Source organism: Nostoc sp. FACHB-133, assembly GCF_014698055.1.
GTDB lineage: Bacteria > Cyanobacteriota > Cyanobacteriia > Cyanobacteriales > Nostocaceae > Nostoc.
Window position 1 is genome coordinate 115,343 of the sequence record NZ_JACJSH010000005.1, and the last position, 115,343, is coordinate 230,685.

Annotated in this window: 74 protein-coding genes and 4 tRNA genes (1 of these 78 cut by a window edge); 56 read left to right on the forward strand and 22 right to left on the reverse strand. The window is 42.5% G+C overall.

Annotated elements, in window-relative coordinates; translation table 11 throughout:
• The 14 genes from H6G86_RS06220 to devC form a co-directional block, all read left to right on the forward strand.
• Positions 1 to 1,142, forward strand: the 3' portion of a protein-coding gene (locus H6G86_RS06220; protein WP_190933593.1) for a type I polyketide synthase. The gene continues 4,501 nt to the left of window position 1, outside the view; only the last 1,142 of its 5,643 coding nucleotides appear in the window; its start codon lies beyond the left edge, outside the window; the stop codon is at positions 1,140 to 1,142.
• On the forward strand, positions 1,139 to 8,374 hold the full coding sequence (locus tag H6G86_RS38555; RefSeq protein WP_190933594.1) for a type I polyketide synthase: 7,236 nt from the start codon (positions 1,139 to 1,141) through the stop codon (positions 8,372 to 8,374). Before H6G86_RS06220 ends, H6G86_RS38555 begins: the two co-directional genes overlap by 4 nt.
• On the forward strand, positions 8,362 to 9,588 hold the full coding sequence (locus tag H6G86_RS06230; protein WP_190933595.1) for a hydroxymethylglutaryl-CoA synthase family protein: 1,227 nt from the start codon (positions 8,362 to 8,364) through the stop codon (positions 9,586 to 9,588). The genes H6G86_RS38555 and H6G86_RS06230 overlap by 13 nt, the downstream gene beginning before the upstream one ends.
• Complete coding sequence (locus H6G86_RS06235; protein WP_190933596.1) at positions 9,579 to 10,388, forward strand: enoyl-CoA hydratase/isomerase family protein; 810 nt, start codon at positions 9,579 to 9,581, stop codon at positions 10,386 to 10,388. Before H6G86_RS06230 ends, H6G86_RS06235 begins: the two co-directional genes overlap by 10 nt.
• 72 nt (positions 10,389 to 10,460) lie before the next feature.
• Positions 10,461 to 11,207 carry a polyketide synthase gene (locus H6G86_RS06240; protein ID WP_190933597.1) on the forward strand — a complete coding sequence of 249 codons (747 nt, stop codon included), beginning with the start codon at positions 10,461 to 10,463 and terminating at the stop codon, positions 11,205 to 11,207.
• 59 nt (positions 11,208 to 11,266) lie between these two features.
• On the forward strand, positions 11,267 to 11,530 hold the full coding sequence (locus H6G86_RS06245) for a phosphopantetheine-binding protein (RefSeq protein WP_012409607.1): 264 nt from the start codon (positions 11,267 to 11,269) through the stop codon (positions 11,528 to 11,530).
• A gap of 245 nt (positions 11,531 to 11,775) precedes the next feature.
• Entirely contained in the window at positions 11,776 to 20,586 is an 8,811-nt protein-coding gene (locus tag H6G86_RS06250; RefSeq protein ID WP_190933598.1) for a type I polyketide synthase, read from the forward strand.
• 38 nt (positions 20,587 to 20,624) lie between these two features.
• Positions 20,625 to 25,304: a type I polyketide synthase gene (locus H6G86_RS06255; RefSeq protein ID WP_190933599.1), complete on the forward strand. Its 4,680-nt coding sequence runs from the start codon at positions 20,625 to 20,627 to the stop codon at positions 25,302 to 25,304.
• A 50-nt stretch (positions 25,305 to 25,354) separates the two neighbouring features.
• The gene (locus H6G86_RS06260) at positions 25,355 to 30,967 is read left to right on the forward strand and encodes a type I polyketide synthase (RefSeq protein ID WP_190933600.1); all 5,613 of its coding nucleotides are present in this window, start codon (positions 25,355 to 25,357) and stop codon (positions 30,965 to 30,967) included.
• 1 nt (position 30,968) lies between these two features.
• Positions 30,969 to 36,653: a type I polyketide synthase gene (locus tag H6G86_RS06265; protein ID WP_190933601.1), complete on the forward strand. Its 5,685-nt coding sequence runs from the start codon at positions 30,969 to 30,971 to the stop codon at positions 36,651 to 36,653.
• On the forward strand, positions 36,650 to 40,843 hold the full coding sequence (locus tag H6G86_RS06270; protein ID WP_190933602.1) for a non-ribosomal peptide synthetase: 4,194 nt from the start codon (positions 36,650 to 36,652) through the stop codon (positions 40,841 to 40,843). The genes H6G86_RS06265 and H6G86_RS06270 overlap by 4 nt, the downstream gene beginning before the upstream one ends.
• A 254-nt stretch (positions 40,844 to 41,097) precedes the next feature.
• Complete coding sequence (locus H6G86_RS06275; RefSeq protein ID WP_206758426.1) at positions 41,098 to 41,772, forward strand: methyltransferase family protein; 675 nt, start codon at positions 41,098 to 41,100, stop codon at positions 41,770 to 41,772.
• Between the two features lie 109 nt (positions 41,773 to 41,881).
• Complete coding sequence (locus H6G86_RS06280; RefSeq protein ID WP_190933604.1) at positions 41,882 to 43,198, forward strand: ABC exporter membrane fusion protein; 1,317 nt, start codon at positions 41,882 to 41,884, stop codon at positions 43,196 to 43,198.
• Positions 43,199 to 43,293: 95 nt separating this feature from the next.
• A complete protein-coding gene (devC, locus tag H6G86_RS06285; protein ID WP_190933605.1) occupies positions 43,294 to 44,469 on the forward strand; it encodes an ABC transporter permease DevC in 1,176 nt (391 codons plus the stop codon).
• A gap of 63 nt (positions 44,470 to 44,532) precedes the next feature.
• On the opposite strand, the gene H6G86_RS06290 is transcribed toward devC, so the two are convergent.
• Both H6G86_RS06290 and H6G86_RS06295 read right to left on the reverse strand, forming a co-directional pair.
• Positions 44,533 to 44,982, reverse strand: coding sequence for an SRPBCC family protein (locus tag H6G86_RS06290; RefSeq protein WP_190933606.1), 450 nt, complete (start codon positions 44,980 to 44,982; stop codon positions 44,533 to 44,535).
• Positions 44,983 to 45,031: 49 nt separating this feature from the next.
• On the reverse strand, positions 45,032 to 45,508 hold the full coding sequence (locus H6G86_RS06295; RefSeq protein WP_190933607.1) for a YdhR family protein: 477 nt from the start codon (positions 45,506 to 45,508) through the stop codon (positions 45,032 to 45,034).
• An 89-nt stretch (positions 45,509 to 45,597) separates the two neighbouring features.
• Between H6G86_RS06295 and H6G86_RS06300 the strand changes: the two genes are divergently transcribed.
• From H6G86_RS06300 to H6G86_RS06325, 6 genes are all read left to right on the forward strand, one after another.
• Positions 45,598 to 46,203 (forward strand): TetR/AcrR family transcriptional regulator, encoded by a 606-nt coding sequence (locus H6G86_RS06300; RefSeq protein WP_114081570.1) that lies wholly within the window; start codon positions 45,598 to 45,600, stop codon positions 46,201 to 46,203.
• Between the two features lie 493 nt (positions 46,204 to 46,696).
• Positions 46,697 to 46,770 (forward strand) — tRNA-Val (locus H6G86_RS06305).
• 321 nt (positions 46,771 to 47,091) lie between these two features.
• The gene (locus H6G86_RS06310; RefSeq protein WP_190933608.1) at positions 47,092 to 48,288 is read left to right on the forward strand and encodes an acyl-CoA dehydrogenase family protein; all 1,197 of its coding nucleotides are present in this window, start codon (positions 47,092 to 47,094) and stop codon (positions 48,286 to 48,288) included.
• Between the two features lie 196 nt (positions 48,289 to 48,484).
• Positions 48,485 to 49,690 (forward strand): glutathione S-transferase family protein, encoded by a 1,206-nt coding sequence (locus H6G86_RS06315; RefSeq protein WP_190933609.1) that lies wholly within the window; start codon positions 48,485 to 48,487, stop codon positions 49,688 to 49,690.
• 558 nt (positions 49,691 to 50,248) lie between these two features.
• Positions 50,249 to 52,057, forward strand: a complete 1,809-nt coding sequence (locus H6G86_RS06320; RefSeq protein WP_190933610.1) for an SWIM zinc finger family protein — start codon at positions 50,249 to 50,251, stop codon at positions 52,055 to 52,057.
• A 128-nt stretch (positions 52,058 to 52,185) separates the two neighbouring features.
• A complete protein-coding gene (locus H6G86_RS06325) occupies positions 52,186 to 56,397 on the forward strand; it encodes a DEAD/DEAH box helicase (protein WP_190933611.1) in 4,212 nt (1,403 codons plus the stop codon).
• Positions 56,398 to 56,449: 52 nt separating this feature from the next.
• Here H6G86_RS06325 and H6G86_RS06330 read toward each other — a convergent pair whose 3' ends face one another.
• Entirely contained in the window at positions 56,450 to 56,926 is a 477-nt protein-coding gene (locus H6G86_RS06330) for a hypothetical protein (protein WP_190933612.1), read from the reverse strand.
• A 302-nt stretch (positions 56,927 to 57,228) separates the two neighbouring features.
• Here H6G86_RS06330 and H6G86_RS06335 point away from each other — a divergent pair, with 302 nt between their 5' ends.
• The 4 genes from H6G86_RS06335 (at position 57,229) to H6G86_RS06350 (ending at position 61,412) form a co-directional block, all read left to right on the forward strand.
• Positions 57,229 to 57,579, forward strand: coding sequence for a hypothetical protein (locus H6G86_RS06335; RefSeq protein WP_190933613.1), 351 nt, complete (start codon positions 57,229 to 57,231; stop codon positions 57,577 to 57,579).
• Positions 57,580 to 57,852: 273 nt separating this feature from the next.
• Positions 57,853 to 59,205, forward strand: coding sequence for a histidine phosphatase family protein (locus H6G86_RS06340; protein WP_190933614.1), 1,353 nt, complete (start codon positions 57,853 to 57,855; stop codon positions 59,203 to 59,205).
• A 161-nt stretch (positions 59,206 to 59,366) separates the two neighbouring features.
• Entirely contained in the window at positions 59,367 to 60,689 is a 1,323-nt protein-coding gene (locus tag H6G86_RS06345; protein WP_190933615.1) for a dihydroorotase, read from the forward strand.
• A gap of 186 nt (positions 60,690 to 60,875) precedes the next feature.
• The gene (locus H6G86_RS06350; protein WP_242064710.1) at positions 60,876 to 61,412 is read left to right on the forward strand and encodes a pentapeptide repeat-containing protein; all 537 of its coding nucleotides are present in this window, start codon (positions 60,876 to 60,878) and stop codon (positions 61,410 to 61,412) included.
• Positions 61,413 to 61,501: 89 nt separating this feature from the next.
• On the opposite strand, the gene H6G86_RS06355 is transcribed toward H6G86_RS06350, so the two are convergent.
• On the reverse strand, positions 61,502 to 61,903 hold the full coding sequence (locus H6G86_RS06355; protein ID WP_190933616.1) for a VOC family protein: 402 nt from the start codon (positions 61,901 to 61,903) through the stop codon (positions 61,502 to 61,504).
• A gap of 19 nt (positions 61,904 to 61,922) precedes the next feature.
• Positions 61,923 to 62,720 carry an acetolactate decarboxylase gene (budA, locus tag H6G86_RS06360; protein WP_190933617.1) on the reverse strand — a complete coding sequence of 266 codons (798 nt, stop codon included), beginning with the start codon at positions 62,718 to 62,720 and terminating at the stop codon, positions 61,923 to 61,925.
• Between the two features lie 382 nt (positions 62,721 to 63,102).
• On the opposite strand from budA, the gene H6G86_RS06365 reads away from it, so the two are divergent.
• The 16 genes from H6G86_RS06365 to H6G86_RS06440 all read left to right on the forward strand — a co-directional run bounded on the left by H6G86_RS06365 (position 63,103) and on the right by H6G86_RS06440 (position 84,182).
• Positions 63,103 to 64,050 carry a zinc-binding dehydrogenase gene (locus H6G86_RS06365; RefSeq protein WP_190933618.1) on the forward strand — a complete coding sequence of 316 codons (948 nt, stop codon included), beginning with the start codon at positions 63,103 to 63,105 and terminating at the stop codon, positions 64,048 to 64,050.
• Between the two features lie 72 nt (positions 64,051 to 64,122).
• A complete protein-coding gene (locus H6G86_RS06370; protein ID WP_199338172.1) occupies positions 64,123 to 64,506 on the forward strand; it encodes a hypothetical protein in 384 nt (127 codons plus the stop codon).
• A gap of 29 nt (positions 64,507 to 64,535) precedes the next feature.
• Positions 64,536 to 65,336, forward strand: a complete 801-nt coding sequence (locus H6G86_RS06375; RefSeq protein ID WP_190933619.1) for an SDR family oxidoreductase — start codon at positions 64,536 to 64,538, stop codon at positions 65,334 to 65,336.
• 200 nt (positions 65,337 to 65,536) lie between these two features.
• Positions 65,537 to 66,451: a TauD/TfdA dioxygenase family protein gene (locus tag H6G86_RS06380; protein ID WP_190933620.1), complete on the forward strand. Its 915-nt coding sequence runs from the start codon at positions 65,537 to 65,539 to the stop codon at positions 66,449 to 66,451.
• Positions 66,452 to 66,575: 124 nt separating this feature from the next.
• Positions 66,576 to 66,818: a hypothetical protein gene (locus tag H6G86_RS06385; RefSeq protein ID WP_242064712.1), complete on the forward strand. Its 243-nt coding sequence runs from the start codon at positions 66,576 to 66,578 to the stop codon at positions 66,816 to 66,818.
• A gap of 225 nt (positions 66,819 to 67,043) precedes the next feature.
• Complete coding sequence (locus tag H6G86_RS06390) at positions 67,044 to 68,426, forward strand: LLM class flavin-dependent oxidoreductase (protein ID WP_190933621.1); 1,383 nt, start codon at positions 67,044 to 67,046, stop codon at positions 68,424 to 68,426.
• 324 nt (positions 68,427 to 68,750) lie between these two features.
• Positions 68,751 to 69,551, forward strand: coding sequence for an RMD1 family protein (locus tag H6G86_RS06395; RefSeq protein WP_114084210.1), 801 nt, complete (start codon positions 68,751 to 68,753; stop codon positions 69,549 to 69,551).
• A gap of 311 nt (positions 69,552 to 69,862) precedes the next feature.
• Positions 69,863 to 70,468 carry an alpha/beta hydrolase gene (locus H6G86_RS06400; RefSeq protein ID WP_190933675.1) on the forward strand — a complete coding sequence of 202 codons (606 nt, stop codon included), beginning with the start codon at positions 69,863 to 69,865 and terminating at the stop codon, positions 70,466 to 70,468.
• Positions 70,469 to 70,622: 154 nt separating this feature from the next.
• A complete protein-coding gene (gene isiD, locus H6G86_RS06405; protein WP_012412287.1) occupies positions 70,623 to 70,835 on the forward strand; it encodes a protein IsiD in 213 nt (70 codons plus the stop codon).
• A 111-nt stretch (positions 70,836 to 70,946) separates the two neighbouring features.
• Positions 70,947 to 72,152: a bifunctional phosphopantothenoylcysteine decarboxylase/phosphopantothenate--cysteine ligase CoaBC gene (coaBC, locus tag H6G86_RS06410; protein ID WP_190933622.1), complete on the forward strand. Its 1,206-nt coding sequence runs from the start codon at positions 70,947 to 70,949 to the stop codon at positions 72,150 to 72,152.
• A gap of 124 nt (positions 72,153 to 72,276) precedes the next feature.
• Complete coding sequence (locus H6G86_RS06415; protein ID WP_190933623.1) at positions 72,277 to 73,794, forward strand: restriction endonuclease-related protein; 1,518 nt, start codon at positions 72,277 to 72,279, stop codon at positions 73,792 to 73,794.
• Complete coding sequence (locus tag H6G86_RS06420; protein ID WP_190933624.1) at positions 73,778 to 77,191, forward strand: pPIWI_RE_Z domain-containing protein; 3,414 nt, start codon at positions 73,778 to 73,780, stop codon at positions 77,189 to 77,191. The genes H6G86_RS06415 and H6G86_RS06420 overlap by 17 nt, the downstream gene beginning before the upstream one ends.
• Before the next feature lie 2 nt (positions 77,192 to 77,193).
• The gene (locus H6G86_RS06425) at positions 77,194 to 80,334 is read left to right on the forward strand and encodes an RNaseH domain-containing protein (protein ID WP_190933625.1); all 3,141 of its coding nucleotides are present in this window, start codon (positions 77,194 to 77,196) and stop codon (positions 80,332 to 80,334) included.
• 489 nt (positions 80,335 to 80,823) lie between these two features.
• Complete coding sequence (locus tag H6G86_RS06430; RefSeq protein ID WP_104900334.1) at positions 80,824 to 81,180, forward strand: hypothetical protein; 357 nt, start codon at positions 80,824 to 80,826, stop codon at positions 81,178 to 81,180.
• Between the two features lie 103 nt (positions 81,181 to 81,283).
• Positions 81,284 to 82,306: a spore photoproduct lyase family protein gene (locus H6G86_RS06435; protein WP_313930616.1), complete on the forward strand. Its 1,023-nt coding sequence runs from the start codon at positions 81,284 to 81,286 to the stop codon at positions 82,304 to 82,306.
• Between the two features lie 394 nt (positions 82,307 to 82,700).
• Positions 82,701 to 84,182: a site-2 protease family protein gene (locus tag H6G86_RS06440; RefSeq protein ID WP_190933626.1), complete on the forward strand. Its 1,482-nt coding sequence runs from the start codon at positions 82,701 to 82,703 to the stop codon at positions 84,180 to 84,182.
• 230 nt (positions 84,183 to 84,412) lie between these two features.
• Here H6G86_RS06440 and H6G86_RS06445 read toward each other — a convergent pair.
• Positions 84,413 to 84,530: transfer RNA gene (locus H6G86_RS06445), tRNA-Pro, on the reverse strand.
• On the opposite strand from H6G86_RS06445, the gene H6G86_RS06450 reads away from it, so the two are divergent.
• Positions 84,498 to 85,727 (forward strand): tyrosine-type recombinase/integrase, encoded by a 1,230-nt coding sequence (locus H6G86_RS06450; RefSeq protein WP_190933627.1) that lies wholly within the window; start codon positions 84,498 to 84,500, stop codon positions 85,725 to 85,727. The two genes, H6G86_RS06445 and H6G86_RS06450, sit on opposite strands and share 33 nt — an antisense overlap.
• A 776-nt stretch (positions 85,728 to 86,503) precedes the next feature.
• On the opposite strand, the gene H6G86_RS06455 is transcribed toward H6G86_RS06450, so the two are convergent.
• The 4 genes from H6G86_RS06455 to H6G86_RS06470 form a co-directional block, all read right to left on the reverse strand.
• Positions 86,504 to 88,807 (reverse strand): VapE domain-containing protein, encoded by a 2,304-nt coding sequence (locus H6G86_RS06455; protein ID WP_190933628.1) that lies wholly within the window; start codon positions 88,805 to 88,807, stop codon positions 86,504 to 86,506.
• Positions 88,808 to 88,870: 63 nt separating this feature from the next.
• Positions 88,871 to 89,296 (reverse strand): hypothetical protein, encoded by a 426-nt coding sequence (locus H6G86_RS06460; RefSeq protein WP_190933629.1) that lies wholly within the window; start codon positions 89,294 to 89,296, stop codon positions 88,871 to 88,873.
• Positions 89,274 to 89,534, reverse strand: coding sequence for a hypothetical protein (locus tag H6G86_RS06465; protein WP_190933630.1), 261 nt, complete (start codon positions 89,532 to 89,534; stop codon positions 89,274 to 89,276). The genes H6G86_RS06460 and H6G86_RS06465 overlap by 23 nt, the downstream gene beginning before the upstream one ends.
• A 517-nt stretch (positions 89,535 to 90,051) precedes the next feature.
• Complete coding sequence (locus tag H6G86_RS06470) at positions 90,052 to 90,198, reverse strand: hypothetical protein (RefSeq protein ID WP_190933631.1); 147 nt, start codon at positions 90,196 to 90,198, stop codon at positions 90,052 to 90,054.
• Positions 90,199 to 90,299: 101 nt separating this feature from the next.
• Between H6G86_RS06470 and H6G86_RS06475 the strand changes: the two genes are divergently transcribed.
• From H6G86_RS06475 to H6G86_RS06485, 3 genes are all read left to right on the forward strand, one after another.
• On the forward strand, positions 90,300 to 90,713 hold the full coding sequence (locus H6G86_RS06475; protein WP_190933632.1) for a hypothetical protein: 414 nt from the start codon (positions 90,300 to 90,302) through the stop codon (positions 90,711 to 90,713).
• 545 nt (positions 90,714 to 91,258) lie between these two features.
• Positions 91,259 to 92,353: a hypothetical protein gene (locus H6G86_RS06480; protein WP_190933633.1), complete on the forward strand. Its 1,095-nt coding sequence runs from the start codon at positions 91,259 to 91,261 to the stop codon at positions 92,351 to 92,353.
• Between the two features lie 447 nt (positions 92,354 to 92,800).
• Entirely contained in the window at positions 92,801 to 93,037 is a 237-nt protein-coding gene (locus H6G86_RS06485; protein ID WP_190933634.1) for a hypothetical protein, read from the forward strand.
• A 247-nt stretch (positions 93,038 to 93,284) separates the two neighbouring features.
• On the opposite strand, the gene H6G86_RS06490 is transcribed toward H6G86_RS06485, so the two are convergent.
• A complete protein-coding gene (locus H6G86_RS06490; protein WP_190933635.1) occupies positions 93,285 to 93,464 on the reverse strand; it encodes a hypothetical protein in 180 nt (59 codons plus the stop codon).
• Positions 93,465 to 94,098: 634 nt separating this feature from the next.
• Between H6G86_RS06490 and H6G86_RS06495 the strand changes: the two genes are divergently transcribed.
• From H6G86_RS06495 to H6G86_RS06505, 3 genes are all read left to right on the forward strand, one after another.
• Positions 94,099 to 94,257, forward strand: coding sequence for a ribbon-helix-helix protein, CopG family (locus H6G86_RS06495; protein WP_190933636.1), 159 nt, complete (start codon positions 94,099 to 94,101; stop codon positions 94,255 to 94,257).
• A gap of 82 nt (positions 94,258 to 94,339) precedes the next feature.
• Positions 94,340 to 94,528 (forward strand): hypothetical protein, encoded by a 189-nt coding sequence (locus H6G86_RS06500; protein ID WP_190933637.1) that lies wholly within the window; start codon positions 94,340 to 94,342, stop codon positions 94,526 to 94,528.
• Between the two features lie 500 nt (positions 94,529 to 95,028).
• Positions 95,029 to 95,538 (forward strand): hypothetical protein, encoded by a 510-nt coding sequence (locus tag H6G86_RS06505; protein ID WP_190933638.1) that lies wholly within the window; start codon positions 95,029 to 95,031, stop codon positions 95,536 to 95,538.
• 336 nt (positions 95,539 to 95,874) lie between these two features.
• Here the strand turns inward: H6G86_RS06505 and H6G86_RS06510 are convergent, their stop codons facing one another.
• The 6 genes from H6G86_RS06510 to H6G86_RS06535 all read right to left on the reverse strand — a co-directional run bounded on the left by H6G86_RS06510 (position 95,875) and on the right by H6G86_RS06535 (position 99,038).
• Positions 95,875 to 96,081: a hypothetical protein gene (locus tag H6G86_RS06510; protein WP_190933639.1), complete on the reverse strand. Its 207-nt coding sequence runs from the start codon at positions 96,079 to 96,081 to the stop codon at positions 95,875 to 95,877.
• 217 nt (positions 96,082 to 96,298) lie between these two features.
• Positions 96,299 to 96,616 (reverse strand): hypothetical protein, encoded by a 318-nt coding sequence (locus H6G86_RS06515; RefSeq protein ID WP_190933640.1) that lies wholly within the window; start codon positions 96,614 to 96,616, stop codon positions 96,299 to 96,301.
• Between the two features lie 992 nt (positions 96,617 to 97,608).
• Positions 97,609 to 97,682: transfer RNA gene (locus H6G86_RS06520), tRNA-Pro, on the reverse strand.
• Positions 97,683 to 97,732: 50 nt separating this feature from the next.
• Positions 97,733 to 98,098 (reverse strand): DUF1818 family protein, encoded by a 366-nt coding sequence (locus H6G86_RS06525; protein WP_190933641.1) that lies wholly within the window; start codon positions 98,096 to 98,098, stop codon positions 97,733 to 97,735.
• Between the two features lie 71 nt (positions 98,099 to 98,169).
• Positions 98,170 to 98,778, reverse strand: a complete 609-nt coding sequence (locus H6G86_RS06530) for a hypothetical protein (RefSeq protein ID WP_190933642.1) — start codon at positions 98,776 to 98,778, stop codon at positions 98,170 to 98,172.
• Between the two features lie 23 nt (positions 98,779 to 98,801).
• Positions 98,802 to 99,038 (reverse strand): DNA-directed RNA polymerase subunit omega, encoded by a 237-nt coding sequence (locus H6G86_RS06535; protein WP_012412301.1) that lies wholly within the window; start codon positions 99,036 to 99,038, stop codon positions 98,802 to 98,804.
• 159 nt (positions 99,039 to 99,197) lie between these two features.
• Between H6G86_RS06535 and H6G86_RS06540 the strand changes: the two genes are divergently transcribed.
• Positions 99,198 to 99,617, forward strand: coding sequence for a fasciclin domain-containing protein (locus tag H6G86_RS06540; RefSeq protein ID WP_190933643.1), 420 nt, complete (start codon positions 99,198 to 99,200; stop codon positions 99,615 to 99,617).
• A gap of 70 nt (positions 99,618 to 99,687) precedes the next feature.
• Here the strand turns inward: H6G86_RS06540 and H6G86_RS06545 are convergent, their stop codons facing one another.
• The gene (locus tag H6G86_RS06545) at positions 99,688 to 101,160 is read right to left on the reverse strand and encodes a glycoside hydrolase family 13 protein (protein WP_190933644.1); all 1,473 of its coding nucleotides are present in this window, start codon (positions 101,158 to 101,160) and stop codon (positions 99,688 to 99,690) included.
• 666 nt (positions 101,161 to 101,826) lie between these two features.
• On the opposite strand from H6G86_RS06545, the gene H6G86_RS06550 reads away from it, so the two are divergent.
• The 6 genes from H6G86_RS06550 to H6G86_RS06575 all read left to right on the forward strand — a co-directional run bounded on the left by H6G86_RS06550 (position 101,827) and on the right by H6G86_RS06575 (position 109,849).
• A complete protein-coding gene (locus tag H6G86_RS06550) occupies positions 101,827 to 103,554 on the forward strand; it encodes a S8 family serine peptidase (protein WP_190933645.1) in 1,728 nt (575 codons plus the stop codon).
• A 396-nt stretch (positions 103,555 to 103,950) separates the two neighbouring features.
• On the forward strand, positions 103,951 to 104,250 hold the full coding sequence (locus H6G86_RS06555) for a hypothetical protein (RefSeq protein ID WP_190933646.1): 300 nt from the start codon (positions 103,951 to 103,953) through the stop codon (positions 104,248 to 104,250).
• A gap of 292 nt (positions 104,251 to 104,542) precedes the next feature.
• Complete coding sequence (gene gshA, locus H6G86_RS06560) at positions 104,543 to 105,682, forward strand: glutamate--cysteine ligase (protein WP_190933647.1); 1,140 nt, start codon at positions 104,543 to 104,545, stop codon at positions 105,680 to 105,682.
• A 342-nt stretch (positions 105,683 to 106,024) separates the two neighbouring features.
• Positions 106,025 to 106,486 (forward strand): tRNA (cytidine(34)-2'-O)-methyltransferase, encoded by a 462-nt coding sequence (locus H6G86_RS06565; RefSeq protein WP_163930469.1) that lies wholly within the window; start codon positions 106,025 to 106,027, stop codon positions 106,484 to 106,486.
• A gap of 791 nt (positions 106,487 to 107,277) precedes the next feature.
• A complete protein-coding gene (locus H6G86_RS06570; protein WP_190933648.1) occupies positions 107,278 to 109,608 on the forward strand; it encodes a peptidoglycan DD-metalloendopeptidase family protein in 2,331 nt (776 codons plus the stop codon).
• A 167-nt stretch (positions 109,609 to 109,775) separates the two neighbouring features.
• A tRNA-Met gene (locus H6G86_RS06575) sits at positions 109,776 to 109,849 on the forward strand.
• A gap of 348 nt (positions 109,850 to 110,197) precedes the next feature.
• On the opposite strand, the gene H6G86_RS06580 is transcribed toward H6G86_RS06575, so the two are convergent.
• The 4 genes from H6G86_RS06580 to H6G86_RS06595 form a co-directional block, all read right to left on the reverse strand.
• Positions 110,198 to 110,374, reverse strand: coding sequence for a hypothetical protein (locus H6G86_RS06580; protein WP_190933649.1), 177 nt, complete (start codon positions 110,372 to 110,374; stop codon positions 110,198 to 110,200).
• 65 nt (positions 110,375 to 110,439) lie between these two features.
• The gene (locus H6G86_RS06585; RefSeq protein WP_190933650.1) at positions 110,440 to 110,826 is read right to left on the reverse strand and encodes a type II toxin-antitoxin system VapC family toxin; all 387 of its coding nucleotides are present in this window, start codon (positions 110,824 to 110,826) and stop codon (positions 110,440 to 110,442) included.
• The gene (locus H6G86_RS06590; protein ID WP_190933651.1) at positions 110,826 to 111,104 is read right to left on the reverse strand and encodes a hypothetical protein; all 279 of its coding nucleotides are present in this window, start codon (positions 111,102 to 111,104) and stop codon (positions 110,826 to 110,828) included. Before H6G86_RS06590 ends, H6G86_RS06585 begins: the two co-directional genes overlap by 1 nt.
• A gap of 194 nt (positions 111,105 to 111,298) precedes the next feature.
• A complete protein-coding gene (locus tag H6G86_RS06595) occupies positions 111,299 to 113,566 on the reverse strand; it encodes an amylo-alpha-1,6-glucosidase (RefSeq protein ID WP_190933652.1) in 2,268 nt (755 codons plus the stop codon).
• 131 nt (positions 113,567 to 113,697) lie between these two features.
• Between H6G86_RS06595 and H6G86_RS06600 the strand changes: the two genes are divergently transcribed.
• Together H6G86_RS06600 and H6G86_RS06605 are read left to right on the forward strand one after the other, a co-directional pair.
• Positions 113,698 to 114,309, forward strand: a complete 612-nt coding sequence (locus tag H6G86_RS06600; protein ID WP_069068387.1) for a peroxiredoxin — start codon at positions 113,698 to 113,700, stop codon at positions 114,307 to 114,309.
• Positions 114,310 to 114,761: 452 nt separating this feature from the next.
• On the forward strand, positions 114,762 to 115,298 hold the full coding sequence (locus tag H6G86_RS06605; protein WP_190933653.1) for a peroxiredoxin family protein: 537 nt from the start codon (positions 114,762 to 114,764) through the stop codon (positions 115,296 to 115,298).
• Positions 115,299 to 115,343 lie beyond the last annotated feature (45 nt).

Consider the following 115,343-nt stretch of genomic DNA (forward strand, 5'->3'; position numbering starts at 1 on the left):
AGCAAATGCACGCAATTAATCCAACTGTAGTATTATTTAACTTCAGTAGCTCCAAGTCAGAACAAGTCGCAAATGTCTTTCAATATATTGAAGACAAACTGCCAAGTCTATCTGGTATCATCCATACCGAAGGTATACACGAAGACAGCATACTTTTACATCAAACACGAGATGGATTTGGTAGAGTCCTCGCAGCCAAGGTAACAGGAGCCTGGAATCTGCATATTCTCACTCAGGAAATCCCCTTAGATTTCTTTGTAATGTTTTCTTCAGCATTATGCCTACTAGGTTCGCCTGGACAAGGTAATTACGCTGCGGCTAACGCTTTTGTTGATGCTTTAGCCCACTATCGTCAATCTCTGGGTTTACCTGCTCTGAGCGTTAACTGGGCACCTTGGGGGCATCAAGATAATCCTATTGTCCGACGCTGGGCAACTTGGGGCGTAGATACAATTGATTGGCAACAAAGTTTGAAAATTTTAGAACAACTACTGACTGAAAATGTCGCGCAAGTTGCCGTCATGCCAGTGCAGTGGAGCAAGTTTACTCAAGCCTTTCCTAGAGGAAAAAAAGAGGCAGAGGGGCAGAGGGGATGGGGAGCAGAGGGGAAAGAAAATGGACTTTTGCCCACAAGGGAAGGGGCTTATAACGAAAATATTTTTTCTGCTCTGCTCGTCCATCCAGAATCTCTGCTTTCTTCTCAACCTAAATCTTCGCCAGCATCCCAGTTATACGAACGTTTAGAAAACGCTCCTCCCGGCAGACGCAAAGACTTAATATTTGAAGCCGTACAAGGGGAGGTTGCCAAAGTCTTGCGGATGAAATCAGCCCAGGTAGATGGGAAAAAGCCTTTTAACACAATGGGTATGGATTCTCTGACAGCAGTGGAACTGCGAAACGCCCTCATGGAATTGTTGAAAGTAACATTACCTGCAACCCTCGTCTTTGAGTATCCCAGCCTAGAAAGCTTGTCTGAGTATTTAGCTGAGTTAGTGATTCTCAAAATCCCATCGTCCGCAACAAAGGAACTACCTACTGCTCCCAGCAAGATTAACTTGGCTGTAGAGCAAATGGAACAGTTTTCCGAAGATGAGCTAGAAGCCTTACTAGCTCAAGAACTGGCAACTCTTAATGAGTCATGAAGATGAACACCCCAGAACGTACTGACCAGCTACGGCGGGCATTAGTCGCCCTAAAGGAACTCCGCACCAAGCTTGATGCCATTGAACAGGATCGGCAAGAAGCGATCGCCATTGTCGGTATGGGATGCCGATTTCCCGGAGGAGTTAACAACCTCGAAACCTATTGGCAATTATTGAGCCAAGGTATTGATGCTAGCCGGGAAATTCCCAGCGATCGCTGGTCGGTCGATAGCTACTATACGCCTCATCCTGATACCCCTGGTAAAATGTACACCCGTCGGGGTAGCTTTATCGACCAAGTTGATGGCTTTGATGCCGATTTCTTTGGGATTGCGCCGCGAGAAGCAGTCAGTATAGACCCGCAACAGCGATTGTTGCTGGAAGTTGCCTGGGAAGCCTTAGAAAATGCCGGACAAAGCACAGAGAAATTAGAAGGTAGTGCCACTGGCGTATTTATTGGCATTTCCACCAACGACTACGCCCGCTTCCACATCAATAGCGGCGACCCCAATCGCATTGATGCTTACTCGTTTATTGGTTGCACTCCCAGCGTAGTTTCTGGTCGTCTGTCTTACGTTTTTGGGTTACAGGGGCCAAGCATCACCATAGATACAGCTTGTTCATCTTCCCTCACAGCCATTCACCTAGCTTGTGAAAGCTTACGTAAACGCGAGTGTAATTTGGCTTTGGCTGGTGGTGTCAACTTGATGCTGGCTCCAGAAACCACGATTTATTTTTGTCAGGTGAAAGCCTTAGCAGCAGACGGTCGTTGCAAAACTTTTGATGCTGCTGCCGATGGCTACGGACGAGGAGAAGGCTGTGGTGTCGTCGTACTCAAGCGTTTGCGGGATGCTTTAGCAGATGGCGATCGCATCCTTGGTTTGATTCGTGGTTCCGCCGTTAATCAAGACGGACGCAGCAACGGTATGACTGCCCCCAACGGCTCGGCTCAACAAGCAGTGATTCGCCAAGCATTAGCGGCGGCGGCAGTACAACCCCAGGAAATTGGTTATGTGGAAGCCCACGGTACGGGAACTGTCTTAGGCGACCCAATAGAGATTCGTGCCTTAGCATCGGTACTTTGTGCTGGCAGGAGTCAAGATAATTCATTAATTGTTGGTTCTGTCAAGACCAACATTGGACATTTAGAAGCCGCGGCTGGGATTGCTGGAATTATGAAAGTAGTTCTGGCTTTACAGCATCGACAAATTCCACCCCATCTACATTTCAAACAAGCAAATCCGCATATCGATTGGCAGGAATTACCGTTAGTTATTCCTACTCAGCTTACTCCCTGGACTTCAGACCGACTGCTGGCTGGGGTTAGCTCCTTTGGCATGAGTGGGACTAATGCTCATGTGGTTTTGGAAGCAGCACCTTGGGAGAAAGCAGGGGGAGCAGGGGAAGCAGGGGAAGCAGGGGGAGTATTTAATTTATCAGCTACGGCTGACTCTTTACAACGGTATTGCTTTTTACCGTTATCTGCTAAAAGTCCAGAGGCGCTAAAGGATTTAGCTAAGGCTTATCGGGATTTGCTTGCAGAAAAACTGCTACAGCTTGAGGATATTTGTTATACAGCTAGTTTGCGGCGCGTTCATTACGAATATCGTTTGGGGTTGGTGGGAAATTCGGCGGAAGAATTAGCTAATCAACTTCATGATTTTCTAGAAGATATTCCCAATTCTGATGTTAATTGGGGATATCAAGGTTCTAGCCGTCGCCAGCAAATTGCCTTTGTGTTTTCTGGACAGGGTTCCCAATGGCTGGGTATGGGGCAAGAACTATTGACGCAGGAGCCTGTATTCCGGGAGGCTTTGGAAGAGTGCGATCGCATTATCCAATCTCATACATCTTGGTCGCTAATTGCCGAACTGTCGGCACCGCCAGAGAAATCCCGTCTGGATGAAACAGAAATTGCTCAACCTGCGATTTTATCTATGCAAGTGGCACTAGTGGCGCTGTGGCGGGCTTGGGGTGTGGAACCGAGTGCAGTTGTAGGTCACAGCGTTGGGGAAATTACAGCTGCTTACGTGGCGGGTGTGTTGACTTTGGCAGATGCTTTGTGGATTGTGATACAACGTGCCAAACTGATGCAGCAAGCAACAGGCCACGGCAAAATGGCAATGCTGCATTTAGCACACAAAGCAGTGGCAGAATTGATTGCACCTTATCAAGACAAAATAGCGATCGCTGCCATCAACAGTCCCTCTTCAACAGTCATCTCCGGTGCATCTGAGGCAATTGAAATTATCCTAGAAAAAGTCGAACAGCAAGGAGTATTCTGCCGCCGCCTACCAGTGAATTATGCTTTTCACTGCCCGCAGATGGATGCCTACAGTCGACAATTAGAGAAGATTATTCAAGATATTCAGCCAAAATCGCCATATTTGCAGATTTTCTCCACTGTTAGCTGTCAACCAGAAGATTCCCCTGCCCCCCTACCTCTTTTTGACGCTGCCTATTGGGGGCGGAATATGCGGCAATCTGTACGGTTTGCCGAGGCAATGGATAGTCTGATCCAAGCTGGATACGACCTGTTTGTAGAAGTTGCCCCTCATTCTGTCCTCGCCAAAGATATGCTGGAGTGCCTCAGTCAGACTCAGCAGCAGGGAACAGTTTTACCAACCATGCGGCGAGGAGATTCTACAGTCAGCTTCAGGTCATTAGCCAAACTCTACACTTTAGGACACAAAATAACCTGGGATAACTTGTATCCCAATGGCGGTAAATTTGTACAGTTACCGACCTATCCTTGGCAACGCAAACGCTATTGGATTGAGCCAATACAGTCTCATGTTATTTCCACCACCGCTTCAGAATTATCAGATTGGCTGTACGAAATCCAATGGCAACCGCAACCATTATTAAGCAAACACCAAACTATTGCTCCTACCCATTGGTTAATTTTTAGCGATCGCTCCGGCATCGGTGAAACCCTAGAACGCATACTACAAGCCCAAGGACACACCACCACCATACTCTACTGTACAGACCCAATTCATCATTCTTGTACAGACGCGATTCATCGCGTCTCTAAAGTCTCCAACTTACAGATTGTCCATCTTTGGAGTTTGGATAATACTGAACAATTAGTTAATTGTGGTAGCGTACTAGACCTACTCCAAGCCTTGGCACAAGTAGAATTACCAGCAGTCAAACTATGGCTAGTAACCCAAGGCGCACAACCAGTAGGAGAAATTACCAAAGAACTAGCGATCGCCGCAGCACCGCTTTGGGGTATGAGTCGAGTCATAGCAATGGAGTCTGCTGAAATCTGGGGAGGCATCATAGATATAGACCCAGCAAGCACTCCAGAGGAAGCGGCTAACCTACTGGCCGCCGAACTATCTCAATCAAAGACCCAAGAAAATCAACTAGCTTTTCGTCAACAGCAACGTTATGTGGCTCGACTGGCGCGGACAGTCGCAACTGTATCAACCTCACCTTTGAGCCTCCAAACCGATGGTACGTACTTAATTACAGGTGGATTAGGTGCTTTGGGATTACAAGTAGCCCGTTGGCTGCTAGAAAAGGGGGCGCGTCATCTGTTATTACTCAGCCGTCGTTCTCCTGGAGAACAAGCGCAAGTAGCTATTCAGGAGATGGAACAGGAGGGCGCACACATTCAGGTTGCTTTAGCAGATGTCACCAATCAAGCTGAACTTAGCACCGTATTACACAACCTGAATTATCCCTTACGCGGCATTATCCATGCAGCAGGAGTCTTAGACGATGGCATACTACTGCGACAAACTTGGGAAAGGTTCGCCAAAGTATTAGCTCCCAAAATCGATGGGGCTTGGAATTTGCATCTTCTCAGCCGTGACTATCCCCTAGATTTCTTCGTCATGTTTTCGTCGGTGGCTTCTTTAGTAGGCTCCCCAGGTCAAGGGAACTACGCCGCCGCCAATATGTATTTAGATACACTAGCTCATTATCGACGACATCAAGGCTTACCCGCTTTGAGTATCAATTGGGGGCCTTGGTCAGATGCAGGTATGGCAGCTGATTTAAATCATCGCAACCTTTGGAGTACTGAGAACGGAGTTAGTTACATTACTCCAAAACAGGGATTGCAAGCCTTAGAAGAACTGCTCAAACAAGGGAAAACTCAAGCCGGAGTCGTGCCGATCGCCTGGGATAAATTCTCTACAGCTATACAACTACCATTGTTACAGCAGTTGACTACCAAGGTGAGTCAATCACCATCTCAGCCCTTCTTACTGCGGCAATTGGAATCTACACCAGTGAGCGATCGCCGGGAATTGTTGATGTCAGCCGTACAAGCCCAAGTGGTGAGAGTGCTGAGGTTAGATATTAGCCGCCCCATTGATGCAGAACGCCCTTTGCAAGAAATGGGTATGGATTCCCTGATGGCGGTAGAATTGCGAAACGCTCTCGGAAAGTTGGTAGATAAAACTTTACCCGCAGCTTTGATTTTTGACTATCCCAGCATCTCAAATTTGACAGAGTATTTAGGTAAAGAACTGGGGATATTTGCGACAACTGCATTACCGCCGACTGTGGAGAGTAGGGAATTATCATCTACAGAAGCAATTGCTGTTGTGGGGATGAGTTGTAGATTCCCTGAAGCCGATGATTTAGAAAGTTTCTGGCAACTTTTGTGTAATGGCACAGATGCAATTCGAGAAGTACCGGGCGATCGCTGGGATGTAGATGAATTTTACGATCCAGACTTGTCTTTCCCTGGTACGATGAATACTCGCTGGGGCGGCTTCATCAATCATGTAGACCATTTTGACCCCCAATTTTTTGGTATCTCTGCCAGCGAAGCCCAGAATATAGACCCCCAGCAACGCCTACTCTTAGAAGTTTCCTGGGAAGCTTTGGAACACGCAGGCTATAGTTCCGACCAGCTGGCGGGTAGTCAAACAGGAGTATTCACAGGTATCAGCACTTGGGATTACTTCACACTACAACTAGAGCCACCTCCACGGGGCGGTACGGGAATGGCTTTGAGTATTGCAGCAAACCGTCTTTCCTATCTCTTAGATTTGCGCGGGCCAAGCATGGCAGTTGATACCGCTTGTTCTTCTTCTTTGGTAGCGGTTGATTTAGCCTGTCAAAGTTTGCGGAACGGTAAATGTGATATGGCATTAGCAGGGGGTGTAAATATCATCCTCTCACCACTGACTACCGTTGCCTGCTCCCAAGCTGGGATGATGGCTGCTGATGGACACTGCAAAACATTTGACCACCGAGCTGATGGTTATGTCCGGGGAGAAGGCTGTGGCGTAGTCGTACTCAAACGTTTATCCGATGCTCTCAAAGATGGCGACCATATTCTGGCTCTGGTGCGTGGTTCTGCTGTCAATCAAGATGGACGCAGCAATGGTTTAACTGCTCCCAATGGTTTAGCCCAACAGGCTGTAATTCGCCAAGCCTTACAAAATGCTGCCGTCACTCCCGACCGCATCAGTTACGTTGAAGCCCACGGTACAGGCACAGCTTTGGGTGATGCCATTGAAGTAGAATCCCTGTGGACAGTACTCAAGGAAGGTCGCACTGACAATCAGCCTTGCCGGATCAGTTCTGTGAAAACTAATATTGGTCACTTAGAAGCAGCCGCAGGGATAGCTGGTTTCATTAAACTAGTGCTGTTGTTGCATCGAGAACAGATTCCTCCTCACCTCAACTTGCAAACTATCAATCCCGTGTTGAATTTAGAGCAAACCCAGCTACAAATTCCCACCTCCTTGCAACTGTGGAAACGAGCAGAGCAGCCGCGATTGGCAGGGATCAGTTCTTTTGGTTTTGGTGGCACTAATGTTCATGCAATTGTGGAAGAAGCACCCTTGGAGAAAGCAGGGGGAGCAGGGGAGCAGGAGAGCAGGGGAGCAAGGGAGCAGGGGAGCAGGGGAGCAAGGGAGCAGGGGAGCAGAGGAGCAGGGGAGCAGGGGAGCAGGGGAGCAGGGGAGCAGGGGAGCAGGGGAGCAGGGGAGCAGGGGAGCAGGGGAGCAGAGGAGCAGGGGAGCAGGGGAGAAGAAATTATAATTGAGCGTCCTTTGCATATACTTACGCTGTCGGCAAAAAGTGAATCAGCTTTGCAAAACTTGATTGGGCGTTACCACCAATATTTACAGGAAAATATTGGCGATCGCTTGGCTGATATCTGCTACACCGCTAATGTGGGACGCAGCAATTTTGCTCATCGTCTAGCATTTGTGGTCAATTCTCAGGCGCAGTTACGAGATACCCTCGCTGCTTTCAATGCAGGAGAACAAATTGCTGATGTACTCTACGGTAAGGTAGATACTCAACGCCAGCCAAAAGTCGCTTTTATTTTTGCTGGTGAAGGTTCCCAGTATGTTGGTATGGGTAAGCAGTTTTACGAAACTCAGCCGCAGTTTCGCCAAATTATAGAAGATTGCGATCGCCTCCTACAACCTCATCTTCAACAATCCCTACTTGCAATCCTCGAAGATGAATCACTGTTAACACAACCCCGTTACGCTCGTCCTGCTGTATTCGCCTTGGGATACGCCTTAGCCCAACTTTGGTGCAGTTGGGGCGTACAACCTAGTGTAGTCATGGGTGGTGGAGTTGGTGAATATATCGCCGCTTGTGTGGCTGGCGTGTTCAGTCTGGAAGATGGCTTGCGGTTAATTACTCAGCAGGAATCGTGGGCAGAATTCGAGTTAATTGCCAAGCAGGTGAAATTCCAAGTGCCCCAAATTCCGATGGTGTCAACCTTCTATGGGCAACTGTTAGCTGCTGACTATATCCCAGACATTGACCACTGGAGACGATGCTGGCAAGCACCAGCGTTATTTAAAGGAGCTATGTTAGCCATTACACAAAAAGGGTGTAATTTATTCTTAGAAATTGGCTCTGATACGCAATTATCGGAGATCCAGCAGCAAGGCAATTGGTTACAATCCATTAGACCTCTTGCAAAAGTGCTTTTTGCAACAGGGGGGAAAAGGGTAAAGGTTAAAGGGGAAGGGAACAATACAGAACTTTTTCCCCTTCCCCCTTCCCCTTTTCCCGACTTATGCAAGAAGTCTATTGATGATTGGACAGTATTGTTACGTAGCCTGATTGCACTTTACATTAACGGTGTAGCAATTGATTGGCAAAGGTTTGAACAAGGATATCAGCGTCGTCGTGTGGTCTTGCCAACTTATCCCTTTCAACGGAAGCGGTACTGGCTCGATCCGGCAGTGATCAGATCCTTTAGCAAAAAGGAGGAAAATTTATGCAACGAGTAGGAATCGAGAAAATTAATTTATACGCTGGGCGTTTCTGTGCTGATGTGCTGGAATTAGCTAAGTTGCAAGGCAAGGATTTGGATTACGTGTTTAAGCAAGTAAAGGTAAAGACACGTTCTGTAATTCCTGCTTACGAGGATACAGTTACCTTATCGGTGAATGCAGCCAAGCGCCTTCTTTCCCCAGAAGATGCGCGGGATATCGAACTGTTGATTGTGGCGACAGAATCGGCTGTGGATTTTGGCAAACCTGTATCTACTTGGGTGCATCGATATTGTAATTTACCTCCCCATTGCCGCAGCTTTGAACTCAAACACGCCTGCTACGGCTTGACAGCAGCCGTCAAAACAGCAGCAATGTGGCTGCAAGGAGGACTCACCCCCGGTAAAAAGGCATTAGTTATCGGCTGTGACTATAGCCGTCCCCACCTTGATGACCGTGATAATTTTATTGGCGGTGGTGCGGCTATTGCCATGCTAATTAGTACCGACCCCAAGGTATTTGAAATTGACTTGCATCCCGCAGGCTTTTGGACTGATGAAATTTCTGATACCTTTCGTCCGACTGCGAGAGTCGAAATTGGCGACAATCAAACCAGTCTTTACTCTTACTTAGACGCTTTGGAAGCCTCTTACACCCACTACGAAAAACTTGTGGGGGGAGTAGATTATGACAAAGATTTTCAAAAGCACATTTATCACACACCATTTCCGGGGATGCCCTTACAAGCGCATCGGACTTTGCTGAGTTTATTTGACGTTAACGACTCGAAAATCTATGAGGAGAATTATCAAAAAAAGGTACAGGAAGGTATTTACTTCGCCCAGCAGGTAGGTAGTACCTATGGTTCATCTACTTTCTTGTGTTTGCTGAGTTTGTTACATCATGCCCAGGATTTACACGCAGGCGATCGCATTTCGATTTTCGCCTACGGTTCTGGTTGTCAAGGTGAATTCTATCGCGGCACTGTTAGTCCAGGTGCAGTTGAATACATCCGTTCTTTGGATATTGACTGTCATTTGCAAGAACGTTTGCCATTATCTCTGATGGAATACGAACTTTTAGAATACGCACGAGAAAAATATATTGATGCGCCTGATTATCAGCCCAAAAGAGACAGTTTTCAAGAAGCTTATGACAAACTCTACGCCGGACAGGAACTACTGGTATTAAAACAGGTAAAAAATTACTACAGGCAATACGAATGGAGCTAAAGTTAAAAGTAATTGAGTATCAAATAGATTCAGGAGTCGCTCACATCACATTATCAGCACCAGAAGCCGGTAATGCTTTGAACGGCGAAATGTTGGCACAGTTTTATCAAGCTTTGCAAAATGCGATCGCCGAGCCTACCTGTCGAGTTATTGTAATTTCTAGTATAGGTGCTGACTTTTGTACAGGGATGGACTTTAACGCCATCTTTGCCAATGGTTCCCGTCCTAATTTAGCACCACTGCAAGCCTTTCGTGATTGCCTATTACTAATTTATAGTTCTCCTAAACCAGTTATCACCTGTGTGACAGGTAATGTTACAGGTGGTGGTGTGGGTATAGTCGCCGCCTCCGACATCGTACTCGCCGAGGAAAATGTCCTATTCATGCTGTCAGAAGTCTTGGTGGGGATGATTCCTGCTGTAATTACGCCCTTTTTATTGTGTCGTATTTCCTCCTCCCAGGTGAAATATCTCACCCTTAGTTCTAGAGGTATTGATGGAAACGAAGCCAAAAATTTGGGACTGGTGGACGAAATTGCTAGTGATGGGATGAACGATACACTCAACCGCCAGATTCAACGTTTATTTTATTCTTCACCGGAAGCGATCGCTGAAAGTAAACAATATTTTGACACATTTATCGGTCAAGATTTGCGACACCAAACTGAATTCGCCATGCAACGCCTACAAAAATGGTTAGAACAACCCCAAATTACCACAGCCATCCATCAATTTAGTGAAGGCTATTCACCACCCTGGTTTCAAAAACATAGGAGGAATAGCACTAATTCTCCAAAATAAGTCTACAAATATAAAGCTAGATTCTGACCCTCTTAATTACGAACTACGAATTACGAATTACGAATTAGTATTATGTCTGAAATTGTAACTGTTTCATGTTTAGAAGATGGGATTTATCAAATCAACTTAAACGATCCGCAAAACGATAATCGACTCACAGATGAGTTAGTTGATAATTTATTAAAAACATTAGCAGAATGCTCCAAAAATACTAATTTAAAGGTACTATTACTAACAGGTCTTCCTAATGTTTTTTGTGGTGGTGCTAGCTTAGATGTACTGCAAAAATTGCTGCGTGGTGACACAGAAGTTAAAGACCTCTTACTACCAGCACAACTATTACGCTTTCCTGTTCCCATAATTGCAGCAATGGAAGGACACGCGGTAGGAGGCGGATTATTAATTGCCTTATGTTGCGATGTAATTGTAGCAGCAGAAGAAAGTCGCTATGGCGTGAATTTTACTGGATTAGGATTTACCCCTGGAATGGGAACAACATCTTTACTTTCATTATTAGTTGGGCCATTATTTGCCCATGAAATGATCCTCACTGCCAAACTTTACAAAGGTAGAGAACTACACGGAAGAAGACTATTTAATGATGTCGTTCCCAAACAACGAGTAATGGAAGTAGCGATGGATATCGCCCGCAACATTGCCGAAAAGCCAAAGCACGTATTGGAAATGCTCAAGGATACTTTAGCACTTCCCCGCCAACGTGCTTTACAAGAGGCTATGTCCCGCGAACATCTAATGCATACTGTATGTTTTAATCATCCAGACACCCAATCTATTGTCAAAGATATGTATATTTCCTAACAATAACAGTAGATTTTATCGGCATTTAATTATTCTTTTTGGAGATTAGGAGAAAAATCATGGTGCAACAAACAGTTGAGCAACAAGTCCTGAATGTAGTTACCAAACACATGCGCTTGAACATCGAAGGTTTGGAAAATGCAAACATCGACCCAACAAAATCAATGCGCGATTTGGGTGCTACCAGTTTAGATGCAGTAGAGATTGCCTCAGCTTCGATGAGGGAGTTAAAAGTGAAAGTTCCTAGAACCAAACTCGGCAGTGTTAAGAACATTCAAGAACTTGTAGACTTACTTGCTGAAATCAAGATACAGCAAGGGTGAAAAGTGCTAAGACGCGATTAATCGCGTCTGTACAAGACTTCCAGAAAATAAATTATCCCAAATTATTTGTACATTTTTTGGCTAGGGACTTTCAAATAAAAAAATATGCCAAAACTGACGCAAAAACCCTCTGTATTTCCCCTCTCTCTGTGCCTCTGTGGTTCGATAATTTATTTCTTGGAAATCCCTAAGAGTGCTGAGTCAAAATACTAGTCCCCAGTCCCCAATTCCCAGTTCCCCCTGTTATGAAGAATACTAAACAACAATACAACAAAGAAGCGTTGGCTTTGCCCGCCGTAGGCATCGCTGTTATTGGTATGGGATGCCGATTTCCTGGGGCGAAAAATCCTGCTGCTTTCTGGCAGCTGTTGCGGGATGGGATGAATGCTATTACACAAGTTCCCGCCAATCGTTGGTCAGTGGATGACCTCTACGACCCCGATTTGGCGACCCCTGGAACGATGAATAGCCGTTGGGGAGGGTTTCTGGAAAATGTAGACCAGTTTGACGCTAAATTCTTCGGCATTTCTCCCGGTGAAGCCGCAAGTACAGACCCGCAGCAGCGTTTGTTACTAGAGGTAGCTTGGGAGACTTTAGAAAATGCTGGTTTAAATCCACAACAAGTTTCAGGGAGTCAAACAGGAGTATACATAGGCATTGGTAGCAACGATTATGCCAATGTTTGCTTTGAGGATTTGACTCAACTAAATGCTTATTATGTGACAGGCAATGCCCTCTGTACAACAGTGAATCGCCTGTCTTACTTCTTTGGTTGGCAAGGGCCGAGTCTAGCATTAGATACTGGCTGTTCTTCATCCTTGGTTGCCATCCATCTTGCCTGTCAAAGTCTGCAAACAAGAGAAATTGACCAAGCTTTGGTAGGGGCTGTTAACCTGATTTTGTCACCCAAAGCTAACATCGGATTATCCCAAGCTTGGATGATGACATCAGATAATTGTTGCAAAAGTTTTGATGCGGCTGCTGATGGTTACGTGCGGGGTGAAGGTTGCGGTTTAGTTTTGCTCAAGCGTCTAGAAGATGCAATTAGGGACGAAGACTGGATTTTAGGAATTATCCGGGGTTCAGCCGTTAATCAAAATGGCTCTGGGAAAAACTTGACTGCACCCAATCAATTAGCACAGCAGTCAGTCATCAGTCAGGCGCTAGCAAATGCTGGAGTTGAACCAGAACAAATTAGCTATATTGAAGCCCACGGAGTCGGCACACCCTTGGCTGATGTGACGGAAGCTCAGGCTCTCAAAGCAGTCTTGCGGCCAAAAGAGAATAATTCACCCTGTTTTCTCAGTTCTGTTAAAACCAACATTGGACATTTAGAACCAGCTGCGGGAATTGCTGCTTTAATTAAAGTTTTACTGTGTTTCCAACACCAAGAAATTCCACCACACCTTCATTTTCAAACCCTAAATCCAGACATTGGGGATGATTTTCCCTTTATCATTCCCACCACAACAAGTCCTTGGGAATTGAACGATACACCTCGTTTGGCTGGAATCAATTCCTTTGGTTTGGGGGGAACTAATGCCCATCTTGTTTTAGAAGAACCACCGGTTAATAATTCAAAATTCAAAATTCAAAATTCAAAATTAATAGAAAAGCCGTTACATTTGTTGACGCTATCAGCTAACTGTGAAAAGGCATTACGAGAATTAGCTAGTCTTTACAATACATATATTACTAAATCTGCCAATATTTCTCTGCCGGATATTTGCTACTCAGCGAATGTAGGTAGAGCAGCATTGAAACACCGCTTGGCTATCCCGGCGGATACATTAGAGGGCTTGCAACAAGAATTATCAGCATTCGCCAGTGGACAAGAGGCGGGAGAATGGTTTTATGGTCAACAGAACTTTACTAAAGTTGGATTCTTGTTTACAGGACAGGGAACGCAATACATTGATATGGGTCGTCAACTCTACGATACACAACCTGTATTTCGTGAGGTTCTAGAACGTTGCGATCGCCTACTCACCCCTCATTTAAATAAGTCTTTATTATCAATACTCTATCCTGAATCTGGTAGCAAACTATTACTACACGAAACCGCTTACACCCAACCTGCCTTGTTTGCCCTAGAGTTCGCCTTAGCAGAAATGTGGCGTTCCTGGGGAATCAAGCCACATTGTGTCATGGGCTACAGCTTAGGTGAATATGTCGCTGCTTGTGTTGCAGGTGTTCTCAGCTTAGAAGATGCCTTAATTTTAGTGGCAAAGCGGGGACAATTGATGCAGCAGTTACCGCAAACTGGGGCTATGGCTTGGGTATATACCTCATTAAATAAGGTAACAGAAGTACTCTTACCCTATCAGCATCAGGTTGGTATCGCTGCCATCCACGGCCAAGAAGAAATCTTAATTGCTGGTGAAAGTCAGGCTGTGCAGCAAATTCTCCAACAGTTGAAAAGTGAGGGCATAGCTTTTCTCAAGCTGAAGATAAATCAAGCTTTTCACTCTCCAGCCGTCGAACCAATACTGGATGCAATGGAGGAACTGGCCGCCACATTCACCTACAACCCACCGCAGATAAATTGGGTTTCTAGTGTGACTGGAAAATTAGTGGAGGCGATCGCACCCCAACATTGGCGCAATCATCTACGAGATACATTACAATTTTCAACGGCAGTTGATACCTTAATTGCTCAAGGTTGTAACCTGCTTCTGGAATTAGGGCCGAGTTCGACCTTAACGGAAGCAGGTAAGCGATATCAACCCCAAAGCGAGGAGATTTGGTTATCTTCCCTGAAAGAAGGATTTGAGGATTGGCAGCAGGTATTATCAACACTGAGTACCTTGTATGTACAGGGAGCAGATGTTAACTGGGCAGGATTTTACCAGGATTACCAACACCAGCGCCTAGAACTACCAACTTACCCCTTCCAAAGAAAGCGCCATTGGATAGACGCGGGAACGCAAACACCGGAGATAAATTTTGTAGAGACGCAAAATTCAGCATCTCCACTGTGGGAAAACTTGAATTTAGAGGAGATGTCAGCTAGTAGTTCGCCAAGTGAACTTGGCGGGGTAAAGGGTAAAGGGGAAGGGGGAAAGGTTTCAAATCTCTTACCCCTTACCCCTTCCCCTTTACCCAGCCATCACGCAGCATTTTTGGGTTGGCAGACTACTAGTCAGCGTTGGGAAAAATTGCAAGCCTACGTGCAAACTGAGGTAGCAACTGTTCTGGGACTGGAACCAACAGAGAAACTTGACCCAAACGAGGGGTTTGCTAGCTTGGGGATGAAATCTCTGATGGCAATTGAGTTAAAAAACCGTATTCAAACGCAACTAGGACATTCTTATTCCCTAGCGGCTACCTTGGCATTTGATTACCCCACAATTGCCACGCTCACAGAATATTTGGGTAGGGAAGTCTTGGGTTTAGATTCTCCCTCCACCAACTATGAAAACCTCCCGCACTCTTGTAAAGACGTGATTAATCGCGTCTCTACCGAAGATATCGCCATTATTAGTATGGGTTGTCGCTTTCCTGGAGGCGCAAATAATCCCGAACAGTTCTGGCAAATCCTTCAAAAAGGTATCGATGCTATTACAGAAATTCCCTCACAACGCTGGAACCTGGATAATTACTTTGACTCAGAGCCAGAAACACCAGGTAAAATGTACACCCGTCACGGGGGATTTATCGCAAACATTGACCAATTTGACGCGCAGTTTTTCGGTATCAGTCCCCGTGAAGCCATCAGCCTCGACCCACAACAACGCATATTGTTAGAAGTAAGTTGGGAAGCTTTAGAAAATGCGGCTATTGCACCACAGAATCTTGTAGGAACTCAGACAGGTGTGTTCATTGGGCTGATTTCCAACGAGTATATGCAACTGCAAATTCAGCACAAAGACCCAGAAACAATTGATGCTTATTACGGTACAGGCGGTATTGGTAGTGCGGCTGCGGGAAGGATATCTCATAGCTTAGGGCTGCGCGGGCCTAGCTTGGTAGTGGATACTGCTTGCTCGTCCTCGCTGGTTAGCATTCATTTAGCGGTTCAAAGCCTGCGGCGTGGAGAGTGCAATTTAGCATTGGCGGGTGGCGTAAACTTGATACTTCTACCGGAGACGAATATTTTCTTATCAAAATCCAAGGCTGTAGCTGCTGATGGACGCTGTAAAACCTTTGATGCTTCAGCTAATGGCTTTGTTCGAGGAGAGGGATGTGGTGTAGTTGTCCTGAAACGACTCTCTGAAGCTTTAGCTGATAATGACCCAATCTTGGCAGTAATTCGGGGTTCGGCAGTGAATCATGATGGACGTAGCAGTGGTTTTACCGTCCCCAGTACAACAGCGCAACAAGAATTGTTACATCAAGCATTAGCTAACGCTAATGTAGAAGCCCAGCAGGTGAGTTACATCGAAGCTCATGGGACTGGCACATCCTTGGGAGATCCGATTGAGGTTGGTGCATTAGCATCTGTACTCTGTGCAGGACGTTCTTTTGAACATCCACTAGTAATTAGTTCTGTTAAAACTAACATTGGTCATTTGGAAGCGGCTGCTGGAGTAGCAGGTTTGATGAAGGTTGTTTTGGCTCTACAGCATCAGGAAATTCCGCCACATCTGCACTTGCAACAACCTAATCCGATGATTGCTTGGGAGCAATTGCCATTGAGTATCCCTACATCTGGGCAATCTTGGGTAGTTAAAGACTCGGCGCGGATTGGTGGGGTGAGTTCTTTCGGGATGAGTGGTACTAATGCTCATGTGATTGTACAAGAAGCACCTTTGGAGAAAGCAGGGGGAGCAGGGGAGCAGGGGAGCAGGGGAGAAGAAATTACAATTGAGCGTCCTTTACATATACTCTGCCTTTCTGCTAAACATCCTAATTCTCTGCGGCAATTAGCTGAACAATATATCGACTATTTGGGCAAGCATGGCGATATTTCTTTGGCTAATATTACCCACACTGCCTTAGTTGGACGTTCTCATTTTTCTCATCGTTTGGCTGTTGTTGCCTCATCTCATGCCGAGATGCAAGCAAAGCTGGAAGAAGCAGATTATGACTATCAAGTGGATAGTGGTAATTTCACTAGATGCGCCTTTTTATTTACTGGGCAAGGGTCGCAGTATGTAGGGATGGGAAGACAACTGTATGAAACCCAACCTGGTTTTCGTCAAATATTGGATGAATGCGATCGCATTCTCCAACCTTTACTAGATAAATCCATCCTATCAGTCATCTTTGCTGACACCACAGAAAATCTACTCCTCGACCAAACCGCCTACACTCAACCAGCCTTATTTACCCTAGAATACGCCTTGGCGCAACTGTGGATTTCTTGGGGTATCCGTCCCTCTGCGGTGCTTGGTCACAGTGTCGGGGAATATGTGGCTGCTTGTGTGGCTGGTATTTTCTCCCTTGAGGACGGATTAAAATTGATTGCCCACCGCGCCCGCATGATGCAAGCATTACCGCAAACAGGAGGGATGGCTGCGGTTTTCGCTGGCGTAGAAGTTGTAGAACCCTTGATTGCCCTCTATCCTCAACAACTGAGCATTGCTGCCTATAACGGACAGCAAAGTTTAGTTATCTCAGGCGAGATACAGGCATTAACAGCAGTATTGCAAAAACTAGAAAGTCAAGGCATCGAAACGCGAACTTTGCAAGTATCTCATGCTTTCCACTCGCCGTTAATGGCATCGATGTTGGCAGAGTTTGAGCAAGTTGCTCAGGAAATCACTTATCGTTCCCCCAAACTAGAAATCGTTTCTAATGTTAGTGGCAAGTTGATAACTAATGCAGAGATGTCTAGTGCCAGGTATTGGGTTGAGCATATCCAAGCCAGTGTCCATTTTGCTCAAGGGATGTCAGCACTTTATACCGCAGGCTACAAAGTATTTTTAGAAGTTGGTTCTCATCCCACGTTAATCGGCATGGCACGCCGGGATTGTCCAGAAGAGTTGGAAAGTGAGGGTTTATGGCTAGCTTCGCTACGCAAAGGCAAGGAAGATTGGCAACAAATTTTAGAAAGTTTGAGCCAGTTATATCTCCAGGGAGTAGAAATTGATTGGCTCGGATTCGAGAACGGCTATACACGAAATAAAGTAATATTACCCAACTATGCTTGGCAGCACCAACGCTATTGGTTTGAAACCACTACCAAAAAACTAGTAGTACACTCACAATTGCATCCCCTGTTAGGTCAACGCCTACATTCTCCACTCTTCAAGAGTCTAGTATTTGAGAGCGAATTCCAGACAGATAACTTGCCCTTTCTAGCCGATCATCGGATCTACGGGTCGATAGTTGCACCAGGAGCATCTTATATTGCTATGTTGACCCTAGCAGGTAAGCATATTTTCGGAACTAATGCAGTGTCTCTTCAACAGATTACGTTTCGAGAGCCTTTAATCATACCTGAAGATAGCAGCGTCAAAGTGCAATTGATTTTGCAACTGGGCAAAAATCAAGATTATAGTTTTGAACTATTCAGCTTAGAGGGTAATGAGCAGTGGTGTCTCCATGCAACTGGTGAGTTATCTACCTTGTCTGCTACTAGAGAAACTTGGTCTTGGGGAGAAATACAGGCGCGTTGTCCTGAAAAATCGACTGGTTCGCAGGTATTTTATCGGGATGTCGGAGATGCTGGGCTAGATTTGGGTGTAAGTTTTCAATGGATTGGTGATTTCTGGCGACGAGATGGGGAAGCCATTTGTCAGATGCAACTACCTCCGGGTTGTGAAACAGAGACTAAGTTATATCCATTACATCCGGGGCTGATAGATTCTTGTTTGCGACTGTTGGGAGGTACTTTACCAGCAGAGATTCGAGACGCTGATGTTTATGTACCAATTAGTTTAGGTGGCTTTCAACTCTGGCAAAATCTGGACTTGAGTCAGCCCTTATGGTGTCACGCCCGCCTGCAAACCAATAATCCAGAGGTGATAGTAGGAGATGTACAGTTATTAGATGAATCTGGACAAGCGATCGCTCAATTCTCGGAACTCTGTTTAAAGCGATCGCCACAGCAAGCATTACTCAAACAACCCAATCTCCAAGACTGGCTTTATCAAATCACTTGGCGACTCCAAGAACGAACAATTACGCAGTCATCTTTAGTAGTACAACAGCAATATTGGATACTTCTAATTGATGAAGATGCTGTAGGCGCAGAATTAGTGAAATTGTTGCAGGCAGAAGGTAAATCTTGTGTGGCAGTCATCCCTGGTTCTACTTACCAATCTTTGCAAGAAGGTAAAATTTACATTAATCCAGCCGAACCCCAGCATTTCGACCAACTGCTTCAAGAAGTCTCAATTAAACCAGGAATAGCTCTCCACATTGTACATTTGTGGAGTTTGGCTACTGGAGATTTGCTAGATTCTACACAAATTCGTGTCTGTGGTAGTGTTTTACATTTAACTCAAGCCTTAGCTCGGATAAATTCTCCACTAGCTAGTAGTTCGCCAAGTGAACTTGGCGGGGTAAAGGGTAAAGGGGAAGGGGGAAAGGTTTCAAATCCCTTACCCCTTACCCCTTCCCCTTTCCCCAGCCATCACGCAGCATTTTTGGGTTGGCAGACTGCTAGGCTGTGGTTGATTTCTAGGGGTAGCCAGTCAATTAATCTACAATCTGAAATCGCCCTGTCTCAAACACCTCTCTGGGGATTGGGGCGAGTTATAGCAACAGAATATAGCGAAGTTTTTGCAGGGCTAATTGATTTAGATCCCCAAAGTTCAACTGTAGAAGCCGCAACTCAGTTGTGGGCAGAACTTTCCCATCCAGAATTGGGCGAACAAGTCGCCTTACGGGGAAATCAGCGCTACATCTCCCGTTTGCAACGCTTTCCCAACACCATAGATTTCTCTGCTTCCTTTAACCCTTCCCTTGGGACTTACCTGATTACAGGCGGACTAGGAGGACTGGGGTTAACAGTGGCTAATTGGTTGGTTGAACGAGGTGTGCAACATTTAGTATTAGTGGGTAGACGCTCGCCATCGGATAGAGCTAAAAGTGCGATCGCTTCTTGGGAAAACGCTGGCGTGCAAGTTACAGTCGCCCAAGCAGATATTACACAACTTGAACAAGTACAAAAAATACTTGAGGGCATTGAACCTCAGTTTCCCTTACGAGGTGTTATCCATGCAGCCGGAATTTTAGACGATGGGATTTTACTCCAACAAAACTGGGAGCGATTTACTAGGGTAATGGCTCCGAAAGTACAGGGTGCTTGGAATCTGCATATCCTGACTCAAGATAAACCTTTGGAATTATTTGTCTTGTTCTCTTCCGTTGCTTCAGTGTTGGGAACCACAGGACAAGCAAACTACGCAGCAGCAAACGCCTTTCTTGATGGGTTAGCCGATTATCGTCGCTCCCAAGGGCTGGCGGGATTGAGTATCAACTGGGGAGCGTGGGCGGAAGTGGGAATGGCTGCAACCTCAACAGGTTCTCCAGTGGGAGTAGAGCAAATTTTACCCGAACAAGGATTACAAATTTTGGCAGCATTAACGCATCAAACCAACACTGGACAAGTTGCGGTTTTACCAGTGCGCTGGTCAAAATTTATCCCTCACTACTACACCCAGAAAGTACCGCCTTTGCTGAGTGAGTTTGTTGATTCAAGGCAAAACCAAGAGACTGCACAGCCAGTTTTGGCAGCAAAACCAGAGATATTACGACAACTCCAGGAGGCTCACCCCGCAGATATTCAGCAAATTTTATTTAATTACATCCGTGACGAAGTAGCGAAAATCTTACGGCTCAATTCATCTGAGGAACTGCAACCGCGTCAGCGTTTATTTGAAGTGGGATTAGATTCACTCATGGCAATTGAGTTGAGAAATCGTTTGCAATCAAGTCTGGAGTCTTCTCTGCCAACCACCTTGTTATTTGATTATCCCACCTTAGAAACCTTAACTAAATATCTCACTAACGATGTCTTGGATGTGAAAACTGCATCTCCACCGCCAAAAAGGGATCGCTTCGACACCGAAATCAGCGATATTCAACAGCTTTCGCAAACAGAACTAGAGCGATCGTTAGCGGCAGAATTAGCCAGCATTGATGAATTAATGAAAAAAATCTAATCCCAATCAACAGGATGTTTAGCGACAGGGTTCAGAGCATGACTAAAATCGACACAGAGCAAAACAACATTAATCAACTACAACGCGCATTGCTGGCATTAAAAGAAATGCGTGGTAAGTTGGAGGCGATCGAGCGTGCTAAAACAGAACCCATCGCTGTGATTGGGATGGCGTGTCGCTTTCCTGGGGGAGCCGATAACCCAGATGCTTTTTGGCAAATTCTCCAGCATGGTGTAGATACCATTCAGGAAATTCCCCAAGAACGTTGGGATACGGAAGCTTATTACAGCCCAAATCCCGATGCTGAAGGAAAATCCTACATTCGCTATGGTGGTTTTTTAAAAGATATCGATTTGTTCGATGCCAACTTCTTTGAAATCTCTCCCAGAGAAGCCGTTAGTACAGACCCACAACAACGCTTACTACTAGAAGTCAGTTGGGAAGCCCTAGAAAATGCCGGACAGTGTATCGAAAGGCTGTCGCAAACTCAAACAGGCGTATTTATTGGCGTGATGAACAACGATTACTCACGCCTCTATTCTGGTAACTCTAATAGTATTGACACTTACTTTGGTACAGGCAACAGTTTTAGCTTTATTTCCGGTCGCCTTTCCTATATTCTGGGTTTACAAGGGCCGAGCTTAGTTGTAGATACCGCTTGTTCGTCATCTCTAGTATCGTTACATTTAGCCTGCCAAAGTTTGCGTTCTGGAGAATGCGACCAAGCTCTAGCAGGCGGAGTCAATCTGATTTTGTCACCAGACACAAATATTTTTCTCTCCAAAATGCGCGCAGTTGCACCCGATGGACGCTGCAAATCCTTTGATGCCTTAGCTGATGGCTACACTAGGGGCGAAGGCTGCGGAGTGTTGGTACTTAAGCGTTTGTCGGATGCTGTGGCGGCTGGCGACTCTATCCTCGCATTGATTAAAGGTTCAGCAGTCAATCACGACGGCCCTAGTGGTGGACTAACAGTACCTAGCGGCCCCGCACAACAAAAACTACTGCGTCAGGCTCTAGCTAACAGTAGGGTTTCAGCACAGCAAGTGAGTTACATCGAAGCGCATGGTACGGGGACTTCCTTGGGCGATCCCATCGAAATTAACGCTTTAGCTTCTGTTTTGTGTGAACAACGCTCTTTTGAGCAGCCTTTGGTTGTTGGTTCTGTGAAAACCAATATTGGTCATTTGGAAGCAGCAGCCGGAGTTGCAGGTGTAATCAAGGTAATATTATCCCTACAACACCAGAAAATTCCACCTCATCTCCATCTCAAGCAACCTAACCCCCATATTCCTTGGCAAGAACTACCACTAGCTATTCCTACCACAGCTAAACCGTGGCATTCTGAAAACAATACTCGAATTGCTGGAGTGAGTTCCTTTGGCTTGAGTGGTACTAATGCCCATGTGGTGATAGAAGCAGCACCTTTGGAGAAAGCAGGGGAGGTAGGGGAGCAGGGGAGCAGGGGGGAAGAAATTACAGAGCGTCCTTTACATCTATTAACTCTGTCAGCCAAACATCCTCAAGCCTTACAAAAATTAGCTCAAAACTACATCAAGTACCTTTCATCCCATCCAGATATAGCCCTTGGTAACATCACCTTTACTTCTCAAGTCGGGAGAACTCATTTCTCACATCGCCTCGCCATCATCGCCGCCGACCATCAACAAATGCAACAACAGTTGCAAGCCTATTTGAGTGATACCGATGATTTCAGTATCCATAACGGACACACCAGCCAGCAAACCAAAAAAATTGCTTTCCTCTTCACTGGACAAGGTTCACAGTATCGCTGCATGGGTCGGCAACTGTATGAAACTCAACCAAGTTTCCGCCAAACTCTTAACCAATGTGACACCCTACTGCTGCCTCTACTAGGCGAGTCAATTTTATCGGTAATCTTCTGTGACAACTCAGAAGGCGATCGCCTTAACCAAACCGCATACACCCAAGTTGCGTTATTCGTCATAGAATACGGACTTGCCCAACTGTGGCTATCCTGGGGTATCCGTCCCACAGCAGTTGTAGGTCACAGTGTCGGGGAATATGTCGCCGCTTGTATCGCTGGTATTTTTTGTTTAGAAGATGCACTGAAATTAATTGTCCAACGTGCTTCTTTGATGCAAGCCTTACCCCAAGGTGGAGGGATGGCAGCAGTATTCGCCACTCTAGAACAAGTTAGACCTTTAATTGCTGACTATCCGCAACAATTGAGTATTGCAGCGATTAATGGCGAACAAAGTATTGTCTTATCTGGAGAATTAGAGATACTCAATTCGGTACTGCAAAAACTAGAAAGCCAAGGTATTGAAACTAGAAAATTGCAAGTATCCCATGCCTTCCACTCGCCCTTAATGCAGCCGACGTTGGCGAAGTTTGAGCAAGTGGCAGCAACAGTAAAATATCAACAGCCGCAACTAGATATTGTCTCCAATGTCACAGGCAAGATTGTCAGACAACAGGAAATGTCAAATGCGGCGTATTGGGTAGAACATATCCGAGCAAGTGTGCAATTTGCTGCCAGTATGCAGACATTGTATCAAGTAGGATATGAGGTGTTTGTCGAGGTGGGGTCACATCCGACATTGTTGGGGATGGCACGGCGTGAGTGTCCTGAAGTACTGGATGAGCAGGGGTTATGGCTGGCTTCGCTGCGAAAAGGAAAGGAAGATTGGCAGCAGTTATTAGATTCGGTGGCGCAGTTGTATGTGGCTGGGGTAAAAATTGATTGGCGAGGGTTTGAGGCTGATTACCCGCGTCATAAGGTGGTTTTACCGAATTATCCTTGGCAGCGTCAACGTTATTGGCTACCTACTGCGACGACAATGCGATCGCCCTCTTCCCAATCCTCTCTCTCAGCAGAACTACAAGATTGGCTTTATGAGGTGCAATGGCAACCCCAAACCTCATCAGATAAAACACTTGCGATCGCACCTGCTCACTGGTTGATTTTAAGCGATCGCACAGGCGTTGCTGATAACTTGGCGCAACTGTTAGCCAAACAGGGTCATACTTATACTTTAGTTTTCTCAGGCGATTGCACTCACTTTGAGCAACTGCTAGACGGTATCCCAACTCAGTCACCATTGCAGATTTTACATCTGTGGAGTTTGGATGATACTAGAGAGGCAGATTTAATATTGACAAATATTCAAAATTATGTATCGGCTGTATTGCATCTCATCCAAGCACTAGCCAGTCGCCAGCAGTCGATATCGGCGCGGTTGTGGTTGGTAACACAAGGGACGCAGGTAATTGGAGATTCTGGGGAAATTGCGATCGCTGCTGCACCATTATGGGGTTTGGGTGGAGTGATTGCAATGGAATACCCCGAAATCTGGGGAGGTATGGTGGATCTCGACCCCAGCAGTTCACCAGCTGATGCTGCGGCTTTATTACTGGCAAAACTGCCAACAATGATTTTAGGCGATCGCATTGCTTGGCGACATCAACAGTGGCATACTGCGCGTTTGGTGCGTAGTCAAATTTCACCATTAGCCGCCAAATCCCTCAAATTCACTCCAGAGGGAACATACTTAATTGCTGGCGGACTTGGTGCTTTGGGTCTGCAAATTGCCCGTTGGTGTGTGGAACAGGGTGCAAGATATTTAGTGTTACTCGGTCGAAGTTCTCCAAGTGAAAGCGCTCAAGCAACAATTCGAGAGTTAGAACAAACAGGTACGCAAATAACAGTAGTACAGGTAGATATTGCCCAAGCCGAACAGTTACAGCCAGCGCTGACAGCACTGCAAACAAACCATCCCCCATTGCTCGGCATTATCCATGCAGCAGGTGTTCTAGATGATGGGATGCTGCTACAACAAAACTGGGAACGGTTCGCTAGGGTGATGGCTCCTAAAATCCAAGGTGCATGGAATCTGCACACCCTGACACTGGATCAACCCCTAGATTTCTTTGTACTATTTTCATCAACAGCTTGCATCCTTGGCGCACCAGGTCAAAGCAACTATGCTGCTGCCAATGCCTTTTTAGATGCTTTAGCACATTACCGACAAAAACAAGGATTAGTCGCTACCAGTATCAACTGGGGGCCGTGGGCAGAGGTCGGGATGGCAGCATCATTCGGTCAAAGGTTAGCGGCAGAGGGCATTGATTTGATTCCACCAAACCAAGCCTTGCAGTTACTCAGACATTTCCTGCAACAGAGAGTTTGTCAAGTAACTGTACTCCCCGTCAACTGGACGCAGTTTTTACAACGCTTTCCTACAGGACAACAACCTGCTTACTTTCAGGAATTATTTTCGGATAGACAACAGCAAAAAGACCAGCCATCCGAACTACAACAACGCCTACAAGCAACACCTGTTAACGAATGGAAATCTCTGTTAGTTGCTCACATTAGCGATGAAATTACCAGCATCTTAGGCTTGATCCCATCCCAAACCCTCGACCCCCTACAAGGATTTGCGACGATGGGCATGGATTCACTTACGTCAGTGGAATTTCGGAATCGCCTACAAAAAAGTTTAGGTAAATCGTTGCCTTCAACACTGACATTCAATTATCCCAACATCGATACATTAGCAAGTTATTTTGTCAATACCCTAGATAACCAAAATATGCAGCCTGAAAGCAAACCAACATTAGTTAATCCCAGCCAATCTATGACGGTGACACAAATCAAACAACTCTCAGAAGAACAGGTCGAATCCATGATTGATGAAGAATTAGCTTCCCTGATTGAATTTAGTCATTAGTCATTGGTCATTTGTCCTTAGTTCTTCTCTCCTTTGTTCTGTAAACCAAAATGAGCCAAATGGAAAGTATCGACCAGCTATCACCATCCCAACGCGCCCTTTTGGCGTTGAAAGAACTACGTGCCAAGATTGATGCAATGGAACGGGCAAAAACAGAACCGATCGCAATTGTTGGTATGGCGTGTCGGTTTCCGGGTGGTGCTGACGATCCAGAAACATTTTGGCAGATATTACGGGACGGTACTGATGCCATTGTAGAAGTGCCAAGCGATCGCTGGGATATTGATGCTTATTACGACCCCAACCCAGATAGGCCTGGTAAAATGTCTAGCCGCTACGGTGGCTTTTTAAAGCAAGTAGATCGATTCGATGCTGAGTTTTTTGGGATCTCGCCACGGGAAGCAATTAGCATCGACCCTCAACAGCGTTTGTTATTAGAAGTCAGTTGGGAAGCTTTAGAAAATGCTTGTCAACCTCCTTCTGAACTTATGGGTAGTTCAACGGGGGTGTTTGTCGGTGTTACTACTAATGATTACACTCGCTTTTATGCCCAGGCGGGGGAACAGGGAATTGACGCTTATCAAGGAACGGGTAGCGCTTTTAGTGCGATGGTTGGTCGTCTTTCCTTTGTTTTGGGTTTGCAAGGGCCTTGTGTAGCACTGGATACTGCTTGTTCTTCTTCTTTGGTTTCCGTTCACCTGGCTTGTCAAAGCCTCCGCAACGGCGAGTGCGAGTTAGCTTTAGCCGGGGGAGTCAACCTGATTCTCACACCAGAAGCCAACATTATGTTCTCCAAGGCGAGAATGATGGCAGCAGATGGACGTTGTAAAACCTTTGATGCCGCAGCTAACGGTTACGTGCGAGGAGAAGGTTGTGGCATAGTCGTACTCAAACGCCTTTCTCAAGCACAAGCCCAAGGAGATAGAATCCTGGCGGTAATTCGCGCTTGTGCGGTCAATCAAGATGGTCGCAGCAGTGGGTTAACAGTACCCAACGGCATCGCTCAAGAAAACTTGATTCGGCAAGCGATCGCTAATGCTAAAGTACAACCACAGCAAGTAAGCTACGTTGAAGCCCACGGTACAGGGACATCTTTAGGAGATCCGATTGAAGTAGAAGCGATCGCTGCTACTTTAGCAAAAGAGCATACTACAGATCGGCCTTTGGCGATCGGTTCTGTCAAAACCAACATCGGTCATTTGGAATCGGCTGCTGGCGTTGCAGGTTTGATGAAGGTGGTGTTGGCACTACAACATCAACAAATTCCACCCCATCTACATCTAAATCAACCTAACCCGTTGATTCCTTGGTCAGAACTGCCTTTAACAATTCCCAAAACTCTTACACCTTGGCAAACCAATGGTGAAACTCGAATTGCTGCGGTAAGTTCCTTTGGATTTAGCGGTACAAATGCCCACGCCATATTAGAAGAAGCACCTGTGTTTGAGCAGGGGGCAGGGGGCAGGGGGCAGGGAGCAGGGGAGCAGGGGAGCAGGGGAGAAGAAATTACGGAGCGTCCTTTACATCTATTAACTCTGTCAGCCAAACATCCTCAAGCCTTGCAGCAACTCGCTCAAAATTACATCAAGTACCTCTCATCCCACGCAGAAATTCCCCTTGGTGATATCACTCACACTTCACAAATCGGCAGAACACACTTTAGTCATCGCCTCGCAATTATCGCCGATGAACATCAGCAGATACAACAAAAGTTGCAAGCCTATCTAGACAACAGTGAAATCATCGGTATTCATCACGGACATAGCAGCCAGCAAAGCAAAAAAATTGCCTTCCTTTTCACTGGACAAGGGTCACAATATCGCAATATGGGTAGGCAACTGTATCAAACTCAGCCGAGTTTCCGCCAAACTCTAGACAACTGCGACACCCTACTGCAACCACTGTTGGGTGAATCAATTCTTGAAGTTATATTCTCGGAAAACTCAGAAGATACTCGCCTTGACCAAACAGCCTACACCCAAGTTGGATTATTCGTTCTAGAATATGCCCTAGCCCAACTATGGCTATCTTGGGGTATCAGTCCCACAGCAGTTTTAGGTAACAGTGTCGGGGAATATGTCGCCGCTTGTATCGCTGGTATTTTCTCTTTAGAAGATGCACTGAAATTAATTGTCCAACGTGCTTCTTTGATGCAAGCCTTACGCCAAGGCGGAGGTATGGCAGCAGTATTCACCACGGTAGAACAAGTTACACCGTTAATTGCTGACTATCCGCAACAGTTGAGTATTGCAGCGATTAATGGCGAACAAAGTATTGTCTTATCTGGAGAATTGCAGGTATTAAATGCTGTAGTCCAAAAACTAGAAAGCCAAGGTATTGAAACTAGAAAATTGCAAGTATCCCATGCTTTCCACTCACCTTTGATGCAGCCGATGTTGGCGAAGTTTGAGCAAGTGGCAGCAACAGTAAAATATCAACAGCCGAAATTAGATATTGTCTCCAATGTCACAGGCAAGATTGTCAGACATGAGGAAATGTCAAATGCGGCTTACTGGGTAGAACATATCCGAGCGAGTGTGCAATTTGCTGCCAGTATGCAGGCATTGTATCAAGCAGGATATGAGGTGTTTGTGGAAATTGGCCCTCATCCGATATTGTTGGGGATGGCACGGCGCGAGTGTCCTGAAATATTGGATGAGCAGGGGTTATGGCTAGCTTCACTGCGAAAAGGAAAGGAAGATTGGCAGCAGTTGTTAGATTCAGTGGCGCAGTTGTATGTGGCTGGGGTAGAAATTGATTGGCGAGGGTTTGAGGCTGATTACCCGCGTCATAAGGTGGTTTTACCGAATTATCCTTGGCAGCGTCAACGTTATTGGTTGCCTACTGCTACCAGCAAGCCAATAGTTAGACAAATCAGCGAAAATCTGCTGCATCCTTTGTTGGGTTATCAGTTGCGATCGCCATCTCTCAAGGATATTGTTTTTGAAACTCATTTGAACACAGCTAGTTTACCTTTCCTCGATGACCACCAAATTTATGACACGGTGGTAGTACCGGGAGCTTCGCATATTTCTATGTTGTTGCTTGGAGGTCAAGAAATTCTGGGAACAGGGGCAATTTCGCTGAGTAACATTACATTTAGGGAAGCGCTGACGATTGGCGATCGCGAGACTATCAATGTACAACTTATTTTGCAACCTGAAGCCGCAGGTAAATATAAATTTGAACTATTTAGTTTTAATAAACAAATAGATAACTGGTTGGTACACGCTACAGGACGACTCAGCCAAGATGCAGGCGATATTGAAAAACCTTTATCTTGGGCTGAGTTACAGACGCGTTGCTCCCAAATGCTGGCTGGTTCAGATTTCTATGCCCAAGTTAGAGAACAAGGATTGCAACTTGGTCAGCGTTTTCAATGGGTAGAATCTATGTGGCGGTGTGATGGTGAAGCATTGTGCCAAATGCAATTTCCCCAAGAATTTGCAGATGAAATCAACACATACCTTATATATCCGGGATTAATCGATTCCTGTTTTCAGTTTTTAGGCTTTGCTTTACCCCAAGAACGACGAGATAACCAAGTTTACGTACCCTTTAGCATAAATCACTTTTATTTTTGCCAGTCGCCAGATTTTAACAGCCGTTTGTGGTGTTACGGAAAGCTAAATTCTCAAACAAGTTCAACAGCAGGAATGTTCATCGGTGATATCTGGCTGCTGAATGAAGTCGGAGAACTAGTAGCCTACATTGAGGGACTTTGCTTAAAGCAAGCACCGCGTCAAGCTTTGCTCAGAGCCAACCAAGCACCGACTCAGGAATGGCTCTATCAAATCCAGTGGCAACCAAAATCGAGATTATCAGAACAATTACCTGCTATTCCCGGTCGTTGGCTAATTTTCACCGATGCTAATGGTATTGGTAGAGCATTGGCACAAAAATTAGAACATCAAGGCAAAGTTTGCATCCTTGTTTCTGTTGGTGAAATCTATCAACAAATTACTGAAAATCAGTTTCAAATCGACCCTAGTAAACCGCAACATTTCCATCAACTCTTGCAAGATATGGGGTCAGATAATGCACCATTGCAGGGTATTGTTCATCTCTGGAGTCTGCTGGAAACCGAACAAACAAACAACCTAACTAGTTGCGGTAGTACTATCTACCTGTTGCAAGCCTTATCCAAATTATCAAACTGCCAAGCACGATTGTGGCTGTTTACCCAAGGTAGTCAACCTGTTGGTGATGAATTGACAATGAACAGTCTGACTCAAGCGCCTCTGTGGGGACTTGGGCGAGTAATTGCCATTGAGTACCCAGCTATTTGGGGCGGCTTGGTAGATATTGATACTAATAATTCTCCAGAACAGACAGCAGAGTTGGTACTAGGGGATATCTTACAACCAGAGTCAGAAGATCATCTGGCTTTTCGCAACCATGAACGTTATGTGGCTCGTTTAGTTCGAGCAAAACCTCAAGTATCAACACAACCTGTAACATTTTCTGCCGATGCTACTTATCTAATTACTGGGGGACTAGGCGCACTAGGACTAGAAGTTGCTCGTTGGATGATAAAGCAGGGAGTACAAAACTTAATTTTAGTTAGTCGTCGTTCGCCTTCGGTAACTGCGTTGAATACTATTCAAGAGATGGAACAGGCAGGGGTTCGGGTGCAGGTAATACAAGCAGATATTACCGATTTCAACCAAGTTAAACAACTCCTGGAACCCTGCAAATCTCAACTACGAGGCATTATCCATGCAGCTGGAGTGTTGAGCGATCGCATTATCTTACAGCAAACCTGGGAAAGTTTTACTCAAGTAATGGCTCCAAAAATTCAGGGAGCCTGGAATTTACACCATTTAACTGAGGATATATCGCTGGATTTCTTTGTGATGTTTTCCTCAGCCGCCTCTTTGTTGGGTGCAGCCGCACAAGGAAACTATGCAGCTGCAAATGCCTTTTTAGATGCCTTCGCCCACTACCGCCATTCTCAAGGACTACCTGCACTCAGTATCAACTGGGGAGCTTGGGCAGAAGTAGGGATGGCAGCAACCTTAGACCACAGTCTGTCTGTAGGAGTGGAACGTATTGGACTTCAACAGGGATTACAGGTATTAGAGTTGTTGCTGAGTCAAGCCGATATGGCACAAGTGGGTGTGATTCCTGTCAATTGGCAAACCTTCCTCAAACAATATCGTCCTGGTGAAATACCGCCACTGCTGCAAGATTTTGCTGAGTATACCCAACCCGAAGAGAAATCAGAAACTAACCAAAGCACAATTCTGGAAAAACTGCAACAAGTTTCTGACGACAAACGACAGTCTTTGCTGCTAACCCACGTCCGCAAACTGGCTGCAAAAGTGTTGCGACTCAATTCTTGGCAAAACCTCGATGCCGACAAACCCTTAATTGAAATGGGTCTCGACTCACTCATGGCGCTGGAGTTACGAAATGTTCTCGAAAATAGTTTGGCTTGCTCCTTACCAGCCACATTGTTATTTGATTATCCGAGTCTGCAAACTTTAGTGAATCATTTAATCCAAGATGTGATGTCGTTATCCAAATTAGAGGACTCATCACCTGCACCATCACTAGAGGAGAGTGAACCATTAATCTCCCTGGAGGATTTAACCAGGATGTCGGAAGCAGAAACAGAATTGCTACTCCTGAAAAAACTAGAACTGATAGATGGTAACTGAGATGAGCAAAAGCAACGAGCGAGTTGAGGAATTATCCCCTTTAAAACGAGCTTTACTGGCATTAGAAACAATGCAAGCCAAGCTGAACCGCCTGGAATCGAAAAAGACAGAACCAATTGCGATCGTTGGGATGGGATGCCGTTTTCCTGGCGGTGTTAATAATCCTCAGAGTTTTTGGCAGTGCTTGCGCGATGGTGTGGATGCAATGCAAGAAATTCCTAGCGATCGCTGGGATTTGGAAACATACTACAATGCCAATGCTGATGCTGCTGGCAAAATGTACACTCGTCACGGTGCTTTCGTTGATGACGTTGATAAATTTGATGCTGATTTTTTCAGTATTTCTCCCAGGGAAGCCGCATTTATTGACCCGCAGCAGCGCTTGTTTTTAGAGGTATGTTGGGAAGCCCTAGAGCAGTCAGGAGAACGACCAGACCAACTAGCAGGTAGTCGTACAGGGGTATTTGTCGGTGTGATGTACGCCGATTACTCGCGGTTACAGGGTACTGTAATTGATGCCTACAGTAGTACTGGCAACAGTATGAGTGTGGTATCAGGACGGGTTTCTTACCTGCTGGGTTTGCAAGGGCCGAGTGTCACTTTGGATACAGCTTGTTCTTCTTCATTAGTGGCGGTACATCTAGCTTGTCAAAGTTTGCGCTCCGGTGAATGTAACTTGGCTTTGGCGGGTGGGGTGAGTCTGATGCTGATTCCCGACAACAACATTACCCTATGTCGCACCCGCGCTTTATCTCCTACGGGGCGTTGCAAAACCTTTGATGCTGATGCTGACGGCTTCGCGCGTGGTGAGGGATGCGGTACGATCGCTCTCAAACGTTTATCAGATGCGATCGCAGATGGCAACCCCATTTTGGCAGTGATTCGCGGTTCTGCCGTTAATCAAGATGGACGCAGCAATGGTTTGACTGCTCCCAATGGCCCGGCTCAACAGGCAGTGTTACGAGAAGCTTTAGCCAACGCCGGAGTGAAACCGTATCAAGTCAGTTATGTGGAAGCGCATGGTACAGGTACGCCTTTGGGAGACCCGATTGAGGTGAGTTCCCTAGCGGCTGTTTTGGGTGAAGGGCGATCGCCAAATCATCCTTTAGCTTTGGGTTCAGTTAAAACCAATATTGGACATTTAGAATCAGCAGCTGGTGTGGCAGGTTTAATCAAAGTTGTCTTGGCAATGCAGCATCAGCAGATTCCGCCCCACCTCCACTTCCAAAAGTTGAATCCTTACATTTCTTGGGGGAATCTGCCGATTTCGATTCCCACAGAACTTACCCCCTGGAATAGTGGCACAGAACGGCGCATTGCTGGGGTGAGTTCCTTTGGCTTTAGCGGTACAAATGCTCATGTGATACTCGAAGAAGCACCGCTTTTGTCCACAGAGCCAGCTTTAGTATCAGTAAAAGATTATCTTTTACCTCTATCTGCTAAAAATCCCGCCGCACTCTTGGATATGGTGCAAGCTTACCGAGCTTTTCTTCCAGGTAAAACTAACTTGCTGGATATTGCTTATACTACTAGTCTGCGCCGTCCTCATCACAAGCATCGCATCGCTTTGGTAGGGCAGTCTATCGAGCAATTGACAGCAGCACTTGACGCTTTTGTAGAAGACCCCAATTTAGTATCCAATCCAGATGATTTATCTGGCTTGGTTTTCGTCTTTTCTGGACAGGGGGCGCAATGGATTGGGATGGGACGGCAACTCTTAGCACAGGAGCCTGTGTTTCGAGAGACTATACAAGAGTGCGATCGCATCTTAAAATCCCTTGCTAATTGGTCGCTACTCCAAGAACTAGCAGCACCAGAGGATATTTCTCGCCTCCAAGATACTGAGGTTGCCCAACCTGCCATTTTAGCGATCCAAGTTGCCCTAACTGCCTTGTGGCGTTCTTGGGGCATTGAACCTGCGGCGGTTGTGGGTCATAGTCTCGGTGAAATCACTGCTGCTTATGTAGCAGGTGTCTTTAGTTTAGAAATAGCTTTGCGGATTGTTGTGCAACGAGCTTCCTTGATGCAGCAGGCTACAGGCAAAGGCAAAATGGCTGCAATTGGGATGCCTTGGCAAGAACTCAAACCCTTGCTAGAGGAATTTCCTGGTTTGGCGATCGCAGCTATTAATAGCCCCGCTTCTACCGTTGTTGCTGGTGATGCGACTGCTTTAGAAACTTTGTGTCAAATACTACAAGCTCAGGAAATATTCTGTCGATTGCTGCGGGTCAATTATGCCTTTCATTGTCCACAGATGCAGCCTTACAGTGAGGAATTGGTTAACCTTTTGGTAGGACTGCAACCGCAAGTTGCCCAATTACCCCTCTTCTCCACAGTTACCGGAACCAGCAGCCAAGGACAAGATTGGGATGCTGCTTATTGGGGGCGGAATATGCGATCGCCTGTCCAATTCAGTCAGGCAATTGAAAACTTGGTATATGAAGGATACACCTATTTTGTTGAGGTCAGCCCTCACCCCGTCTTATCCCAGAATATTCAAGAATGTTTGCAGCACACAGGCAAAGCTGGAATTGTCCTCGCCTCTATGCACAGAGAGCGACAAGAGCGTTATTTTTTACTCAGCGAACTAGGTCGGCTCTACACCTTGGGCTATCAACCACGATGGCAGGCTTTCTATCCAGAAAATAGAAGGTGCGTTTTACTACCGACTTATCCCTGGCAACATCAACGCTACTGGTTAGAAGGTAGCAATTCTCTACCACCAAGAAGAACATCACAACAGCCCTTATTAGGAGAAGCTTTGCCCAGTCTGGCACATCTGCCAGAAATGCGGATTTGGCAAACACAATTGGATTTGCGATCGCTTCCTTACCTCAATGATCATCGGGTACAAGGTGTGATGGTGCTACCTGGGTCAGGTTATGTAGAAATGGTATTAGCTGCTGCAACTGAGATATTTGGTGCAGGTAAACATACCCTAGAAGTTTTGCACTTTCAACAGGGTCTATTCATTCCCGAAGCAGAAACTCAGACTCTACAAATTTGCTTGCAACCAGGAAACACACCAGATACTCTCAACTTTGATTGTTACAGCCGTCCTAGTATAAACCCAGAGACAAAATGGCGGCATCATGCCAGTGGTACAGTGCGCCGGGGCGACAGGGAAATTACACCCACCATTCCCGCAACGGTGGCAGAAATTCAAGCCCGTTGTCAGGAAGTTATTTCTGGCACACAGCACTATCAACAAATGGCGGAACAGGGTTTGCTTTATGGAGCCAGCTTTCAAGGCGTAGAGCAAATCTGGCGACGCGAAGGGGAAGCCCTCGGACGCATCCATTTACCAGCATCTTTACACGCAGAAATCGCCAACTACCAAATTCATCCCGTTCTTTTGGATGCCTGTTTCCAAGTCATAGCCTTGGCGACTCCCTTAGCTAACCCCGATGCTGAGGCAGAAGGAGCTTATTTGCCAGTACGTCTAGACAAACTCCGACTTTATCAGCAACCGGATGCCACAGGTTTATGGGTACACTTGCAGTTAAAAGCTGTAGTAGAAATAGATGCCTTTGCTGCCGAGTTAGTCCTGTTCAACGACCAAGGGCAAAGAATATTAGATGCTGAATGCTTGCGTATTCAGAAACTTGATAGTCAAAGTGAAAATAATTCTAGCGATTGGTTCTATGAGATTAGCTGGGAACGGCTTTTAGAACCCAAGGACACAGCGCCAAGACGCAGCGAACAAAACCAAGGCTATTGGCTGATATTGACAGATAGGCAGGGAATTGGAGAGAATCTCAGCCAACAATTGCAGCAGCAAGGCGAAAATTGCATCTTGGTTTTTGCAGGTGAAACTTATCAAAAACAGGATTCACAGCATTATCAAATTCAGCCAAATTGTTTAGATGACTTCAAGCAACTCCTACAAACTGTTTCTAGTGAATGCTTGGGAGTAGTGCATCTGTGGAGTTTAGATATCACTCCAGCAGAATTGACTACCCTAGCTTCACTAGCTGGTGAAAATATGGGAGATCGTCCACTTAGCGATCGCAATTTGGGATGTATCAGCACACTCCATTTAGTCCAAGCATTGGCGGAAACAGGTTGGCAAAATACACCCCGTCTCTGGCTAGTTACCCGTGGCGTACAGCCTGTAGATTCGAGTCCTAGTAGTTCGCCAAGTGAACTTGGTGGGGTAAAGGGTAAAGGGGAAGGGGGAAAGGTTTCAAATCCCTTACCCCTTACCCCTTCCCCTTTCCCCAGCCATCACGCAGCATTTTGGGGTTGGCAGACTACTAGTATTGCCCAATCGCCTCTGTGGGGACTGGGACGCGTCATTGCTCAAGAACATCCAGACTGGCGTTGCTCAATGGTGGATTTAGCACCAGTGCCTAAACCATCAGAAATTGCATCACTTTTACAGCTACTACAAGCAGACGATGTGGAAAATCAAATCGCTTTGCGTGGGGATGTGTCCTACGTTGCTAGACTGAAGCGATATTTACCCAGTTATTCAGAACTACCAAACTTCCACCCCGAAGCAACATACCTCATCGCCGGAGGTCTGCGGGGTCTGGGTTTACAAGTAGCTACTTGGATGGTGGAGAGGAGAGCTAGATATTTGGCACTGATGGCGAGAAGTCAACCAACACCCGCAGCCCTAGAAGTTTTACAAACCCTGGAAACTGCTGGAGCAAAAATTAAGGTACTTCAGGCGGATATCAGTCAGGCTGAGGAAGTAGCTAGAGCGATCGCTCAATTAGACCAAGATATGCCACCATTACGGGGTGTAATTCACAGCGCTGCTGTTTTGGATGATGGCATTCTCTTACAATTAACACCAGAAAGGTTGCACAAAGTTATGCAACCCAAGATAGAAGGGGCATGGAATCTCCATACGCACACCCTCAATAAACCCCTAGATTTCTTTGTGCTGTTTTCTTCAGCTGCTTCACTGCTGGGTTCCGCCGGACAAGGAAACTATGCGGCGGCCAATGCCTTTTTAGATGGGTTAGCTCATTATCGGCAAAGCCAAAATCTGCCTGCACTCAGTATCAACTGGGGTGCGTGGGCGGAAGTAGGTTTAGCAGCAGCCCAGGCAAATCGGGGCGATCGCATGGCATCTCTGGGTTTTAGTAGCATTCCCCCACAGCAAGGCTTAGATATTTTAGGACACCTGCTAACGGATAAAACCGCACAATTAGGTGTGATTCCCATCAATTGGGCAAAAGTCTTACGTGCTAATCCAGCCGTTATCAAGATGCCTTTGTTTCAATTGCTGACAGAGGTCTTTAGTAACTCTGGAGAAACGGAGACTGACAACAGCACAAATTTCCTTTCTCGTCAAGCACTTTTAGCAACTCCATCAGATGAGCGTCAACTACTTTTAGAAACTTACTTCCACGCACAAGTGGCTAGGGTACTGCGAATGCCAGCCTCGAAACTCGATCGCCATCAGCCCCTCAACAGCCAAGGACTCGATTCTTTAGTGGCGGTGGAGTTAAAGAACACACTCAAAAACGACTTGGGCATTGATTTACCGATGATTCGCTTCATTCAAGGCCCTAGTATCGCCCAATTATCTGCACAAGTACTCACTCAAATTACACAAGAAATGTCGTCAGTATCATCTGTCCTTGTATCTCCTCCTCATCTGAGGAGCGATTCTGCTAGACCTGTTGAATTAGCCACCAGTAATCAAGAATGGGAGGATGGCGAACTATGAGCGCGAGTCAACTTCTGGATGATTTGACGCAAAATGGAGTGTATTTGTGGGCTGAAGGCGACAAACTGCGTTTCCGTGCCCCCAAAGGTGTGTTAACGGAAGAACTGCGCGATCGCTTGACTGCTCACAAGCTAGAATTGCTGGCAATGTTGCAATCGCCCGTGCCAACGGCAGAATTTACCCTAGTTCATGCTCCAGAGCAGCGTTATCAGCCATTCCCGCTCACTGACTTACAACAAGCTTATGCTTTGGGTAGTAGCAATTTTTTCGATTTGGGTAACGTGTCTGCTCATTTCTACGTAGAATTTGCCGTCACTAATCTCGACATTGAGCGATTGAATTTGGCTTGGCAACGTTTAATTGAGCGTCATGAGATGCTACGAGCGTTGATTTTACCTGATGCCCAACAGCGGATTCTCGAAACTGTGCCTCCCTTTGTTGTGGAAGTCATCGACTTACGGGGTCAAAAAGAGGTGGAGGAGCAAATAGCAGCGATGCGCCAGCAAATGAAGGATAATGGCCCGTCACTCGATAAATATCCTTTATTTGAGGTGCAGGTACAGTTATTGAATGAGGAGCGATCGCAACTCCACATCAGCATTAGTTTATTAATCTGCGATGCTTTAAGTGGTGGGTTTGTCTTCCAAGATTTGTATCAGTTTTACCTCAACCCCCAAGTACAGTTACCAGCCCTGAATCTCTCTTTCCGAGATTACATCCTGACGCTGAATCAACGCCGTCAAACAGCAGCCTACCAAAAAGCCCGTGATTACTGGTGGCCAAGGTTATCTGAAATTCCTCCAGCCCCGGAATTGCCCCTAGCCAAAAGTCCGAGTGCTATTGAAAAACCCACTTTTACCCGTTGGCAAGGACAACTAGCACCAGCAGTTTGGCAGCAATTCAAAACACGAGTCAGTCAGCTGGGACTAACACCAGCGGCTGCGATTTGTGCTGCTTATGCCACCATCCTCACCACTTGGAGCAAAAACCAAAAACTCACAGTTAACATCCTCTACTTTAACCGCGAACCACTGCATCCACAGGTGTATCAGGTTTTAGGTAACTGTAGTTCTACCCTATTATTGACAGTTGACCACACCCAAAGCGAAAGCTTCGCCGCCCAAGCCAAACGCTTACAAGAGCAGTTGTGGAGTGATTTGGAACATACTGCGGTGACTGGTGTGGAAGTATTGGGCGAACTCAATCGGATGCAAGGGGGAACTGCTAGAGCCGCAATGCCTTGTACCTTTGCCAGTGCTTTGGGTTTGGGAAACCGCGATACTCAAACTAATGCTGCGGGTGAGCAGGATTGGCAGGTAATTTGTAATGGCTTGTTGCAAACGCCTTTCGTCCTCCTCGACCACCAAATTGTTGAAGAAAACGGCGCTTTGCTCCTGAATTGGGATGCTGTAGAAGAAGCCTTTCCCTCTGGTTTAATGGCCCAAATGTTTGATGCTTACCAACTGCTGCTGCATCGTTTGGCTGAGTCAGACAATACTTGGCAAACTACCACAGAATGGTTAGTACCCGAAACACAGCTACAACAACGAGCAGCCGTCAATGCTACCAACACTACTATTCCCACCCAGTTGTTGCATGAGTTGTTTGTTGAACAGGCCACTCAACACCCACAAAAAGTAGCGATCGCTACTTCTCAATTGACTTTGACTTACGCCGAACTCGATCGCCTATCCAACTACATCGGTAGACAACTGCGAGACTTAGGCGCACATCCCAATCAGTTGGTAGCCGTAGTCATGGAAAAAGGTTGGGAGCAATTGGTCGCTATTTTGGGAATTCTCAAATCAAGTGCAGCTTACCTACCAATCGACCCCAGCCTACCCCAAGAACGTCTTAGCTGGCTGCTGGATAACGCTGAAGTAGCGATCGCCTTTACCCAACCTCGGCTAGAAGCAAATCTTAGCTTCGCCACTCAAGTCAAATGGCTAACAATTGATGACTCAACCCTGGTACAAGCCTCTACCAGTCAACCTTTAACATCAATACAAACCCCAAAAGATTTAGCTTACGTCATCTACACCTCTGGCTCAACTGGCACACCCAAAGGTGTCACCATTGACCATCTCGGTGCAGCTAACACCATCCTCGATATCAATCAACGGTTTGGCGTGACAGCAGAGGATCGGGTATTTGCCATTTCTTCCTTGAGTTTCGACTTGTCAGTGTATGACATCTTCGGAACGCTCGCAGCTGGTGGTACAATTATCATGCCCGATGCTCAAGGCAGCCGCGATCCGGCGCATTGGCTGGATGTTCTCCAACGGGAGCAGGTGACAGTCTGGAACTCTGCACCAGCGTTAATGAAATTGTTAGTCGAATATGCAGGCGATCGCTGCGATCGCTTACCATCTTCCCTACGGTTGGTGATGATGAGTGGCGATTGGATTCCGGTAACTCTACCGGAGCAAATTCACTCCTTGGGTAACGATGTCCAAGTAATCAGTTTGGGAGGAGCCACGGAAGCTTCCATTTGGTCAATTTTCTATCCTATCGAAACAATTGACCCTAGTTGGACTAGCATCCCCTACGGTAAACCCCTGAGTAACCAAAGCTTCCACATCCTTGATGAAGCCTTGCAACCCCGTCCTGATTGGGTTCCGGGACAAATTTACATCGGTGGTATCGGTTTAGCTCAGGGATATTGGCGAGATGCAGCCAAGACCCAAGCCAGCTTTATTCAGCATCCCCGGACGGGAGAGCGTCTTTACCGCACGGGGGACTTGGGGCGCTATCTGCCGGATGGTAACATCGAGTTTTTAGGAAGAATTGATTTTCAGGTTAAAATTCGCGGTTATCGGATAGAAATAGGCGAAATTGAAACTGTCTTGCAGCAAAACCCAGCCATCCGTTCTGTTGCTGTTTCAGCCGTTGGCAAACAACGAGATGAGAAGCAACTGGTAGCTTATATCGTTTTTGAGCAGGAACAATCAATTACTTCAGTAGAATTACGTAACTACCTCCAGCAGAAGTTACCAGAATACATGATTCCCTCAATGTTCATGTTTATGGACAGCTTGCCCTTGTCATCCAACGGTAAAGTCGATCGCCGTGCTTTACCTGACCCAGAACAAAGTCAAGCAGATTTAGGCGCAATTGTCGCACCCAGAGACAGCTTAGAGTTACAACTTGTACAAATTTGGCAAGAAATCTTGAACTTGCCGGAGGTAGGTATTACTAATAATTTCTTTGAACTGGGTGGAACTTCTATTCAAGCTGTGCGCTTGATGACGCAAATTCACAAACTCTTTGCTCAGAATTTACCCTTGTCTACGTTGTTCCAAGGCGGGACTGTTGAGCATTTAGCGCGGACTCTGCGGGAATCGTCAGATAGTTCAGTGCCTTGGTCGCCTTTAGTCAGTATCCAGCCCTCTGGTTCTCAACTGCCTTTCTTCTGCGTTCATCCGGCTGGCGGTAATGTGCTTTGCTATATGGATCTCTCCCGTCGCTTGGGTGTAGATCAGCCGTTCTACGGTCTCCAGGCTGTGGGGATGGATGGAGAACAACCACCATTTACCACTATCGAAGATATGGCGGCTTATTATATTGCAGCTATCCGCACCGTTCAACCACAAGGGCCATACTCTATCGGTGGCTGGTCTTTCGGGGGAATTGCAGCCTTAGAAATTGCCCAGCAATTGCGCCAGCAAGGTGAAGAAGTCAATATGCTGGTACTTATCGACTGTCCCGCACCCTTATCTGGCGAAGATTTGGACGAAGCCACCTTAGCAGCTTGGTTTATCCAAGATTTAGAAGGTCGATTTGATGTTGATGCTACTAGATTGCAGCAGTTGCAGCAGCTAGATACCGCACAACAATTGAACTACATCCTAGAACAAGCCAGACTACTGCACTTAGTTCCCCCAGATGCCGGAGTTGAACAAGTCAACTACTTGTTCGAGGTGTTCAAATGCAATATGCGAGCGATCGAATCCTACACACCTCGTCCCTACGAGGGGCTAACAACACTGCTGCGAGCAGAAAATCAACCACCAGAAAATCCCACCAACCCAGCTTTAGATTGGCACAAATTACTCACCAATTTAGAAGTGCGTTGGATTCCAGGCAACCACTACACGATGGTCAGAGAACCAGATGTGCAAACATTGGCAACCCAATTGAGGGCTTGTCTGGCAGTTATGAACAACTGGCAGCCAGGAAGATACAACTAACCCTATCAATTTCTCTGTGTCCTCTGCGTCTCTGTGGTTTAAAAACTCTTTTTTTAAACAAAGAGGCACGGAGAACCCAGAGACTAGTAGTTCGCCAAGTGTACTTGGCGGGGTAAAGGGTAAGGGGGAAAGGGTTTAAATCCCTTAACCTTTCCCCTTTCCCCAGTCCTCACAAGCGCATTTTTGGGTTGGCAGACTACTAGAAAGTTATTTGACAGAACTCACGTTACTTTAGGAGTTAACTTGTGGAACTAATGACACAATTTCAGTTTGCAGTGGCTTTCCCAGAACAACTACCACAAGTAGATGTCAAAGCCATTCTCTGCTTGGTTCATTCACTGTATTGGCTATTAATTGTCAATGCATCCATTATTAGACGGCGCAAACTCAATAACCCAGAGTCATTTGTTGACACCTCCACAAAAGAACCAGTTGCTAGTGAGTCATCCATCACTCCTCAAGGCCCGCCAGCACTATTTCTCACCAGTGCTACCTACGGGATCTTTTACATTTTGCTAGCAATTTGGTGGGCAAATCCCGATGCGCTAGGATTTTTTGTATTTCAACCGACTTTTCCGATTCAAGCTCTAGGAATTGCTATTCTTGGTTTGGCATTAATTGTGAAAGTATGGTCTTTTTGGGTTTTTCGCAGTTGGCGATTATTTCCCCACATCGATCCCGGTCATCAACTTGTGACCAAAGGGCCTTATAGTTTTGTCAGACATCCACTTTACTTCGCTTTTCAACTTCTGTTTTTTGGCTCGTTTTTAATTGTTCCAAAACTAGGATTTTTACTGCAAGTAATTGCTAATTTTTTAGCTCATGATTTTCGCTGCCGAGTTGAAGAAAAAATCTTGCTGCAAGCTTTTGATAATGCATACGAGGCATATAAAAAACGCACTCGTCGTTTATTGCCTTGGGTGTATTAATCGAACGTGAAAATACAGAGATATATTTGTAAAAAACAGCTTTTACAGATATATCTCTTACCTAAATACCACTTTTGTAAAAGTAGATTTTAGAGATTTAGTTTAAATTATGAAATATCAATTTTTTGCCAAACCTGTAGACTGGAGATTTGTTGTAATTTTAGGCGCTGCGGCTTTAGCTACTTGTGCTACTTCGTTTTATTTAGTTTTAAATAATCAACTAGAAAATCAAAAGCGATCGCAACAGGCTATTGCAGCTAATAATAAAATTCAAGCAAGTCCCAGTGCGGTTGCTGCTAGAGGATATCTAGAGCCTAAAGGAGAAGTAATTAAGCTATCTGCTCCTACTTCTATACAAGGTGAAGGTGTACGAGTTGCAAAGCTACTTGTCAAACAAGGAGACAAGGTAAAAACAGGTCAAGTAGTGGCAATTCTGGATAACCAAGAACGTTTGCAAGCAGCTTTGGAACAGGCAAAAACCGAAGTTAATGTTGCTCAAGCTAAACTAGAACAGACTAAAGCAGGCGCGAAAACAGGAGATATTAACGCTCAAACGGCAAAATATCAACAAACAAGAGCAGAATTAGAAGGTCAACTCACAATTCAAAGGGCAACTATTGCCAATTTAGCAGCTCAGTTACAAGGAGAAAAGAATTCTCAAGCCGCAACCATTAAGAGGATTCAAGCTGAATTGCGATATGCTCAAACTGAATGCGATCGCTATAATTCTTTGTATCAAAAAGGAGTAGTTTCAGCTTCTCAACGAGATAGCACTTGTCTACAAAACAATACTACTCAAGAACAACTTGCAGAAGCCGAATCTAATTTACAGAAAATTATTAGTACTAGAACAGAACAAGTCAAAGAAGCACAAGCTAATTTCAATCGCACATTAGTAACCTTAAAAAAGGAAGTTGAAGAAGCCAAAGCAACTCTAAATGCCACAACAGAAGTCCGCCCTGTAGATGTCAGTGTGGCAGAATCAGAGCTAGGAAATGCCCAGGCTGCTGTGAAAAAATCTCAAGCAGATTTAAATTTGGCTTATGTGCGATCGCCTAAAAATGGACAAGTTTTAAAAATTCACACATGGGCTGGTGAAGTTATTAGCAATGATGGAATTATTGAGTTAGGTCAAACAGAACAAATGTACGCGATTGCAGAAGTTTATGAAACCGATATTAGTAAAGTTCGTCTTGGTCAACAAGCAACTGTTACCAGTGGTGGATTAATCGAAGAACTTAAAGGCAATGTCGATGAAGTTGGTTTAAAAGTTGGCGTTTTAAATGCTTTAGGAACCGATCCTGTTGCAGATGCAGATACTAGAGTTGTCGAAGTAAAAATTCGTCTGTCTCCACAAGATAGCCGAAAAGTTGCTAACCTCACTAATTTAGAAGTCAACGTCATGATTAATACTGAATCACCATAAAATTGACAAAGTTTTTATCTCTCAATATCCAACTAATAAACATAAAAATCTCATTATTAGCTATTTTTACCCTGTTCTAAATTGGAAATCTAAATATGATATTTCTCAAAAAAATACCAGTAGCTTGGTTGCAACTTAGATATCAGAAAGCCAGATTAATTATTGCTTTATTAGGAGTAGTATTTGCTGTAGTAATTGTCTTCATCCAACTAGGGATTCGAGATGCTTTATTTGATAGTGCTGTTCGTTTGCACAAAGGTTTGCAAGGGGATTGTTTTTTGATTAGTCCTCGCTCTACAGCTTTAATTGCTATGGAAAGTTTTCCGGAGCGACGTTTATCTCAGTCTCTAGCATTTCCAGAAGTTAATTATGTCGCACCGATATATTTAGGCTTTGGTCAATGGAAAAATCCTGAAACTAAAGACTATTGGCGGAATATATTTGTGATTGGTTTTGATATTCGCTATCAGGTCGTAGATTTTGCTGGAGTTGAGGAAAATATCAACAAACTAAAAATTCCAAATGTGGTTTTATTTGACCGCAGTTCTCGCGCTGAATTCGGGCCTGTGGTTGCAGATTTTGAGCAAAAAGGTAATGTAGAAACAGAAATTGGTAATCGTTCTTCAAATCGCCGGGTTAAAGTAGCTGGACTATTTAATCTAGGTACATCTTTTGGTTCTGATGGAAATTTAGTCACCAGTCATCTTAACTTCTTAAGGATTTTTAGCTCTCGTTATAAAGGATTAATTGATATTGGTTTAATCAAATTAAAACCAGGATATGATATCCAAGAGTTTACAGAAAAATTAAAAACCTTTTTACCTAAAGATGTAAAAGTATTATCAAAAGAACAATTTATTGCTTTTGAAAAAAATTACTGGCAAACTAGTACAGCTATTGGATTTATTTTTAACTTAGGGGTAGGATTGGGAATTGTTGTCGGTATTGTAGTCGTATATCAAATTCTCTATACCAACGTTTCTGAACATTTACCCCAATATGCCACTTTAAAAGCAATTGGTTATCAACAAAGATACCTTTTATCTATAGTTTTACAGCAAGCATTATTAATTGCAATTTTAGGCTACATACCGGGTTTTTTAATTTCTATAATTCAGTATGAATTTGCTAAAAAAGCTACACTTCTACCTATTGTAATGACAATAGATAGAGCTGGTTTTGTGCTGATAGCAACTGTCATTATGTGTTTTGTTTCGGGTGCAACAGCTGTGAGAAAACTCAAACAAGCAGATCCGGCTGATATTTTTTAGTAGAGATGTAGCATTGCAACATCTCTACGGGATTTATACGCATTGTGATTAATATGAAATAGACTAGTCTGCTGTTTTTTCTAAGTAACCTTGTCCAATACTTTCAGCTTCAGCCATTTCCCTGATATTTTCCATCACTCTCGGTAAAACTTTTTTAAACTTTTTGCCGAGAAGCCAACCAAATAAAAATGCCAAGGCTCCTTTAAATGACACTTCGTGAGTAAATGAGGTACTACCTGCATGAATACTCAAGTAGCGATGTACATTTAACTTGCAAAATGGTAACTGAATTGTGAATGTATAACTCTTACCTGGGCTAAACTGCGAAATCGTAAATTTAGAAGTTGTACCTGTTTTCGGTGTTAATTTACCTATCGCACCAAGCTTAAAAGGATTCTCAAGATATGAATCACACAGTTCGGTATCCCATACTGACCAATTATCTACATCAGTCCAAATCGCCCAAATTCTTTCAGGTGTGGCAAACGTTGTGACAGTATTGCTAAACTTCATATGACTCTCTCATCTGGTTAGATACAATGCAGTATGCAAGTTTTTGAGATTATTTAAGCTGACTGATAGGGCCTCGTGTAACGATCGTAGGATCTTCAAGAATATTGAACTTTTTGACTACGATATTACTAATTGCTGAGTTATTTCTCATTCCAACATTGAAAATATTTTCGACATAGTTGTTCAGAGATTTTTCATCTTCAAACAGATAAAACCCACTAGCTTCTTTGTTACCTTCATCAATTGACCAAATTTTCCAGCGTAGTCCTGGTGCTTTGGCGATACGAGGCGCAACATCCTTCATCTGCTTTCTAAAGTCAGACGTGGAGTTGTTGTATTTGAAATTAATCTGAAGGATACGACTAGAAGTTGATGGAGTTGTCTGATTTTCAGCCAATAAATTTTGCGAAGTGACACTCGTCGCACCAGCAAAAGATCCTGCTAGCCCAACTGTACCAACCACAAACATCAAGCGAAGCAATTTCCCTAGCATATTTTTTGCCTTTTGATCGAGATTTGGCAACATTTGAGACACAAAGGACAAAACTGTCGTGAAAAAGTACTATATTGACATTGCCAATATGACATTAAATATTGTCACTGTCAATATAACCTATGAAACCAAAAGATAAATATCATCACGGTAATTTACGTAACAAATTAATTGCAATTGCAACAGAACTTCTGTCAGAAGAAGGCGCTCATAGTTTGAGTTTGCGGAAGATTTCTCAAAGAGCAGGAGTCAGCCATAACGCTCCTTATATGCACTTTGCAGATAAAGAGGCGGTTTTAGCAGCGATCGCAGAAGAAGGTTTTCGGTTGCTGTCAGCGCAAGTAGAAACAGCAATAAAAGAAGTTAATAAAGATACCAAGCAACAGTTGATTGCTGCTAGCAGTGCATACGTCAACTTCGCCTTAGAGCATTCAAATCATTTACAAGTAATGTTCTGTTACTACAATCCAGAGAAATATCCGAGTTTGATCGAGGTTTCACAGACATCCCTAGATCAATTATTTAAAATTGTCCAAGCAGGACAGAAAGACGGAACGCTGATTGCGGGCAATCCTCACGAAATAACCAAAACAATTTGGGCATTGGTACATGGCGTAGCAGCGATTTCTATTGCTTATGAATCAAAGATTATACTTCCAGAAAAAAATTCAGCACAAGAGGTAGTATCCACATTTGTGACGCTGTTGCTGAATGGATTAGCCAGATGAAGTAAGCAACCGCTCTTCTTATAAAGAGTCTATTGCCAATAAAAACAGTTATGTTACGCAATTGTGACTTTGATCATAAATTGAGGTGAGACTCGTTCCAATACTGCTCGGTTAAGAGAAAATAGGTGGTGAGGTAAATAAGAAACTGTTCGCGTGTTTATTACGAGAAAAAATGAGAGAAAAAGCTAGTTTCAGAGATGGTGCAAGTATCTCTAAAATTTGGAATTAAACAATTGAGGGTGAGTAAATCGGCGAAAAAAGATATCAATTTACGGGTTCAAAATGAGTTAGCTCAAATGTCTTGCGAGTTAATCTCCTCTTTGACAAGTTATGATTTCATCCTTGAAGCTCTATTCCATGAAGCTTTATTCTATACATCTTCATAGAGAATTGGTATTACGCACTCAAAACCTAAAACCCCCTTAAAAAAGCTTGGGTCTTTATCTTGTGCGATCGTAAAAGTATATGCTACTATCAATAATCGTGTGGTTAAGGACGTATAGCTCAGTTGGTTAGAGCGCTACGTTGACATCGTAGAGGTCACTGGTTCGAATCCAGTTACGTCCATTTTTGTTGTACATTCAACAATTCGTGAATGTACAACAAAACCAAATTGGTTCATGGTGTATTGTCATCCCAGCAAGTGGAAACATTTGAGCTAGCCAGCATCTATACTTTACCACAGATGCGTAGGTGTACCACTTGCCTACGGCACGCTCCGCGAACGTGGAAGCAAGCTACGCGTAGCGTCTCGTAGAGAAGCACGTCGCAGACATCGCTTCCAATTCTTGGTAACTAGAGAGAGGGTTAAAATAAGTCCTATATTAAGTTTGCAGGAACATCAATTTTTTGTGGGATGAGAGTAAAGTGAGCTTTAAAGGAGTATTTATGTCACAGTTGGAGCAAGCACTGCCAGACACCTTTGTAACCAAAAGCTTAGAAATCCCCAATATTTTCGATCAGGTTGAGGCTCTAGCTAAAGACTTTGCCACCCGTGCAGGCGCACACGATAAAGAGGGTTCCTTTCCCTTTGAGAATTTTACAGCTTTGTCTGAGGCAAAATTACTCAGCCTTACCATTCCCCGTGAATTAGGTGGTGAGGGTTTAGGGCTATCAACTATCTGCCAAGTCATTGAAGGGATAGCACGTGGCGATGCTTCAACTGCGCTAGTACTGACGATGCACTATCTCCAACATGCCAATGCAGCCCGTAGCCGTCGCTGGCATCCAGAAGTATATAAAAGGTTGTGTCGTGAATCCATTCAAGGCATTGCCCTGATCAATGCCGCCCGTGTTGAACCAGAGTTAGGAACCCCAGCTAGAGGCGGATTACCTGCCACAATTGCCGAACGGACAACAGAGGGTTGGCGTTTAACAGGCCACAAGCAATACACTACGGGTAGTCCCATCCTCAGCTACTTTGTGGTTTGGGCGCGGACAACTGAAGATGAACCACAAGTTGGCAATTTTTTGGTTCCGCGCGATTTGCCCGGTTTGCAAATTGTCGAAACCTGGGATCACTTGGGGATGAGAGCTACAGGCAGCCACGATCTGATTTTGGAGAATGTATTAATTCCCTTAGATTACGCCCTGAATATCAGTCCCATATCTGCTGCGCCATCACTTGATCCACTGATTTCCACTTGGGGCAGTTTGACAGTGAGCGCTTTATATCTCGGTGTGGTTACCAGTGCGCGAGACTGGCTGGTTAAATATCTTTGGGAGCGATCGCCTTCTAATCTCAAAGAACCGCTAGCAACTCTGCCACGCTTCCAAACTGCCGTAGGTGAAATAGAAGCACTACTATTTGCTAACAATAGATTAATTTATAGTTTGGCTCAAGATATTGACCGGGGCGAGTACGATCCTAACGTCGGATTACAGGCACAAGCTGTTAAATACCTTACTACAACTAACTCGATTCGTGCTGTGGAGATTGCCTTGGAACTAACTGGTAATCCTGGTATGTTAAAAATAAATCCTTTAGAGCGACACTACCGTGACGTTCTGTGCAGCCGTATCCATACACCACAAAACGATGTTATTTGTCAGTCATTAGGGAAGTCAGCACTGAAAGTCAAGTAATGGAGGAGTGAGGCAGTAATTCTCATTATGAGAATTGCTGTAGAGTTTGAGCTATACCAGATCATTTCAACTTTTTCTTCAAGGAGAAGTGGAAAGAATTGATGGTCGAACCTATCGGTTAAATTAAGCCTTGGTGTAATTGAAAATATTGTAGAGTATAGAATTGCCCTAAGTATTGTCCTACGCAACTCACCCTATGACTACCGCACCCTTAAGCTGGGAAGAACTAGAAGCCCTTACGGACTATCAAATAGATACCGTTAATGGTCTCACCAATGCTAAAGCCCGGTTGCGCTTGTTTGGGAAGCCAGAATCTGATGTGCGGGTAACGCTGTACCGTGATAACCATGCCTGGTGTCCTTACTGTCAAAAAGTTTGGTTATGGTTAGAGGAAAAACAGATCCCCTACCGCATCGAAAAAGTGACAATGTTCTGCTACGGGGAGAAAGAAAGTTGGTACAAACGTAAGGTACCATCAGGAATGCTCCCTGCGCTCGAGCTAGATGGACGGATTATTAAGGAAAGCGATGACATTTTGATCGCTTTGGAAAAAGTTTTTGGTTCATTGAGCCAAGGGATGGAAGACCGCACGGTGCTTTCTCTACGTCAATTAGAACGACTTTTATTTAGAGCCTGGTGCATTTGGCTGTGTTCTAAAGCCGGTTCCTCTCAACAAGAACAACGCAACCGAGAACAATTTATCGCAGTGGTGGCTAAGGTCGAGGAGGCTCTGGGTCGCACCTCAAGTCCTTACTTTCTAGATAGCTTTGGCATCGTCGATGTCATTTTTACGCCATATCTGGAACGGATGAATGCGAGCCTTTACTACTACAAGGGCTACTCCCTGCGATCGCAAAACCCCCGCTTGAGCGCATGGTTTGCGGCAATGGAAAGCCGACCGACCTACTGCGGTACCCAGAGCGACTTTCACACCCACGCACATGATTTGCCGCCCCAGATGGGGGGCTGTTGGGAAAACGGCGAAACCCAGATGCTTCTCAATAAAGCGCGGGTGGATAATGGCCCCTGGTTTGGGCTACCAGATGTTGCTTATCCAGAACCCGAAAACTCGCGCATGGAAGCTCTTAAGCGAACCATCGAGCATCGCATCAATATTATCCGAGTCAACCCCTTAGATGATAAATTGTTTGATCAAGCTCTACGTTGTGCTTTAACACACATGATGACAGGTGAAGACTGTGTACCTCCATCGGGAGCTGATGTCGCTCTCCGATATTTGCGCGATCGCATTAATGTACCGCGAGATATGTCCATCTACGCAGCCAAGCGATTGAGGGAATCCCTGGAAAAAACCGCAGCCCTTGCAGGTGATGGGCAGCCAGACCCCATTCCCACTAAGCATCGACGAGATCAAGACCCGTCTAACTTTGTCATCAAGTAGGATTCAGCACCCATCCTGGCAGATCGCGCTCCTCTCTCTCAAAAACTACGGTGTACACACAAGTCTTTAAGAGTTGTGCCACAATCTTTTGATCCGCCCAACCCCCCTTTTTAAGCTATCCATTATAAACATCTTTCTTAATATTTAAAAGGTTTGCACCATAAGCCTTTCAAGCCTGGGTTCACAAACTGTAACAATCCTTTTTGACAGGCTTATTGATAATTAAAAATTCAAAAATCCAAGCATAGTAAGGATTGAAGCAATTTCTCACAACAGTGTTGAGAAAGATCCGGGTAATGGAAAGCCTTTATAAGGGGAGGGTTAGGGTGGGGTAATCTGAGGACTGGTAGTGATTCGATAACTTGTATGTACACCGTAGCCTTTTAGGAGAGAGGCTTTGAATTTTTCCCCCTTCGGAAAGGGGTTAGGGGGTTAGGTTTATTTGCATACTTGTACTTTACCGGATTGAAAATAGCTATAAGCGCTCTAATGTGGAGCAGACACAAGAGAAAATAAAGACAGTTTAAACGTAAGCTAAAAATAAAATACTTGGGTGCCATGTCGATTCCAGGAATTTCTGAAGCAATAATCCGTCATAACTCCAATGCTTCATCCTACAGTCGTGGTGAAGAATATTATCGCAGGGGTGCGATACCTTCGGTGAGCTTCGCTAACGCTGAACTCAAAAAACGAGGTAATCTGATTCAGGCAGAGATAGAGGGTAGCGAAATTACACCATATCAAGTCAGTATTCATTTTGATGCAGGTGGAATTACCTCAGCTTGTTGTACTTGCCCTTATGATTATGATGGTTGGTGCAAACATATCGTTGCTACCTTATTAAGCTGTTCGCGTCAATCAGAGATCATTGAAGAACGTCCAACACTAGAACAATTATTAAATCGTCTTGATCTTCTTCAAACTCAGCGATTACTGCAAGAACTGGTGGAAAATAGACCAGAAATAATTGATGATATTGATGAGTTTGTAAGTTTGATAGACTTGCCAAAACCAAAAACCAAACAGTCTTCTACCCGTCAAAGCAAAATTGACACATCACCTTTTCGCTCTCATGTCAAGCGGATTTTGCGGGATGGATTGAAAGAATTAGAGTATGGTTCAGAAGAAGACCCCTTTACAGATGATTTGCTAGCTGTAATTGAGAAAGCGCGAGAGTTAGCAGAAAATGGAGATGGCAATAATGCGTTAGCGAAGCTTACCGAAGGTATCGCAATTCTCGAAACTATTACCGAAACTTATGCCCAAGAATGGGACGAGTTACTAGATTACGGTGGAGACAGTTATTCCATCGCAGAACCTCTTGATAGCGCCTGGACAGAAGCAATTTTGTGTGCAGAAATGTCTACAGGAGAAATAGTAGATTTGCAGTTGATGTTGGAATCATGGCAAGACGAAATCAGTGCAGACTTTAGTATGAGTTTAGAAGCATTGCGTCAAGGCTGGGATTATGAACCACTGCAACAGATCATGCAAGGAGATGATACCGCAGAACTTTGGGAAAATGAACGACCAAGCTTTGCTGATGATTTAGCATTGATTCGCTTGCAAATTCTTGAACGTCAAAATCGTTATACAGAGTATTTAAATCTAGCTTTAGCAGAAGAAATGACTCTGCAATACCTAACGCAATTAGCAGCTTTGGGAAGAGTAGAAGAAGCCATGTCTGCGGCTAAAATCCTGATGGAAAAAGCAGAAGAGGGTTTTGCCTTAGCAAAAATATTGCGAGAAGATGGGTATTTAGTTGAAGCGTTAGAAATATGCCAAGCTGGTATCAGCTTAACAGGTAACTGTTTATATGAATTTGCTACTTGGACAAGTGATTTAGCCCAAGGATTAGAAGATAATGCCACTGCCTTAACTGCCAGCATCATTGCTTTTAAAATCAGACCATCGTTTCGAGACTATGGTAAAATTCAAGACTATGCAGGAGAAACTTGGTTGACGCTCAAACAAGATTTACTGCAAACACTACGAGATCAGCCAGATTGGGGAATAAAAGAAGCTCAAGTTGATATTTTCCTCCATGAAGGATTAATTGATGATGCAATTAAAACAGTAGAAAGAGATAGTTACTATGCTTCAGAACTAGTTCATAGAGTCATGGATGCAGCAGTTTCCCATCGTCCAAAGTGGGTAATTGATAACGCTCGCAGACGGGCAGAACCAATTATGGAACAAGGAAAAGCTGACCGTTATGACGCTGCGGTTAATTGGCTCAAAAAAGCAAAAGCTGCGTATCTTCAACTAGGACAAAAAGCTGAATGGTCTGCTTATCGCTCACAACTAGAAGCGGCTCATGGACGTAAACGTAAATTAATGGAATTATTTAAAAAACTGAATAAATAGTAGTCTGTCAAGCTAACTTTGACGGGTGAGACACTTCTTAAACATCTCTTTTTTCTCTGATTCTGTGCCCTCTGCGCCTCTGTGGTTCGTTACTTTACCCTTCAAACTTCACTTAACAGACCAATAGTATGATTAATTTAGCAACTGATACCACAAAATTACAAATACAACTTGCGGATAAATATTTCAAATTACATCCTTCAATACAAAAAATTATCCAATTATTTTCGGTAATTTATGCACCGATAGACAAAAATTCATTCGTAAGTTGTCTTAGTAAAATTGACGCTTTAGATGAAAACAATAAACCTTGGGCTACTAAAACCCTCAGTTTCCAAATTGATAAATTGTTAAAAGCAGGCTTGTTAATACAGGAAAGCAGGCAAGGTGCTGAATGTCATCCTTTACTCACAGAAATAGCTACTCGCCATACTGTACAAACCGGACAGTTTGAAATCCTCGTCACAGCAGTAGAGGAAAAGCTACCAATACGTACTCACTGGAACAGAGATTCTCGGATATTCTACAGCTTACGCCAGTGTATCAGAGAAATCCGCATTGGTATTTATCGCCAAGACCTTAGTTTTATTAATCAGCAAATTGAAGATTACCAGAAGTACAGTGATAGCGAAGAAAAAATAGTAATAGAAGATATCTTTGAGCAGATATACAATAATCCATTTGATGCAGATTGGTTTAACACCCTTCCACAAGGATTATATGAAAGTGGTATATCCAGTATCCTCTTCAATTCAGCCTTAAAATTATCTGCTTCTGAAGATGCGTTGATGCTGCTGGAAGAAGAATGCTCTACACCTGGAAAACATTGCTCAGATTATCTACATCTGATTTTGACAGAACAACTGTTGTTACAGGGTTGTACCCAAGAAGCACAAGAAAGTCTGGGGCGTATATCAAATGAATATCAAAATAACGCTGCGATCTTTTGGGGTTGGTTAAGTTTTCTGCGGGGTGATAATGAACAAGCCATCAAATATTATAAAGATGCCCTGAAAGCCATCAAAAAGGCTACAGGCAAACGCCAAATATATTTCAATACAATTGGGGGCTTATTTTTTATCCTCGCACTTTTAAAAGATGGTTCAGCACAAAGCTTCCGGGAAGCAGAAGAATATACCAGTTTGATGTCCCGTCAATCAGATCATTGGCTCAGGTTCACTTATGGCAGACTGAAAATGGTACTGCAAGTCCACCAAGGTGATATTACTCAAAAACAATTTGTAGTCAGCGGTCATATTTCTTCCGTGGAAGAAGAAAATAGCTTACAAACCTTGTTTTGTTCGCTATGCCTTTACTGGATGGATGCTGAGAGTGCTAAAAAACGCTTACCTAATTTACTAGAACCATTGTATCGGCGATCGCTCGCCTCCGGTTATCACTGGTTGGCTATGGAAACCGCAGAACTCCTATCCAGGCTCAAACCTAGTAGTAACTATAATAAACTAGCAGAGGCACTGCGAGAAGATAGCAATATCCAAACTATCGTAGACTTAATTCGACCCCAAGAAGCTTGGGAAATGTGCCTTAATGCCCTAGCAAATCTTCAAAAAGAACCACAAACACCAGGAAAACCAGAATCCGAACTGCGTTTAGCATGGTTCATAACCTTCTATCCCAGCAGATGTGTCTTACAATCACGAGAACAAAAAGTTAATGCCAAAGGGGAGTGGAGTAAAGGTCGCCCCATAGCCCTCAAGCGTCTGAATAGTGCATTATCTGAGTTTGATTACATCACACCCCAAGATATGCGGGTATGTAGTTGTATTGAGGTATATAGTGAAGGCTATTACGGCAAAGTTGATTATACCTTCGGTGAAAAAGCCATCTCTGCTTTAATTGGACACCCGTTGGTTTTTTGGGAAGATACACCTAATATCCGTGTAGAAATTGTTAAAGGAGAACCGGAACTACTGGTTAAAAAAGAAAAACTTGGCCGTCTCACCTTGGAATTTTCTCCCAAATTACCAGAATCACAGAATATTCTGCATATCAAAGAAACCCCAACCCGCATCAAAGTCATTGAAATTACTGCCGAACACAGACGCATTGCAGAGATTATTGGTATAGATAATAAATTAAATGTGCCTGCGATCGCAGAGAAACAAGTTTTAGCAGCCATTAATGCCGTCTCTGGCATCGTCACCGTACATTCTGACATTGGTGGCGGTTCAGAAGGTGCAGAAGAAGTACCCGCCCAGACTCTACCCCATATTCATCTTTTACCTGCCAATGCCGGCTTGAAAATCAGCCTTTTGTCACGTCCCTTTGCCCAAGGTGGCCCCTACTACCGTCCTGGTGCAGGTGGTGAAACTGTAATTGCTGAGATTGACGGTAAACGTCTCCAAACCAGACGAAATCTGTCTGAAGAAAAGCAACTTGCCAAAGACGCTATAGCCGCCTGCGCCACCTTGACTCAAACTGAAGAACAAGATGGTGAATGGATTATAGACGATCCAGAAGACTGTTTAGAACTGCTGCTAGAACTGCAAGCGCTGGGAAATAACGTAGTCATAGAATGGCCACAAGGAGAAAAACTGCGTGTTAGCCACAATGCCGACTTGAAAGACTTTAATTTATCAATTCAACGTCAGCAAGACTGGTTTGCAGCCACTGGGGAATTGAAATTGAATAACGACCTAGTGCTGGATATGCAGCAACTACTAGAACTACTGGAGAAAACCCCCAGCCGTTTTATCCCCCTTGGTGATGGTCAATTTCTGGCTTTAACTCAAGCTTTTCGCAAACGCCTCGACGAATTGCGGATGTTTTCAGAAAAACATAGTAAAGGTATTCGTTTTCACCCCTTAGCAACATTAGGGTTAGAGGATTTTGTCGATGAGGTAGGTAAGGTAAAAGCAGATAAACACTGGAAAACACATATTCAGCGTCTCCATGAGGTCAAAAACCTCCAGCCGGAACTACCATCTACCCTTCAAGCAGAACTACGTGACTACCAGATGGAAGGCTTCTGTTGGCTGGCGCGGCTAGCACATTGGGGTGTGGGCGCTTGTTTAGCAGACCAAATGGGACTCGGTAAGACCTTGCAAGCATTGGCGGTCATTCTCAGAAATGCCCATGAAGGGCCAACCCTAATTATTGCCCCCACTTCTGTGTGTATGAATTGGGTGAGTGAAGCACAGAAGTTTGCCCCAACTCTCAATATTATTCAATTTTCTGGTGCTAACCGTCAAAAATTATTGGATGGGTTACAACCTTTAGATATGTTGGTATGCAGTTATGGTTTATTACAGCAAGAAGAAGTAGCGCAAATGCTTTCTCAGGTACAGTGGCAAACAATTGTGCTAGATGAAGCCCAGGCGATTAAAAATATGACCACTAAACGTTCTCAGGCAGCCATGAACCTAAAATCTAATTTTAAGTTGCTGACTACTGGGACTCCCATTGAGAATCACCTGGGTGAGTTGTGGAATTTGTTCCGCTTTATTAATCCTGGGTTATTGGGTTCTTTTGAAAGCTTCAATCAACGCTTTGCTACCCCCATTGAAAAATATCAAGATAAACTTGCACGTAATAAACTCAAAAAACTGATTCAACCATTTCTGTTGCGGCGGACAAAAAATCAGGTGTTAGAAGAGTTGCCATCTCGTACCGAAATTCTCCTTCATGTAGAGTTAAGTCGAGAGGAAAAAGCATTCTATGAAGCGTTGCGCCGTCAGGCCATATCTAAACTTACCGAAAGTGATGCAGAAGCAGGAAAGAAACATTTGCAGGTTTTGGCTGAGATTATGAAACTGCGTCGCGCTTGCTGTAATCCCAGCCTCGTTATGCCTGGTACTGAATTACCCAGTTCTAAGTTGCAACTTTTTGGTGAGGTGCTAGGTGAACTGCTGGAAAATCGTCATAAAGCGTTAGTGTTTAGTCAGTTTGTTGACCATTTGCACATCATCCGCGATTACCTCGAACAGCAAGGTATTAGTTATCAATATCTAGATGGTAGTACTTCAGTGGCAGAGCGCAAAAAACGGGTCGATGCGTTCCAAGCTGGTTCAGGGGATGTATTTCTCATTAGTCTCAAAGCAGGGGGGACAGGACTGAATCTAACTGCGGCTGATTATGTCATCCATACAGACCCTTGGTGGAATCCCGCAGTGGAAGACCAAGCCTCAGACCGCGCCCATCGCATTGGGCAACAACGCCCGGTGACAATTTATCGCTTGGTAGTAAAGGATACTATCGAAGAAAAAATTGTGGAATTACATCACCACAAACGAGATTTGGCAGATAGTCTGTTGGAAGGTACCGAGATGAGTGGCAAGATATCAACAGAAGCCTTGCTACAGTTAATTAGTGAAAGTTAGCTGCTTAAAAGAAATTGCGTAGGCGTAGCCCGTCGTAGACATCGCACTTCAACTAAAGAGCATATTCCAGCAATCGTTCCCACTCCCAATGCCAAGCAGTCTCTACCAATATTTCTTTACCGTTGGTGAATTGAATAAATTCTTGCCCGTTGTCATAAAACACATCAGCAACTAGCCGATTACGCACATCATATCCCCATTTGGAAACTGCGGCATTCCACCACCTTTGACCTGCCGATTGCAATAGCGGTAGTTCCATGTATTCATCACGCCATGCCACAGGTTTCCATTGCTCCTGCAAAACTCGAATTAAAATAGCGTTTGGGAAAACCTCTCTTTCCTGTCCTTGTAACCACAGTATGTATTCAATTGTTCTTCTCAAAGCATCTTCTAACCCATAAGTGCAGTCTTCAAGGGCAGTTTGGACTCCATCAAGGGAAAAATTTACCCCAATGGCTACTAATGCTCGTTCGTATTGCTTGAATATCTCATATTCACCTGAATCTTCTTCTTCTGACCAGAACCACACACTTAACACACCTCCTGAACAATTAAGTAAGTTTGCATAATAAAATCATAACTATGTAAATAAAAATGAACTAGCCTAAAACCCTTCTACTTATTGCTTATTGCCTTATCCCAACGACAATTATTTACGCCAACTTACTTAAATTAAGATGTATTACTAAACTCAACATAGAGCAGAAATAATTGACGAGCCAAGTATATACGCAATACAATTATTGTAGTAGAACCTAACGATAGAGTTAATTAAAATAATTTGCCCAGAGAATAAAGACAAGCAATATTAAAGATAATTTGGACAAAAAAATGAACGCCAAAATTATTGCTTTGTTGGGAATTGCCACAGCTTTTGCAAGCTTAGGAAGCCAGGTGTACGCCCAGTCACCAGCATCAAGCTTAAATTCAGGACAATACAGATTAACTGGTGATTCTCTAGTCGGAATTGATAACAGAACAGCCCAAGATGACTTTGGAAAGTTTTTTGAGCAAACTAATCCAGCAACAATCTCTAACAATAATAGAAGAGACAAAACTCCAGTCAAAATCCACTTTAACGAGACATTATCACAGCCAGATACTTCTGTTTTCTTAACACCCGCTCAGTCTGGCAATGACAACGATGGATTGCAAGTACAATTAGATTTAGGGAGAGAATAATCAGGTATAAAATTGACGCTTTCATGTAGGGTGTGTTGTCGCATAGCGCAATGCACCATCAACAATTTACGGTGCGTTAGCCTACGGCATAACACACCCTACTGGCGTGGCTGATTAAGGAAATAATTGAGGGTTTGAAACCCACAGAGGTGGGTTTTGCCTGTATAGTTGCGATTCCTAACCACCCTTTTAACTAAATCCGCTTTCCTGAGTCGGTAATTCTGCAATCATTTTGCAGTAAAATTAATCGTCTAGATACAGGAGGGCTTTGAGATGACTCGTGTCATCATTGTGCGCCACGGTCAAAGTGGTTATAACACCGAGCGGCGTATTCAGGGACGCACTGATGCGTCAACATTAACCGAGAAAGGTCGTAACGATGCCAGTAAAGCTGGCAAAGCCCTCAGCAATATTTTATTTAATGCTATTTACAGCAGTCCTCTGCAACGAGCGAAACACACAGCAGATATTATCCATAGTGAGTTAGCTACTCATTCTGAACAATCTGCTGTAATTCAAGTTTCTGATTTACTACTAGAAATCGACCTTCCTTTATGGGAAGCACTGCTAACTGCTGAAGTTAAGCAAAAATTTGCCGAAGACTACCGCACTTGGCATCAACGCCCAGACGAACTGCGGATGCTGCTAAATGATGCACAGGGAACAAGAGAACATTTTCCTGTTCTTGCTTTATACGAACAAGCGCGGCAGTTTTGGCAAGAAACTTTGTCTCAGCATCAAGGCGAAACTATTCTCATAGTGGGACATAACGGCATTAATCGCGCCCTAATTAGCACAGCCTTGGGAATCCCTGCAAGTCGCTACCATTCCATACAGCAGTCTAACTGTGGCATCAGCGTACTTAATTTTGCTGGAGGATTGGGCGAACCAGTCCAGCTAGAATCTTTAAATCAGACCCAACATACAGGAGAAACTTTACCCTCATTGCGACCAGATCATCAAGGAGTCAGGTTGTTGCTGGTGCGTCACGGCGAAACCGACTGGAATCGCCAAACCCGATTTCAAGGACAAATTGATGTCCCCCTCAACGACAACGGTAGACAACAGTCGCAAAAAGCAGGCGAATTTCTCCAAGAGGTAGCGATTGATTTTGCAGTAAGTAGCACAATGCTGCGCCCGAAAGAAACAGCCGAGATTATCTTAAAACAGCATCCTAATGTAAAGTTAGACTTGCAAGATGGTTTAAGAGAAATCAGCCACGGACTCTGGGAAGGAAAATTAGAAACAGAAATAGAACAAGAATTTCCCGGAGAGTTGCAGCGCTGGCGCTTAGTACCCGCCCAAGTGCAAATGCCTGAAGGTGAAAATTTGCAAGAGGTTTGGGAACGCAGCGTTGCAGCTTGGCAATCAATTGTAGAAGCAGCATTAACTAATCAATTCAAAACTGTATTAGTAGTAGCTCATGACGCTACAAATAAAACTCTACTTTGTCACATTCTGGGTTTATCGCTAGAAAATTTCTGGAATTTCCGCCAGGGTAATGGCGCAGTCAGCGTTATCGACTACCCTTCTGGAATCGATGGTTTACCAGTATTGCAAGCGATGAACATCACTACTCACTTTGGTGGAGGCGTACTAGATAAAACAGCAGCAGGAGCGTTGTGATTGCTGAGTAAAGAGTGAGGAGTGAGGAATAAAGTTAGGAGTGAAAAATTATGAGTGATGAATAAAGTTAAAAATGATGAGCAAGGAACAAATAACTGATGACTCATAACTTATAACTTCTAATTCCTAACTTTATTCTTAACTCCTAACTAAAAAGTTTTATGACTGAACTGCTGCAAAAAGTACGAGTGATTGACCCAGTTTCTGAAATCGACGAACTCTTTGATGTGCTGATTGCTGATGGTTATATCCAAGAAGTGGCTTCGCACATTGCTGATATTCATCCCAATACTCAAATTAGAGATTGTCAGGGATTAGTTCTCGGGCCTGGGTTAGTGGATTTGTATAGCCACTCCGGTGAACCAGGATTTGAAGAACGGGAAACCCTATTGTCTTTTTTACACGCTGCTACTGCTGGCGGCTTTACCAGAGTTAGCATCTTACCCGATACATCCCCAGCTATTGATAACCCTGCACTTGTGTCCCAGTTGCAGCAGAAAAGACACGGCGAGATGAAGGAAATAAGGGACAAAAAGAAAATTAATTTGTCTTTCCCTGTTTCCCCTGCCCCCCCTGCCTCTCGCCTCCCCCTGCTTAATATCTGGGGTGCTATCACCCTAGATGTTGCTGGAAACCAAATGACAGAATTAGCAGATTTAGCGTCTGCTGGAGTTGTTGGTTTTAGTGATGGTAAGCCCTTTGAAAATTTGGCGCTGGTGCGGCGAGTGTTAGAGTATCTCCAGCCGTTGGGCAAACCAGTCGCATTTTGGCCGAGCGATCGCCAGTTAACTGCAAATGGTGTAATGAGAGAAGGGGCAGATGCCCTCCGTTTCGGTTTACCCCCAATACCCGCCAGCGCAGAAACTACTGCGATCGCAGCAATGCTTGAATTGGTTGCAGCCATCGGTACACCAGTCCACATCATGCGCGTCTCCACATCTCGCAGCGTGGAATTAATCGCCTCAGCCAAGGCTGCTGGTTTACCCATCACCGCCAGCACCACCTGGATGCACCTTTTACTTGATACAAAAGCAGTTAAGAGTTATCACACTAGCTTGCATTTAGACCCGCCTTTAGGAAATCCGCGTGATGTCGCGGCGTTGCGTGCAGGAGTACGTGCGGGTGTGATCGATGCGATCGCTATCGATCACACACCCTACAGCTACGAAGAAAAAGTCCAAGCCTTTGCTGAAGCCCCTCCAGGAGCAATTGGTTTAGAATTAGCATTACCTTTGCTGTGGCAATATCTCGTTGAAACTGAGGAATTTACAGCTTTAGAATTATGGCGGGCATTAAGTACCCGTCCAGCAAAATGTTTGGGGCAAGAAGTTAGTGCAATCGTACCTCATCAACCAGCAGAACTTACTTTATTTGACCCCCAGAAAATCTGGAATGTTGAACGAAAAAGTCTTTATACACTTTCACAAAATACACCTTGGTTAGGACAACAGTTAAAGGGTCATGTTGTGCAAACCTGGTGCTAATAAATACCTTTTCAAATAACCTCTTAGTGATTCTAAACAGAGTCAGTGAGAGTATATTTTCATTTTGTGATCTAACCCAGAACTAACAAGCTAAATTATCATTTTTTTAAACTTAAGATAGATTGGCATTACTGCCTGAATTGCTAAATTAAGAATTGATGTAAAGTAGAAGAGGTTTATCAAAAATTGAAGTCTGTAGCTGTAAAGAAAAGAATTAGTCTAGCTGCGATCGCTATGTTAGCAGCAGGAGTTGTAATGGGATGTTCTAAACCTGAACAACCACAGGCGGCAGAACCAAATCTAGCCCCCGTTCCAACTACACCTCTACAAACAAATCAGCAAAATCCAGAGAGTGTTCCAACCCCTCCCACCCTTGTAACTGCGACAAGCGATCCAGTTCAACAGCTTTTATCCACCAGAAAATGTCAAGGCTGTAACCTCCGAGGCGCTAACCTAGATAAAGCCGATCTCAACGGAGTCGATCTAAGTAATGCCATCCTAATTGACGCTGACTTAGATGAAACTAATCTGAGTAATGCTAACCTGAGTGGCGCTGATTTAACTGATGCAGACTTAGGAAAGGCAAATTTGACGGGAGCGAACCTCAGCAAAGCTAATTTTACGAAAGCTGATCTAGAAGATACAAATTTGACCAATGCTAATGTCACCGATGCAATTTTTACAGGAGCAGACTTAGAGCGGGTAATTGGGTTGCGTCGCTAAGATAGTGCGTTGGCGCACGCCGTAGTAGGCATCGCTACCAATTACGCACTACACCCAATTGTGACGGCTAAGACCTTTCTCTTTGATTGTTAAACTTCTCTACCGCCTGTGTGTGAAGAAGTCACCGTCAATAAATAGCCATCCGGCCCAGTTAAGGTAAATGAACTGTGGATTCTGCCTGTTTCGATCTCAGAAACAGTCAGTCCCCATTTCTTAAAAGTATCTCTGGTGGCGACAACATCATCTACCATCAGATCAAAAGGTGCATTGACTCCAGGTGCGATCGCCTCTGAACTTGTTCTCAAAACTAAGTGCGTTCCTCCCCGTAATTCCAAAACAGCTAATTGTTCTGATTGGGTAATCAATCGCAGTCCTATCTTGACGAAAAAATCGCTGGACTCGGGTACATTACTCACATATAATCTTACATGCCCAATCGCCACAGGTGGGCGGGCATCTGTTTGTTTTGCAATAGTTTCTGGTAGTGACATAGTTTTTATTCAAAAATATTTACTTACGTTCAACTCTGTTGACTTCAACAGGTTTGTTATCTCCCAAATCAGCCTGCACAAATTCAGCACTCTTGGGCAAATTTATCTCAACGTTTGATAAGGGATCAATTTCTATTTTAGCATTTTGGAATTGTCCATCTAAGATATGCCCTCCAGTTGTCCGATTTGCAGCGATGAAATGAAAGTGATAGCCATTAACATTTACTCCTTTCATATATTCGGGTGTGCGAAAACCGACTAAAGTGCCATTGATATTCCTTAATTCAAAAATTAATTGTTCTTTTAGTGCTTCAGTTAAAGAACGATACGGCGGAGTTTGTTTAGGAGGAATTCTAAATTTTAGATAAGGAAAATTACCTTGGATACGAATTGCATAAGGATAATTTTTAGTTGGTAAGCGCTGATCTAAAGATTGCTGCAATTGTTTATAATTCATCCGCCCTTCTAGATTAATTAATGTTTCTGGTTGAAAAAAGGTGACTGTAGCAAAAGGGCTTGTCATTGAATCAGGAATAACAGAAGCAACTCCATCAGCTTTTATCTGGTAAAATTTGCCATCTAATCCAACCATTTCTCCATCTAGAGCATTTACTGTCCCCAAACCAAAATTACCGTGTTTTCTCAACTGCTGAAAATTAGTATTGCCGTCAAAAATTCCCACTGCAAGAGCGCTAATTGTTGATGCTTGAAACAAGGTATTTGATGGTGTATATTGCTGAGTTCTAGCGGGTAGAATAGCAACAAATAATGCAGTAATGGTTAAAATAGTTATCCAGAAATAACGCTTGAGTTTCATTAGATCAAAGATATAAAAGTTTTGAATTTTGAATTTACCCATATTACCTAGCAAAATCTAGAGACAGTTGGAGAGCAGCTAGTCATACAGCCAGGTAGGAGGTTGACAGGGACTAGCTTACAACACAGCAATAGATGTAAGCATTGATGCAACAAATCTTTTTGCCAGGTGCTTGATTATTCTGGCTGTCTGTGATAATTTTCTTCTTACGTTCCAAAAATACTGTAAGCCTATTGTGTTACCGTAGTTAATAAAATTTCGTTAATCTAGTTACAGAGATTTGGAATTAAGAATAAATAAGTAATCTATCGAGTTTATCTATTGCAGACCGTACATTGCAAACCAACGAACTAGAAATTAATCTCTAAGCCAGGGCAACCTTATGAGCAAAATACGTGCTGTGATTGTTGACCCCAATGTGCCGGGGCGTTTGGCACTGAGTGAAGTGAATGCACCAAAGTCTGCCCCAGATGAAGCTCTAGTCAGGGTAGCGGCGATTTCTCTGAATCGCGGAGAAATAAAACGTTCAACCACTGCTGAGGCTGGTTGGCAGCCTGGTTGGGACTTGGCAGGTGTAGTAGAAATCCCTGCGGCTGATGGGTCTGGACCTCCCCAAGGAGCGCGTGTAGTTGGCTTACGCCGCGCCGGTGCTTGGGCGGAACTTGTATCTGTTCCTACTAACGCCTTAGCTGAACTGCCGCCATCGGTATCTTTTGCTCAAGCTGCCACCCTACCTGTAGCGGGTTTAACCGCGTATCATGCAGTGATAAAAGGTGGTTCACTTTTAGGTCGTCCAGTTCTGGTTACAGGTGCATCAGGAGGCGTTGGTTACTTCGCTATCCAATTGGCGCAACTGTCAGGAGCGCAAGTAACAGCACATATTCGTCAACCTGGCTATGAAACTTTGGTTAGAGAAGCAGGGGCACAATCGGTAGTGATTGGCGAAGACCTTTCACCTGCTAGTGAGTATGGCCCCTATCATCTAATTATAGAGTCAGTGGGTGGTAAGACTTTGGGGGTAGCCCTTGGCTTACTGGCGCAAGATGGAAAAACTGTGCTGTATGGAGTATCTGGGGGAGCAGAAGTGACATTCAACGCTGCCCAATTTTTCGGGACTGGTAGCGTGAGCCTGTATGGTTTACGTCTGTTCGATGAATTGAGATTTGAATCAGCCGCAGTCGGTCTAAAACGACTTTTGAGTCTAGTAGAAGCCGGTCAATTGCATCCTCACATTGATTTAGAAGCTCCTTGGACACAAATAGCTGACGTAGCCCAACAACTACTCGACAGGCGTTTTCCTGGTAAGGCTGTGTTGCATATTTACAACTGAAGTATTACCGAATAATTCGTAATTAATTCTATTTTTATGCACTCATTTCTGGATAGAGACTAATTTTATTTTTTGCTGCAATCAAGCAGATTTATCAGTGGGGTGATAATTACGAATTATGCTGACTTCTGGTTCAAATTAGATCGGCTTGTAGCTGCTAGTCAGATCAAGATAGATCGCCAAAAAGGGACATCACATCCACGTTATCCATCTTTTATTTATCCACTGGACTATGGATATTTGCAAGATACTCAATCTGGAGATGGAAATGATATTGATGTTTGGATAGGTAGCTTGTCTAGTCAAACCGTAACTGCCGTTATTTGTAGTGTTGATTTAGAAAAACGGGATACAGAAATCAAGATACTTCTGGGTTGTACATCTGAGGAAAGGCAAAGCATCTTGGATATCCACAATACAGGCTCTCAATCGTCAATATTATTGGTTCGTAAATAAATTACTTACATTTGTGAGGGTAAATTTGTATGAGTTTAGAACTAAAACTATCAGGTAAAACCGCGATTGTTACAGGAGGAAGTGCAGGAATTGGGTTAGCTACTGCCAAAGCCCTTTATAGTGAAGGTGTAAATGTTGCGATCGCAGCCCGCAGTCAAGAAAGACTAGAAAATGCAGTAGCTGACATCCAGTCCTTACCCACGCCAGGCGCGAAAGTTATTGCCATCAGCGCTGATTTAACGAAAGCAGAGGATGTTGAGAAAGTTGTTTCAACCACCTTGGCCCAGTTTGGTCAGATTGATATCTTGATTAATAACGCTGGTTCAGCCCGTGCTGGATCTTTCCTTGAATCCACTGATGATTTATTCTTGGATGCTTGGAACTTAAAATTATTGGGCTACATCCGCTTAGTTAGAGCCGTCGTCCCCCATCAAAAAAGTCGCGGTGATGGACGGATTGTCAATATAGTTGGTGGTGCAGGACGTACACCTCGCCCTAACTTCCTAGCTGGTGGTACAAGCAATGCGGCTCTACTCAATTTTACAAAGGGCATTTCTAAAGAGTTAGCCGAGTACAAGATTCGCATTAATGCCATATCACCCGGTGCTACAGCTACTGAGCGTGCTGAGACTTTAGCTCGACAAAACGCCCAAGCGCAAGGCATCACCGTCGAGCAAGTGAAGGCACAAAACATCCAAAGTATTCCTTTAAAAAGAATCGCCCAACCAGAAGAAATTGCCGCGTTAGCGTTATTTTTGGTGTCGGATCTTGCTGCATCGATTACAGGAACAGAGATTATCGTTGATGGCGGTTCTACTCCTGGTGTTTAACAGTAGAGACGCGATTCATCGCGTCTCTATATCACGCCGTTTTCTCTCAGACCTAACCCCCAACCCCTTCCCTACAAGGGAAGGGGAGCAAGAATCAAAGCCTCTCCCCGTTTCGGGGAGAGGTTTGGAGAGGGGTTTCAAGAATAAGCCGCACATCGCGTTACATCTTGTAAAAACATAAATTTATTGGAGATAAAAACATGGGTTCTCAATACTTTGATATCAAACCAGTTGCAGGACGTATCGGTGCTGAAATTATTGGTGTTAATCTGAGTTCTAACCTCAGCGACGACATCATCAGCGATATTCGCAAAACTCTAGTCAAACACAAAGTGATCTTTTTCCGTGGTCAGCAACAACTTGATGCTGAGGGACAGGTAGCCTTCGCTCGTCGTTTCGGTGAAGTTACTACAGCCCACCCCACTGTACCATCGCTGCCAGAAAACCCAGAAGTCTTAGACCTGAACTATGGCCGCACTACTTCCCGCGCCAATAACTGGCATACAGATGTAACATTTGTAGATCGTCCTCCTCTCGGCTCTATCTTACGAGCGCTTGACATTCCCCCAACAGGTGGCGATACAATCTGGGCAAACTCCGTGACTGCTTACCAAGATTTACCTATCCATCTGCGTAATCTTGCAGACCAACTTTGGGCAGTACATAGCAACGCCTACGATTATGCAACTGGATTCGACCTACCTGAAGATATCAAAGCTCATCGAGCTGTCTTTACCTCGACTGTATACGAGACTCTGCACCCAGTTGTACGCATCCATCCCGAATCTGGAGAGCGGGGACTATTCATCGGCGGATTTGTGCGCCAGTTCCGTGGCTTATCAACAACTGAATCAGATGATATTCTGCGACTGTTACAAGCATACGTAACACGTCCAGAGAATACAGTGCGTTGGCGTTGGCAAGTTGGTGACGTAGCCTTTTGGGATAATCGGGCTACTCAACATTATGCGATCGCAGATTATGGCGATCAGCCCCGCCACGTTCAACGCGTGACAATTGTTGGCGATCTCCCCGTTGGTATCGATGGTAAGCAAAGTGAGGCTATCAAAGGAGACGCTTCTGAGTACAACCGACGTGAGGCGGTGGCTGCATAATACTTGATACTTGGGCATTGGGCATGGGGCATTGGGAATAGGGGATGAGTCTTTGATACTCGTGAACGAGTCTTTAATACTCGCGCATGAGTCTTTGATACTCGTGGATGAGTCTTTGATACTCGTGGATGAGTCCTTAATACTCGTGGATGAGTCTTTGATACTTGTGGATGAGTCTTTAACACTCGTGAATGAGTCTTTGATACTCGTGGATGAGTCTTTAATACTCGTGGATGAGTCTTTGATACTCGTGGATGAGTCTTTGATACTCGTGGATGAGTCTTTAATACTCGTGGATGAGTCTTTCAACTCCACTCCCCCTGCTGCCTGTTCCCCACTCCCCTTTGCTGGCTTAACCTTCCATTGACTTTGGATGGAGACTCAAAATAGCACTTTGTCAAGCTAGTTTTGAGGGTTTGTAGTAAGGACTTTAGTCCTTATTTTCTAAGTACTAAAGTCCTGACTACCAACTTGCTTATCTATCAATTTAAACATGACAGATTAGTAGATGCCACTGAAATATCTTTCCAAGATTTCCTAATTTATTTACCAGATTTTTTCAAAGTATAAGTACGACTTTGCAAATACAAACATGAGTACAAAAAAACAACTTAAACTCGGAGCATTTTTACCCGGTAGTGGTCATCACGTGGCAGCATGGCGACATCCCAACACCCCGGCTGATGGAGGTCTAAACTTCCAACATTACAAGCAGCTAGCACAAACGGCTGAACGGGGTAAATTTGATATGCTTTTCCTCGCAGATGGTTTAGCCGTCTGGGATCGAGGGCAAGGGGCTGAGGCTTTTAGCCGTTCGGGACAATTCAGTGTCCACTTTGAACCTTTAACCTTATTGTCGGCTCTCTCCGCAGTGACAGAAAATATCGGATTGGTGGCGACATCATCAACAACCTATGATGAACCTTTTCATCTCGCCCGCAAGTTTGCATCACTAGATTATCTTAGCGGTGGTCGTGCCGGATGGAATCTTGTAACCTCTGCTGCTGAAGCCGCAGCGCAGAATTTCAGCCAAGAAAACCACCTAGAACACTCGCTGCGCTATGAACGGGCGAGGGAATTTGTGGATGTTGTCACCAAACTTTGGGACAGTTGGGAAGACGATGCTTTTCTGCATAATAAGGAGTCAGGTATTTACTTCGATGCAGAAAAGTTGCATATTCCCCACCACAAGGGCAAATATTTCTCGGTGCGCGGGCCGCTCAATGTGGCGCGTCCACCACAAGGATATCCAGTAATCGTACAAGCTGGATCTTCCGAGGCTGGACAGGATTTAGCTGCCCAAACAGCAGAGGCGATTTTCACTGCACAACAGACATTAGCAGAAGCTCAAGCCTTCTACGCCAGCGTCAAGGGGAGATTGGCTAAATACGGACGTTCCCCTGACCACCTCAAAATTATGCCAGGGGTATTCCCGGTAATTGGTAAGACTGAGCAAGAAGCTAAGGATAAATATGAGCAACTTCAAGAGTTGATCCATCCCTTGGTAGGATTGGGGCTGCTTTCTGGGCTAGTGGGTGGCCATGATTTGTCCAAATATCCCCTAGATGGGCCGCTGCCGGATTTGCCAGATACCAATGGTGGCAAAAGCCGCTTACAGCTGATTACCGATCTTGCCCGCAGAGAGAATTTAACAATCCGACAACTGTATTTGTGGATTGCAGGAGCGCGGGGACATCGAACAATTCTCGGAACACCAGAACATATTGCCGATCAGTTAGAAGATTGGTTCGTCAATGGTGGGGCTGATGGATTTAACATTATGCCACCCTGGCTACCTGGGGGTTTAGAGGAATTCGTAGACTTAGTAATTCCTGAACTGCAACGCCGAGGAATATTTCGTACTGAGTATGAAGGTAGTACACTGCGCGAAAATCTCGGTTTACCCCGTCCAGTAAACCAGTTCACCACAAATGCGCCTGCTCCTGAACCTGTGAGTGTCGGTTCCTTTGCATAGCTGTTAAGGGGAAAAGGGGAAGGGGAAAGGGGAAAGAAAAAACCTTTAACCCAAACCCAATAACCTTTTCCCCAAACCAAATTCCAGTTTAAAATTCTGAAACGAGTAGTATTGCCTAATATCTTTTACTCCCCACTCTTCTTTAGCCTTGATAAAACGATTCTCCCCAAACGTGTAACCAATTTCAACCGAAATACAAACGCACCTTCGCCAGTGCTAGATAGCTTTATTGGTAAGCTGAGATTGTAGCGATCTCCGATAACAGGCATTAATTGCGATCGCTAACCTCCAAGATCAGCAGACAGAAAAGCAAACAGGGCGACAATGCAAAAACTCCTTTTTAACGATACAGATAGATTTAGAGCGCAGGCCCTATTCCTTGGTAAGGATATTAACTTACAGACATTGGAGAATTACGTTTCCTTGGCGACTATGCCATTAATGGTTTCAGTCGGTGAACACGGCTGTGCGGTACTGCTAGACTATGGCGCAGTTGTCCTATTTAACCTTGAGCCTGTAGAAAAGGTAGCCTTTTTGACCAAACTATCCTCTCAAGTTAGTGGCTCCTTTGCCGAACCGGAGACAGAAGAGGTGGAAATTCATCTCAACATTGTAGAGAGTGAGAGAGTTAAGGAAGGAAAAATTTCACTGCATGAATTTAGTGTAGAACGCTTGCAGATAGTGGCTGATATCCTCGCTAAAAGTGTTGTGCTGTCTCATTATGAAACTAGCCTAGCGACTGTATTCGACCAAATTGAACCGTTTGCAGCTAGTCTCCAGCGTGAACACAGGGAAAGACGGCAGAGTCGGGAATTACTGCGTCAACTTGGGACTGCGCTGTTAGTTCAACATAAAATTGTAGGTCGAGTTGAGATCATCGATAAGCCAGAGTTACTCTGGGAATCCCCACAGCTAGAAAACTTATATCTGCGCTTGGAGGATGAATACGAAATTCGTGAGCGTCACACTGCTTTGGAACGCAAATTAGAGCTAATTACCCAAACTGCACAAACAGTCTTGGAGTTCATGCAGCATAGCAGTAGCCAACGAGTAGAGTGGTATGTGGTGATTTTGATTGTGGTGGAAATTCTGCTGTCACTGTACGACATCATTTTCAAAGGCTAAGGCTAAAGAGTTATTTGCAAATCAAAAATGCTGACTGCGAATGGTTTTTGGGGATTCAGATTCAATAGTCCCTAAAATATCAAAAATTGGTTTTTATGTAAGGTAAATTAACTTTTAGTGAAATTTCTGATTTACTCCACTTCCGCTAATATGTACTCGTAAACAAAAAATTTAAATTTTTCCTACTCGCACCATGACATATAGCCATTCTTTGGGTAAGCAACAAATGCCCTTAAATACTAAGTCTGTTTGAAGAGATAGGATCTATTAGAAAAGTAGATTTTAGGAGTAAACCTCTGTCTTTACAATTTATTACCGTTCCCCCCGAAACTTCTCAACCCCCCACAGGGTTAATTGTTACTTTGCATGGTTGGGGAGCTAATGCTGAGGATGTCGCATCTTTGCTACCCTTGCTCAACTTATCTGATTACCAGTTTATATTACCCAACGCACCTTATCCTTATCCCTATTCCCCTATAGGGAGGGCATGGTATGACCTGCGGGTGGAAAATATGTATGAAGGCTTGGTAGAAAGTCGGAAACTGCTAATAGATTTTTTGCAATCTTTAGAAAGTACCACTGGCATACCTTTGTCACGCACTATTTTAAGTGGATTTTCTCAAGGTGGAGCAATGACTTTAGATGTAGGCTCAAAATTGCCACTAGCAGGCTTAGTTGTAATGAGCGGGTATTTACATCCTGATGCACTAACGGCAGATCAAAGAGATATTCCGCCGACTTTAATCAGCCACGGGAAATATGATGAAGTTGTTCCACTGCAAGCTGCTTTAAAAGCACGAGATACTTTAAAATCTCTAGGAATGGCGGCAGAATACCATGAATTTGACATGGGGCATGAAATAAATCCACAAACGTTAAAGGTGCTGCGGAATTTTGTTGTAAATACAATTAGCTAGTCAGAATTACGAATTTTTTATAAATTCTGGTATAAATGCTGAAAATTTTCACGAAATCCATGCCTTCTAATGAGTAATATATATAGGGTGGCTGCGTTCAGCGCAACTTAACCCATGCTGAAAGCGAGTGCTGCATAAGGGAGGGGCGAGCATTATGACAACTCTAAGCATTTCCAGGAAAGAAATTGCTGCCATAACTGCGGCAGAAGTAGAAGAACTGGCTACACGTCTGGATCTGGATAATTACAGTAATGCTTTTGATGGTTTAAATGATTGGCATCTATTACGAGCGATCGCATTTCAGCGTCCAGAGTTAGTTGAACCCTATATCTACCTCTTAGACTTAGAACCTTACGATGAAGCGTAGTTGAGAGTTAGGAGAGACGCGATTAATTGCGTCTGTACAGGAGTTAGGAGTTGGCAATTAATATTCGTAACTACTTGCTCCTAAATTACTACTTACTCCTAACTTTTTACCATGACTAATCCAAAATTGAACAGGGTTCTAATAGGTGTAGGTGGCGGTATCGCCGCCTACAAAATTTGTGAATTGGTTTCAACGCTGTTTAAAACTGGGGTGGAAGTCCGAATTATCCTCACCCGTTCGGCGCAAGAATTTATCACGCCTCTGACAATGGCTACCCTATCTCGTCATCCCGCCTACACCGATGATGATTTCTGGAAACCAACTCACTCTCGTCCCTTGCATATTGAGTTGGGTGAATGGGCAGATGTCATGGTAATTGCTCCCTTGACAGCTAATACATTAGCAAAATTAGCCTACGGGATGGCTGATAATTTACTCACAAATACCGTCCTAGCTTCTACTTGTCCCGTGCTGTTAGCACCCGCAATGAATACGGATATGTGGGAACAGCTATCGGTGCAGCGAAATTGGCAACAGCTATTGATCGATAGCCGATATCATGGAATGAATACAGCATCAGGTTTACTAGCGTGCGATCGCATTGGTGCTGGTAGATTAGCAGAACCTCCAGAAATTTTGGCTCACATCCAATCGTTGTTACACACTCAAGGTAAACGAGATTTAGTAGGTAAACAAGTGTTGATTAGTGCTGGGGGAACGCGGGAGTTTTTTGACCCAGTAAGGTTTATTGGTAATCCTTCCACAGGTAAAATGGGATTGGCTTTAGCCCTAGCCGCACTTCACCGAGGGGCAAACGTCACCCTAGTACATGGCCCAGCCAATTGGGATGTACCATTAGGAGTGCAAGCAATTCCCGTCATTAGTGCCGAGCAAATGCAGCAGGCAATGCTGGAATATTTACCCAACGCTGATGTAATTGTTATGTCAGCAGCCGTGGCAGATGTGAAGCCACGAGATTATAGTACAGAGAAATTGCCCAAGCGATCGCTCCCCCAAGCCTTACCCCTGGAATCTGTACCGGATATAGTCTCCCAATTAGCACAACATAAACAGCCGCATCAGATATTAGTTGGTTTTGCTGCACAAACTGGAGATATTGTCAACCCAGCATTAGAAAAGTTACAGAGTAAAAAATTAGATGCGATTGTTGCCAATCCCATCGATCAACCTGATAGTGGTTTTGGTAGCGATAATAATCAAGCGATATTTTTAGATAATCAAGGACGGCAAGTAGCGATCGCACCTTGTTCTAAATTGGAAATGGCCCATCATTTATTTGATTTTGTACTATTTTGACCAAGTTCCCTAGTACTGCGCCAAGATGCAAAAAGAAGTTTTTGCATCTTGCTGATGTATTGACATTTTAAATTACATCATTTAGTGTAAACAGTAATTGATGTAAAAATATCCAATTACACTTATGTACTTTGAGGACGTGCGTCAGTGGCAGGGAACTGCGGAGGCTCTAGCAAAGGAGCTAAAACGCCAGATTGAACAGCTTGAACTATCTATAGAATCACCTGCCTTGCGTACCGTTCGTTCGTGGAGAACGAAACAACTTTTATCACAACCCAAAGGACAAGAATTTGGCTTTCGTCAGGTTTTGGAGGGTTTGGCAACTGCTCTCTTATTAAAGAAAGGTTGGACACTTGCAGCGATCGCTCAAGTTTTACCTTCCTTTGGTGAAGATGTTTTAGAGAGGCAAATTATTGCAGAGGCTCAAGGTCATGATCCTACTTGGCTACCTACAGTTTCAGCAACTTCTTTGCCTTTACCTACAGGACACCGCCCAGCGATGGATCTGGCTGAAGATGCTGTAGTGTTACTTGCTCAGGGAATTCTTCGCCAATATGACCGGGTTCTCCCAGGTCGAGAAATTGTGCGCCAAGAGGATAGTACGCTACCACCAGAACTATATCAAGCAATGTGCAAATTGGGCCGTCTATATATTGAAGAAGGATTAAGCGATCGCGCTGCTTGTGTACATACTGTTTTAGATAATGCTCGATACCCTCTTGGTTGCGATCGCTGGCAGTTAGGGGTTTTTAACCAATCAGACTTTCGCTTTTCTAGCGTTACCTTAATCGATCCAGATTTGCGAGTACCCACCTCAGACTGTGCAGAGATTGCCAACCTAAGCGGAGCTTTTGGGGAAGACAATGTAATTGAGTATCGCTTATATACTCAGTTATGCGAAGCAACTGAACGATTGGGTGGTCGTCGCCAACATAAAGCTTACACCGCGCTACGACAGTTATTTGGTAGGTACTCTCTGATAGGAGAACGGCAACTATTAGATTACTTGATTGAAAATGACTTGACCCCTTTACAGCGAATGATCGTTGAAAATTTCTTCAACTTAGTGCCAGATATCTGGCTAGTTGATGGACTAGCACACCGTTGCGCCCACTGTGGCACATTGATGCGATCGCATCCCAACAAAAAACTTTTTTCACAAGGGCGATGTCCAATTCGCCAGTGCATTGGCCACAACTCACCAAAAGTATCTGAAAAACTAGATCCCAAAGACATTTTACGAATTGCCGAGCCACGAATTCTTACCTACTGGACAGGCCCAGCAATTGACGAATTAGCCATTTTTGATACAGCCCGACAAAGTAAGCTCAATGCTGAACTTTACCCGGAGTCTGATTTATGTGATGTGGCGATTAACGAACGGGCAATTGGAATTGATGCCAAATCTTACACAAGTCCGGTGACTCTGGCTTTGCGTCTCAATCGTAGTATTGGCGGGCTGATTCACTATCGCCGCCGGATTCTTGCTGTGAGCGATCGCTTAATTGAAGATAACCCAAGCTACATTTCTACCCTAATCTCAACACTAGATAAAAAGGGTGATCCTGCCAGTTTAGAAATTATGTCGGTTTCCTCTGTAATTGATTTTTTAAAGAAGATGCCTTATGCGAACCAAACCTGATTTTTGGAAAGGTGCAGACCGAATTTGCTGGTATTGCGTCTTGATGAAGGAGTTTATTAATACTGATTCACTGGAGTATGCGCCGCTAGTGATGTCAGGCATGGCAAGCATTTTGAATGCACCTGCATTAGAGCCTGCCCGTCAAGCCATTTTCAATATGCGGCAGATGTCGCTGACTTTTGTTACACAGCAGTCAGTTAAACACGCAATTGCTCTCTATAACAATCATCATTACTGCAACCACACTAAAGGGACGTATGAAATTGATATCGAAACACTTCAATTTAAAAGAACAGACCCTTTAGAAGATTCTTTAATTACACAAGCGCGTCAAATTCTTAGTACCCCTCTGCCATACGACTCCTATGGTTTTACATTTGCCGATCCTCGTCAGCAGATGGCGGTTGCGTTAGGTGAAGAGTCAACAGCAGTAAGGATGCCAATCACTCCGATTACCGCCCCTATTGCTGCGCGTCGTACACATTCCCTCAACCGCCAACCAAGAGGAAAAATTCGCATTCCCCTAAGTGAACTGCGCGATCTGGCTATTGAGATGGACGAGCGTGAAAGGCAAGATCCTGAGCGACGATCTGGTAGTTGGGCAGATCGTTTTGAACGCTTTGACCTCATGGTATCGGAGGCTGGAAAGGGTCTGCGGAAAGAAGATGATGTGTTGGAATTAGAAGACATCAAGCACTTAATTGGTTTACCAGGGTCAGGTAAAACAACCATTCTCGTGTTGATAGCTATCTGGCTGGGACTAAATGACTATAAAGCAATGTTTGTCTTTCCCTCCATTGAAGTTGCTAGACAGTACATGGCTGAACTGGCATTTCATCAAGTTAAGGTGGGAATGCTTGTCGGACAAAGTGATGAAACTCGCCGTCGTCATGCAGATAATATTGCTGAGGCGATCGCAACACGAGGTAATGGTGGCTTTGCCCACACCTTAGAACAGGCAGAAGTTTTTGGTATGAACTGCGTCCTACCAGCCTTTTCAACTGCCGATATGTCCCTGTGGGGGTTTGGTTACGCACCTTGCAACGAGATATTGCAAGGCGGAGGGAAACAGGGAAAGATGAAGAAATGCCTGTGTCCTTTATGGACAATGTGCGGTCGAAACAAAGCACCGCGAGATTTGTTGGATGCTAATATTTGGGTTGGTCATGTGCGATCGCTCGATACTCAAATATCACCTCACGCGATTCAGGAACAAGTACGATATTTTGAATTAATTGCCCGTACCTTCGACGTAGTTGTTTTTGACGAAGGCGACATGGTGCAATCAGTGTTAGATGGTTATGGGGCAGCAACTTTAAGTATTTCAGGCTCAGAGCGATCCATTCATCGAGTAATTCTAGAACAAATCCATAACCGCTTTGCTGGTGGCGAGAACTATCGATTATTTGATCGGGATGTAGAACTTTACAGTCGTGACTTGTCAGAATTTGGCAACCATAATACTTCCTTAATTACCACCCTTCAGAATATGTCTAAGTCGCGGGTGGGAGAACACTACGAAAATCAATTGCTGACTGTATTACGGATTGTTAGCGAACTATTGAATACTTTAAAGAAATCCTCTCAGCAGAATGATCTTGATGAACAAGAAGCCAAACTAGGCTTTAGTAAAAGTCGGGCGCTGACTGAATTTTGGGAAGCAGCAGCATATAACGCCTTCTACGATCGCACAGGTGTTGAGAACCCTCAAGACTTTAAAGCAGATTTGTGGCCTCGGATTTTAGGCTACAACCGTGAAACCCTTGAAAAGCAATGGAAAACTCTCATTAGTCATTTTCGCCGTTACCTGGCTGAAAATCTGATTAAGCGACGTGATGCGATCGTAGAAGAAATTGCTGAATTATTTCTCAAGCTCTGTTTTCCAGATCATTTATCAACAATAGAAGCAGAAGATTTAGCTAAATTACTTATAACTGTTACTTTCGTAATTGTGGGCTACCAGCGAATTGTACCAGGAACTAGAACGATGGTTGCAGAGGGATTCATTCGTGAAACCATTGGGGAGTCAACTGCATCACCAGAACTCCGAAAATTTATTCCAGAAAGCATTTTAGGTTCATTTTCTGGAGTGCGATACAGTTTTTCCAAAGCACAAACAACACGTACCGCCGCCAGAAATGTGCAATTGTCCTACATTACATTTGTTGGTGCGCCTCGAATGTTAATGCATCGCTTTCATCGGTTGTTAGACGCAGATGATGGACATCAAAGCCCAGCCGTTTTAATTACTTCAGCAACTTCATTTTTAGAAGCTAGTCCCGCCTACCACATTAACGCTGGCCCTCATTATTTACTAAAACCGCGTCAGTCAGAACATAAACCAGAACAGAGCGTTTATCGTTTCAAATGGTTTCCAGATAGTGAACGTGGTGATGAACCCCTCAAATATAGCGGTGCTGGCGAACTTCAAAACCATAATCTTAAGCGGATGGTGAATGCCCTTGTGCGCGGAGGAATTACTAAATCTGAAATTTACAAGTCCATGCGTAATTTTGATGTCAAGTTTGGTATTCGTCGTAAAGCTGCTTTAGTTGTCAATAGTTACGATCAGGTTCGCACAATCAAGAAATATATCAATGATTATCATCCTGAAGTTGGGCGGCATACAAAGGCAATTGTTAAATCCCTCAGAGATGGAGAACAACCGACGGATTTTATCACCTCTGCTCAGTGTGAAGCATTAGGAGACGATGAAAACTGTGATATTTTAATTTTTCCCATGTTGGCAATTGGTCGAGGTGTGAACATCGTTTTCACCAAAGGGGAAAGAAAACTAGATGCGGCAATTGGCTCGATTTATTTCCTGACTCGTCCTCATCCGACAAAGAATGATATGCAGCTGTTGTACAGCTTGGCAGGACAGGCAACACAAGAATTTGATAGTCGAGTTTTTAGTGAAACAGAAGATTTAAATGCGATCGCAACTTCTTGGCAGCAATCAAGAAAAGACCTTTGGCGAACTGCCAATAGATTGTTACGTGAACCGTTAATGGCTAGCCGTTTAGGCCCTGAACTATTCAAATCGTTTACAGCTAATCAAATGGTTGCGATTTTACAAACAATTGGACGAGGAATGCGGAATGGATGCCCGGTATCAGTTTACTTTGTGGATGCAGCTTGGGCTAAAAATTCAGCAAAAGGAGAAAGCGATTCTGGGCGAGATAGTATGCTGGTTCAGATGCGAATCATTTTAGAAGAATGTGTCAATCACCCCGATCCTGTAATTCGGGAAATTTATCAAGAACTTTACGGCGCATTTCTAACACCTTTACAACGCATTCAAGGAGTAAAATACCCTGATGAACTAGCTAATTCACAAGATTTTACGGATGAAGAAGACGGTTTCAATGATTTTTCAACACTATTGGAGATGTAAAAATGAGCGACAATTTTTCTGATGAAATTGAACTTGAAGAAGATTTATCTGAAGAAGAGGAAGACGAAGAAACTGATGATAATTTAGTTTCAGATAAGTTTTATATTCAGCAAGGGCAAATCAAGCCTGTCAAGAGATTTACCCAAGCCTTCACTGTACCTGATGATCTGCGTCCAATCATCATAGAGGGTTTTACTCTTGCTTGGACAAAGGCTGCTTCCTTAGATTTTGCAGATATTCAAAAAGTAACTAATGTCAAAAATCTCCCCTATGCTTCATTTCGAGGATTTCTAGAAGTAGTATTAAAAAATGCAGCGCGAATTGAACCAGACGTAGGTCTTACGAAGTTTGTATTGAATAATGCTAAAAGGGGTAGCGAGCCAGAACCTTTTGTTTACCTAAATTGTGGTAATGAAGAAGATATCAATCAAATGCTTCGCCCAATTATTAACGACTGGCTTACAAATCATCTCAGACCTTTTGCAAAAAAAGAAGACATATCAACGAATATTATTGACCGCTTGCAAGATTTGCAGGAAAGAGGAGAACTTCTGAAAATTTCTCCATTTAAATCTCAAGTATTTCCTTGGAATTGGTCTAAACAGACAGGTACAACTCAACCAAAAGATTTAACAGATAAATATGCCTATCGTGCGATAGTAGATTACGTAGCTCGTCAAATTGCTGGACAAGAGATTTTTTCAGAGTTAGGGCCGATAAAACGGATTATTTCCAGCAATTCTGGAATTGTAGAATTAATGACCGATCCGATAACCTTACGTGACACAAAAGGGAAATTCAGTTTTGTGGTGAGCTTGGAAGTTGTGACTTATCCATCTTTGCCTCAACCTTTGGTGAAAGTTGAGGTTTCCAAACGTCGCTGGTTTACTCAGTTAAAAGATCCTAAATACGATCGTAGGAATATTAGCGGTTTCATATTTTCTCAAGACTATCCCGATCGCGCCTTTAGCTATCGAGTAAAATGCGAACAAGATAAAAATAACAAGCAAGAGAAGAAGAATTGGCGTTGGGCAACAGATACAGATTTTGAAATCCTGCGAAGAGAATTGAAACTGCCTCTGGAATCTTTTGATGGGCAACAAATCGCTTTGGGCAAAGCCTCCACTGATAACTGTGAGGTAGTTCTTACTTACCGTAATGGACTTCAAGATAATTCAGAAGAAGAGGAAAATAGTTCAGAAGGATACGGTATTGAAACAGGTGTACCAGAAATTGATAAATTAGATGCCTTGGAAGCGATCACTAAAATTCTTAAACTATTAGGAATCCAAATATTCGATGGTTACACAAAAGTACCATCAAAGCACAAACTAGATGATACAGCATCACGCATGATTAATCTTCCTACACTGCTTGGTGGGGTTTTGAAAGATCATGAAACAAATTCCAACTTGGAGTTTACCGCAAAATACCTCGATCAACTCAACGAAAGTCAGATAGATAGCTTACTACGCAAACACTTTGACATTCGTTTAGAAGAGATTGAGTCGGGAAGAAAAGCTCTTCAATTTAATAGATTTACGCTGAATCAAACGAATGATCTTCAAACCATTATTCAGGCAAACCAAGCAGCGATGCAGCGACTATATCCTAATGAGCAACCGAGACTGTTTATATTTTATGAAGCTGATTTGGAAATAGAAGTAAATCTATTGCAGAAAATTACTAAAGTTTTATGGGGAAACACGCTCGAAATTATTCTTAATCGCTTGCCAGAAAATACTCACGGGCCACGAGAGATTTTACCTGGAAAAGACTTGAAAAATAAGGAGCGATCGCGGCAGCGAATTGAAGCATGGAAATCCACTGCGAAACAAATTGAAGACCCCAATAAACCAACTTTCTCCTTGATAATGGCACGGCAATTTTACCCAGATCCTACTGGTAAAAACACTGTTAAACCTGACGATAAAGTTAATAAGCCTTCAACCCGCCAAGCACTTGCAAAAATTGGTAGTGGCGTGCAATTTCTTCTACCCATTGCAAAGACACATAAAACAAAACATCTCAAACTTGCAGACTTCTTCCATCGTATGCAGTCGGCTCTGAAAGATTTGTTCTCGGCTCATTCTGGTCGGATTGATGGTGTAAAAGAAAAGGTTGACAAGTACTTACAAAATATCCCACCAGAAGCTAGACCAAAAGAAATTTTAGGGTTCACAATCGTCCGTAAACAAAGGGGTCGCTCTCGTGGTGTTATTGAGAATACATTTTTAGCAGTGGTAATGCGCCTCAAAGTAGATACAGGGAAATGTGAGCTTTGCTGTGCTTACGAGAAAGGAAATTTAGTAATCAGCCCGTGGTTTAGCTTTTGTGATGCACTAGCTTTTATTGCCCAACTTACTCCAATCAAACTGGCTGAGAAGCGTAATGTGTCTAAAACTCGATTCATGGACTTTGTAAAACAGATTATTTCTAACTCTGTGGAAGATGGGATGCAACCATTGGTTATGATTGATTCTTCCAACTGCGTCCAACTATGGGATTGGCTTGCTGATAGCAGAATTAATGCTAATCAAATTAACCTTGGCCAGCAGTTTGAGAATATGCAGGATGAATGGCAAAGCGCACGTCTAATTCGCATTCGCCAAGAACTCGCCCCTGGAATAATTGAGAAAAAAGCCCGACATTTAATAGAGACTTCTTTAGAAGATACTAGAACTAAAGAAGAACTAAATAAATTACCACCTACACTTAAAATTCCTTCAGCTTCTAGTGCGACTGGGTTATTTCGACTCAGCACTACTAACCAAACTGGATGTGTGGCTTATCTATCTGTGGCACGTGAAGCACCACATCAATATTCACGTGGGCAAAGTTGTTATCGTTCAACCCAGACTCTAAGCAACAAAGCTGGGTTAAAGATAAGTCAACTCTCTACAAAAGCTCCATTTGTAGGTCGCTGGCCTTCTCCAAATCCCCTTGAGATTGTTGTTACCTTGAGGCAACCAGAAGATAATGCTGATGATCTAGCTGCCCTTGTGGAGTCACTGCGCTATGGCTTTGGTCACTACAGCGATTGGACAGGTTTGCCTGCTCCCCTATTTTTTGAGCGTGTTGTACGCGACTATATCAGTGATTTTGCGATCGCAGATGAGGACATTGAATCAGAGCAAGATTAAATATCCTGCCAGTGTAGAAAGAGGCTGTTAGAATTCATCCCGACACATTGGCATTGCAAGGGCACGCATTAACAATGCGTATTATACCAATTGGAAAAAGAATACGACAAATAGGCCATTTGTAGAGACGCGATTCATCGCGTCTTTAGCCAAGGATGTGTTGCAATCATTAATTGAGTTGGTATTAACATTGCAAAGAGACGCTTTAGCATTGCAATGTATTGCCTTTCATTAATTTGCTACAAATTAATGAAAGGCTGTACTTAACAAGCCAAAGTTAGGACTGCAACTTAAAGCTTGAGTTTACTGAAACCATAAAACAACCCCAAAAGCTGGTAAAAACAGTGTAACCGACACAAAGATATCAAGCAGTAGTTGGGATAGGAGACTACTACTTTGAATTGGGTATAACCCGTATGGTCTATGGCTTTAAGTCACTTTTGTAGATTTTACAATACAAGTAAGACATAAAAATAACGCTTCAATTATATGAAAATCCTCTCATCAGAGCTAGTCCATTTGGGATTTGGCAAATATGTGCGTTCTGACCAAGTGACAGCAGTTATACCAATAGAAGAGGAGCGAGGCCCAGGGCGACGAACCTTTGTTCACGTTCAAGGGCAAAACGATCCAATTATCGCCTCTCGTGCTGAAGATACCATCGTGCGTGATTTAGTACAGGAACCACGCGAAGTTACCCAAGCCCGTCAGCAGCAGGAAATTCTTCAAGATTTATTGGTTAATTTGGCTAATGTTAATTCTACTGTGCGCCGAATTAACCGTGATGAAGGCAGTTTGGATCTTGATTTGTTAGAGCGACGAATTAAGCAAGTCTTGGAAAATTAATTGCAGAAATCAGCAAACTAAATAACGGAGAAAGATATTGCTGAATACCATTACAGACCAAGTTTCAGTATCAGATACACAAACAAAATCGCCAAGGTTGTGGATACCTGAACGGGTACTGTTTACACCTGCTGCCCTAGATGAGGATTGGGGGCAGCAGATTCTTAAACGTGTGCAGTCACTCAACTTACCAATAGAAGAACTATCACAGAACCGCCTGAAGGGTCTACGCGGTGAGTCTGAGCGTGATACTTACAACATCGCCAAGCGTACCTTAGCGGTGGTTACTGCACCACCCAGTTCTTTTAAGCTGAGTTCCATCCCACCTTCTGCGGATTGGCAGTTTCACCTTGCCGAAGGTTGTCCGGCTCACTGTCAATACTGCTACTTGGCTGGTAGCTTGTCGGGGCCACCTGTTATCCGCGTTTTTGCCAACTTACCGCAGATATTAGAGAATTCAGCTAACTACGAGCAACAGGGGAAAACCACAAGTTTTGAAGTTAGCTGTTACACAGACCCATTGGGTATTGAGCATTTAACTGGAAGTCTGGCTGAATGTATCCGTTACTTTGGCACTCGTACCAATGCACATCTACGTTGGGTATCGAAATTTGATGCTGTGGATGGATTACTCGATTTACCACACAATGGGCATACTCGCTGTCGGATGAGTGTTAATGCAGCACCAATTTCTGGTAAGTTTGAAGGTGGCACGGCATCCGTAGTATCCAGACTGAATGCGTTGCGACGGTTGGCGCTACCACAAGAGCGTGGCGGTGGCGGTTATCCAATAGGCTTGGTTATTGCGCCAATTATGCCGATAGATGATTGGCAAATGCACTATAGTCGTTTGTTTGAGCAGATAAACGAGGCACTGGATTTTGACTGTAACCTTACCTTTGAGCTAATCTCCCATCGGTTTACACCTGGGTCAAAAGAAGTGTTACAAACTTGGTATCCGCAATCAAAATTAGAGATGGATGAGGCAAAACGCAGTGTAAAGCGTAATAAGTTTGGCGGGACGAAGTACGTTTATGATAAGGACACAATGAAAGCATTGCGTTGCTTTTTTGAGAGTGAGATTAGTAGGCGCTTTCCAAATGCTGAAGTTCTTTATTGGACTTAGAAGACTACTTTGCTCAAACTGTATTTGAGCAAATTAATTATTGGGCAAGAGAGCGATTGATATATGATGCGATCGCTCTCTTTTCCGGTTGATCAGGTGCATTAGGCTAAAGCTGTAACCCATCCTACAAAAGAATTACTTTTTAAAACCTAGTGGTCTGTCCCATTAGTTCTGATAGGTGAATCAAATTTGCTAGGTTTGTAGTAAGCACTTCAGTGCTTAAAAATCCAAGACTAAAGTCCTGACTACGAACTTTTTTACCCCTCGCCTGGGTTGAGCTACGCCTACGCAAAACCGCATAATTTTGGCAGACGACAGGCGGCGTTATACATTAATAAGTGTATCTGCAATACCGGACTTGTTCTGGCTTAGTCTCAATAGCAAAGGTTTGGAGATGTTTACTTTATCAGAAACTTCTATCCTAGCGGCAATCCTACTGGTAGCTTTAGGCATTTTGGGCTGGGGCTTTTATCGCGCCAGACCTTTTGGTAAACTGGGAATCTTAGCCTGGTTACAGTCGGTGGTGTTGATGACTCCCTGGCTCCTGTTTTTTGGATTGTTTACCGCAGGGATTTACATCAATATAGCGGGTATATTGTTCTTAGTGGTGACATCCGCCGGATTGTACGTCTATTTGGGCAGACAGTTACGCGCAGCTGGGCAAGATGCCATCCTCAAACAACGCGCCACAGAAAGACTCGCTGCTGCTTCCTCACTTGAAGCAAATTCCCCACAACCAACAGTAGCAGAACTGAAACCAGAGATTCCGCCGATACCAGAAGAGGACTTGAATGCAATTAAAGGTATCTTTGGTATCGATACGTTTTTTGCCACAGAAACCATTGCCTATCAAGATGGAGCTATTTTCAAAGGCAATTTACGGGGAGAACCAGAAGAAACTCACAACCGTCTAACTGCAAGTTTGCAGCAACGCCTTGGTGAGCAATATCGCCTGTTTTTAGTGGAAAACACAGACGGCAAACCAGTGGTAATTGTTTTACCCAGTCGCAATGATCCCAAGCCGATGTTGCGATCGCAAAAAGCTTTTGCAGGTATTTTGTTAATAGCAACCATTGCCACAAATCTAGAAGCTGCGGGATTACTGCTGAATTTTGATTTATTTGCCAATCCAGAGCGATTTCAAGAAGCTTTGCCTATAGGTGCTGGGATATTTGCGATTTTAGTAGCTCACGAAATTGGTCATTGGTTACTTGCTAAACGCCACCAAATCCGTCTTAGCTGGCCTTTCTTTCTACCCGCAGTGCAAATTGGTTCATTTGGGGCAATTACCCGCTTTGAATCTTTGTTACCCAACCGCAAGGTATTATTTGATATTGCTTTGGCAGGGCCAGCCGCAGGTGGTATCGTTTCCTTGTTAATGTTGGTGACAGGTTTACTACTTTCTCACCCAGGTAGTTTATTTCAATTGCCCAATCAGTTTTTCCAAGGGTCGATTTTGGTGGGAAGTTTGGCACGAGTTGTTTTGGGTTCGGCGTTGCAGTCATCCCTGGTAAGTGTTCATCCCCTAGTGATAATTGGTTGGTTGGGGTTAATTATCACCGCTTTGAACTTGATGCCCGCAGGACAACTAGATGGTGGGCGCATTGTTCAGGCGATTTATGGACGCAAAACCGCAGGACGCGCCACGATCGCAACTTTAATTTTACTGGCACTAGTATCTCTCGGTAATACTCTTGCCATGTACTGGGCGATCGTGATTTTCTTCTTGCAACGAGATCAAGAACGCCCCAGTTTGAATGAAATCACTGAACCCGATGATGCTAGAGCCGCTTTGGGGCTTTTAGCCCTATTCTTAATGATTACTACACTCTTACCTCTAACTCCCGGCTTGGCTGGACGTTTGGGAATAGGATAATGCTGAGTTAGGAATACAGACATCTTGCAAAAGTAACTTTTGCAAGATGTTGGGCAAAAGTTAAAGGAGAAGGTAAAATTCCATACCTTTAACCTTTAACCATTCCCCATTTTCCCCATTTCTGCAAGAAGTCTAATGAGTTGTTGTTGGAGATTTTGCGATCGCTTGCAGACTTTATTGAAAAACCTGCCAATCTTTTTAAAAGACTAGCAGGCATGGCTTATCATCAATCGGAGCGGCGGGATTCGAACCCACGACCTCCACTACCCCAAAGTGGCGCATAAGCCTTAATACACCAATGGTTTGAACAATTGCATGGCTGAGTTATGCAGGAACTATGCAACTCAGTCTATGTACGAAACTGGTAAACCATCCTCTAGAGTACCCAAGATTAAGCCACGTAACAATAACGGTGGAATTATAATCCGGTTTCAATACCAAGGTAAGCAATATACATTATCTCCTGGTGGTAGACACGACGATAAATTAGCCATTGCTAATGCTGAAAGAGTAGCAAGTCAAATCAAAACTGACATTTTAGCTGGCTATTTCGATTACACGCTAGAAAAGTACCAGCCAAGAGTTAAACAAGCTGACAATGTTGTTTCAATCAATCAGCAAATAGTATTCAATTTAAAAGACCTGTGGGAACAGTACAAAGTAGCTAAACAGGCAAGATTAGCTGAAACTACTAAAAAGTCAATTTGGCGTGATGTCGATAGAATGCTAGGGAAGCTAATGGCAAGTGATTTACTACCTGAGAATGCTTGTTTATTAGTAGGAAGATTACTTGGCTTTTATAGTGCTAGTACACTTGAAAGGTTGTTGATTGAGATAGAAGCTTGTAGTAATTGGGCATTTGAAAATCACTTAACCCATGCTCACATTTGGCGTAGATTAAGAAAGCAGTTACCAGAAAGACCTAAAAGCGAGAGAAGCAAAAAAGCATATTCTAGAAAAGAAGTTGATTATATCATTCAAGCTTTTAGAGGTGATTGGTACTGTAATGTAAATTCAGCATTTAAAGATAGTTACTATGCTGATTTTATAGAATTTCTATACCTCACAGGCTGTAGACCAGAAGATGCAATAGCTTTAACTTGGGATTGTGTGAAAGATAATGTTATTGTCTTTGATAAAGCTTACTCTAAAGGCATTCTCAAGTCTACAAAAAATAACAAAGCAAGGCTGTTTCCCATTACTCCACAGATTAGACAATTGCTTGACAGAAGGGCAATTTATGTATCTACTCTGCTGAATAAGTTAGTGTTTCCCAGTCAAAAAGGTAATCGTATAAACCTAAAGGATTTTACCCAAAGGTACACCAAGCGAATTATTGAAAACTTGGTAAGTGAAGGTAAAGTCAAACAATACTTACCTACTTACAACCTGAGAAATACAAGCATCACTCATTACCTAAGACAAGGTGTAGACATAGCTACAGTAGCAGCATTGATGGAAACATCAGAAGAGATGATTAACCAGCATTACTGGAGTCCAGATGACGATATCATCAACAACAATGTTCAATTACCAGAAATTTAAAGCTTTAGTTATCGTTTCTATTAAAAATTAATTCAATACTCAAAATCAGGTAATTGATGATTACCTGATTTTTTTATATATCTGGTTATCACTACTCATTAAATTGGTATGAAATTATTTCAACTTGTGAGTGTTTAACTAAACCTTATAAATCAAATCGCCAAAACTTAAAACCTGATTACTTTAGCCACTTTTACGTTAGAAACTATATTTTTTACCTGCAAAGTATTAAAGTTCACCTATATCAATTTTGATACAGGTGAAATTTTATTTAAATCAAGATTTCCTCATCATCTCGGATAATGATTACTTCTCTAGGTATAGAATCATCTTCTATTCCTAACCTAGCTAATTTTTCTAGATGGAGTAAATACCATAAATAGAAGGGTTAGTTAAAATGTTGACTTTACAATGGTTTGACTTTTTATGTGCAGGTGTGTGCAGGTATATCTAATTGGGTATAACGCTTACTGTGTATACGTTCTGGGCTTCTGTGCAGGTGTGCAGGTGTATTTCGCATAACTTTATATATCTGTATGTGTGTTGTTGCCTAGCCCCAAAATAATTGCTAACTTATTAAGTTTCTCTATATACTTTTATAAAATATACCTGCACACCTACTCACAAACTCTATAACCCTTGCCAGGAGCAGTTTATAGCTGAGTAGGTGTCTGTGCAGGTGTGCAGTACAGAAATTATAAAAAAACCTTGAAGCTACTGCTATATATACATCGTAGCCTGTGCAGGTGTCTTTAGTAATACCTGCACAGTTGTGATTAATCCTCTAGAAGAGTAACTTTCGTGTCAGTAGGGTTAAATGTCTTAGGTGTTTTCTTACCTGTAATTTTTTCTATATCATTATGGAACCATAATGATAATTGCATACCACCTATTCGTGTTCTCTTACTATAAAAACCTAGTTTTTTCAGAATAGCTATTACTTTAGATTTTGATTTTTCAAAATCTGCTTTATCTCCAAATACTGCTGTAATTGCATCAGTTAGATGAAAACCTTCAGTAGCTAATCTATCATTCCACTGTGTACCACCTTGACCTACATAAAGATTATTTATCCATAATACAAGTTGGTTTTCTGTTGGATTTTCTTCGCTGTAGTTATCGTTATGGTTCTCTTGTGCAATCTCTTGTGTTTCAGATAGTATCCATTGTTCACCACTTTGGTATGCTGCTACAGCTTCGCACCAAATTAAATCTCTGTTTGCAGCTACCCATTTTCTATCTATTTTTTTTGTAATCTCACATACCCAGTATCTTCTGTTGCCTGTAATGTCTTTAAGGATATCTTTTTGATTTGTAGTTCCAAATAGTACAAATCTTCTAGATATTGATTTTGCATTGTCAGTAAATAGCAATCTCATCTCATCTCTGGACTTTGTAATAAATGTTTTGATTTCTGATTGCATTCTTTTGCTAGAGAACCGCTCCCACTCTCCTATCTCGCTACACCAATTACGTCTACATACAGCTAAGATATCCCTATCACTAGTTTCATTCTGAAGAGTCGTATAATTATCAGTACCATATAAAGCTTCAAAAGTCTTTGTCTTACCTATATTTTGCTTCCCGTAGAAGATTAAAACGTTGTCAAAATAGCATCCTGGCTCAAATGCCCTACCCACAGATGCTATTAAGAACTTGCGTAAATATATTCGTTCTATAGGTTCTAATAATCCTAGTACATCACAGAGTTTGTCTATATAACCTCTTACTTCAGTACCATGTTTTTGTATAATCGATTCGCAATAAGATGTGACAGCGTTATAGTGGTAAGCCTCATTTTTAGCAACAACGTACTTGAGAGCATCTCTCAAGTCTTCAGTACGCACATCTAGGTCATATTCCTCACCTAGTCTTGCCCTAATGTCAGATATTTCTACATTTTCACCTTGGTAAATAGGACTATCTTTATATACATTCCACTGTAAATCGCCTGCTTCAGCTTCTACTCTAATTAGTTCTATTATTTGCTTCATCTTTCCACCTTGGTTTATAACACTAGGTTTGTTCTCAATACTAGATTTGTAATTACTTTTTTCTTTGCCAGCTTTAATACCTTTCTCGATTGTGTCGTTTATTTCTTGTTCAGAAAGTCCAGCTTCACTAGCAGCATTAGACAATATTTCAACAGCATAATCTTCATCAATTACATTTTCTCTTATCATTCCTCCAGCTACAAAAGAAGCTTTATGTAGCGTGTCATTTCGTTCACCTTCTTTAGCTTCTCTTACTTTTTTTACCCATTTAGTAAATGCTGGCGATATATCCTTTTCAGGTTCTTGAGTATCAACTTTGGCAGGTATTAAGTCTATTACTTCATCTTGATTTCTATACCTAATACTGGGATTACAGTATGCAAGCGTAACTAGCTGTGGTTCTCCTTTTCTGTGAAAAAATCCAGGTAATCTCATAACACGGCATAACTCATTTACCTGGTTATCAGAGTTGTAGTGATTAATAATTAACTTTTGATTAGGTTTAAATTGTTCTAGTTCTTCATTATCTTCCAGCAACCAATAAACGTGTCCTCTTTGTAGCCCATTGATATTACTAGTATTTACTATGATTGAAGGTTCTAAGTGATAGTCTTTAGGGAATCCGTTATCATCAAAATCAGCATATAAGGCACGGATATTAGTGATATATTCGTTCTTTCTTTCATGACCTGCCGCTCGATTAACCGTAACACATATACCAGCACCTTTATTATTTAATTTTACTAGTTCGTTTCTACATTCATCAAAAGTACCATAAAGCAGTCTAGCTAGATTTTTGTCTTTACGTTTTTCATTATCATCAAAAGTTTGGAAGAGAAACTTGCATTCATCAAACTCTGTAAATAAATCATCTCCACACAATGCGCTTAGAAACTTTTCAGCATCATTAAAGTTAAATGATGAGTCAATACCTATATCTTCTTGATAAAATTCTGTAAATTCGTTATAATTAGTAATAGTTGGATTGTTCATTGTTTTCATTGTGTTGTCGTTTTTCGGGTAGTTAATTTGTTTTAGTTCACCAGTATAAGCGAAAGGGTTATTTTCTCTAGAAAACTTTTGCATTTTGTTTATTTTCCATTATTAGTAGTCGATTATTGCCTTTAGTTGTGGTTAGCTAAAGGTATTTTAATTTGTATAGAACTCTGTCCATTGTCTAAATTTTTCTCGATTAGTGTAGAAATCTCGCTTATTCTCTGACTCAGTTAAAATATTTAGCACTGCAACCCGTTCATGATGGGCTGCAAAGTCTTTTAGTATTGCTGTCAGTTCACTTTCTGGTAGAGAATCGATATCATTTAAGTCAATCTTTTTGCTACGGATAAAATTGTAAACTAATTCACGTAAGGGTATCACATGATTGCACTGTGCTTTACGTGAATTTCTAATTTTGTATCCTGTTAAATCGCTGTAATAGTATCCATTAGGGTGTAACTTAGAAGCTTTGAATTCTACTATTTGATTTTTAACGCTATCCCTACACTTTTGAATAAAATCATCCAATTTAGCCTTATCTGGATGTTTCTTTCTCTTAGTTGCTGTTGATATCGTCACTGTAACAATTCCAAATCGTATCTAAATCAACCTCATATTTATAACTAAAATATTCAACATACTTTTTTAGTAAGTCGGGATTATTTTTCTCAAAATTCCTTAGAGCGTTAGAAAATTCAGTTTCTAATTCATCTGTAAGTAGTGGCATAACTACTTGATTAAATTCGTCATACGTATCAAAATTGCCATCTAAATAAAATGGTCTTGCAAAAGCTATTAAATATTTGACTGTATCCATTATTTTTTACTATTATTACTGTTATTTTTTATTTCTGGCTAACTGACTAATAGAATCTACCTTTTAATTATTTGTAAGGTAGACTTTATAATAAAAACTACTATGTTTTTACCCTAGTTTTTGATAATTCAATACCCCGTATTCGTCTGGCTTTCCTTTGCTCATCTGATAAGTTTGTTTTAGCTTTTGACATTACTTGAATTTTTCTAATTTCAGATAAAGGTACGCCGTTCATTTTCACAGAGTAACCATCTGTAGCTAATTTACAGTAGCTAGGAAATCACGTAACCATTGTTTTATAGTTGCTGGATGATTTGAGTACCCCAACAATACTTTAAGCTGTGCGTCTAAATTTATGGTTGTTTCTATTACATCGTAAGGTTGAGTTTCCATGTTCTAATCCTTGATTCTTAGACCTCCTAAATCCGTGTAATTACCTTTAGCTAGTCATAAAAATAGCTTAGTTTCAATCTCTATCGAATTTAGATACATTTTGGTGTTTGGTATGGTAGGGTATTTAGCAGGTGACTAATTCCTTTGCAGCTTTTAAGGTCTGTAAGTCAGTACCCTTAATAGATTTAATTCCAATTCTGACTAAATCATTCTGGCTAACGCCTAAACGCGCACTTTCACTTTTTAATAATTGGATAGTATCATTGTTCATTCTGATACTTCTAACGGTCGATATTGTCTTAGTCATTAATTGTAATACATAAAAACTACTATAATACAAATATAGCATAAATAAATGGATTATGAAGAACCATGAACATACAAAATTATTTTATACGTAGACATCAATTTAACAGGATGAAAGTGTCAAGAGTAAAAACGAATACTATAGAGAATACGCCACATATTAATAATGGTGTACCAATCGAAACTAGACCACAAATTCAAGGATTAGAGTACAGTTATAAACCAATATTGACTACTTTTGCTTTGATGGCAGTACCTTTATTACCAACTGCTAACCTCTATTCAGATGAGCTGCCTACAAGAATTGTTGCATTACGTATCAAGGGAAAAAACCAACCTTTGACAGATGACGAAAAGAGAGAATTAAGGGATTTTTACAGTTTTGCGAATCGTAAGAATTTACAGCAACAGAGAGAAGACAATGGTTTTAGAAAGCAGGTTATTGGGGAGTCTTTTAGAACTGTTAGAAAATTGATTTAAATAAAACCCCTAGCTGCTACTCTAGGGGTTTATCAGTTAGAAAATGATTGAAAGCTTACCGTAACTTTACTGGAAAGTTATATCTCTTTCACTATGTCCCAAAATTTCACTTAAAAGAATTTTCTGAGCTAATTTTAATGCTTTAATATCGCCTTGTGCTTCTAATTGAGAGTGTGTGTAAGGCTAGCTTGCAGCATAAAAATAGGCTCAGGTTCACAGGGTATACAGTCTTGGCAATGAAAGTCAATCGGCATGGACGCGTCAAAAGTTCTGACTCAGCAAGAGATACAGCTTTAGACGCAATGATTTAACCCAGATGAGTAATGCCCACATTCCATTACGGGTAATTCAGTAGATATCAGGGCATAAGAATTTGGAACAGTTGCAGGGTTATCGATGCTTTCTCCAGTTGGGAGACATGGATTTGAAGACATTTCTATTATGAAGAAAACTACTCTAGAGTAATTATTGCTAAATAGGTGTGATTTTCCCTTGTAGCTTCAAAAACTAAGTGTTACTATTTACTAGTAAATTGCATATCTACTATGAACAATAATTCTCAAGGAAATCAAAGTAATCCAAACAATCAACTTATAAGTATTTCTAACACTAATTCTAATACAGGTGGATATGTAACTTTACCTATAGCTTCAGACCAATTTCAAGAGTTTATTGTAGCTCTTTTAGGAAGACCGCAAACTATTGAGAAAGTAATTGCTGGAAATTTTGAGTTAAATTGGAATGATATACAAAATTTTAATGATTTAATAGACCAAAGGTTAACTCAACAAAATCAAGCTGTTCTTATTAGTTTTCAATCTAAAATTTATTTTAATGATGATTCATCTATACTATTAAACTCTTTTCAAGAATTGATTACTTATCGGGAAATCAGACCAATTATTCCAACAGCTTTGGATATGAGTTGGGATTATTTAATTCATTTTAATAATAAACAACATCCAGAGAAACAAACTATAGATATACACATACAGACGGCTTCTCATGAATTAGCTGGTATAGCTAGAAATAAAAGGAATGAAATAATGTTAGAAAATTATAATATAAATAAAAATTTTATTCAATTATCAATAAAATATACAGCTAGAACATGGGGAATAGATATGCAATCTCTACTAGCTTCTCAAATAAATTCTCTAATAAAAATAGAAAATAGTCAAAAAAGATTTGTTCATAAACATAGTACATTAATTGGAGCCATTTCTGGCACAAGTTTTTTTCTAGGTTCTATTATAGGAACATATTTAGCTAGTAATGCATTTATAAAAAATCGATTAAATAAAGTAAATTATGATTTAAACATAATACAAACATTACCAGAAAAAATAAATATAATTGCACAATACATAGTAAATGGAGAAACACCAAGATATTACTTATTAGCAGCTATTTATATATTGCTTTCATTAATAGCATCTTTTATAATATTTGCAATAGTTATCGATAAAGCAAATAATGAAAAGAGAAGTTTTATTCTATTAACAGATAAAGCAATTCAAGATAAAGAATCTACTCTGAAAAAAATAGATGAAAAATGGAAAGAGTTTATATTGTCTATTGTGATTAGTTTTATAGTAAATGTTCTATCTAGCTATCTATTTGCTTACATAACACGTTGATACTATAGCAGAATTCTGATAAGTAGGTATAAAAAATCCCTACCGTCCAGTGGCAGCGAATGAAGCTCTATAAGGTGGTCGCCTACCATCTTTTAAATACGGAATTATCCCGTATTATAAAGTCATCGCAAAAACCGAGGACTTGACCACCTTTTAAATAGGCTTTAAAAGCCTGTTATGAGATTGTTGTATTTTTCTACAACCTGACCATTGTTAAAAGGGGGAAAATTCCCCCTTATGAAGTTGTCGAAAAATCCGACAACTTGACCATCTCTAAAAGCTTAGGTAGGTACAAAAAGTGACTAAATAAATACTTTATCTTTTTATAATGTATAAATGTAATAAGTACATTTTAGATTAGTAGTAAAAATAAATTTTATCTATATCAATTTTTAAACGAAAAACAGGAACAATAAAGCAAACTTCCGTAAAACCAATAAACTAATTATGCTCCAACAAACAATTGTAAGTGACACTGAAGAACTAAAAGGAGAGATAATCGAAAATTTGAATAACAATATAAAATTAGAGAATATAGACCCCAATCAATTATTAGTAATAATAGATTTTGCATTAGAGAAAATGAAAGAACTAGATGAGTTAGAGTTTATACTTTTCATAGATAAACGTATAAAGGAAATTAAAGAAAAAAGATACGGTTTAAAAAATATAAAAGAAGATTAACTCATTCTAAAATATTCTTTTTAACCCTAGTAATAACTGCTAGGGTTTACATTTAAGGAAAAGTATACTTAGAAAATTGTCATCATTAATACAAAGTATTTGACTTTTTAAAAAGTACTACATTTGAGTATAAAGTAGTAAAATAAAAAATGGACGTAATAAAAATCCCTGCTTGTTACTAGCAAGCAAGGATGTTTCGGAAAATCAAACTAAAACAAATGAACCCCTTTGTTATCTAACAAGGGGTTTATTTTTGACCGGGTGTAAAATATCCTATTGCAGCACCAATACTAAATGTAGCCATATTTAAGAAGGCTTGGCGGCTATTGGTATCTACAAATGCTAATCCGAGAAGACCTAATAAAGAAATCACAGCTACAGTAATTAATGCTACATCTCGGAAAGATGGTTTTACTTTAAAAATCATGGACTGTTTATTGTTGATACAACAGTTCAATACTATCTTATTAGCGAATATAAAATGTAACAGAAATAGTATAAATTATTTAAGTATTTACTAGTAAGTATTAAAGTATCTTTATATGTATATAGCACATCAAAAATCGCATAACGCGAAATTCAGTATATCACAAAAGAAAAACGTAACAAGTAATATAATTATATATTTAAATAACGCTAAAATGGGCGTAAAGTCGAAGCTTAGGCAAAACAAAATATTATTATAAATTCCTTTTTTAAGTTATTTAGTAATGAAAACAACGTTGTTTATTTCTTGTATATAAAAACACGCTTAACTTTAAAAGAGTGAATACTATTAAGCAATAATTCTTAATTAATATTTACAAAGTCCTTAAAATCTCATTTCTTTAACAGTAATATATGCTGCAAGTGTTTAGATTTTTGGTGTAGGATACGTAGATAGTAAATTGTATCCAGTACGTAAACCCTAAAAATTTGAGAAAAAATTTAAATAATTCATAATCATAAGGTTAAGTTATATACTTTGCCATATTTTTATATTGATGATAGCAAATTGTTATATTTATACTATTGTTATGGGGTCATATTATGGATGACTAAGGCTAAATTACAACAGTTAAATGATAAAAGATACGAGAATTAAGGTTGATATCCCTAATGATGTTAAAAATAGTTTAGATAAGTTGAGCGTCAAAACTGGCAATAGTAAAGCAGCGTTAATTAGACAAGCTGTAATTGAGTTAATCCAACATTACAAAGATAAAGGTTTAATTGAATGAAAAAATTTTCAGTCACTCATTAATGCATTGACCTAAGTAAGTCTTTAAACTGCCTAATCAAAACTACCAAAGAATAAATAGAATGTTCTCACAACCATTTAAACCCGCACTGAACAAAGATGGTTATGCAAGACTGACTTTCATAGGTTATGAAGTCAAAGTAGGTTATCGGGATAACGGTACAGAATGGAGTATGTTCTTACTTAACTTTGTGGTTAAAGGTGCTATAAGAGGTACTGACAAAATCATCCCAATCACTAAGGGGTTTTAGCTACGACCCTGACAACTTACTAGGTTTAACGCTAGGTAAGCTAGGTTTTGAATTGCCTGAAGTAGGCACTACTTTAGATGAAGAAGGTTTTGAAGTAGCTGATATTGATGAAGATGATGAAGGTTTTGCGGTAGAAGAAGGGATGTAATTAGATATTCAAGGATATTTAGAGTCAATTGAAAACAATGTCTACATTGCTAAGATAAGCAAGGCTACTGAAGGTAAGCGTAAAGGATTCTGGCAGATAGATGCTAAAACCATCCAACTGTTTAAAGTGGCTGATAAGGTTGCTGATAAACCAGTTGATAAACCTGTTGAGAACAACGGTAAAGACAATAGAAATGGTCAAGATAAAAATAAAGAAACTGTAAATAAATAATAGCAGTTTGTCAAATCAAAGTTAGTCACTGTAAGGATTGTGGCACTATCTGTAACAAGATAGTGTTTTTTATTGGATTTTTGGGAATTATATATTTTGAAGTTAACTAAATATAAGTTTTATGAAAATAGATTTTGACTGGCTAAATCGTATTGGTATTGTTCTTAATTTTCTAGCTGGTTTTATGTTGGCACCTGACTTAATTGGGAAAGATAAAGCACAAATTATTGAAAATTATATTGATAGAATAGCTACTTTTACAACTAACTCATTAAGAAACAGAATTCATCAAAACATATTAAATGAATTTAGTAATACAAATCTACGACCACTTTATTACTTCGCTTTATCCTTTTCATGGTTTATAACAATAATTTTCTTTTCGGCTGTAAAAATAGGTATACAACCAGACTTACTTTCAGCAATATTTATGCGTTTTATGAGCTTATATTTCCTAATAACATCTGTATATGCAACTTTTATACTTGTTCCTTTGTTCTTAATAGATATTGCAAGAACAATAGAAAACTTAGCAGAAAAAGATAATACTTTCACTAGTTTATTAACTATTGGAGGGATAATATTTTTTATTGTGGGTAATTTATTTCAATTCATAGCAAGTTTTAAATAACCCAGCAACTAGCTTGACGATAGTTATCTCTTATTGAGAATAATTCCTTCCCCGTAAGCTTTAATTTTAAAAAATAGGCTCTACGGGGAAAGTAAAAATGGCTTAACCATGCGGGTTCTAGAGGTCGTGTTCTCCTATTGGAGAAAAAACAGCGAATTTTATTCAAAATAAATCTAATCACTAACCAAATATTTCCACCAAGCAAATCATTTTGAAATAAGTTGCCAGAAACCATGTACTCATAATTAAATAGCACAAACCTCGTTTATTTGATTTAAACGAGGTTCGTACAGAAGTATTAATCAAAATATTAATCAAAGTATGAATAGCTGTGGTTTAACGATTTAACCTTTGTACAACTCCGTCAATTGTGTCTGTTTTTAATGCTACTGGGTCAATTTGAATGCTCAGTATTGTGTTGCATCTTGGGCAGTTATAAGAAATACAATTCCATGCATCTTTGCCATTTACCTTTCCTGCAATATTTTCAATATTTATTGAAGTAATTATGGAATCACATTTTGAACATTTTCCAGCAACCATCTTTTATTTCCAAACTATAGTTCTAAGATGGTATAGATGTACTAATAAAAAGTTAACCGTATAAACACTTAAAATTATTTTAATAAATTATGGAAATATAGGTTTACTAAAGTAGTACTACTTATAAGAACTTGGATTCTAGTTAGCAAAATAAAACCCCGTCTATTTAATTTAAACGAGGCTAGTATAAATTGCAACTTAAGTTTAATAGCTAATTTTAGTTTTCGTGATAATGCCCTAAATCAAAAGCAGCAATGATGTGACTACTGTTTATTGTTGCAGTCGGGTAAGTTGAAGGTGCGATTAAAAAAGGCATATTTGAGATGCTTAGAGGTGGGGTGCCAACTAATAAATTTACTTCTATCCAGTAGGAACCGTCAGGCATTAAAGTAACTTCATTTATTCTACTAATCCCAATAACAGTACCACTTGTAGTAAGTAGACCATAGTAAAATTCGTCTTGTCTAAGTCTTAGTTTAATCCAAGGTGGTAAATTTTCTTCAGTAGGAGTCAGTTTTTGAGTTTCTTCAGACATGGTGATTCTCCTTAGCAATATCAATCTAGTATTCCCGTCTCTAAATTAAAAACTCTACTTTATTTTTATTTGATTGAGTAAGTTATGAAAACTGGGCTTTACCAAAGCTATAGAGAAAAAGCATTCTGCAATCTATCAAACATAGCGCTTTTAAACAGAATTACTTATTAAAACTTGGCAAAATAGAAGCTTGCCAATAGTAGCAAGGTTAAAGTTCTGGACAGTGTGACCGTGATTATTCCTTGGTTTTTAACTTCCATACCATTTACGCTTACAGCACTACTCCATCTAAAAATGGTCATTATAGGTTCTAACTTATGAAAATGACTATGAACCTGAAACAAAAAATAAAGACTGTGTAGCTCAATCTGAGAGGAGTTATTTACCACAGGATAGCTGCTACAAGGCTATAGCAGATTTGCCTTACATCTTAATGTTTCCCAGTCGGAGTAGTTAAATAACGTATGGAAAGTAGAAATGAGACATTTTCTAACACTATTTTTATTAGTTTATAGAGTCCCGTTTCCTTTAGATTCTCTAGCAAGCATAAAAATTTGCATGGCAATATACTGAAGTATGTAAAGTATGCAACTTTTAGCATAGTAAGTGTGCATTATCTATATCTAGGTGATGTTAGTTTTCTAACGCAAAAGCGTCTATGCAATACTACGCATATATTTATCACGTACTTATACATAAGATGAAAATATGCAAAACTGAATTTTTATAATTAATTAAAATAATAAAATTTTAAGTTTTAAATGCCTCCGGTGGTTGTTAGATACAATTTTGTTATTCTATATAAGAATTTTATAAATAAATTTAATATGCAACTTCTATGCAACTATGCTGCTTTGACACGATACTGGTAGAGTACACCTCAGTTATGCAAATAGCAAAAGACTGTTGATATATAAGCACTCTAATAGTCAGTGCTTATTGAAAAACCTGCCAATCTTTTAAAAAGACTAGCAGGCATGGCTTATCATCAATCGGAGCGGCGGGATTCGAACCCACGACCTCCACTACCCCAAAGTGGCGCGCTACCAAGCTGCGCTACGCCCCGGTCAGAATTACTATCATATAACAAAACTCTCAGATAATCAAGAGGCTCATTTAAAAAACTTTAAGCATCCCAGCTGCTTGCAGTAAATCTGGAACCGCAGAAGCGCTCCATTTACCCTCTACACATCGCCCTGTAGTCAAAATGAAGCACAGACTGTAATCATGAGGATAGCCTTCTACCTCCATCCATAATAAATCGCTTTCGGCTTCACAAGCAATTTTTTCCTCTTCCATTAATTCCGTTGCAAGTTGCTTCATGGTGTCTGCTAACTGTGCTAGTAGACGGCAAAAATCATTCAACTCGGCTTCGGTTAACTCAATTGCCCAATCATCTGTACCGACTAAACCTTTAAATTCAGGTGCATGGGGATTCCAGCCAATACGCCAACCAAATCCGGTTTTTACAACGCGTTCCATATTTTAGTTAAAACTGAGGAGTTATAAGTTAGGAGCTATGAATTTACAACTTATAACTCCTAAATTTCCCACTATCTAAGTAGTTCGGCACCCCCTCGCTGGGATGGCTGTGGGGTAGTTGATCTACTAGGATTAGGTGCGGTATTCGGTTTAGGAGATAGGGTATTTTGAGAAGTAGGATTAAATATGTTGACTAAGACTTGCACTAGGGCATCTCGCTGGCTGCGGGTGAGACGGGTTATGGCTTTGCGATCGCCTTCCATAGGGTTTTCCCGTAGTGAATCATAGCCTGGATAGGTAGTATCATACATAATTTCATTCGCCCCCAGGTAATCAGCTAAAGTCAGCTTCCAATCTAAGCGATAAACTGGGGCCCGCCCTTTGGTATAAATGTGATATCTAATCAGGCGATTTGCCAGGGTGCTGTTTTCGGCAACTTTCCCATTTTCTTTGCTAATATACTTGTTTTCTCGTGGGAAATCTGGCAATTGCTGGTATACCAACTGCCAAACATCACTAGGTGTGATTCTCTGAGCATAAGCAGGTTGGATACTAAACAAACTTGTATATATTGATTTGCCCGCCCCTGAACTCAAAGCAATTACACCCACTACCATTAAGGCAGTGAGTGTTTGCCAGGACTTGAGTAGGGGTTGAATGAACGATTGATGTTTGCTCATCCTGCCTTCTCTACAGCCTTTTTTTATAGTTCGCCAATAATCTCTGGTTGAGTCAATTCATCGGACATTTCGATAATTGCTCTTAGCACTGGCTTCATCATCGCATCTTCGTTATTTTCAAAATCTTCATAACGCCGACGTTTAGCACGATTGGCCACCTGAACCGTAATGCGGTAACGATTTGAGGCTGCACTAATCAGTTCCTCAGCTCGGTGCATAATCTGAGACTGAGTTGTCTCGAACTTAGAACGCTTTAGCATAATCAGTGGTTCTTGGGGTCATTCCCCAGTGTAGCAGTACTGATAAATCTGTTGCCGTGTATTTAATCGCCAGCAACCTTTCTGTTGATAGAGGCTAAGAGCCTTCTAGTCATTTTATAAGTTACTTATAATACTATCTGACTAAAGTCACACATCCTTATGGCTGACCTTGTGGAAACTGCTATCAATGCGGGAAACTTCAATACCCTGGTGAAAGCTGCTCAAGCTGCAAATCTTATAGAAACTCTAAAGAGTCCTGGTTCTTTGACACTATTTGCACCAACTGACGAAGCTTTTGCCAAGCTGCCAGAAGGAACTTTAGATTCCCTAGTAAAAGACATTCCCAAGCTCCAGAAAATTGTGGCATATCATGTCGCTAGTGGGGATGTTCGGTCTGATGATTTGGTACAGATTAATGAGGCACAGACGCTTGAGGGGTCAATTGTAGCCATTGAATCTGCTGATGGCAAAATTAAAGTGAATAACGCCAATGTTATCAAAACGGACATTTTGACAGACAATGGCGTGATCCATATTATTGATGAGGTATTGATGCCTGCAATGGTTGCCGGAAAATAAGGGCATTGGGCATGGGGCATGGGGCATTATTTATTCTTTCTCCCCCTGCCTCCCCTGCTCCCTTATCCTCCTACTCCCTACTCCCCACTCCCAGGATGCAGCCACTGCGTGCGGGAAGAGTTAATGACAATTGCTGAGTTTCTTCTTCACCCTTCCACTCAACTTCAGCAGTACCATATAACAGCTGGTTGGGTTGAGTATGCAAACTAGCCACATCTACATTTGCAGTCGCTGAACTTGTACCAGCGTTGATGGCAATTATCAATTCTTCTGTGCCTAAAGTTCGTGCAAATATATAAAGTTGTCCTTGAGCATAGAGGACTTGGTAATCACCTGTACGCAAGGCTGGGTAAGTTTGGCGGATGGCAATTAATTGACGATGAGTATTGAAAATTTCTTGATTCCAGTTAGCCTCTAAAGGAAAGCCACGCCGTGAGTCGGGATCTATACCACCAGGTAAGCCAACTTCATCACCATAGTAAATACTGGGGGCACCGGGAAAGGTGAGTAATAGTAGAGTCGATAATTCTACACTCGCTATATCACCGCCTGCAATGGTCATCAATCGGGCTGTATCGTGACTTGCTAACAAATTGAGTTGAGTTAGCTGAATTTCCCAAGGATAAAGTTGCAGTACTTCTTGGATTTTGGTGGCGTACTCGGTGGCAAATAAGGGTGGGTAGGGTTGATAGTCGCGGCTTTGGACTTGTTCTAAGACTACGCGATCGCCAGCTGCAAAAGCAATTGTCGGCCCAGCAAATAAATAATTCATCACGCCGTCAAATTGCGTTCCATCCAACCACTGGCGGGAATCTCCCCACACTTCGCCCACAATATAAGCTTCGGGATTAATGGCTTTAGTGCGATCGCGGAATTCCTGCCAAAAACCAGGAGTTTTTATTTCAAATGGTACATCCAATCGCCAACCATCAATGCCGAATTTAATCCAATATTCGGCAATTTCCATAATGTATTCTCGTACTTCTGGATTGTCGTGGTTAAATTCTGGCAAGGCGCGATTTCCCGCCCAACCCACGTAGTTTGCAGGGAATTCACCGTTATAAGGTGAAAGGGGCCAGCCTTCTATTTTGAACCAATTCACCCAAGGCGAATGCGGGCCATTTTCTAAAACGTCGTGGAAAAAGAAAAAGCCACGGCTGGAATGGTTAAATACCCCATCCAGAACGACTTTGATATTCCGTTGATGAGCTGCATCTAGCAATTCCTTAAAAGCCTCGTTGCCCCCCAGCATCGGGTCAACTTGATAATAATCGTGGGTATGATAGCGGTGATTACTGGCGGATTGAAAGATAGGTGTGAAATAAATCGCGTTAATCCCCAAATTCTGGATGTAGTCTAAATCCTCCATGATGCCCCATAAATCCCCGCCTTTATAACCTTGGAGGGTTGGTATAGCGTCCCAATCTTCCCAACGGGCTTCGCGCAACAGTCGTTTGCGCGGCTGTTTGCTTCTGGCAAAGCGATCTGGGAAAATTTGGTAGAAAACAGCGTGCTTTACCCAATCTGGTGTTTGAATTTGCATGAATAACTTTTTGTACGTTCAGAAGCGATCGTTGCAAATATTAGCTTCTTTATGGCTCTTACTTATGATAGAGAATCTGTAATTTGCCAGTAGTTATTAAGAATTTATACCAATTTAACTATTTTGGCTACAGGAATCTTCTTTAGATTTTTGCGAAGCTAGGTACAATTCAAAGAGCCTTTTTGCCTATTGCCTATCGCGCTTCAGCACACAGAAATCAAAGAAGATTAGTATACAACTTTTTAGTATTTAATATTTCTTAAATTTATCTTTTTTATTTATTACTTAATTATTCTTAATTTTATTTTTTTTAACTTTGTCCGTAATGATTTAGGCAAATAGTGAATTAGTTTAATAGCTCCATAAAAATTACCTGTTAGCTCAGTCTTGAGTAATTCTGAGATGCGTCTGCTCAAAGATGTCTTATAAGTACAGAAAATCACTATTAGGAGACATAATTCAGGAATATGAGTTATGAATTAGCAATTGTCTTAGGAATTATTTCCCGCTTCCTAAGCTTATTTGATGTTATCTATAAAAAAATAGATAACTATAGTCGCATCAAATAATCAAGGCGAACAAACTGCATAGTCTGCATTAATGCCAAAGCGACTTATGCTAATAAACTACTTTGCTTGCACCCAATAAATTGAATTTGAGGTAAAAATGAGACACGAAAAACTTTCTCCCGGACTACTGTTGGCATTTCAAGACTATCAAAATGAGGGAGATAAAGCTTTAGTTACACACAAGCGATCGCTTGGCATCATTGCCCACAAAAGCCCAGTCAAGCCAACAAAGAGCGTCGTTTTTATCTATTGCGATCCTGATGCAGACTTGAGTTATTTATCACAATATAACATTGAAGTCAATCAAAACTCTGGGAGTGTGCGGACGGCTTTTTTACCGATAGAAAGTTTAGATGTCTTGTCTGAAGAAGATGTTATCCAACGCATCAAGCCATCACGCAAACTTCATTTGAGGATGGATACTGCAATGGGAGCAGTCAAACTCCCGGAGTTCCAGAACAAAACTGGACTGACTGGTAAAGGAGTAATCATCGGCATTATAGACAGTGGCATTGATCCGAAACACCCCGCCTTTGCTGGACGAATTTTACACATTTGGGATCAAACACTGCCAGGGCCAGGAGTAACGGAAGGCGGCTATGGGGCGGAATTTACGGGAGCGCAACTGACAATTTCTCAGGATACTGGCGGTCATGGTACTCATGTTGCCGGAATTGCCGCCGGTGCCGATGCTAGCTATGGCGGTGTAGCACCAGAAGCGGAATTAGTTGTTGTCAGGTCAGATTTACAGGATGCCCATATTGCTGATGGTGTGCGTTACATTTTCCGAATTGCTAGAGAGTTAGGACGCGCAGCCGTGGTGAATCTCAGCTTGGGTGGACACGCTGATGCCCATGATGGTAGTGATTCCTTATCCAAAGTTATTGACGCGGAAACTGGCCCTGGAAGAATTGTTTGCTGTGCTGCGGGTAACGAAGGAAACGATAACATTCATGGACAAGCGATAATACCCAGTGGACGCACTCGTGGTATGCGCTTTAATGTTCCTTTGAATCAAATAGGCATAGTTTGGTTAAACGCCTGGTATTCCAAAGACAGCGAATTAGAAGTGTCTGTGCGGAGTCCTAACGGTTTTGTCACCCCATTCCAAAAAATAATTACTGACGGTAATGCCGCACAAGATTACCAGTTACCAGATGCAAGGGTGCAATTAGCGACACCAGCGCCAGATAAAGCCAATGGCGACCATAATTTCTTTGTACAAATCCGGGGTATTGGCTCCTCGCCAGTTATGGGAGGTGTTTGGCAACTGCGAGTTCGCAACAGTTCTGCAACTGACACACGTTTAGATGTATGGACATTAGATGACACTTCATCAGTGTTTTTTACAGGTAAAAGCGTGAAAGATGCGCTAAAAATTGGTTCGCCAGGAGCTGCCAGCAGTGCAATTACAGTTGCCGCCTATACTACTAAAACCAAGTACACAGATATTGATAACCAAGTGCGAGAAATGGGATTAGAATTGCACACTATTTCGGAATTCAGTAGTGAAGGCCCACTCCGAAATGATGGACACAAGCCGGATGTAGCAGCACCAGGAGCAATGATTATTTCCACACTTTCTGCCGATGCAAATTTTGACCGCTCATCGATGATTAATTCCAAGTTTGTGGTGCAGGCTGGTACGAGTATGGCGACACCATTTGTTAGTGGGTTAGTAGCATTACTATTGCAGCGAGATCCCAATCTCGATCCGGCTGCTGTGAAAGACTTGCTACGTAAAAATAGTGCAATTCCTGGAAAACCCACAGGGACATTTGATGAGAAATGGGGTTATGGAGTGATTAACGCTTTAAATCTGTAATTAGCCTCAGAGATGCGATATGTTTAACACATTTAACACAATAAATATATCGCGTCTCTTGAAGATTATACAGCTACCAAATTAAACAGCGCTAATTAAAAAAATGCTGACTTAACAGAGGCAATTTAAATCGGAATAACTGCTTTAGATGCTGATTTTTAAAGAGCAACTTTGAGCGGTACTTTCATCGAGAAAGGGAATATTAATATAGAAGCATAATCTGCGTTTAGGCTCTCAAAAAACTTCAAAGCTAGAGAGAACAGTAATTAATCTGTAATTGGACATAGGAAATCACCCATTAAATCTATACAGAGATAGGCAATAAAAACTCGTAAGTTTGATATGTTAGTTACACGATAGGTTAAAAATTGCCTGCTTTTTACCCACTTACTGCTCATGGATTTTCAAAAGCTAGATGCTGCCCTTGCTACAGCGCTGAATGATGTTCAAAACCCAGAGGAACCGAGTTTAGAAGTGTTCATCCATACTGAACCAATTTTAGACTCTGCTGCAACTGCTGTTTTAGAAAATTTAGGCATCCGTGGTGTTACTAGTGGAAGAGATATATTTACGGCAACACTGTCACTAAATGCAATTTCCCACTTGTCCGAGGAACCTTGGGTAAAATATTTGAAGCGATCGCAGCAATTGCGTCTGGTTAATAGGAGAATAAATACAGGCAAGTTGGGTGTTTAATGACCATTGTCTGACCCTATCCTACGCAGATATTTTTTTGTATTTGCTGTAAATTAGGTTGTTTTTTTTCTGGAAACATACACTTCACCTCAATTTCCAGATTACTTACAGCACAGCATTCAGTAATTTCAGTAGTAAGAATTTTTTGAAAAACAGCCAAAAAATCTGTCAGCATGATTTGGCATGAATTATTAATTACATGATTCTTAACCTTTGATTGACTGAAAGATAGATCCTAAAGATGCGTCTAATTCGATACAATTTATAGGCAGAGAGAGCCGAGGAGAACAAGGTGGTCTTATTAAAAGGCTTTGAGATTGAGATATATACTGGCACACCTCAAGGTGAAATCGTCGGTCTCTCCGACAAAATTATTGCAGCCTTGGATGGATTTATGCGGGAGCCAGATAGCCGCAATGTCGAATACATAACTCAACCATCCCATAATTACGAAAATTTATTGTGTGCCTTGCTGCGTCCTCGGCGGGAGTTGCGAAACTACCTCAATCACTTGGGCGATTACACCTTGATACCGGGAAGTACTTTATCGTTGGGTGGCGGCGATCGCTTTCTGCGTTCCGATCCAGTAAATCCCTATCATGACTACATTGAGAACACCTACGGGACAAAAGTAGTCACCGCCAGCGTACACATTAATATAGGCATCAGCGATCCAGAAGTATTAATGCGGGCGTGTCGGGTGATCCGTATGGAAGCACCTCTATTTCTCGCCCTTAGCGCCTCATCTCCCTTCCTAGATGGCAAAACTACTGGCTATCACTCCACTCGCTGGGGCCTATTTCCGCAAACGCCTAGCCATGTACCGTTATTTGCCAGCCACGCCGATCATATCCAGTGGGTGGAAGATCAACTCGTTGCCGGAACCATGCAAAATGTTCGGCATTTGTGGACATCGGTGCGACCAAATGGCGATCGCCGCCCTTATGATCTAAATCGCCTAGAACTACGAATTTGCGATTTAGTCACAGATCCCATTGCCTTGCTAGCCATTACCGCCTTATTAGAAGCGCGTTTATTGCAAGTAATCGAAAATCCTAACATCGATCCTTTAACTCAAAGTATTTTCTCTAACGAAGAACTCGTCACCCTGACTGCTGAAAATGAAGCGGCGGCGGCGGCTGATAGTCTTGATGCTCATTTGAGGCATTGGCAAGATGGTAGAAGCATCCTAGCCAGAGATTGGATTACCCAAATGTACCAAGATGTTTGGGCGATCGCTAAACAACGAGGCTTTAGCTGTTTCCTTTCCCCATTGCACAAAATTCTCCGCGAAGGCAATGAGGCTCAACAGTGGTTGCAGTTACACACAGTCGGTTTTGACAGCCAGCGCGTCATCACTCAGGCTATTCTTGCCACCCAAGAACGCGAAATCGAACTCGAAGACAAATTGTGTTCGTCCCTACTAGCTTAATTGAAGAGGCAGAGGAGCAGGGGGAGATGAATTAATAACCAATGCCCAATGCCCAATGCCCCATGCCCCATGCCTCATACCCAATGGTAGATTTCTTTGGACATACTACCAGCCCTAAAATACATAAGTAATTAATCTTTCTACATAAAACTTAATATTTACCAATTTTAGACAAATATCCTCTCAGGGATTGCTCTGGGAGGGTTTGTGCTATTGTTTTAAAAATCTAATCGATGGATGATGCTTGATTATTATTAACAAAACCTATGAATAGCCTCTACCCTTTGGTAGATTTAACATTGACAAGAAATTGTTTTATACAATACGTAGATTATACGGACAATGCCCCAGGTCGTTTTAGTTAACCCACAAATTCCTCCTAATACAGGTAATATTGCTCGTACTTGTGCAGCAACAGGTACAGAGTTGCATTTGGTAGGGCCCTTGGGGTTTGAAATTAGCGATCGCTACCTCAAAAGAGCCGGCTTAGATTACTGGCCTTATGTCAAACTCCACTATCACGAATCCCTAGAAGCCTTTAAAACCGTACATCAAGAGCGTGGAGGCAGATGGTTAGGTTATACGGTTGGTGGGAATTTTAGTTACGTCAGCTTTCAATTTCAAGCCGATGATTGGCTACTGTTTGGTAGTGAAACTACGGGCTTACCACCAACAATTTTGTCAGATTGCGATGCTACTCTGTATATTCCTATGAGCCAACCAGGGGTTCGCAGCTTGAACTTGTCAGTCAGTGTGGCAATTGGCTTATTTGAAACCCGTCGTCAGTTAGGCTATCTACAATAGTTGTTTACCTTCATTGGCTAAGTATATTTACTTATTGTCTCTACAAGCATCTATCTAAACTGGAGAATTTTGACAGCAAGATTTTTTTGTTTACGGCAAAATATGTAAAAGAATATACCAAATTCTGGGTTTATTCGCTAATTGTAGTGGAAGATACTTACAAATAGAGGAAGGTTATTATAAGAAATTTATATATAAAACTTGAGATAATGCCAAATTTGAATGATAGATTTTGATGAATTTGAGGCATCCTAAATTGGGAACAAAAGCGCTAAAATCCAGTCATGTCATGTATTTGAGCTGTTTTTGCTCGATGAACTCCCAAAAGCAGCCTAAAATTAGACGATAGTTAATACGGTTGTTTTTTAGGGAATAATCAACGTAAAGTCTCGTGTTGAGAAGGCTGATGGGCTAGAAATATCTTGAAGATATCTACAGCAGGGGGCATCACTTTTCCAGAAGTCGCAGCAATTTATTTTTCGGCAGCGACTATAGACTAGGCAAATCATTTGTCTAGTACCCGTGATTGACGCAAGACAAGCGCGGATAATGGTAAAGAGTTATAAACGTCCTAAGTGGTGTTAGGAGTGGTTCGGACAAGTAAACACAGCAAACTTTAAGTTTTGCTAATACATGTAAACTTGTCTAAATCAGAGAAGCAGGTTAATCTTGCGTAAGCATCTCTGGTGAATGTGATCTTGATCTATCATTTGTTGTGATCTAAATCATTGACTAGTATCCAACTGAAAAATCGAGGTCAGTTAAGCGCTAGTGATCATAGGAGGTCGTCTTTGAAACGAGCATTAAAAAAGAGAGTAAAAGCTGTGTTGAACAATAACCCCAACAGCGATGATGCCCCGGTAGAACTGCAAAATGTGATGAATCCAAAAGTTAACCGCCGGGTGCGGACAAAAGCCGCCATGATTGGCTTGGCAATCTCTATGGGAGCAACCAGCCTTTTGGTGACTCGACAAAGCGATCAAGCCCAAGCAGCGGTGCCAGTAGGCAGCCAAAAGGCTTCCTCCTCAATTCCTGCTGTTCCTGACACTGAAGTGAAATTTGCCTCCACAAAGCTGGAGTCCCAAGCAGTCTCATCAGCGAGCGTGCCGGAAAATCCTGTGATCGTGGAACCAACGGCAGTCTCACAAGTGCCTGGGCTTGAAGCTAAATGGCAAGTCGCGGCAAATGGAATGTCTTTGCAAATTCCTGCATCAGAAACATTTTCCCAAGCAACAGCTGGTTATAAAAATTCCACCAACCTCAAGCCGCAAGTGGCACAGGGATTGAACAACACATTAGCCGAGACTAGTTTCCCAACAGTCACTAATTTGTCTGACTATAGTGCTGATGGTGTTGGTAGTACAAATGTTTTATTGAATGCCCAGCCACAAACAGTGGCAACATCTGGTGCAGTCAACGGTGAAATAAATGCACAACTTAAGGCACAACAAGAGTTTGCACTAAATCGCTTACAAGAAAAATCTAATCGGTTAAGAAAAAGTCTCGCACAGTTACAGTCTGGGGAAACTGAAAACCCATCACTAGCTGATATTGGTTTGGCACAGCCGACGACTGGAGTTGAAAAAACTGCATTAGTCCAGCCGAATACTTCTGACGATGCAAGCAAAGCGAACTTGATATCGAAGTTAAAACAGAAGAATCAGACCAGTGCAATTGCACCAGTACCAGCTACACCAACAGTTATTGCGTCTTCGGCTCGAACCGCCTACGAAGTTAAGCCTGGAGATACACTAGCAGCGATCGCCAGCAAATACAATACTTCAGTATCAGAACTAGTTAAGGTAAATAACCTCAACAATCCCAATGAACTGAAAATTAGTCAACAACTAATTATTCCTGCTGGTCAAGTTGAGGTAACTGTAGCGAATCAACCTACTGTAGTGAGTCAACCCACTGTAGCGAGTCCTACTTTTGTAGAGTCCAGCAAAACTCCAAAAGTAGCTACCTCTCCTATGAACATCGGTAGTGCCAACTCCTATCTACCAACTACTTCACAATCACCATCTATTGCCGACAACAGCAGCGTTGCCGTCCCTAAACAGGTAATTGCGAACAATCAGGTTCAGGCAAATAGTGCCACTGACTTAGAAGTACGCCCTACCACTCCTACTAGGTCTTATGGTGTTGGTGGTGAAGATCCAGTGCCAACAGCTTTTGCTGAAATACAACAGCCTAAAACACCAGCAAATAGGGTAGCACGGGGAAATAATAATGACCGTTTGCGCGGCTTGCAAGCGGAAATTCAGAGATTACAGCAGAAATACCGCGCTCAACAGTCTGGTAATTTAGTTGTGCCAGCAGCTAGCGATACTACTAACGCTGCAATGCTCACTCCTGTTTCTACTCCCAATAATTTCATCGTACCTAACTCTGCTATTCGACCAAATAGTGTAGCGATACCAATTCCAGTTCCTACACCTATTAGAGCTACCTATAGCGCTCAACCAATCAAGCCCCAATTCCGTACTAGTGTACGTCCTACCGAACCAGTAAACCCAGAATTCTTGCCCAATCTCGGTTCTGCTAGTCAGTGGACTCCCGCTCGCACTAAATCTCCTACAAGAGTTGCAACTCCTCCTGGAAGAGTAAATGCCTCTGACTCTTTAGGAAAGATGCGGGGAACCACAGTTACCCCACAGATAGTACCGCCTTTGGCAGCAGTGGATCAATATCTGCCCAGGCCCATTGACGAACTGACACCTCCTCCATCTTCCTCAACCGTAGCTTACACATGGCCCGCCAAAGGTACCCTTACCTCTGGTTATGGCTGGCGCTGGGGTAGAATGCACAAAGGAATTGACGTTGCTAACTCCACTGGCACGCCAGTTGTCGCCTCAGCTGAGGGGACGATAGAAAAAGCAGGCTGGAACAATGGTGGCTACGGCAACCTTGTCGAAGTTCGCCATCCTGATGGCAGCACGACTCGCTATGCTCATAACAGCAAGATTCTAGTGCAACCTGGTCAGCAGGTACGTCAAGGAGAAACAATTGCTTTAATGGGTAGCACTGGTCACAGTACTGGCCCACACACCCACTTTGAAATCCATCCATCAGGTAAGGGTGCTGTTAACCCAATTGCCATGTTACCGGATCGCATATAATTTCTTGGCTATCTGTAACTAAATCATTGCCTTGTTTTGTTGAGGGAGTTTACCTCCCTCTTTTGCTTTCTATAAACTCAACAGGGATGAAAGCTGTAAGAAAATTGCAAAAATCTTAGTATTGAGCAAATTTGTATGCTATACTAGTTTATGATTTGAAGATATATGGCTCAGTAGCTCAGTTGGTTAGAGCGCGGGACTCATAAGCCTGAGGTCGTTGGTTCAATTCCAACCTGAGCCATTTTGAAAAAACGATTATATAAGAGTTTCAGCTTCTAGTCATCTGTAGTACTAAGGAGCTAATTTTCTAATATAAGACTGTTTCGACTATCAAATGACTATGCCTATTCAACAACGTGATAGTCATGAAAGTTGGAGTTCAAGTCTTGAAAGGTCGTTTAAGATGCAATACGGTTCAGTTAAGGCTAAAACTCTGTTACCAAATGTCGTTTTTTAACGAACCGCCAACGCGCAGCGTCTCGTAGAGAAGGCGCAGAGAACGCAGAGAGAAGAAAGAGATGCTTAACTGAACTGTATTGGTTTAAGATGAAGATTTCCTAGACTTTTGTTCAATGGTAATCACAAATACTTATCTATAAACTTTATCCTGATCCTGTTGGATTTGCTCGGCTCGGTCTTGTGCAAGTCTGGTGAAACTAGGCTCAGTTGAGAACCAGTAACGAGTGTTATTGTTATCGACATAAAGTGTGGACTGGTCGGTAAGTCGACCTACAGGAAAGCGATCGCACCAAAAAACAATCAGCAAATAAAGTAAACCCGTAGCAATTATTCTAGAGATAGCTAGAGTTCTGAAATTTTTGCATATTTAAGCTACCCAAAATCATCAGAGAATAATGGCACATCATAAAATTTAAACTTTTGGTCTACTGTAATTATTGTTAAACCTTCTACCAAAGCTTGAGCAATTAACATCCTATCAAAAGGATCTTTATGGTGTAGAGGCAAATCAGCAACCTTTATTGCATGTGCCAATGTCATAGACAAAACCTCAAGCCGACTGAAGCGCAAAGCCTCCTCCAAATTACTAGGAGCAATTAACTTTCCTAAAGACTGTTTAATTGAAATCTCCCAAGCACTAATCGCACTGACGAAAATTAAATTTACAGGATTAGTAATTACTTCTCGTACCCGATCTGACAATTGAGAATCATTTTCTAAAAACCACAATAAAATATGAGTATCTAACAAAAAACTCACTACTCATCCCCATAAAATGCTGCAATTACTTCTTCTGGAGTCTCATCAAAATCATCAGCAATCTTAACTTTTCCCTGCCAAAAACCCGCAACTCTTGACTTTAAGGCATCATTTAAATCAGCTTTAGTAACTGTAGGCTCAGGTTGAGTCAAAGGCAAAACTTTTGCCAAAGGGACACCCTGATGAGTTAGGGTAACTTCAACATTATTTTGGATATCTGACAATAAATCAGCTAAATTATCAGATAAGTCAGCAATATCAAAAGTTTTTGGTGACATTTGGCTTATGCTCTCCTGATTATTAGCATTATAACCAATAAAATCTACCCTTATTGAAGATGAAATTGAATAGTATTGGACGATGAATAATGATTAAAAAATATGAAAAGTGTAATCGTTAACATGGTAAATAATTATTTAAAAACGGCTCAGTTCCCTGTTGCCACAACTCCAGGCGATCATAAAATTACAAATTATTTTTGTATGTGGCGAATTACTTCGGCAACAGACCAAGCTTGAGCGATCGCACCTCTGGGTGTATGAGGTGCATCGCCATCAAAAATCTCAGAAATAGAACCAAGACAAGCGCCAGATAAGAAATGATCTAGCAGAGGTTGCCAATCACAAGGCAGCGATTGTTGTGGATAAAAACGTTGCCAAGCCCGAATATATGGCCCAATTAGCCAACCCCAAACAGTGCCTTGGTGATAGGCGCGATCACGTTGCTCTTGATTACCCTCATATCTCCCTTTGTATTCGGGATCTCCTGGATCGAGGCTGCGAAGACCATAAGGAGTCAACAAGCTGATAGTTGCCAAATCTAGTATCTGACTCCCTTGTTGGGCAGAAAATCCACAGTGGTGCAGTGACAGCGCCACAACCGCATTGGGACGAATTTGAAAATTCCGGCGATCGTCCGGCTCAATAGTATCGTACAAATAACCCAACTGAGGATTCCAGAACTTTTGCAGCGAGATTTTAACCTTTTGTGCTTGCAAAGCATAACGCTGTGCTTGCTTAGTCAGACGCACTGGATCGCCAAGTTCAAGCGAACTTAAGCGTTCTGCCCACCGACTTAACCAACATAAAGCTGAATACCACAGCGCATTGATTTCCACGGGCTTACCGTGACGTGGAGTAACGGGATTTGCCCCAATTACCACATCCATCCATGTGAGAGCTACACCACGAGCATCCCAACTAATTAGCCCATCAATAGCATCAACCTGGATATTGTAGTGTGTACCACCAACAAAGGCTTTGTGGATTTGTTGGACTACAGAGAATTGCTCTGCCAAAAATTCCCAGTCTTGAGTAGCTTCTAAATAAAGCCCTAAAGTTTCAACCCACCACAGCGCCGCATCAATGCTGTTATAAAGTGGTTCACCATCGGCATCAGGAAATACATTAGGCATCAAACCGTGGCGATAGTAATGCCTGAAAGTCCGTAATACTCCTTTTGCCAGATCAAAGCGCTGTGGAACTAGTGCCAATCCAGGTAAGGCGATTAATATGTCGCGCCCTCGCTCATTAAACCAGTGATAACCAGCAATCATTGTGGGGCCTGCAATTGAGGCTCGATAGACGATAAACTGATCGCTTGCTTTAAGTAGTTGTTGCCAGATTGGGGATTGGGCATGGGGCATTGAGCATGGGGCATTGGGTATGACTTGCGGACAAGGAGAATTGGGCACAAGGGGAAAGACTTGTTTCAAGTTCTCACCTCTTGTCCCCTTGTCCCCTTGTCCCCTTGTCTCCCCTGCCCCTCTACCCCCCTCACTCCATCCAAAAATCTGGGAGAGCCGGTCTTGCTCTTGCTCCACGGCTTCTGCAAAGGTTTCGGAAGTGAGAACACCTGCCATCAAGTTTGGAAAACCTACTCGTGCTTCTAGTGTTACTACATCTCCTGGTTGCAGTCTGACTATCAAGTAACCAGGACTGTAGAGGTCTTCTTTGTCACTTAATCCCCGTTTTGTCTCCTCAGACAATCCATAATTCCAATACCAAACTGCATCTGGTTGATATTTTCCTTTTGTCCAACGCAAGTGCCAAGGTATACCGAAATTACCCAATTTTTTTGCTTGCAGGCAGATTTGCTGTTGCCCAAGCAATTCTGAGAACTGTAATCCTGAACTAGCAATTTGTGGGTGGTGAAAATCACGGTCTGCGATCAGCAGTCGCAGCCGTAAAATTGCTGCATCACTTCCGTCATAGCGATATTGGATCAAGATTCGATCGCAAAATTGGGCATTGGGGAGGCAGTGCGGTCTTTGGGTCTCCCCCGCCGCAGGATGCGCGAAGCGCTGTAGTGGAGCAACTGCCGTCATTGGGCATTGAGAAGCATTCTTCGCTATTTCTAGTTCCTCATTCCTAGTCCCCAGTCCCCAGTCCCCAGCCTCCACTAACCCATAAGGCATCACCAATTGTCTGCTTAATTGCCAGTTATCTCGACCCCAAATCCATTTTGGAACTGGGTTAATATCAAAACAGCGCAATAGTTCGTAGCCTGTCAGTTCAATCTGACCATTACCCCAAACATTTGTCCCCAGTGCTACAACGCTCCCCGATACTTCTAAGCTAGCGTCTAAGTGTGAAAACAGCAGAGTCCGCCCAGAAGGCGGGTTTGTAGCGGTAAACAGCCAACCGTGATAGGTGCGCGTGCGGACATCAGAAATCGTACCACTGGCAAAACTTCCTAAGCCATTGGTAAGTAACCATTCTCTTGTATCTAAATCAGGCATTGGTTACTCAAAATCGTTATGAGTATGATATAGTCGTAACAGATCGTAATTAAACTGTGAAAGCGTGGATGGGCGAGTTTTACTTGACCCGTATTCCAACGCTAATAAACCGATAAAGGAGAATTAGGTTAATGTCCCTTACTTACGGAACCGAAGGAAGCCTCCGCGTTGGCCAACAAGCTCCCGATTTCACAGCAACGGCTGTGGTAGATCAGGAATTTAAGACAATCAAACTTTCCGATTATCGCGGTAAGTATGTCGTCCTGTTTTTCTACCCACTAGACTTTACCTTTGTTTGTCCTACTGAAATCACAGCATTTAGCGATCGCTACGAAGAATTCAAGAAAATCAATACTGAAGTCCTTGGGGCTTCCGTTGACAGTGAATTCTCCCACCTCGCTTGGATTCAAACAGATCGTAAGTCTGGTGGTGTCGGCGACCTGAATTATCCTCTAGTCTCAGACATCAAGAAAGAGATTAGCGCCGCTTACAATGTTCTTGACCCAGCAGCCGGCATTGCCTTGCGTGGTCTGTTCATCATCGATAAAGATGGTATCATACAGCACGCTACCATCAACAACCTAGCTTTTGGTCGCAGCGTTGATGAAACCCTGCGGACATTACAAGCAATTCAGTATGTTCAATCTCACCCCGATGAAGTTTGCCCAGCTGGTTGGCAACCTGGTGACAAGACAATGAATCCTGACCCAGTGAAGTCTAAAGTTTACTTCTCTGCTGTCTAAATTCCGTTAGCAAACTCTAATCTAAGTTGTTGGAGTTGAGAGCAAAATCAATGAAAACCACAGATAAACAGAGATACACATGAAACAGTGTCAACTTCTGTATCTATCTGTGGTTTTTTCATAAAATAGTATTTAAGTAAGAATTCAGGAGTAAGAATTCAGAAGTCAGAATAGTTAAAGAATCAAATAAAGACTTGATAAAGAAATATCCTAGTTTTAATAAACTCCTTATATATTCTGGCTTTTGACTCCTGGGTGCTGAATTCTTACGTATTTAAATAATTCTGATTTTTCATGTTATGTGGAAAAGTCTACCAAAAACTTAACCCCCTAACCCCTTCCCAATGAGGGAAGGGGGAAAATTCAAAGTCTCTTTTCTTTTAGGAGAGAGAAATAGAAGTGAGGTTTTCTAGATGCTGTGAAAAGTCAGTTAAATAATTAGGGTTAAAAATATGTTGACTTCAACTGATTTTAGTGGCTTATTAAATGAGCGATTCTTCCGCAATTTTTTACCCGTTCCAGCTAGAAATCAACTCAGGTTTGGAGTAGGAACGCCTGATTTTCAACTGCCAGATATTACCAACGGAACTTTAGTAAAATTGTCTGATTATAAAGGCAAGCAACCAGTCTTACTCGCCTTTACTCGCATCTTTACTGAAAAACAATATTGCCCATTTTGTTTTCCTCATATCAAAGCCTTGAATGAGAACTATGAGCAATTTAAAAATCGCGATATAGAAGTTTTAATGATTACTAGTACCGATGAACGGCAGAGTCAAATTGTTGTGAAAGATTTAGGCTTAAAAATGCCGTTATTGAGCGATCCCAGTTGTCGAGTTTTTCGTACCTATCAAGTAGGACAAGCACTAGGAGCGCCTTTACCAGCACAGTTTGTATTAGATAAAGAAGGAAAACTCAGCTACTGGCATTTATTTTCTTTTCTGGATCACAATGCTAGTGTTGAGACTTTGTTAGAACAATTTAATTGAGTATAAGGTGTAAAATTGATTGGCAATACCCACTCTACTGATAAA

Coding starts and splice junctions, on each gene's coding strand:
- H6G86_RS38555 (WP_190933594.1), top strand. CDS start 1,139: ATGAAGATGAACACCCCAGAACGTACTGACCAGCTACGGCGGGCATTA.
- H6G86_RS06230 (WP_190933595.1), top strand. CDS start 8,362: ATGCAACGAGTAGGAATCGAGAAAATTAATTTATACGCTGGGCGTTTC.
- H6G86_RS06235 (WP_190933596.1), top strand. CDS start 9,579: ATGGAGCTAAAGTTAAAAGTAATTGAGTATCAAATAGATTCAGGAGTC.
- H6G86_RS06240 (WP_190933597.1), top strand. CDS start 10,461: ATGTCTGAAATTGTAACTGTTTCATGTTTAGAAGATGGGATTTATCAA.
- H6G86_RS06245 (WP_012409607.1), top strand. CDS start 11,267: ATGGTGCAACAAACAGTTGAGCAACAAGTCCTGAATGTAGTTACCAAA.
- H6G86_RS06250 (WP_190933598.1), top strand. CDS start 11,776: ATGAAGAATACTAAACAACAATACAACAAAGAAGCGTTGGCTTTGCCC.
- H6G86_RS06255 (WP_190933599.1), top strand. CDS start 20,625: ATGACTAAAATCGACACAGAGCAAAACAACATTAATCAACTACAACGC.
- H6G86_RS06260 (WP_190933600.1), top strand. CDS start 25,355: ATGAGCCAAATGGAAAGTATCGACCAGCTATCACCATCCCAACGCGCC.
- H6G86_RS06265 (WP_190933601.1), top strand. CDS start 30,969: ATGAGCAAAAGCAACGAGCGAGTTGAGGAATTATCCCCTTTAAAACGA.
- H6G86_RS06270 (WP_190933602.1), top strand. CDS start 36,650: ATGAGCGCGAGTCAACTTCTGGATGATTTGACGCAAAATGGAGTGTAT.
- H6G86_RS06275 (WP_206758426.1), top strand. CDS start 41,098: ATGACACAATTTCAGTTTGCAGTGGCTTTCCCAGAACAACTACCACAA.
- H6G86_RS06280 (WP_190933604.1), top strand. CDS start 41,882: ATGAAATATCAATTTTTTGCCAAACCTGTAGACTGGAGATTTGTTGTA.
- devC (WP_190933605.1), top strand. CDS start 43,294: ATGATATTTCTCAAAAAAATACCAGTAGCTTGGTTGCAACTTAGATAT.
- H6G86_RS06290 (WP_190933606.1), bottom strand. CDS start 44,982: ATGAAGTTTAGCAATACTGTCACAACGTTTGCCACACCTGAAAGAATT.
- H6G86_RS06295 (WP_190933607.1), bottom strand. CDS start 45,508: ATGTTGCCAAATCTCGATCAAAAGGCAAAAAATATGCTAGGGAAATTG.
- H6G86_RS06300 (WP_114081570.1), top strand. CDS start 45,598: ATGAAACCAAAAGATAAATATCATCACGGTAATTTACGTAACAAATTA.
- H6G86_RS06310 (WP_190933608.1), top strand. CDS start 47,092: ATGTCACAGTTGGAGCAAGCACTGCCAGACACCTTTGTAACCAAAAGC.
- H6G86_RS06315 (WP_190933609.1), top strand. CDS start 48,485: ATGACTACCGCACCCTTAAGCTGGGAAGAACTAGAAGCCCTTACGGAC.
- H6G86_RS06320 (WP_190933610.1), top strand. CDS start 50,249: ATGTCGATTCCAGGAATTTCTGAAGCAATAATCCGTCATAACTCCAAT.
- H6G86_RS06325 (WP_190933611.1), top strand. CDS start 52,186: ATGATTAATTTAGCAACTGATACCACAAAATTACAAATACAACTTGCG.
- H6G86_RS06335 (WP_190933613.1), top strand. CDS start 57,229: ATGAACGCCAAAATTATTGCTTTGTTGGGAATTGCCACAGCTTTTGCA.
- H6G86_RS06340 (WP_190933614.1), top strand. CDS start 57,853: ATGACTCGTGTCATCATTGTGCGCCACGGTCAAAGTGGTTATAACACC.
- H6G86_RS06345 (WP_190933615.1), top strand. CDS start 59,367: ATGACTGAACTGCTGCAAAAAGTACGAGTGATTGACCCAGTTTCTGAA.
- H6G86_RS06355 (WP_190933616.1), bottom strand. CDS start 61,903: ATGTCACTACCAGAAACTATTGCAAAACAAACAGATGCCCGCCCACCT.
- budA (WP_190933617.1), bottom strand. CDS start 62,720: ATGAAACTCAAGCGTTATTTCTGGATAACTATTTTAACCATTACTGCA.
- H6G86_RS06365 (WP_190933618.1), top strand. CDS start 63,103: ATGAGCAAAATACGTGCTGTGATTGTTGACCCCAATGTGCCGGGGCGT.
- H6G86_RS06375 (WP_190933619.1), top strand. CDS start 64,536: ATGAGTTTAGAACTAAAACTATCAGGTAAAACCGCGATTGTTACAGGA.
- H6G86_RS06380 (WP_190933620.1), top strand. CDS start 65,537: ATGGGTTCTCAATACTTTGATATCAAACCAGTTGCAGGACGTATCGGT.
- H6G86_RS06390 (WP_190933621.1), top strand. CDS start 67,044: ATGAGTACAAAAAAACAACTTAAACTCGGAGCATTTTTACCCGGTAGT.
- H6G86_RS06395 (WP_114084210.1), top strand. CDS start 68,751: ATGCAAAAACTCCTTTTTAACGATACAGATAGATTTAGAGCGCAGGCC.
- isiD (WP_012412287.1), top strand. CDS start 70,623: ATGACAACTCTAAGCATTTCCAGGAAAGAAATTGCTGCCATAACTGCG.
- coaBC (WP_190933622.1), top strand. CDS start 70,947: ATGACTAATCCAAAATTGAACAGGGTTCTAATAGGTGTAGGTGGCGGT.
- H6G86_RS06415 (WP_190933623.1), top strand. CDS start 72,277: ATGTACTTTGAGGACGTGCGTCAGTGGCAGGGAACTGCGGAGGCTCTA.
- H6G86_RS06420 (WP_190933624.1), top strand. CDS start 73,778: ATGCGAACCAAACCTGATTTTTGGAAAGGTGCAGACCGAATTTGCTGG.
- H6G86_RS06425 (WP_190933625.1), top strand. CDS start 77,194: ATGAGCGACAATTTTTCTGATGAAATTGAACTTGAAGAAGATTTATCT.
- H6G86_RS06430 (WP_104900334.1), top strand. CDS start 80,824: ATGAAAATCCTCTCATCAGAGCTAGTCCATTTGGGATTTGGCAAATAT.
- H6G86_RS06440 (WP_190933626.1), top strand. CDS start 82,701: ATGTTTACTTTATCAGAAACTTCTATCCTAGCGGCAATCCTACTGGTA.
- H6G86_RS06450 (WP_190933627.1), top strand. CDS start 84,498: ATGGCTGAGTTATGCAGGAACTATGCAACTCAGTCTATGTACGAAACT.
- H6G86_RS06455 (WP_190933628.1), bottom strand. CDS start 88,807: ATGCAAAAGTTTTCTAGAGAAAATAACCCTTTCGCTTATACTGGTGAA.
- H6G86_RS06465 (WP_190933630.1), bottom strand. CDS start 89,534: ATGGATACAGTCAAATATTTAATAGCTTTTGCAAGACCATTTTATTTA.
- H6G86_RS06470 (WP_190933631.1), bottom strand. CDS start 90,198: ATGAACAATGATACTATCCAATTATTAAAAAGTGAAAGTGCGCGTTTA.
- H6G86_RS06475 (WP_190933632.1), top strand. CDS start 90,300: ATGAACATACAAAATTATTTTATACGTAGACATCAATTTAACAGGATG.
- H6G86_RS06480 (WP_190933633.1), top strand. CDS start 91,259: ATGAACAATAATTCTCAAGGAAATCAAAGTAATCCAAACAATCAACTT.
- H6G86_RS06485 (WP_190933634.1), top strand. CDS start 92,801: ATGCTCCAACAAACAATTGTAAGTGACACTGAAGAACTAAAAGGAGAG.
- H6G86_RS06490 (WP_190933635.1), bottom strand. CDS start 93,464: ATGATTTTTAAAGTAAAACCATCTTTCCGAGATGTAGCATTAATTACT.
- H6G86_RS06495 (WP_190933636.1), top strand. CDS start 94,099: ATGATAAAAGATACGAGAATTAAGGTTGATATCCCTAATGATGTTAAA.
- H6G86_RS06500 (WP_190933637.1), top strand. CDS start 94,340: ATGTTCTCACAACCATTTAAACCCGCACTGAACAAAGATGGTTATGCA.
- H6G86_RS06505 (WP_190933638.1), top strand. CDS start 95,029: ATGAAAATAGATTTTGACTGGCTAAATCGTATTGGTATTGTTCTTAAT.
- H6G86_RS06510 (WP_190933639.1), bottom strand. CDS start 96,081: ATGGTTGCTGGAAAATGTTCAAAATGTGATTCCATAATTACTTCAATA.
- H6G86_RS06515 (WP_190933640.1), bottom strand. CDS start 96,616: ATGTCTGAAGAAACTCAAAAACTGACTCCTACTGAAGAAAATTTACCA.
- H6G86_RS06525 (WP_190933641.1), bottom strand. CDS start 98,098: ATGGAACGCGTTGTAAAAACCGGATTTGGTTGGCGTATTGGCTGGAAT.
- H6G86_RS06530 (WP_190933642.1), bottom strand. CDS start 98,778: ATGAGCAAACATCAATCGTTCATTCAACCCCTACTCAAGTCCTGGCAA.
- H6G86_RS06535 (WP_012412301.1), bottom strand. CDS start 99,038: ATGCTAAAGCGTTCTAAGTTCGAGACAACTCAGTCTCAGATTATGCAC.
- H6G86_RS06540 (WP_190933643.1), top strand. CDS start 99,198: ATGGCTGACCTTGTGGAAACTGCTATCAATGCGGGAAACTTCAATACC.
- H6G86_RS06545 (WP_190933644.1), bottom strand. CDS start 101,160: ATGCAAATTCAAACACCAGATTGGGTAAAGCACGCTGTTTTCTACCAA.
- H6G86_RS06550 (WP_190933645.1), top strand. CDS start 101,827: ATGAGACACGAAAAACTTTCTCCCGGACTACTGTTGGCATTTCAAGAC.
- H6G86_RS06555 (WP_190933646.1), top strand. CDS start 103,951: ATGGATTTTCAAAAGCTAGATGCTGCCCTTGCTACAGCGCTGAATGAT.
- H6G86_RS06565 (WP_163930469.1), top strand. CDS start 106,025: ATGCCCCAGGTCGTTTTAGTTAACCCACAAATTCCTCCTAATACAGGT.
- H6G86_RS06590 (WP_190933651.1), bottom strand. CDS start 111,104: ATGTCACCAAAAACTTTTGATATTGCTGACTTATCTGATAATTTAGCT.
- H6G86_RS06595 (WP_190933652.1), bottom strand. CDS start 113,566: ATGCCTGATTTAGATACAAGAGAATGGTTACTTACCAATGGCTTAGGA.
- H6G86_RS06600 (WP_069068387.1), top strand. CDS start 113,698: ATGTCCCTTACTTACGGAACCGAAGGAAGCCTCCGCGTTGGCCAACAA.
- H6G86_RS06605 (WP_190933653.1), top strand. CDS start 114,762: ATGTTGACTTCAACTGATTTTAGTGGCTTATTAAATGAGCGATTCTTC.